This window comes from Pseudarthrobacter sp. TE3704 (genome assembly GCF_056279405.1).
Window position 1 is genome coordinate 227498 of the sequence record NZ_JBWCCJ010000002.1, and the last position, 112538, is coordinate 340035.

Below are 112538 nucleotides of genomic sequence, written 5' to 3' on the forward strand. Positions count from 1 at the left end.
CGTGGTTGTGGTCTGTGGGCTTCGTCCCACAACGCCGTAGCTGCCCCCGGCCAGCAACAGGAAAGCACCGCCACCGAGCACCAGGCCGAACTGGCGGCGGTTGAGGCCTCGATTGGAAAATTGGCTTGGATGAAAATTCATTTCGCCTCCCATGTTGTTGCGGATTAGGCTCATCGTGCTGGCAGCCACCTGCGGAAACCTTGGAGGTCCTGCCGCCGCTTAGCCCTTCCTGGTCCTGCCGGCGCGGAGGAGGGCAGCAACTCCCGCGGCCAGCCCGAACAGTCCTGCCGCGAAGGCCACCCAGGTCAGTGCCGGGACAGAGTCGCCGGTGGTTACCGAGGCAGCAGGCACGACGGCGGTTTCCGCCGCCGTTGGGGAGGCATGGCCATGCTGGGTGGTCGAGGCAGCGGTGGTGGTGAAGACCGGGGCGGGGTCCTGGGGCTCGCCTTGGCCTTCGACCACCGGTTCGTCCCAGTTCCGGACGCTGCCGTCAGAGTAGGTCTGCGCCGCGGGCAGCAACACAGCAGTACCGGCCTTCGGAAGCCGCCCCACAGACAACGAGAAGGTCTGGTACTGGTCCTCGGTCAGCTGGCTCTGCACGTCGTTGGCCGTCCAGGTTACGGACAGGGGCGCTTCGGTGACGGTGGCCCCGTCCACGGTTACCGGCTGCGGCAACTTGCCTTTGGCGATGTGGGCGGTCCAACCCGGGACGGGCTTCACGCGGACCGACGTGAACGGTGTTGCCGTGGGCAGATCCACCTTGACGGTGGTGGTTGTGGCGGTCTTGGATTCGCTGGGAACCTTGAAGGTCAACTGGGTGTACCCGCCTTCGTCGGTACCTTCCGGGGTCACCGACACGTGGGCGGACGCGGCATCGAGGCCAACCGTCAGAAAGGCTGCCGTGGCTGCCCCGATGGTGGCTGCTCGCAACGAACGAGGGGGTCTGGTTGTCATGAAGAGTCCTTTTACAGGTGGGCGACAAAACACAGCATGGGGGGATGACCCCGGAAATACCTTGTGAATAGCAAGTGCGGACGCCCGGGTTGAACCGCTGTCCGCTCCGCCATCGGGAGCGCTACGCCGCCACATCCTCACGCAGGCTACGGGCATGACTGTTCGCAGCTCCGGCGCGCGGATCCCCGGGGCCCGGTTCACGGCGGAAGATGATCATCACGGTGAGAATGCCCAGCATCAGGGCTGCGATGGACCACATTGCGGGGCCCGCCAATTCTGCGGCAGCCGCGGGCGACTGCCCCCACGGCCGGCCTGCAGAGGTGGACCAAGGCAATTCCATGGACGGAGCCTGCTCCATCAACCTCCATCCGCAGAATGCGTAGAGTCCGGCTATTCCCGCTACAACAGGCAGCCGCCTGCCCGGGGCGCCGCCGGTGCCCGGATCCTGGTTCCCTGTGAGTGCGGCGGTGGCCAGGCAACCGGTCACCAGGGCAAGCAGGCTCATGGCGCTGTAGCCGATTTGTCCGGTGGCTGCCCAGTCGAGCAAGGGGGTGTAGTAGATGGCGAAGAGGGACGCCGCGAGAAGGGGAACTGCCGGAAATGGATCCCTCCTCAGTGCTGCGAGGACCGGCTGCACGGTCCGTTCCAGGAACTCCTTAGCCCCGGCGCTGCCGTCCGTTCTGGCGATGACGGTCAGGGTGGCCAGGGTCAGCGGGGCGGCCGGGACGAGCAGCAGCGGCACGATGGCGGTAAGCATCATCTGTGTCAGCACGTGGGCGTTGAACAAGTAGCCCTGATAGGCATGCACGCCGCCGTTGGTGACGATGAACAGGACCGCCACTCCCGCCAACCACAGCAGGGTGCGGTGTAGGGGCCAGGACCGGCCGGTTGTGTGGAGCCGACGTATGCCCGCCAGATAGATCACGACGGCGAACCCGCAGACCAGGCTCCACAACGGATCGGGGGCCCAGCCGGACAGGTATTCCCACAGCCCGGGCTCGGGAAGCACGGGGCCCGGCTCCCCGGATGTGGCGGCTGGCGGCGGTTCCGTCCGGGCAAGCGCCGCGGCCATCCCGGATGCGATCCCCATCACGGCGAGCTCGGCAACGGCGAGGGCGGCGAAGAGGCGGCCGCCCCGTTCCGGTGCAATCTCCAGCCGGTTGATCGACCAACGCCGGTGGAACGCCCCGAACACCCCGAGGATGATGAGCACGGCGGCCTTGGCAAGGACGATGGCGCCATAGGGGCTGAACACGGCTTCGATCGTGCTGATTGTTGCCAGGGCGCCCATATATCCCGAGACCGCAAGGGCTATGAAGCACACCAACGCCAACGTCGAGTACCGGCGTACCGTCGCGCCCAGCTGGCCGGGCGGCAGCACAGGCCGCAGCACCATCAGGGCCAGCAGGCCGCCTAGCCAGACGGCCGCTGTGGCCGAATGCACGAACAGCGCGGTGGTACTGTCCGCATGGTCGGTGCTGCCGGCGGCGTGGGATGTCATGACCAGGGGCAACAGGCCAGCGAAGGCTGTAACGGTGGTGAGTGCAAGCATGCGGGGGCCCCGCAGCCGGGAGCAAGAGATAGCCACAGCTGTTGCTATGAGGATGGTCAGGGTGCCGGACCGGCCGGCATCGATCCCGGTCAGGAACGTGAGGAATGCCTCATCAAACCCGGCTGCAGGGCTCCTGTTGGCCATGAACAGGAAACTCGCCGAGGTATGGATGCAGGCTCCCGCGGCCCAGACAGCCGCCGACCATCCTGCCCATCGAAGAGCCTTGAAGTAGGCGGCTCCGCCGCGGGGGAGCGCAAACGCCGCGAGCACGAGGGCACCGATAGTGCCGGCACTGGCGAGGTTGCACAGAAGCTTCGCGGCGGGCAGTCCCCAGGTCACGGCCAATCCTGCCCTGTCCAAGGGCCCCGGGTCCGCGCCGCCGCCGTAATTGTAGGCCCACGCCAGCGACAGCATCCCTGCCACCAGCAGCGCTGTCCCGGCCACTGCCTGCATCTTCAGCGACATCGCGCCCCTTCCGCGGCCCTCCGGCCCTGATCCTGGTGGCGCAGCAACGCCGCCTGATGTTGTGCCAGCTTGGCGTGCGCCGCTTGGGAAATCCTTGGCATTCCACCCGCGGTTCTCCATGGTTGGCCTGGACGGTAGACTTGGATGGGCCGTTCTCCGGCCATTGCCGCCCACGCCCACCGCAGACGATCCGGGCCGCGGCTTATCCCTGCTGTGAAAGGCTTTACCTGCTGTGATTACTGTTCAGGATCTTGAACTGCGTGCCGGCGCCCGGCTCCTGATGGACCAGGTGAGCTTCCGCATCGACAAGGGAGACAAGATCGGGCTCGTCGGCCGTAACGGCGCGGGCAAGACCACCCTTACCCGCGTCCTTGCCGGGGAAGGCCTGCCGGCCGCCGGCAAAGTGACCCGCACCGGCGAAATCGGCTACCTGCCGCAGGATCCCCGCACCCCTGACATGGAGCAGCTCGCACGGGACCGCATCCTGTCCGTCCGGGGCCTGGACATCGCCGTCGGCAAACTCCGGACCGCACATGACGAAATGGCGAGCGACGATCCCGCCGTCCAGCGCAAGGCGATGAACCGCTATGACCGGCTCGAGTCCGAGTTCCTGGCAGCGGGCGGATACGCTGCCGAGGCCGAAGCTGCAGCCATCTGCTCCAATCTTGCACTGCCGGACCGGTTGCTGAACCAGCCGCTCAAGACCCTCTCCGGTGGCCAGCGCCGCCGTGTGGAGCTGGCGCGCATCCTGTACTCGGATGCAGAAACCATGCTCCTCGACGAGCCAACCAACCACCTCGACGCCGATTCCATCGCCTGGCTGCGGGACTTCCTGAAGAACCACCAGGGCGGCCTGATCGTGATCAGCCACGATACTGAGCTCCTCGAAGCCACCGTGAACAAGGTGTTCCTGCTGGACGCCAACCGTGCGCAGATCGACTTCTACAACATGGACTGGAAGCGCTACCTCACCCAGCGCGAAACCGACGAACGTGCGCGCAAGCGGGAGCGCGCGAACGCCGAAAAGAAGGCCCAGGTCCTGTTTGACCAGGCCAACAAGATGCGTGCCAAAGCCACGAAGGCCGTCGCAGCGCAGAACATGGCCAAGCGTGCTGAACGCCTGCTCAGCGGACTTGAAGCGGTGCGCGAGCAGGACCGCGTGGCCGCCCTGAGGTTCCCGGACCCGTCACCCTGCGGCAAGACCCCGCTCACCGCGGAAGGCCTCAGCAAGTCCTACGGTTCGCTCGAGATCTTCACCGACGTGGACCTGGCCATCGACCGTGGCTCCAAGGTGGTCATCCTCGGCCTCAACGGTGCCGGCAAAACTACCCTCCTGCGGATGCTCGCGGGCGTGGACCAGCCGGACACCGGTGACGTTATTGCCGGTCACGGCCTTAAGGTGGGCTACTACGCCCAGGAACACGAAACGCTGGACGTGGACCGCACCGTCCTGGAAAACATGCGCTCCGCTGCCCCCGACATGAAGGACGCCGAAGTCCGCGGCATCCTGGGTTCGTTCCTGTTTTCCGGCGACGACGTGGACAAGCCCGCCGGCGTCCTCTCCGGCGGCGAAAAGACCCGCCTGGCCCTGGCCACCATCGTCGCGTCCAGCGCGAATGTGCTCCTCCTCGACGAGCCCACCAACAACCTCGACCCCGCCAGCCGCGCCGAAATCCTTGGCGCCCTCAAGAACTACAGCGGCGCCGTCGTCCTGGTCAGCCACGACGAAGGGGCGGTCGAAGCACTCAACCCCGAGCGCGTTGTCCTGCTGCCCGACGGCGTCGAAGACCACTGGAACGAAGACTACCTGGACCTGATAACCCTGGCTTAAGCCTTCCCTCCCGGTTGGCTCCGCTACGTGGCGTAGGCGATTTGCCGCGTGCTGGCTCGTTCGCCCCACCGTCCCCTAACCTCGCAAGCTCGGCCAGGGCACCCTGACGGCGTGGGCCCACGCCTTGGGCACGCTACATAAATCACCTACGCCGCTTCGCTCGTGCCTCTGGAGCCTTTACGCTTCAACGCACCTTCAGTTCCAGCGCTTCGGTTATTCCCTGGAGTTGCTGGTAGGTGATGCTGAACATTGAGTTGTGGTCGCCTGCTCCGGCCCATAGACGCTCGTGCTTTTGGAGCGACTCGTCCAGGAGGGTCCTGATCTTTTCGGGGTGGCCAACCGGGGCCACTCCGCCTACATGCTGGCCGGTGTGCTTCAGCACGAAGTCGGGGGAGGCCCGGCGGATTCGGCCTTCCCCCAACTGCTCAGCCACCAGCTTTGTGTCCACGCGGGCTGCACCGCTGGCCAGGATGAGCAGGGGCTCCCCGTTGAGATCGAAGATCAGGCTGTTGGTGATGGCGGCGAGGTCGCATTCCAAAGCCTCGGCCGCCGCGGCTGCTGTCGGGACGCCGGCCGGAAAGGTCCGCACAGTGTCGCCAACACCTGAGCGCACCAACGCTGAGCGCACCCGGCCCACCGGGCCGCCGTCGTACTCCGTCATGCCTCAGTAGCCCTGGGCGTCGAGGAGGGCGTCTTCTTCTTCTTCGGCGGTCGGGTGCTTCCGCTTGCGGGGAGGCGACGGACGACGGCGGGCTGCCGCGGCAGCGGAGTGGACCGGGCTGCCCGAGTCCAGCGACCCGTCCATGCCTTCGGCCTCGTCCTCGGCGTCGATCGCCGCGTTGCGGGCCTGCTGCCGGGCCGCGTAGCCGAAGCCGACGAACATCAGGACACCGAAGGCGAACCACTGCAGGGAGTAGGACAGGTGCGTGCCCTCCTCCGTGGACGGCTTCGGGAAGGCCGCCGGCATCTGTGCTGCCGGCGGTGTCTCCGACGCGAGCTGGCCGTAGGCGCCGGTGAGCAGGGGATACCCCAGCTGTGCCGAGTACGCAGTGAGGTCGATGGACGCCAGCTGGCCTTCGGGTGCGCCGCGCTGCAGTTCAGGTTCCGGGTGCTTCAGGCGCACGACGGCGGTCACCTCACCGGCCGGCGGTTCCGGCACCGAATCCGGGCTTCCCGGGTTCTTGTTGCCGATGGGCAGCCACCCGCGGTCAATCACCACCGTTTCACCGGAGGCCAGGCGGAAGGGGACAACCACCTCGTAGCCGGGCTGGCCGTTCAGCGGACGGTTGCGGACTATCCGCTGGCCCGCCACGTCGTAGGTGCCCTTCAGTTCCACCTGGGTCCACTCCTTCGCAGGGTCCAGCTTCGTGAACTGGTCCCTGACTTCAGCAAAGGGAACGGGGGTTGCGGAGTAGTTGGTCACCACACGGTTGATCTCCGCGAGCGTCTCAGCGCGGCGGTCCATCTGCCAGCGGCCCAGGAAGACGCAGGCGGTGGCAAAGATGGCAGCCAGCAGGAGATAACCCAGCCACTTGCTGGAGAAGAGGAAACGGTACATTCAGCTGTCCTGCTCCACGAGGCCGGAAGGGGAGCCAGCATCAAGCGGGAGGGTTTCCTTCCAGAGCCCGCGGGTCTGCAGGTAATCCTCCAGCCAGTCCCTGTGCTCTGCGCAGGCAAGCCAAATCTTGCGGCGCTCGGGGGTGTGGATCTTGGGATTGTTCCAGAGGAGCTGCCAGGAGGCGCCGGACCGGCAGGCCTTGCGTGAACAGACGGCGGCGGCCTCCGCAAAGGACGGCTCAGACCCTGCAGCGAAATCAAAGATGCTCATGATGCCTTGCGCTCCTCCCCGGGGCCGGTCTCGTCGTCGTCGTTAATCAACTCGCCCTGCAGGACCTCGTCGCCGGGGCTGTCGGCAGCCGAGGGTTGGGGCGGGCTCTCTATCTCGGCCAGCGGCGCGGAATCCAGCAACAGGTCGCTGTGTGCCTCCGCCTTGTCGTTCCCGTTGGCGATGACCACCGCAATCCATGGGAGGAAGACCGCTCCGGCAACCATGAGGATCTTGAACCAGCCGTCCACCACGAAGATCAGGATCAGGCAGACCATGCGGATGCCCATCGCCAGCGCGTACTTGATCATGCGCTTACGCATGTCCTCGGAATGGGCTCCCGCGGCATCCGTAATGCTGTGAACCTCCGAATCGCCGGAGAACCGCCCGGGTTCTTCAGGCGCGGATTGTCCCGCATGGTTTTCAAGGGTCACGGTGGTTTATCACGCTCCAAAGGCTTGCATCAATTCTCTCACCATCGGCAGTGGCACCCAAACCCGGGCCAAGGCGGGCGCTAAGATCGGAGGCAGCCAAATCACACCCTTGCTACCGCGGCGCAGCATGCCGCAGAATTCCGGAGCCTCTAAATGACTGAAGCAGTTTCCGCCCCCCGCAGCGTCCTGATCACGGGCGGCAACCGCGGCATCGGCCTGGCCATCGCTGAGGCTTTCCTGGCCAATGGGGACAAGGTGGCGGTGACTTACCGCAGCGAGTCGAAACTGCCCGAAGGAATCCTGGGCGTCAAGGCCGACGTCACCGACGAGGCCTCCGTGGACGCGGCCTTCAAAGAGGTTGAGGCTGCCCACGGCCCGGTCGAGGTCCTGGTGGCGAACGCCGGCATCACCAAGGACACACTGCTGCTGCGCATGAGCGAAGATGACTTCACCTCCGTCATCGACACGAACCTGACCGGTGCCTTCAGGGTCATCAAGCGGGCCTCCAAGGGCATGATCCGGCTCCGCAAGGGCCGTGTTGTCCTCATTTCCTCGGTCTCCGGCCTCTACGGTGCGCCCGGACAGATCAACTACTCCGCCTCCAAGGCGGGCCTGGTGGGCATCGCCCGATCCCTGACACGCGAACTAGGTTCCCGCGGCATCACCGCCAACGTGGTGGCACCGGGCTTCATTAACACGGACATGACCGCAGAACTCCCCGAAGCCACGCAGAAGGACTACCTCACCAGCATCCCGGCCGGCCGCTTTGCCGAGGCCTCGGAAGTTGCCAACGTGGTCCGCTGGATCTCCAGCGACGAAGCCGCCTACATTTCCGGTGCCGTCATCCCGGTGGACGGCGGCCTGGGCATGGGGCACTAAGGCACAACCTGCACCGGCGGACGCACGCGGACGGCACATGCTCACCCCGCCGCCGCGAACGCCTCTTCCAGCCAGCCTGCCACTTCGTCGTCAATGTCCTCGACGGTGCGCAGTTCCAGGTGATGCATCCAGACGCCTGGGGATGGATGGACTATTTCCTTGAACCGGGAAGACTCCAGGCGGCGGGGGAGTGCAATGGACAGCACGGCCGGAATATCGGTTTTAAGATGTCGGCGCGGATTCCAGACATAGGCGAATCCGCGCCGGTTCCGGAAAGCCACCTGGCTGATGGTGGTATGCACCGAGGCCGGGACAGCGCCGCTTAGAGCCCGCCCTACCGCCTCATAGATGCGCAGTCCCTCAGGTGAATTGCTGAAGACCTGTTCCGGCGTGGACTCCGCACCGGCCGGCCGCCGCTGTGCCATACGGGGAGCCTACGCCGGGTCAAGGTGTGCAGCACCGTCAAACTAGCTGGCATCGCCTTCTTTGTGGGGGTCAGACAACGGAATCAGCACCGGCCGCTGGCATGATGGACTGCAGACCGACTCCGACTTAGACGTTTCGAACAAAAGGAGCCCCTATGGGACTGCTGGACAACAAGACCGCCATCGTCACTGGATCATCGCGCGGCATCGGCGCTGACGTTGCCAAAATCCTCGCCGGCCAGGGTGCCGCCGTCGTGGTCAACTACCGCCAGAAGGCGCCGCGCGCCAACAAGGTAGTGCAGGGCATCGAGGCCGACGGCGGCCGCGCCGTCGCCGTGGGCGCAGACCTCACCACCCAGGAAGGCGTGCAGGCCCTGGCCTCCGCCGCGATGGAAAACTTCGGTTCCCTCGACATCCTGGTCCTGAACGCCTCCGGCGGCATGGAAACCGGCATGGGCGAGGACTACGCCCTCAAGCTGAACCGCGACGCCCAGGTCAACATGCTCAACGCCGCGGTGCCCCTGATGAAGGAGGGCTCACGGGTGGTCTTCGTCACCAGCCACCAGGCGCACTTCATCAACACCGTCCCCACCATGCCTGCCTACGAGCCGGTGGCCCGCAGCAAGCGCGCCGGTGAGGACGCACTCCGCGATCTCATTCCCGCACTGGCCGAGAAGGGCATCTCCCTGGTGGTTGTGTCCGGCGACATGATCGAGGGCACCGTCACCGCCACACTGCTGGACCGCTCCACCCCCGGAGCCATCGAGGCCCGCCGTGCCGAGGCCGGGAAACTGTACTCAGTGGAGGAATTCGCCCAGGTGGTGGCCGGGATGGTGACCGCCGACGTCGAATCCGGCCACACCGAGTACGCCGGTGGAGCCGACTACTTCGGCAAGGGCGGCCAGTCCGCCAGCTAGCTAGGCTTCCCACACCGAAATGACAGTTCGCGGCAATGTTCCTTTGGGACACTGCCGCGAACTGTCATTTCGCGGTTAAGTCGCTAGACGTTAGACGCCGGCGACGTAGCGGACGGCGTCGAGATAGGGCATGTTGACGGCGGCATCCGCCACGGCCCGCACGGCAGGCTTGGCGTTGAAGGCGATGCCGATGCCTGCGGCGCCGAGCATGTCCAGGTCGTTGGCGCCGTCGCCAACTGCAATGGTGTGCTCCAGGGCAATGCCTTCCGCGGCGGCCCATTCCCGCAGGAACTTCTCTTTGGCTGCACGGTCCACCACGGCGCCCAGCACCTTGCCGGTCAGCGCGCCGTCAACGATTTCCAGCTCATTGGCCTGCCAGTAGTCCAGGCCAAGGTCAGCGGCGATGGGCTCGAGGATCTGGTTGAATCCGCCGGACACGACGGCCACCACATGGCCGGCCTTCTTGAACGCCGCCACCAGTTCCGCGGCCCCCAGGCTCAGTTTCACTTCCGCGCGGACGTTATTGACGACGTCGGCGGGCAGCCCCGCGAGCACCGCCACCCGGGCGTGCAGGCTCTGGGTGAAGTCCAGTTCCCCGCGCATGGCGGCTTCCGTGACGGCTGCCACCTCCTCGCGCTTGCCGGCGTATGCCGCCAGGAGCTCGATGACCTCCTGCTGGATAAGGGTGGAGTCCACGTCCATGATGAGCAGTTTGCGTTCCGCCGCACGGAGCCCGGCCGGAACCAGCGCGGTGTCCAGGCCATCGATGGCCGTGTCCGCAATGGCCCGCCGCAGTACGGCGAGGCCGGCGGCGGTGGCATCCGGAAGGCCCAGTGTGGCGACGTGCACCCCGTAGCGGTCATCGCCCAGGGAGTCCTCTGACTGCACAACCGCGCCGTGGGCGGCGAGGACGGAACGCAGCTGCTCCAGCCCGTTTGGAGTCATATTTTGGCCATAGCTGACCGCAGTCACGTTCGAAGTCATGCCTTCAATCTTATCCAGAGGGGCGCGGGCCCCTTGAATTGCGTCCTGCCGGCAGGGAACCGATGTCCGCTACATCAGCTTAGGCAGAGGCAGAACGGGTGGCCGGCCGGATCAAGGAACACACGGAACGTGGTGCCCGGCTGGTATTCGTGCTTGGTGGCACCCAGTTTGAGCACTTCTGTTTCGGCGGCGTCGAGGTCGTCCACCACGACGTCGAGGTGCATCTGCTGCGGTACGTCCTGGCCGGGCCATTGCGGGGGCCTGTAGGAATCCACCTTCTGGAAACTCACTGCATCCCCGTGCTCTGCTTTGATGGACCACCAGTCCTCACCCCCCTCAATCTTCCAGTCGAGCAGGGTGCCGTAGAATTCGGCCAGGATTTTGGGGTCCGGGCAGTCAAGGACAACGACAGGAAAGCGTGCGATAGCCATAGCCAACACTCTAGGTGCGGCCTCCCAGACCACCTACAGTTTTGTGTGCTTGAATGTGCGTAGTCGGGCTGGTGACATCAGTTATCAGTCGCCATGTTTTTTGTCCTAGTGTCTACTCCTATGAGTGATGTTCTGGAATTGGATGCCGTCAGTGTTGTCCGCGGCAAAAAGACCCTGTTGGACAAGGTTGACTGGCAGGTCAATGAAGGCGAACGCTGGGTCATCCTCGGCCCCAACGGAGCCGGCAAAACCACTCTCCTCCAGATCGCAGCAGCACGCCTCCACCCGAGCAGCGGGACGGCCGGCATCCTTGACGAAACCCTGGGCCGCGTGGACGTCTTTGAACTCCGCCCGCGCATCGGCCTTTCATCGGCAGCCCTCGCCACCCAGATCCCTGAGCATGAGAATGTCCTCAACGTCGTTGTCACCGCCGCCTACGGCGTCACTGGGCGCTGGCGGGAAGGCTACGAGCGCGACGACGAGCGCCGCGCCTTCCGTCTCCTGAACGCCTGGGGGATGGGTCCTCTGCTGAACAGGACCTTTGCCACCTTGTCCGAGGGGGAGCGAAAGCGTGTCCAGATCGCCCGTGCCCTCATGACGGACCCCGAACTGCTGCTGCTGGATGAGCCCGCTGCCGGCCTTGACCTGGGCGGCCGCGAAGAACTGGTCCACAAGCTGGGCGAATTGGCCAGTGACGAGGCGGCGCCGGCCATGGTCCTGGTAACCCACCACCTTGAGGAAGTTCCGCCGGGCTTCACCCACGCCATGCTGTTGCGCGACGGCGGCGTGGTGGCCGCAGGACCCATCACCGAAGTCCTCACCGATGAGCACCTCAGCGCCACTTTCGGCCTCGCGCTGGATGTGACGGAAAACTCCGGCCGTTACTCCGCCACCGCCCGCCGCTAAGGCAGGGTTCACCGCCAGCAGTGGAGTTCTTTAGCAGCATCCTGGTCTTTTTCGCGGGCCTGTGGGCCGGCACCATCAACGCCGTGGTCGGCTCCGGCACGCTGGTGACCTTTCCCGTGCTCATCGCCCTGGGCGTCACGCCGGTTGTGGCCTCCATGAGCAACGCCATGGGGCTGGTGGCCGGCACGGCGGCCGGAGCCTGGGGTTACCGGCGCGAGTTGGCAGGCCGGGGCCGCCAACTGATGAAGCTGCTGCCGGCCTCGCTGCTGGGCGGAATCACCGGCGCCTACCTGCTGCTGCACCTGCCCGAGCAGGTCTTCCATTATGTGGCACCCGTCCTGCTGGTGCTTGCCCTGCTGATGGTGGTCTTCCAGCCCAAACTCCAGGCATGGGTGCGGAGCCGTGAGGAGAACCCGGAGCATGCCATCCGGGACCGCAGCCACGGCGTGCTCCTTGTGGTGCTGGTGTACCTCGCCGGGGTGTACGGGGGCTATTTCGTGGCAGCCCAAGGCATCCTGCTGGTGGGCATCCTGGGCGTGTTCCTGACCGGGACCATGCAGCATGCCAACGCCATGAAAAACATCCTGGTGCTCGGCGTCAACATGGTGGCGGCGGTGTCCTACCTGATCTTCGCCTTCGACCGGATCAACTGGCTCGTGGTCCTGCTGATCGCTATCAGTTCTACGATCGGTGGCCTGGTTGGCTCAAAGGTGGGGCGCAGGCTCTCCCCGCAGGTCCTGCGGGCCGTCATCTTCACCCTTGGCATCGTGGCCCTGGGCGTGATGGTCGCCAACCTGCTGAAATAATCACCCGGTGACGTTCCACTATCTAGAGTCCGCCGATGATCCCCGGGTGGGCGACTACACCACACTGACCGATGTGCACCTGCGGAAGCTCCGGGAACCACGTGAAGGCATGTACATCGCCGAATCATCCCGTGTGCTGCGCCGTGCCCTGGCGGCCGGGCACCAGCCGCGGTCGTTCTTCCTGGCCGAGAAGTGGCTCGCAGACCTCGACGACGTCTTCCAGGCATACCCCGACGTTCCGGTTTTCATCGGGAAGGCAGCCCTGCTCGAGGAAATCACCGGCTTCCACCTGCACCGCGGGGCCATGGCCGCCATGCACCGCCCCGCCCCCGTGCCGCTGCCCGAACTGCTGGCGGGCGCGCGCCGGGTGGCAGTCCTGGAAGACATCGTGGACCACACCAACGTGGGCGCCATCTTCCGGTCCGCCGCCGCCCTGGACATCGACGCCGTCCTGGTCTCGCCCCGCTGCGGGGACCCCTTGTACCGCCGCAGCGTCCGGGTCAGCATGGGCACCGTCTTCCAGGTCCCCTGGGCACGCCTCGAAAGCTGGCCGGCAGACCTCCAGGTGCTCAAGGACCACGGCTTCACCGTCGCCGCCCTGGAGCTGACGGCGGACGCCCAGGACGTGGATGTGGTGGCCGCCCGGAACCCGGACAAGCTGGCGCTGGTGCTCGGCACGGAAGGTGCCGGCATGAGCGCCGAAACACTTGCCGCCGTCGACCTCGCCGTCAAGATCCCCATGCGCAATGGCGTGGATTCGCTCAACGTTGCTGCCGCATCTGCTGTGGCCTTCTGGGAGCTGCGGGCGCGGCCCCAAGCCTCCGCCGCCGAATTGCATACTCTGCCACAGCCACGTTGATGACCCACCCGGCACCCATGAGCAGTGCCCGCCCTGCCTCGCCGGGCTGGCCTGCGAGCACCATCCACGGGATCGATACGAGAGCCTGGGTCCCGGCTGCGATCCCGATGGCGTAGGCGCGGGTCATCCACGCCCCGTGGTGCTGATACCTGCGCCTGGAAAGGGCCCTCACCCCCAGGATGATGTTGGCAAGCATGGCGGTTCCGAAGATCAGGCGCAGGATGAAAAGTGCGGGGCCGTCCCCCTGTGGAAGATCGTAGAAGGCGGCCATCCACAGGCCGGACAGGGCCACCAGGAGGCCGGCGGGTATCAGGACAACGCCGGCTGCCCGGTGCCAGGCGGTACGGCCGGAGCGTCCCCTGCGCAGGCCGGGGACAAACTGGAACGCCCCCAGCAAGCTGTAGAGAATGGCAGCGGGTATGTGCACCATCACGGGTATGGGCGAGGCGAAGAACCGCGCATTGGCCGGCGTAACGGGAGCGCCCCCGGTCAACTCGGCCATGCGCAGGGAACCGAAAATGACGGGGATGAGGCTGACAAAGATGAGCCCTGCCGGTACCAGCCAACCTGCCTGCCTGCGCCGGGCCGGCGCCTGAGTAACTATCGATTGAGTGGCCATGGCTCGTCTTCTTTCCGCAGCTGCCGCGTTAAGGTGTACGGTGTACACCCCTTCCGCGACTCAATCTAGGTGTACTCTGTACACCTGTCAATGGCTATCACGGGCGGGAAGATATGACAGACCTCAGCGAACGGCCTGCAGGGGTAACCAGGGGTCCGCTTAGCAGGCAGCGGGTGCTTCGCGCTGCGCTCCTGCTGGCCGACCAGGCCGGGGTGGATTCATTGAGCATGCGCAGGCTCGCCGGGGAGCTGGGTGTGGTGCCGATGGCCCTTTACAAGCATGTGGCGAACAAGGAAGAACTGCTGGACGGCATGGTGGACGCCATCATTGGAGAGATCGCACCTCCTCCGCCGGGCCTTCCGTGGAAGGAGGCCGTCCGGGTGCGCGTGCTCTCGTCGAGGACGACGCTCCGCCGGCACCCCTGGGCCCGCCGCGTCATCGAAACCAGGACATCGAAGACCCCCGCCGTCCTCGGTTACATGGACTCGTTCACCGGGATATTCCTGGCCGGCGGGTTGTCTGCGGACCTGACCCACCACGCATTGCACGCACTGGGCGGGCGCATGTGGGGCTTCACGCAGGAATTGTTTGACGAACCCGCGGCAGCGGAACGAGCCGCCGACGTCCCGCCCGACATGCAGCTGACCATGTTTCAGCAGATGGCCAGGCTGTACCCGAATATTGCTGCCGTCGCGGCGCCCGCAGCCCATGATGGAGGCACCGTGGTTGCCCACGGCTGCGACGACCAGTTTGAATTCGAATTCGCCCTTGACCTGCTGCTGGACGGCATTGAGCAGCTTCACGCCCAAGGCTGGACATCCCCGCGCTCCGCCCCGCCCGGGGAGTAGCGGCGCGGTTCGTCAGGCCCGCCGGCGTCCGCTATGATTGATAGCTGGTTGTCCTGCTTTTTCAGCTTCGGCTGCAGCAGCCCCAGCCATCCCATTCATACCTGGCAACTGGCAAAATCCAGTTGCGTTGAACAAAGGTCCCATTATGAAGTCTGATATCCACCCGAAGTACGAAGCTGTTGTTTTCAACGACCTGGCCTCCGGCACGAAGTTCCTGACCCGCTCCACCGTGTCTTCCTCGAAGACCATCGAGTGGGAAGACGGCAACACCTACCCGGTCATCGACGTCGAAATCTCCTCCGAGTCCCACCCGTTCTACACGGGCAAGCAGCGCATCATGGACTCCGCAGGCCGCGTCGAGCGCTTCAACGCTCGCTTCAAGGGCTTCGGCGGCAAGAAGTAATCCACTTCGCCCAAGCTTCATGACGAAAGCCCGCACCGGCAACGGTGCGGGCTTTTCGCGTTAACGGCCTCGCGCCTTCTGGGGCAGGATGGATGGCATGACGCACCCTCCGCTTCCTGAAACCCACCCTGCCGCAACCGAACGCCTGCACGGCGAATACAAGGTGCCGGGCGGGAAACTGGTGGTGGCAGACCTCGCCGTCGCGAATGGATCACTGACGGACGTCTCGATCAGCGGGGACTTCTTCCTGGAACCCGACGAGGCCCTCCTGGACATCAACCGGGCCCTCACCGGCCTGCCGGAAGCGACGCCCGCCGCAGAGCTTGCCGAGGCCGTGACTGCCGCGCTTCCGGCTGATGCCGCCTTATTCGGCTTTTCGGCAGACGCCGTGGCGATTACTGTCCGGCGTGCCTTGGCCAAGGCCACCTCGTGGGCCGACCACCACTGGAACATCATGGGACCCACCGTCCTGCCTACAGAAATCAACGTTGCCCTGGACGAGGTCCTCACCGAGGAGGTGGGTGCAGGCCGGCGCAATCCCACCCTGAGGTTCTGGGACTGGGAGGAGCCCTCCGTGGTGATCGGCAGCTTCCAGTCCTTCCGCAATGAGGTGGATCCCGACGGCGTGGCGAAGCACGGCATCAAGGTTTTCCGCCGCATCAGCGGCGGGGGAGCGATGTTCATGGAGGCCGGCAACTGCATCACCTACTCGCTGTACCTGCCCCAGACGCTGGTGGACGGCATCAGCTTCGCGGATTCCTACCCGTTCCTGGACGCCTGGGTCATGGCCGCCCTGGAGAAGCTCGGCATTACGGCGTTCTATGTGCCGCTGAATGACATCGCCACGGACCAGGGAAAGATCGGGGGGGCCGCGCAGAAGCGGCTCGCCAACGGCGGAATGCTGCACCACGTCACCATGAGCTATGACATCGACGCGGACAAGATGGTGGAGGTCCTGCGCATCGGCAAGGAGAAGCTGTCCGACAAGGGGACCCGCAGTGCCAAGAAGCGCGTGGATCCGCTGCGCCGGCAGACCGGGCTGGCGCGGACCGCCATCATCGCCGCAATGATGGACGTGTTTGCCGAACGGTACGGCGCCACCCCGTCAGAGCTGTCCGAGGCGGAGCTGGCCGCAGCCCGCGACAGGGTGGCCGCCAAGTTCGGCACGGAGGAGTGGCTCCACCGGGTTCCCTGAGTGCCCCAAGTCAGGGAGCAGGTGAACCAACGACGGCGGCCTGCGCCGTGAGTGCCCGCAGCAGGTGGCTCCGCTGCTCCACGATGATGCGGCGCAGTGCCCGCGGAGCATCGATATGGGCCGCCAGCCACTCGTCGGTCCTGCGGAGCACCTGATGCCCCGCAGGCTCCATCCCTTCCGCCAGGTCCTGGTGCAGAGGGAACAGGCCGCGGACAATCCGGCTGGCGATTTCGATGCTGCGGTCCTCCCAGACGTCCAGCAGGCACTCAAAATAAGGTTCCACGTACGGCTCAAGCAGCGCAGAGGGTGCCGTGGTGAAACCGCTGATCGTCGCGCTGAGCAACTGGTTGGAGAGCGTGTCACCGTGGACAGCCTCCTTCCACGCCGCGGCCTTGACACCGGGCTCCGGGCGGGCAGCGAGCGCCGTGGCGTGCCCCGCCCGTCCCGACGCCGTGGTGTCCCGTGCCAGCTCGGCGTCGAGTTCCGCTACCGTCGCCTGGCCGTTGGCCGCGAGTGCATGCCAGAAGTGCCAGCGCAGTTCGGCGTCCACCGCCAACCCCTTCACCGGGGCTGAGCCGTCCAGGAGGCCGTTGAGCCGGGGCATCAGGGTTCCGTCGTGCCTGCTGAGTGTGCCGAGGGTCCGGGCCCAGGCGAGCTGGTGGTCGGAACCCGCCACGGCCCGGTCCAGTTCCGCCGCCACGGTTGCCAGGAAGGAGGTCCGGACGGCTTCCCGTCCGGGTGCCGGTGTGTAGCGTTCGACGGCGGTGCTGGCGTTTTCGAGGATGTTCAGCAGGACGCCGATGCCGGTTTCCGCCGGTCCAAACGCAGCCACCGCGTCCACATACCGTGCCGCCGGGCTTTCGCCGTCCCTTGCGGAGTTCCAGAGCGCAGTCCAGCACAGGGCGCGGGCCATCGGATCGGAGATCCTGTCCAGCGATGCCAGGACGGTTGCCAGGGACACCGGGTCCAGCCGGACCTTGGCGTACGTCAGGTCGTCGTCATTGAGGAGCATCAGTGCGGGACGTGGAATTCCTGACAGCTCCGGCACAGCGGTGAAGGCGCCGCTGACGTCGGTTTCCACGCTCCCCGTGCGGACCAGCGCCCCGTCGTTGTCGACGTCGTACAGCCCCACCCGGAGCCGATGCGGCCGCGGCTCGTTACGTCCCGTGACCGGATCCGTGGCGTCCTGGACGATGCGCACGTCGCCCAGGACGCCGTCGTCGTTCCCCTGGCCTTCGGGGATGTCCAGCGAAAGGGTGGAAATCCCTGACGTCTGCAGCCATTGCTGCGCCCAGCCGGTGAGGTCCCGCCCGGAGGTGGCACTGAGGGATTCCAGGAGGTCCGCCAAAGTGGTGTTGGAGTAGGCGTGCTTGCGGAAGTACTCGCGGGAGCCGGCGATGAACGCGTCAAAGCCGACGTAGGCCACCAGTTGCTTCAGTACCGAGGCGCCCTTGGCGTAGGTGATGCCGTCGAAGTTCTGTTTGGCGGCCTCGAGGTCCGGGATGTCCGCGACGATGGGATGCGTGGTGGGCAGTTGATCCTGGAGGTAGGCCCAGGCCTTGCGCTTGTTGGCGAAGCTGACCCAGGCGGAATCCCAGTCAGTGGCCTTGTCCACGCCCAGCGTGCCCATAAAGTCGGCGAAGGACTCCTTGAGCCAGAGGTCATCCCACCACTGCATGGTTACCAGGTCCCCGAACCACATGTGTGCCATCTCGTGCATGAGCGTGTTGGCGCGGCCCTGGTACTGGGCGTCGGTGGCACGGGACGTGAAGACGTAGCTGTCCGTGAACGTCACCAGGCCGGGGTTCTCCATGGCGCCGAGGTTGTATTCGGGGACGAAGGCCTGGTCGTACTTGCCCCAGGGGTAGGGGTAGGCGAACAGCCGGTTAAAGAAGTCCAGGCCGTTTTTGGTCAGCGTGAACAGCTGTTCCGCGTCGAAGGATTCCGCCATGGACGCCCGGCAGTAGAGGGCCAGCGGGATGTCCAGGGAGGTCCCGTCGTCGAGCGTTGCCTGCCAGCGGTCCACGGCCTTGAAGTACGGGCCGGCCAGCACTGTTGTGATGTACGTGGACATCGGCTCAGTCGCGGCAAAGTCCCAGCGTGCGGTGGCCGGGTCGCTCGTGAGGAGCGTCCGGGCGGTTTCCACGCCGTTGGAGGCGACCTGCCACCCGGCCGGCGCCATGACGTGGAAGGTGAAGGCTGCCTTGAGGTCCGGCTGCTCAAAGTTGGCGAAAACGCGGCGGGCGTCGGCCGGCTCGTACTGCGTGTACAAGTAGCACTGCCCGTCTGCCGGGTCCACGAACCGGTGCATGCCCTCGCCGGACCGGCTGTACAGGGCGGTTCCGGTGACGGTGACCTGGTTCTGCGGCTGCAGGTTGTCCAGCCGGATGCGGGCGCAATCCACCACGTCCTCCACCTGCAGCGCCCTGCCGTTGAGGATCACGCTGTGGACGCCGCTGCCAATAAAGTCCAGGAAGGTTGAAGAACCGGGCTCCGCGGCGGTGAAGGTGATGACGCTGCGGCTGGTGTAGCCGGCAACGTCCGGGTCAGCCGCCTGCCGCACGTCCAGCGACACGTCGTAGCTGGCGGTGCTGATCAGGGCAGAACGTTCAGCGGCTTCATCGCGGCGCAGATTCTCATTTGACACCGGGCTATCTAATCACGGGCTGGGTGCCCGGGTGTCAGGCAGCAATCAGCAGGGCTGCCGCCAGGCCCAGCACGGCGATCAGCAGCCAGGACGCCAGCGCGGCCAGCAGTGCACGCCCGCCGGTCAGCAGGAGCGTCCGGATGCGCACCGCGGAACCCAACCCGAACAGCGCGGCGCCGAGCAGGACGTCCTGCAACGCGGCCCCCGCCTCGAGCCAGTCCTCCGCCAGCCAGCCCGTGGACCGAAGCCCAACCATCGCCACGAATCCCAGGACGAACAGGGGCACCACCGGCGGAAGTTTCGTATGCCCGCCGTCCGTGTCCGCGTCCGTCCGGACGGTGAGGCGCTGGTGGGTTCCGGCCAGGGCAGCCACAGGCGCCAGCAGGAGCACCCGGGTGAGCTTGACCACGACGGCGATGCCCAGTGCCGCCGTCCCCGCGGTTTGCGCGGTGGCCACCACCTGGCCGACGTCGTGCACGGACGCGCCGATCCAGGCGCCGAAGACCGGGGCTGTGAGCTGCAGCGGGTGGACGAACAGCGGCAGGACGCCGATGGCAAGGGTTCCGCAGAGCGTCACCAGCGCCACAGGCAGGACCGTGTCCACGTGGCGCATCCGCCGCACGGCCGCCATGGCGCCGATGGCGGAGGCTCCGCAGATCGAGAATCCGGTGGCCACCAGGAGGGACGTGACCGGGGGAAGCCGGAAGAGCCTGGAAATCAGGTAGGTCCCGCCAAAGCTGGCAGCCACAACCCCTACAATCAGTGCCAGGGCCAGCCAGCCCAGCCCGAGGACGTCCATGATGCTGACCTTCAGGCCGAGCAGGACAATCCCGCCGCGCATCAGGTGCTTACCGGCAAAATCCAGGCCGGGCCGTGCCCGGCCCGCGGTCCACACGCCGGCTGCCGGCAGGTTGGCCGCCAGGACTCCCAGCACCACGGCCAACGTCATGGCGGGCAGGACCGGCACCAGCCAATGCACAAGGAAGGCGGCCACCAATGCGGCGGCTGCTGTGGCCAGTCCGGGAAGCAGCCTGTCAGCGCGGCGGGGGTTGCCCGGACCCGGCACTGGGAGGCTTCTGCTGACTGGCACTCACCTACTGTGCCGGAAAAGGCCCGGAATGCACGAACCCGTGCCACTGCGCCAACACGCCAGAAGGGACGGCAGTAATGAATTCGAAACAAAAAGATGGTTGGCTATTGGGCATGTCAGACCTTTTTCAGGAATACTCCGAGGCCGCCGGCCGGACCGGAGCCTACGATGAGATGTTCGCCCCCGGGCAGCAAGCCAGGGACTCCTACGGGCAGGTGGCGGACGCCCTTCGCAAGCTTTCCCTGGCCGATGTCAGTGCCCGGGCCGATTCGATGGCGCGCACGTTCCTGGACCGCGGTGTGACCTTCGACTTTGCCGGCGAGGAGCGGCCCTTCCCGCTGGATATCGTCCCCCGTGTTATTCCTGCCGCGGAATGGGATGTCCTGGAACGGGGCGTCGCCCAGCGGGTGCGGGCGCTGGAAGCGTTCCTGAACGACGTGTACGACAAGATGACCGTGGTGTCCGACGGCGTGATTCCCCGGCAGCTGGTAACCACCAGCGCACACTTTCACAGGCAGGTCCACGGTTTTGAACCCGCCGGCGGCGTCCGCGTGCACATCTCCGGCATCGACGTGGTGCGGGATGCTGCGGGAACGTTCCGTGTCCTGGAGGACAACGTCCGCGTTCCCTCGGGCGTCAGCTACGTGCTGGAGAACCGGCGGGCCATGGCCAAGGGCCTTCCCGAAGCCTTCGGACAGCAGCTCATCCGGCCCGTGGAGGAATACCCACGCCGGCTGCTCTCGGCCCTGCGGAAGACCGCGCCTGCCGGTGTGGACGATCCCACCGTCGTCGTCCTGACCCCCGGCGTCTTCAACAGCGCCTACTTCGAGCACACGCTGCTGGCAGGCCTGATGGGCGTTGAACTGGTGGAGGGCAGGGACCTCATCTGCCGCGGAAACCGGGTGTACATGCGCACCACGGCCGGTGAGCAGCGCGTGGACGTCATCTACAAGCGGATCGACGACGACTTCCTCGATCCGCTGCAGTTCCGGGCCGACTCCATGCTGGGCTGCCCCGGGCTGGTCAACGCCGCACGCGCCGGCGGCGTCACCATCGCTAACGCCGTGGGCAACGGCGTCGCGGATGACAAACTGGTTTACAGTTACGTTCCTGACCTGATCCGCTACTACCTCAGCGAGGAGCCCATCATCGCGAACGTTGACACGTTCCGCCTCGAAGAGAAGGAAGCCCGGGAGTACACCCTGGACAACCTCGCCGAACTCGTGGTCAAGCCGGTGGACGGTTCCGGCGGCAAGGGACTGGTCATCGGCCCCGACGCCTCCAACGACGAACTGGACGCGCTCCGGCAGCGGATCATCGGTGACCCGCGCGGCTGGATCGCCCAGCCCGTCCTGCAGCTTTCCACGGTTCCCACCCTGAGTGGTGACAAGTTCGGCCCCCGCCACGTTGACCTGCGTCCCTTCGCAGTGAACGACGGCGACAACGTCTGGGTGCTGCCCGGCGGACTGACGCGGGTGGCGCTGAAGGAAGGCTCCCTGATTGTGAACTCCAGCCAGGGCGGCGGGTCCAAGGACACCTGGGTGCTCGCCGACTCGCCGCAGGTGCCGGTGGAAACCGTTCCCCGGCCCTCAATTTCCGTGCGTGAGCGCGTGTCTGTCTGGCCTGTGGAAAGCAACTGGCGGGACCGCCAGTCGGAGCAGCAGCAGTGACCCGGACCGTGATCCGGCAGATGTCTTTTCCCGTTTCGGGCCCGCAGGAGGTAGCCGAGAATGCTTAGCCGTATAGCCGAATCCCTTTTCTGGATCGGCCGTTATGTGGAGCGGGCCGATGGCACCGCCCGCATCCTTGATGTGCACCTGGAGCGGCTGAACCACCTGCCCATGGACGAACGCAAGAGCGTGGCCAAGGAGCTCCTTGCCGTCATGGGCGCCCGGCCGCAAAGCGAGGACTTCGGCCTGCCGGAACTGCTGCACGCCCTGGCTTATGACAAGACCAGTGCCACGTCGATCGCCGGTTCCCTGGGCGCGGCCCGCGAGAACGCCCGGCGTGCCCGCGAGACGGTTTCCTCCGGCCTGTGGGAGAGCCTCAACACCACGTACTACGGGCTGAGCCAGCACCGCAAGGATGTGGTGGGAACCTACCGCTTCTGCAACTGGACGCTCGAACGGACCGCCATGGTGAGCGGGCTTGCGGACACCACGGTCAGCCACGACGAGAGCTGGCTCTTCCTGGTGCTGGGCCGCTCCCTGGAACGGGCGGACATGACTGCACGCATGCTCTCCACCCGGGACGTCCTGTCCGCAGGCATGTCCTGGGTCAACATGCTCCGCTGCGCCGGCGCCTACGAGTCCTTCCTGCGCACCCGACGGGCCGCCTTCGGCGACCAGCACGCCGCGGAGTTCCTGCTGCTGGACCGCCTCTTTCCGCGGTCCATCGTCTACGCCCTGCGCGATGCCGACGAATGCCTCGCCAAGCTGGACCCCTCCGCCCAGCGGGTGGGCTTCATCAATGATGCGCGCCGGATCGTGGGCCAGGCCAGGACCTTCCTTGAGTTCCACCGCACTGACGACCTCATGTCCGAGCTGCCCGAACACATGGAACGGGTCCAGAAGGCCGTATCCCAGGCCTCGGACGCCATTTCCCGTAAGTACTTCAATCAGGCGGACGAACTGGCCTGGGTGGGAGAAGTTTCATGACCCGGCTGAGCATCGTGCACAAGACGGCGTACAAATACAACAAGCGTGTCACCCTGTCCTACAACGAGGCCCGGATGACCCCGCTGACCGATTCCCAGCAGGTAGTCCTCGAGTCCGTCGTGAAGGTCTCGCCATCGCAGGCGGCGGTGAGCACCTACCGTGACTACTGGGGCACAAGGGTCACGGCGTTCGACATGCAGATGCCGCACGAGCACCTCGAGGTGGTGTCCAACATCACGGTGGAGGTGCACCGGGCGGAGAAGATTCCGTCCGAATCCGACATTGTGGGCTGGGACGTCCTCGCCTCGCCGGAGACCCTGAACACGTTCAGCGACTGGTTGCCCCAGTCCCGGCTCAGCGGCCCCGGGGACGAAGTCCTGGGCATCATTCCCAAGGTGGTGGCCGGCAAGAACCCGCACGAGGCCGCGTTGGCCGTGTTCTCTTGGATGCGCGGCGAGATGACCTACATGTCCGGTTCAACTGCCGTCACCACCAATGCGGAAGAGGCGTGGGGCCAGCGCCAGGGCGTGTGCCAGGACCTGGCCCACCTGGCCATCGGAGCGCTGCGCAGCTGCGGCATTCCTGCCCGTTATGTCTCCGGTTACCTGCACCCGCGCTCCAGCGCCGGGATCGGCGAGACCGTGGCGGGGCAGTCCCATGCCTGGCTCGAGTGGTGGGACGGTGACTGGCGGAGCTGGGACCCCACCAACCACAAGCCCGCGGGCGACTTCCACGTCACCGTGGCCAGGGGCCGGGACTATCGCGACGTGCCGCCGCTGAAGGGCATCCTGTCCGGTGGCGGCGGGTCCGCCCTGAGCGTCAGCGTAGAGATCACCCAGCTCGCCTGAACCCCTGGTTCCGGCCCGCCTATTCCGGCGCGGTCTTCACCGAGCCACTGAGCTGGGTCCACCAGGTCAGCGGCTCGGTTACCTTGAAGCGGCGCCCGGTCACGGAGTCCGGGGTGATCCGCACGAAGGCGTCCTTCCGGCCGGCCTGCCAGGGAAACAAGTACAGCTGCGAGGTGTCCAGGACTTCGTCCGTCCCGGTGACCACCCTGCCCGTGCCCTTGACCACCACGCTCCAGGCCAGGCCGGTGGCGGAATCGACGCCGTCAGCTTCAAGTGCCACAGCCGCATCGCCGGATGCACCGGAGAGCTTGGTGCCTTCGCCGGTGCGGAACACCAGGGTGCCGCCGTCCAAGGCGTAGTTGATGGGGAAGATGTCCGGGCGCCCGTCCACCAGGACGGCGAGCCGTCCCACGGACACGGTCCGGAGCACCGCCCAGCATTCGTGGTGTTCGAGGTTCTGGACAGGGGATGAGGGTTCGTCAGTGGAGGCGCGCTCGGGGTTCATGGCGCCGAGCTTACGCCTACCAGGGGCTCGGCTTGTAGTCCTTGAGGAACACTCCGTACTGGTCCTCGCCGTTCTCACCCATCACGATGGGATCGTAGACGCGGGCGGCGCCGTCCACCAGGTCGAGGGGCGCGTGGAAGCCCTCCTCCATAAGCCGGACCTTGGTGAAGTGCGGGCGTTCGTCGGTGATCCAGCCCGTGTCCACCGCGGTCATCAGGATGCCGTCGGTCTCCCGCATCTCCTGGGCGCTGGTCCGCGTCATCATGTTCAGCGCCGCTTTGGCCATGTTGGTGTGCGGGTGGCCCGGCCCCTTGTAGGCACGGGAGAACTGGCCCTCCATGGCCGAGACGTTCACGATGTACTTCCGGCGTGCCGTGGAACGCTTCATGGCTTCCCGGAGGCGGCTTACCAGCAGGAACGGGGCCGTGACGTTGCAGAGCTGGACTTCAAGCATTTCCAGCGGATCCACCTCGTCCACCACCTGGGTCCAGCTGTTGATGGTGGCCAGGTCCGGGACCAGGCCACCGGCGTCGATTGCCGTCCCGGACGCGATCCGCTCAAGTGATGCGGAGCCGGTGGACAGGGCCAGCGACGTGATGGCGTCACCGGCGAGCACCGGATGTTCGGTGACGCTGCCCGCAAGTGCCAGGGGGTGCTTGTCGTGCGCGTGGCCGAACGTCAGGAGCTCCGGACCGCCATTGGCATGCTCAAGGGCGGCGGGAAGCGGTTCGTCCTCGGCATCAACCAGGGGCTTGTAGGCGTTGCCGGAGCGGCGGACCGTCTGAGCTGCGTTGTTGATGATGATGTCCAGCGGGCCGGCCTCGTTGAGCGAATCTGTCAGCGCCATGACCTGGGCGGGATCGCGCAGGTCGATGCCCACAATGCGGAGCCGGTGCAGCCATTCCCCGCTGTCCTCCATGGCCGCGAACCGACGGGCAGCGTCCTTCGGGAACCGGGTGGTGATGGTGGTGTGGGCGCCGTCCCGGAGCAGCCGGAGTGCAATGTACATGCCGATCTTGGCGCGGCCGCCCGTGAGCAGGGCGCGGCGGCCGGTGAGGTCGGTGCGTGCGTCGCGTTTGCTGTGGCTGAAGGCGGCGCACTCCGGGCAGAGCTGGTGGTAGAAGGCGTCCACCTGGGTGTAGTGCTGCTTGCAGATGTAGCAGGGGCGGGACCGGATGAGGTGGCCGGCCACCTTGCCGGTGGCGGAGGGGGCCAGCTTGTTGCCGCGCGTTTCGTCATCGATGCGGTCCGGGGCGGCCGTGGCGGTCTGGGCCAGGACGGAGCGGTCGGCTTCGGCGATGAGGTCGCGCTTGGTGACCCTCCGGTGCCGTTTGACGGCCTTGAACATTTTTCCGGTGGCGCGCCGGACCGAGACGTAGTCCGGGTGCTCCTCGTCGTAGGCGTGGATCGTATTCAGGACCTTGAGGCAGGCCTGGATTTCCTCAGGCGTCAGATCGGGGGAGCTCATTAGGCCAATTTTACAGCCTGGAGCTCCCGCTTTAAGCGACGGCCGGCCGCACCGAAAATGGTGCAGCCGGCCGTCGCGAAGAGTCCTGGAGGGTTTAGGAGATCCGCGCCCCGGGACGCGCCCCGGGAACGGCATCCGCGGCGGCCGCGGCATGCGTCTGTGCCACCTTGTCAACGGATTCGCGGACGTCAGGGTACTGGGCCGCGGCAGCCTTGACGGCGTTGGGAACCAAGTGGAGGTTCTTCGCGGCCAGCTGCCGCTCTTCCTCGCCCGGTTCCGGGACTTCCTGGCCCTTGGCGAGCACGGTGATGCCGGACTCGGTGACTTTGAAGCCGCGGGCCCGGTCCAGCCCCGGATCCAAGCCAATGGCTGCGCCCGCGGGGACCTTGACGTTCTTGTCGATGATGGCGCGGTTGACCACGGCCCCTTCGCCGATCTGAACCTTGTCCATCAGGACGGAGTCGATGACGCGGCTGCTGGTTGCAACGAACACATCGTTCGAGAGGACGGAGCCTTCCACCACACCGCCGGAGATGACCACGCCGCTGGAGACGATGGAATCCAGGGCGGTGCCCACGGTGTTGTTCTGTCCGCGGACGAACTTGGCCGGCGGGGAAATGCTCTGCCGGGTGTAGATGGGCCATTCGGAGTTGTACAGGTTGAAGACCGGCAGCGGGGAGATGAGGTCCATGTGCGCGTCGTAGAAGGAGTCGATGGTGCCCACATCGCGCCAGTACGTGCGGTCGCGCTCGGTTGAGCCGGGGATCTCGTTGAGCGTGAAGTCGTAGACGCCGGCCTCGCCCTGGTTGACGAAGTAGGGGATGATGTCCCCGCCCATGTCGTGCTTGGTGTCCAGCCGTTCAGCGTCCACATGCAGTGCTGCAACCAGCGCGTCGGCGTCGAACACGTAGTTGCCCATGGAGGCCAGGAACTGGGTGGGGTCCGCTGCCAGGCCCGGGGTGCTGGCCGGCTTTTCCACGAACGCCGCGATTTTCTGCGGATCGTTCTGGTCCACCTCGATGACGCCGAACTGGTTGGCCATGTTCAGGGGCTGGCGCACGGCGGCTACCGTTGCCTTGGCGCCGCTGTGCACGTGCTGGGCCACCATCTGGGCGAAGTCCATGCGGTAGACATGGTCGGCGCCGACCACCACCACAATGTCCGGGTTGGCGTCATGGATCAGGTTCAGGGACTGGTAGATGGCGTTGGCGCTGCCGAGGAACCAGCTCTTGCCCACGCGCTGCTGCGCGGGAACCGAGGCAACGTAGTTGCCGAGCTGGGTAGACATACGCCAGGTTTCGGAGATGTGCCGGTCCAGGCTGTGGGACTTGTACTGGGTCAGGACCACGATCTGCAGGTAGCGGGAATTCACCAGGTTGGACAGGGCGAAGTCGATAAGGCGGTAGCTTCCCGCGAAGGGCACCGCCGGTTTCGCGCGGTCTGCCGTCAGTGGCATCAGTCTGTTTCCCTCGCCGCCTGCGAGGACAATGGCCAGGACTCTTTTGTTCAACGGCATAATGGTCGCTCCTGTACGCCTTCGTAACTCCCCAAGACAGTCCGGCATGCCCGGACTCCTTCACACTAGAACAGTTATGCGTGAAGGACTACCTTGGGTCTTGTGCGAATAGACATTGTGACTAAAGAGTTTCCGCCGGAGATCTATGGTGGCGCCGGGGTCCACGTGGCCGAATTGAGCAGGGTGCTTAGTAAGCACGTTGACCTGCAGGTTCGTGCATTTGGGGCTCCCCGCGACGCCGACTATCATGGCGCGGCGGTGACGTCCTACTCCGTGCCGGAGGATCTTGGCTCAGCCAACGCTGCCGTGCAGACGCTTGGGGTGGACCTGCGGATCGTACCGGACGTCGAAGGCGCGGACCTGGTCCATTCGCACACTTGGTACGCCAATATGGCCGGGCACCTCGCCTCGCTCCTGCACGGCATCCCGCACGTGCTGAGCGCCCACAGCCTGGAACCGCTGCGCCCGTGGAAGGCAGAGCAGCTCGGCGGCGGATACGCCCTCTCATCCTGGGTTGAGAAAACTGCCTATGAGGCCGCCGCGGCCATCATCGCGGTCTCCGAGGGCATGCGGCAGGACATCCTGCGCAGCTACCCCAACGTTGACCCGGCCAAGGTCCGCGTGGTCCACAACGGCATTGACGTCGAACTATGGAACCGTGACGAGAATGACGACGCCATCCGCGCCCTGGGCATTGATCCAGCCAAGCCGAGCGTCGTCTTTGTGGGCAGGAACACGCGCCAGAAGGGCGTTCCCTACCTCCTTCGCGCCGCTGCCAAGCTGCCCGACGACGTCCAGCTGGTCCTGTGCCTCGGCGCGGCGGACACGCCGGAACTTGCCGCGGAGACCGCCCGCCTGATCGAGGAACTGCAAAGCCAGCGGACCGGCGTCGTGCTCATTGAACGCATGCTGCCCCGCAATGAGCTGATCCAGGTGCTGAGCCACGCCACCGCCTTCGCCTGCCCCTCCATCTACGAGCCGCTCGGCATCGTCAACCTTGAGGCCATGGCCTGCGGGGCTGCGGTCGTTGCCAGTGCCACGGGCGGTATTCCCGAGGTGGTGGACCACGGAAAGACGGGCCTGCTCGTGGACCTGGAGCAGGTGACGGACGGCACCGGCACCCCGCTGGACCCGGAAAAGTTCGTCAGCGAATTCGCCGCGGCACTCACCGAGGTGGTGTCGGACCCCGAGCGTGCCCGTGCCATGGGGCAGGCGGGCCGGCGGCGCGCCGAGGAGCACTTCTCCTGGGAATCCATCACGGAAACAACGCTCGAGGTGTACCGCTCGGTGCTGCCGGCACAGGGCTGACCGCCGCTTAGCCAAGAACGACGACGGCGCCGTTCCCCTGCGTGGGGAGCGGCGCCGTCGTTCGTTCAGCAGTCAGCAGACGAAGTCCTGCACCTGCCGGCCAGGCCCGTCACTTGATCCGGCCGGCCGCTGTCCTGGCGATCAGCACCTTTTCGTCAACCGGGGACTGTCCACTTGCCCGCTGGCTCCGGAAGTGGGCCCTTGCCTCGTCCTGGCGTGTCTTCTCGGCGCCGGTGGCGATGGCGGCGCGGACGTGGTCCTCGCCGTACCCGAAGGCATCCACCAGGTCCAGGGCGTGCGGGCGGATCTTCACCAGCAGCCTGTTGATGTACTCGCCCACGGTGCGGCCCCGCTGCATGGAAAGGCGGCCGTTCATCAGGTACCAGGAAAGGTTCTTCTCAATCAGGGAAAGGCCGAAGAGGTCACGCAGCCAGGTCAGGACAGTCCTGGTTCCGGGGTCGGCCACGTCGCGGAGCGCGTCCGTGAAGGCCTCCCACTGCAGCAGTTCGGCGTGCGCCTGCGCGGCGTCGATGAGTTCATTCTGGTGCCGGTTGAACAGGGCGGCTCCCTTTTCGTGGGAAAGCCGGTTGCTGCCCTTCAATGCGGCGCCGGCCTCGGCCACCATGGTCTGCACCCTGTCGGTCAGCAGGGCGCGCTGGCTTTCCTCGTCACGCAGGGCAATGGCGGCTTTCTGGACCGAGCCGTTGTCAGCAACAAACTGCGCCACCTGGCGCAGGCCGGTCCGGTGGATGGCAGCTCCGGTTGCCTGGCCCACCACATAGCGGGCCAGCACACCGAAGTCGACGCTCCGGAATTCCCTGGCGTAGTCGGCCAGGAGGCGTTTGGCCACGAGCTGCAGCAGGACGGTGTTGTCGCCTTCGAAGGTGGCGTAGACGTCCAGGTCTGCGCGGAGCGAGGCGAAGCGGTTCTCGATCAGGAAGCCGGCCCCGCCGCAGGCCTCCCGGCACTCCTGCAGGGTATCCAGGGCGTGCCAGGTGCTCAGTGGCTTCAGGGCCGCGGCCAGGGTTTCCAGATCCTGGCGGTCCTCATCGGTGTCGTGTGCTCCGGAGAAGACGTCGTCGAACTTCTGCAGCAGCTGCTCGTGGGCGAAGCCGGCCGCGTAGGTGGTGGCGAGGCGGGTGAAGAGCCGGCGCTGGTGGCGCTGGTAGTCGAGCAGGACTTCCTCGTCGGTGTGTGAGGAGGCATTGAATTGCCGTCGCTCGGTGGCGTACTGGATGGCCGCCTTCAGGGCAACCTTGGATGCGGCGACGGCGGCGCCATCCAGTGAGACACGTCCCTGGACCAGGGTCCCCAGCATGGTGAAAAAACGGCGGCCGGGGCTGGCGATGGGTGAGGAGTAGGTACCGTCCGCGGCCACGTCCCCGTAGCGGTTCAGGAGGTTGGTCCGGGGGATCCGGACGTGGGTGAAGTGGAGCCTGCCGTTGTCGATGCCGTTGAGGCCGCCCTTGATGCCGTCATCTTCACCGCCGACGCCGGGGAGGAATTCCCTGGTTTCGGGGTCGCGGAGGTCCACGTAGAAGGCGTGGACCCCGTGGTTGACGCCCCGCGTGATGAGCTGCGCGAACACCACGGCGCCCAGGCCGTCGATGGCGGCGTTTCCGATGTAGTCCTTCCAGGCGGCGCGGAAGGGGGTGTGGACCACGAATTCCGCGGTGGCGGGATCGTAGGTGGCCGTGGTGGCGATGCTGGCAACGTCGGAGCCGTGCCCGGTTTCGGTCATGGCAAAGCAGCCGGGAATTTCCAGGCTCATGATGCCCGGAAGCCACTTGGCATGGTGTTCCCCCGTTCCGAGGTGCATTACCGCCGAGCCGAAGAGGCCCCACTGGACGCCGGCCTTGATCTGCAGCGACGGATCGGCGACCACGAGCTCTTCGAAGCCGGCGATGTTGCCGCCGTGGTCGTCACTGCCGCCGAGGGCGGAGGGGAAAGCGCGGTGTACGGCGCCGTTGTCCACCAGGTACTGCAGCTGCCCGGATACCCTTGCCCGGTGGTCCGTGTGGGTCAGTCCCTCGGTCTTGTGAAGTTCAGGACGTGCGGCCAGGTCGCGTGCCTGGAGCCGGACGGCGGCCCATTTGCCCAGCAGCTGTTCGCCGAGGGCATGGACGTCGACGGCAGGCTGGGCGGAGCCGGGAACCAGGCTCGGTGCGGGCACGGGGGCATGCCCCTTTGCGGCGGAGCGGTCCACTACTTCAGTCATGTCAATGTCCTTCGTTGGTGCTGACAGGGGCTTGTGGTGCGGGAGTGTTCAGGTTCGGGGGGCAGGCGACAGTTCGGGGGCGATCCCGACGCACAGCCATGCGGTGATCTGCAGTGCCATGGCTTCCTGGCCGGGTTTGGCGGGCGAGTCCGGAGTGCTGAGCCATTGTTCGCCCGCGTTCCTGACCAGTCCGATGGCGGCCTTGGGCCAATAGCCGATGACGGCTTCCTTGCCGTCGCCCAGGTGCGAACGCATGGGGGTGGCAATCATGTCCGCAATCGCATCAAAGAAGTGGCCCAACGCGCCGGAGTTGGGGGAATCTCCGGATTCCCCGGAGGTGGAGCGGGTGACGAAGGTGTACACGTTGGGGCTGGTGTCAGCCATCTGCAGGTACGCCGACACCATGGCCAGCAGCCCTTCGCGTGGGGTCAGGGCGTTCTGTGCCGCTTCCTGGATGCGCCGCTGCATCTGGCTGAGGACCACTTCACCCACAGCCTGCTGGAGGCCGGCCTTGTCGCCGAAGTAGCGGTAGAAGACTGACTTGGACGTTCCCGCTGCTGCGGCGATTTCCTCCATGGACGCGTCGCTGCCCAGCACGTGCACGGCACGCCGCGCCTGCTTGATCAGTTCCCGGCGCCGCTCCTCCCGGTGGCTCTGCCAGCGGGAGGAGCGGCCGTCAGGCTCCGAACCGATGGAGGGCGCAGCAATTCCCGTTTCCGAAATGTTCACGATACCCAGCGTATCAGGTACGCTGGGTATCGGTAACCGCATGTGACCAGAGGAGACAGCCATGTCCATTGACGGACAGTCCATTACCGGCCCCGGAGAATCAGGCGTAACCAGCGCTTCCGGCCCTGCCCTTCGGAGGGCCGTGGTCGTCGGAGGCAACAGGATTCCCTTCGCCCGCGCCGGCGGTTCCTACGCCAAGTCCTCGAACCAGGACATGCTGACAGCTGCCCTGGACGGCCTTATTGCGCGCTTCGGCCTGCAGGACGAGCGGGTGGGGGAGGTAGCCGCGGGTGCAGTCCTCAAGCATTCAAGGGATTTCAACCTCACCCGTGAGGCGGTGCTTGGCTCGGCCCTGTCCGCCGAGACTCCTGCCTACGATCTCCAGCAGGCATGCGCCACGGGACTTGAGACCGTGGTGGGGCTGGCGAACAAGATCAAGCTGGGCCAGATCGACTCCGCAATTGCCGGCGGAGTGGATTCCGCTTCAGACGCCCCGGTGGTGGTGAGCGAAGGACTCAGGGAAGTCATTCTCGACCTGAACCGCGCCAAGACCATTCCCCAGCGGCTGCAGATCCTCAGCCGCCTGCGGCCCAAAGACCTGGCTCCACTGGCGCCCGGCACCGCCGAGCCCCGGACCGGTCTTTCCATGGGGGAGCACCAGGCGCTGACAACTGCGCAGTGGAAAGTTTCCCGTGAGGCCCAGGACGAAGTGGCACTCACCAGCCACCGCAATCTCGCCGCCGCCTACGAGTCCGGGTTCTTCGACGATCTCGTCACCCCCTACCGCGGCCTGGCACGCGACGGAAATCTTCGGGCCGATACGTCCATCGAAAAGCTGGCCGCCCTGAAGCCTGTCTTCGGCAGGAACCTCGGTTCGGACGCGACCATGACTGCCGGCAATTCCACCCCTTTGACGGACGGCGCCTCAACCGTTCTGCTGGCGTCCGACGAGTGGGCCGACGCCCGGGACCTTCCCAAACTGGCAGCGGTAGTGGACGCCGAGGCTGCAGCGGTGGACTTCGTACACGGCAAGGACGGGCTGCTGATGGCACCCGTCTTCGCAGTGCCCAGGCTGCTGGCACGGCACAACCTCACCTTGGCGGACATCGACTTCTTCGAGATCCACGAAGCATTCGCAGCGACCGTACTCAGCACACTGGCGGCGTGGGAGGACGAGGAGTTCGGCCGTACGCGTCTTGGCCTGGATGGTGCCTTCGGCAAAGTTGACCGCGCACGCCTTAATGTCCACGGATCGTCACTGGCGGCCGGCCACCCCTTCGCCGCCACCGGTGGCAGGATTGTGGCCACCCTGGCCAAGCTCCTCCATGCCAAGGGCACCACCGACGGCCGGCCGGCACGGGGACTGGTCTCGGTCTGCGCGGCCGGCGGCCAGGGCGTCGTCGCGATTCTCGAATCTCTGTAAGGGGTCACCCATGACGGACAAATATGCACAGCTGGTGAACCAGGGCCTGGGCAGGAACGTGGCCAGGAAACTGGGGTTGCCCCAGCCTGCGGTGCTGCGCAGGTACAAGCCCGGCCAGCCGCTGATCACCGGACCCATTGTGGTCCAGGGAGACTCGGCGGCCGCCGACAAACTCGCTGCAGAGCTGCTGGCGTGGGACCTGGATGTCCGGCGGCACGCGGTTCCCCGGGAAAAGCTTGGTGCCATCATCCTGGTCCTGGACGACGTTGCGCGGCCGGAGGACCTCGAAAAGCCGGTCCTTGCCGCAGGGGCCTCGCTGCGCGACCTTGCGCCCGGCGCCCGGGTCCTGACAGTCTCACGGCCGGCTTCCGAGGCGGATTCTCCCGCCGCCGCTGCCGCCCGGCAGGGTGTGGACGGGTTCCTGCGCTCGTTGGCCAAGGAACTCCGGGCCGGCGCCACCGGGAACGGCATCCTCATCTCCGGGGACGTGGAGCCGACCAGCCCGTCAGCCCTGGCGGCTGTCCGTTTCTTCCTGTCCGGCCGCTCGGCCTTCGTGGACGGCCAGTTCCTGACTGTGTCCAGCACGGACGGTCAACTTCCGGACGATTTCGACAAGCCGCTGGCGGGCAAGGTTGCCGTCGTGACCGGCGCCGCCCGGGGGATTGGCGCGGAGATCGCCCGCACCCTGCACCGTGACGGCGCCACCCTGGTCCTGGTGGACCTGCCTGCGGCGGGGGACCATCTGGCGGCAGTGGCCAATGAGGTAAAAGGCACCGCACTCCAGTTGGACATCAGCCGGGACGATGCCGGCCAAAGGATCATCGAGCACGCCGTTCAGCGGCACCGGCGGCTTGACATCATGATCCATAACGCGGGAATTACCCGGGACAAGCTGCTCGCCAACATGGACCACGCACGGTGGAGTTCCGTGATCAACATCAATATCGCCGCACAGCTGCGAATCAACGAGGCACTGCTGGCGTCCGAACACTTTGGGCCCGCACCCCGTATTGTTTCTGTTGCTTCCACCAGCGGCATCGCCGGCAACAGGGGGCAGACCAACTACGCGGCGTCAAAGGGGGGAGTGATGGGAATGGTCCGGGCAACAGCCCCGTTGCTGGCCGCATTCGGCGGCACCATCAACGCCGTGGCGCCGGGCTTCATCGAAACTGAGATGACCGAACGGATTCCGTTCGCCCTGCGGGAGATTGCCCGCCGCGCGAACTCCCTCCAGCAGGGCGGCAAGCCGTTAGACGTCGCAGAAACCATTTCCTTCCTGGCCAGCGGTGCCGCCGGCGGAATCAATGGCGAGGTGCTGCGGGTATGCGGGCAGAACATGGTGGGGGCATGACGCCCCTGCAGCCGGTCATCCTCGGGGATATGCCGTCGCTCTCCAAGCTGTACGTCAATGCCGCGGCACAGGCGGCCAGGCGCAGGCTGCTGGGAACGCATGATTCGTCGGTTCTGCCGCTCGAAAGCCACGAGGTCAGGGGTGTCACGGTGGACGTTGCCAACCTGACCGCGTACCAGCACCTGCTGGGCGAGACGGCCAGTGACGTGCTGCCTGCCGGTTTCATCCACGCCCTGGCATTCCCGCTTGCCATCAGTGTGATGAACAGGGACGACTTCCCGCTGCCCTTGCTCGGCATGCTGCACCTGCGTAACAGCGTTGAGCAACGCACCCCATTGCTCTTCACCGACGCGCTGGACATCACTGCGAGGGTGGCGAATCTCCGTGGGCACCGCGCGGGCACCCAGGTGGACGTGGTGGCCGAGGTGCGGGTGGCCGGCACGCAGGACATTTGTTGGCGGGGAATTTCCACCTACCTTGCCAAGGGCGTCTTCCTGCCCGGGGTGGATAAGCCCTCCCCGGCACCGGTCCGAAGAGACTTCAAGGCACCGGACCCCACGGGCGTGTGGCAGCTGGGCGTCGACGCGGGACGGGCTTACGCAGCTGTGTCCGGCGACTTCAATCCGATCCACCTCAGCGTGCTCTCAGCCAAGGCCTTGGGCATGCGCCGGTCCATCGCCCACGGCATGTATCTGGCGTCGCGGGCGCTGGCGGACGTTGGCTCGGTCCGTGGGGATTCCTTCACATGGGACGTTGACTTCGACGCCCCGGTGTTTCTTCCCTGCCGTGTGGCCCTGGAAATCAGCAGCGACCAGGGTGAGTCCGGGACATGGAAGCGTTCGGACTTTGTGGCCTGGAACCCCAGATCAGGCCGCCGTCATTTCAGTGGTTCCGTCGCCGCGCTTTAGGTGGCGGGCCGAAGGGCGCGCAGGATGCGGTGGAGGCTGAGCAGGATCGATTCGGACGCCGGAACAGTTCCCTGCTCGGCTTCCCTGCCGGCGGTGGCGGCCATGCAGGCTTCCACCGCTGCCCGCGCCGTTTCGAAGCGCTCCCGCTGTGCAGGCCCATCCGTGTCGCGGTAGGAATGCAGGAGTTCCCCGGTGGCCGTCATGGCGTCCGCCAGAGGCCCGCTGTCCTGCACGGGCACCTGGTAGGGAACGTCGCTTTCCCAGATCACGTCCGACAGGACGTCCGTCATGTCCTGGATGTGGAACGTCACCCGTTCGAGCTCGCGCAGGTTGCGGTAGTCGAGATCGACGTCGCGGGGGTGGAGCTTTCGGCGCGGGTTTGCCCGTCGGCTCGCGTCGGCCTCCTTGACCAGGTGCCGTACCGACCGGGCAGCTGAGGCCAGTTCATCTGAACGGCGCGACCATTCTTCGTGCTCAGGGGGCCACTCCTCCTTGAGGGCCGCCCCCATGTCCGTCAGCTGGGTCCCGAGCGCACGCCGAAGTTCATCCAGGCTTTCGGCAGCTGCGTTCAGGTGCAGCGGGGGAAAGACCAGGAAGTTCACGGCAATTCCCACCGCTACGCCCACGCCCATCTGCACCAGGTACCCGAACGAAAAGTCGTCCGGGTTGCTGCCGCCTACCAGCAGAACCAGCAGGGCCGCCGTCGGGATCCAATCACTTCCCGAGCCAATGCGCGGGAGCCCGCCCAGCAGGACGCCTACGCCCATAAAGACGGCAACCGTGAGCGGGGATGGATCGGTGAAGTTGACGAGCACAAAGGCGAGCCCGATACCCAGGGCCAGCCCGGTAAGTGCCTGAAGCCCCTGCCGCACGGAGCCAGCCACGTTGTGGTACATCACCACCAGTGCGCCCAGGGGCGCGTAGTAGGGATAGTTGGCGGCAGCCCCCGGCATCAGCGGGGCGATCATGAATGCCAGCCCGGCCGCCAGGGCCGCTTTCGCCGCCAGCTGCAGGCGCTGGGCGGCGAAAGCCGCCGACAGCCCGGCCACCGCCTGTTTCAGAATTTGGGTTCCCCTGGCCCACCTCATATTGGGGCGTGCTTGAGACTTGACCATCCGCCCAACCCTAGGGCGCCGCTTCCTGCATAACAACACGGCTGGTCAGGGCGTCAAGAAACCCTGGGGAACGGGGGACCTAGGGAAGTTTTGCTGCCGAGCGGCGGAGCTCAGCAGCCAGCCGGTGGGCCTTCCCGGGCGTTCGCCCGTCCTCCTGCCGCCGCGGAATGTAGCCAAAGGCCAGCGCGTAGGCGGGATCAGCGAAGCCCAAGGCGGCGTTGGCTCCCTCGTGGCCGAACGCGCGGTGGCTGCCGAAGTTCCGCGAGGGGTGCGGCTTCATGAAGACGACGGCGAAGGCATTGTCCAGCCCTGAGGACCGGTCCAGGCCCCAGACCTGTTCGCGGGACATGACGTCGACGGTTTCGGGGGAGAGGAACGGATGCCGGTTTCCGATGCCGGTGGTTGCGGCGGCATACAGCCTGGCCAACCCTTCGGCCGATCCCACACCTCCGGCCGCCGACATTCCCGCAGCACGGACGGACCGGATGTTGGGAAGCTCCATGATGCCACTGATGGGCGCATTGCTGTTCAGGCCTTCGAGGCTGAGCGGATCCAGCCATGGCAGCTCCGCGGTATCTTGGTCCACGGCGGGCTGGTAGAGGACGTCCCGGTAGCGCGGTTCCACGTCCGCGGGCAGGCCCAGGAAAAATTCAACCCCCTCCGGTGTGCGGATCCTCCGCTCGTAGACGCTCTGGAGCGATTCCCCTGCTGTGCGGCGGCAGAGCTCTTCCATGATGATGCCGATGGTGAGGGCGTGATAGCCAAACTGCCGGCCCGGCTGCCATGAGGGGCGGGCCGCCGCGAGCCGGGCGGCTGCGGCAGGGGTTGTGAATTCGTCAAGACCGAAGCCGCCCTCAAGTCCCATAAGGCCGGCCTGGTGGGAGAGTGCCTCGCGCACCAGGAGCCGGTCCTTGCCATGGACGGCAAACTCGGGCCAATAGTGGGCCACCGTGGCGTCGAGGTCCAGCAGGCCGTCCTGGACCAGCAGTGCGATCACCATCGCCGCGACACCTTTGGAACATGAATAGGCGCCGGTCACGGTCTCCGGCGTCATATCCGGACCGCCCGTGAGGTTAACCACGGGCGCTCCACGATGGTAGGCGGCAAGCTGTGCGCTGTAATTCGGATCGTCTAGAAGGAGGGACTCGAACAGTTCAAGCACGTTGTCGAATCCGGGCGCTACGAAGCCTTGAAAAGTCTGCACCCGGACAGTTTAGCTAGAAAGCGCTTTCCGCTACGTCTGCGGACCGTGTCCCGCTGCTACTTCTTCTCCTTGCCTGACCGGGCCCGGAGGCGTCCCGTCCCCAAACGGCCGGCCGCCCAGGGATTCCCTGCCGTGATCCTCCAGCCATCCGCGCAGTTCTGGTCCGGCTGGAACGATGCCCGTGGGGTTAATGTCCTCGTGGACGATGTAATAGTGCTGCTTGATCTGGACGAAATCCGTGGTGTCACCAAAGCCGGGTGTCTGGAAGAGGTCCCTCGCGTAAGCCCATAACGCGGGCATCTCGCTCAGTTTCTGCCGGTTGCATTTGAAGTGCCCGTGGTAGACCGCATCGAACCTGGCCAGCGTGGTGAAAAGCCGCACATCGGCTTCCGTAATGGTGTCACCCACCAGGTAGCGCTGGCGGGTGAGTCGTTCTTCCAGCCAGTCAAGGGCTGCCCAGAGGCGTTCGTACGCGGAGTCGTAAGCCTCCTGTGAACCTGCGAAACCGCAGCGGTACACCCCGTTATTTACCTCGGTGAAAACCCGCTTGTTCACCTGGTCGATCTCTTCCCGCAGGTGCACGGGGTACAGCTGCGGCGCGCCGGGCCGGTGGAATTCGGTCCACTCGGTGGAGAAGTCGAGGGTGATCTGAGGGAAGTTGTTGGTTACTACGGCGCCCGTTGGGGCGTCCACTATCGCCGGGACGGTAATCCCCCGGGGATAGCCGGGGAAGCGTTTAAAGTAGGCCTCCTGCAGGCGTTCGATGCCCAGGACCGGGTCCACGCCGCCGGGATCAAGGTCGAAGGTCCACGAACGTGAATCATGGGTGGGGCCTGGCTGGCCGAGGGAAATGGCGTCCTCCAGGCCCAGCAGCCGTCGGACGATCACGGCCCTGTTGGCCCACGGGCATGCCCGCGCTGCGATGAGGCGGTAACGCCCCGCCTCAACCGGCCAGCCCGGTTCGCCATTGTCGCCCGGCCTGCCGTCCCGGGTGATGCGGTCCTCTATGTAGTTTGTGTCCCGGGTGAATTCTGCGCCGCCGGTCACATACGCGCCGCGGGTGCTGTGTTCGGCCGTCTTACCATCGGCGGCCTGCTGGATGCTGTCCGTTTCCTGGCTCATGGCATATGCCTATGCGCCCCGGAGCAGGACTGTGGAGATCGGCTGCCACGCCACGAACCAGGAGCCGCCGACCAGGGCAGCAAAAAGGGTGATCCAGATGGCGGAAGGCACGGCAGTAGCCCGGTAGAGCAGGTATGCATCAGACGTGGAAAGCCGCTCCCTTCTGCGGACGTGGACGTTTGCCAGTTTGATCAGGTCCCGTACGGCGCCCACCAGCAGTGCCAGGCCCAGGATGACCGCCACATGCCCCACAAAGGCATCCGGCACCACGAGGATCATCGTCAGCCCGCCAACAATCGCGACGGCAGTGATGAGGAAGCCTGCCAGGTTGCGGATGAAAAGAAGCGAGGCAGCCAAGGCGACGGCGCTGCCCGCGATGGACGCTGGCCCCCACCCGCTGAAGCCGCACATCACAAACGCCGCACCGACGATCGCCGGAACGGGATACCCCCAGAAACATGACCAGGCGGCGGCAAGCCGGCTCCGGCTGTAGGAGGTGGTGGTTCCCGAGTGGTCCAGCCGCAGCCGTATTCCGGACAACCGCTGCCCGCTCGTGACGGCGGCAACGGCATGGCCCAGCTCATGGACAGCCGTGGCCAACAGGCCAAAGTACTTCCAGGAGCGGCTGGGAATGGACAAGGCGGTTGCCAGCACGACCGCCAGCAAAAGCTCACTGAAGGAAATGGCAGGAAGGTCCGTGCGGCGGAATGATTCAGCCAACGCCTGCCAAAGATCGCCGGGTATGTTCATCCGGGCCTCCGGAAAGACGCGTTGCCACTCTTAGCCATAAACGTCCACGTTACTGGAGCAGGCTGTGTGCAGGCTTAAAGCCGAAAGGCACGCCGGCGTGCAGCGTGCCTTTCGATCCGGCAGTGCTGCGGACGTGTCCGCAGCACATTGGCGGCTGTGTTTACTAGCCCTCGCACTCGGTGCAGTAGCTGTGGCCATCTTTCTGGCGGGCAATCTGGGACCGGTGACGGACCAGGAAGCAGGAGTAGCAGGTAAACTCGTCCTCGGCCTGCGGAATGACCTGCACCACGAGCTCCTCGGCGACAAATTCGCCTCCGGGAACGCCCGCGCCGTCGAGCCCGTCAGCCTCATCCAGCTCAAGGACAACGCTGCGCGCGTCGGGAGCATTTGCTGACTGGAGCTGCTCGAGTGAGTTGTCCTGCGATTCCTTGACGTCGGAGCGCAGTTCATCGTAATCGGTTGCCACTTTGGGTGCTTCTCTTTTCTTTGGTTCGCCTGTCGCGTATGAAACGTACAGCATCAAGCGGGTATTCCCCAATAGACGGAGTATATTTGCCGCCGTCTGGGTAAAGGTTCAAAGGAGGCGGCCTTCAGGGGAATAACCCTATTGTGGCCGCACGAGCAGCGGAGGGCGCGGCACAGCGACGCGGTCTCCGCCCGAATCGAAGGGGCGTTTGTGGAGCAGCTCACTGCGGAGTTCGGCGGTGCCGGGCAGGTTGGCACAGGTGTGGGGCCGGTGCTGGAAAAGTTCGATGACGTGTCCAGGATCGTTGTGCTGCGCGGCGGCGGGCTCGGTGACCTGATTTTCGCCATCCCGGCGATGGCCGCCCTCAAGGCTGCCTATCCCGGAGCGGACATAACACTCCTGGGTACTCCTATACATAGGGCACTGCTCGCGGCCGTTAGGAGCCCGGTGGACGAAGTGTGCGTCCTGCCGTTTTCCGAGGGTGTCCGACCCGGAAGCGAAGACCCTGCGGAACTGGACACGTTCTTCGAGGACATGCGCGCACGCAGGTTTGACCTCGCCGTCCAGGTTCATGGCGGCGGCCGGTATTCAAACCCGTTCCTGCTGCGGTTGGGCGCGCGCCACACCGTGGGCACCAGGACAGCGGACGCCGCCAGCCTGGAACGGACCGTTCCCTACCTCTACTACCAGCACGAGCCCCTGCGGGCGGTGGAGGTGGCGGGATTTGCGGGGGCTTTCCCCGTTGACCTTGAAGCGCGGCTTGAGCCTGTTGAGGGACTGGCGCCCAGTCCTGCAGGGAAGGACAACGACGCCAGCCAGCCCCTCGTGGTGATCCATCCGGGCGCAACTGATCCCCGCCGTCGTTGGCCGGCTGAGCGGTTCGCTGAACTTGCCGCCGCCTGCGCGGCGGACGGCTACCGGGTGATGGTTGTCGGAGACACGAGCGAGCAGGAGTTGGCGGAACGGATTGCCGGACTTGCGGCATCAGGGGCCGTCCAATCCGTGGCCGGGAAATTGGAGATGTCCGGGCTCGTGGCGCTTTTGGCTGATGCGGCCGTGGTGGTGGGCAATGACAGCGGCCCCCGCCATCTTGCGCAGGCACTCGGGGTGCCCACGGTCGGAATTTTCTGGGCAGGAAATGTTATCAACGCCGGGGCACTGGGCCGGAGCCTGCACCGCATCCATGCGTCCTGGGTGACTGCCTGCCCAACCTGTGGAATAGACGTCACCCAGGTTGGCTGGACGGCGCCCCGCTGCCCCCACGATGACTCCGTTGTGGCAGGGATCGAGGTGCGTGATGTTTACGAGGACGTCCGAAGCCTCGTGGCCACCGGAGCAGCAAAGCAGGATGCATGAGCGGCGGGGAAGCGTTGGAGCGTGCCGGCACCAACAGCGTGATCGACGGGAAGCCCGAGCTCCTGGTTCTGCGCGCCCTGAAGCTGGGTGATCTGCTGGTTGCGGTGCCCGCGCTGAAGGCACTGCGCCGGGCATTCCCGGAGCACCGGCTCCGGTATGCGGCCCAGGGTTGGCTATCGGAGGCCCTGGGACTGGTGGGCGGCTATGAACTGCTGCCCACCCACGGCCTCGACGAGCCGCTCGCCATGGAACCAGGCGTGGTGGACGTTGCCGTCAACCTCCACGGCAGCGGTCCCGAGAGCCAGGGGCGGATTGAAGCCCTCCAGGCGCGGCACACCATAGGGCATCGGAGCCAGTTCCGGGACGGACCGCCCTGGCGTGGTGAACTCCATGAACGGGAACGGTGGGTCCGGCTCCTGGAGTGGCACGGCATTGAAGCGGACCCGCTGGATGTGCAGCTGAACCTGCCGCACGTTCCCAGCCCTGTTCCGGGCGCCACGGTCCTCCATGTGGGGGCGGCGTACGGCAGCCGGCTTTGGCCGGCGGAGCGGTTTGCTGCCGTTGCCGCCGCGCTGGCTGACGCCGGCCACAACATTGTCTTCACGGGGGGCAATTCGGAAAAGGAGCGTGCGGTGGAAGTCTGCAGCCGTGCCGGGCTGCCGCCGGAAGCGGTACTGGCCGGTCACCTTTCACTGGGGGAGTTCGCGGCCACCATCGCCGCCGCCCGCCTGGTGATCTCGGCTGATACCGGCGCGGCGCACCTGGCTTCGGCGTACGGTACGCCGTCGGTGGTGCTGTTCGGACCCGCGCCGCCCGAGATTTGGGGACCACCGCCGGGACCCCATGTTGTCCTGACGAAGGCCGAACTGCGGCTGGGGGATACGTTCTCCGGACAACCGGATCCTGCGTTGCTGGCGGTGCAAGTGCCGGACGTCCTGGCAGCAGCCCGGGAGCTGGGATTGTTCTAGCAGCACGGTGCATCGCGGCGCCCAAAGCCTAAAATAGAGGCATGGGCACTGATATGGAGATTGCCTTGGTGTTGTTGGCTGCGGTGCTGTGGGTAGCGGTAACGCTGAGCATTCTGTCTGCCATTGATCGCTCCGAGAGGAAGGCCCGTCGGCAGCAGAAGCGGGAGGACCGCACCGGGATGCGAAGGGTCGAGTACCGGCCTGTCGCGGCCGGCTCACACCCCGAGGGACATGGCAGGCGTCCCCGACGGAGGCTGCGGCCGCACTGATGCCGATTCCGCCGCTAATGCGGCAGGCCGCCTGTCACCACGATGGGTGGACGGGTGCCGTGATCCGCTGCTGCGAATGCAGCGATGGCCCGCGCAATCTTCAGCCCTCCCCGGGACGACGGCTCTATCGCGTTGGCGTAGTCACCATCCTCGGTGCAGACGAGCCGGAGATCGATCAGGCCCGCTCCCCGCGAAAAGGCCGCCCTGGTGATGGAATCGTTGAAGAGGCACAGGGCCGCCTTGATGATGGCCTGGTCCGGCCCTGACGGGGGAGTGTCGTAGATCGTACAGACGGCAACCGGCAGCCCCGTATTCATCAGCGCGTCAGTTACGGCGTCGTATTCTGAGCCGAACCTCTTTTGGGCGTTGGCCAGGATGGCGAGGGCCACTGCCACCGATGGTGCCGGCTCCTGCAGCAATGGCGCGTACCCGAGTGCGTCGTTTCCGCCAACGCTGACTACCAGATGCGTTGCATCCCGGGGCACGGCAGCCAGCTGCCGCTCCACGCCCGCCATGACGTCGCCGTCGACCGCCACCAGGCTGCACCGCCACCCTGGGAGTTCCTGGCGTAGCTGCGTGACGACGTCGGGATCGCCGCCGACGTAGGCGGCGTTGTCAAAGATGGAATCGCCGAGCAGCACGACGTGGCCGGGACCGGGCTCGACTGCCAAAGGTGCCTCCATGTACCCATACTGCCCGGACACTCGATCCGGTGCCACTGGTGGCGCGTGGGGAAGAATTTCAGATGAAGTTTATCCATCGAAAGGACGTTCTAAGGCTGCTGGCTCTAGGATGGGCTGGTCTCATCACTTTGACATTCCGGGGGGAATCCTTGAGCTATCCGCAATACCCCAGTCCGCAGCAACAGTCCTACCAGCCTGCAGCCGGCGAGCCGCCGTTATGGGCGCCGCACTACGGCGCCAGCCTGCCCGTAGCGGTGCGCCGCTTCTTCAAGAAGTACGCCACGTTCTCGGGCCGCGCCAGCCGGAGCGAATACTGGTGGTGGGCGCTTGTCGCTTTCCTTGTCGGCGTGGTCCTCAACATCATCACCTCGGTGGCCGGAGCCCCCGGCGCTACGGTGGCCGCAAACGGCACGGCGCTGCCCGGGCCCGGTGCAATCGTGGGCAGCATCCTGATGATCGTGTGGGGCCTGGCGGTCATTGTTCCGTCCATCGCGCTGCTGGTCCGCCGGCTGCACGACGCCAACCTGAGCGGCTGGCTCGTTCTGGTGATCCTGGTGCCGATCCTTGGCGCCCTGGCTCTTCTGGTGATGGCCATCCTGCCGTCGAACCCGGCGGGACAACGGTTCGATCAGCCCACCGGCTACTGACGCCGGTCTTGCAAGAGGGAGCTCGCCTGAGGCGGGCTCCCTCTCGTTTGCCGGCGTTGCGGGAAGCTTGATTCCGCCCATGCCGGACACTAGGTTTATCGATTACCGGTAATAACGGTAGTCGATAATTCTGGGGGAAAAATGAAACTGGTCAGGCCTGCGGCGACAGATGCCAGGTGGAAGATGATTGTGTCCGGGACTGACGCGCTGCTGGTCATGATTTCTGTGGCCGTTGCCGCGGTCATCACCACAACATGGACGGTAGTGAGCATTCTGGGATCCTTTACCGGAGCGGCCACTGTCACTCTTCCCGTTACGACCGATAACCGGGTAGCGGATGGCTTGTCCCTGGGGGCAACCGGGCATGCTACTGCCCTCGAGGTAACCTTCCCCGTGCTTCCCTCCGGCCCGGCAGGGCTGCTGGCGTGGGCGGGGGCGTTAAACCAGGTGGTTGTCTTGGTAATTCTGGCCATCGTGTTCCTGCTGGCGTACCGGCTGCGCAGCCAGGTCCTGTTTACCCCGCGTTCGGGCTGGATCATTGGTTCCGGCGGTTTTGTCCTCGTCGTCGTCGGGGCCATTGCCCAGTTCCTCGATGGGTTGGGCAGGAGCTTGCTTGCGGACCTGGCCGGAGCCAATGGGCGGATTCCGGGGGAGTCTGCCCATTTCTCGATGGAGTTCAGCGCGGTCCCGTTTTTGCTGGGCACCGCCATGCTGCTTGTGGGCGGCGTGTTCCAGTTCGGCGGCCGGCTGCAGAAGGACACCGAGGGCCTGGTCTGATGCCGGCAGAGGAATTCTCGAACATCCACTGCCGGCTCGATGAACTGCTGGCGGACCGCGGAATGACCCTGACTGAGCTGAGTAAGCGGGTTGGCGTCAGCCTGGTGAATTTGTCCGTCCTGAAGAATGACCGGGCTAAAGCCATCCGGTTCTCAACCCTCACGGCCATCTGTAAGGTGCTCGACTGTAACGTAGGTGATCTGTTGACCACCGCGCATCCGCGCCCGTGATTGCCTGCTCAGCTGCCATCCATCAGGAGCTTGATGGGAGGGGTGGTGATCGGCCCCGGGCAAGGCGGAGTGCCGCCGACCCTTGTCCAGATCAACGCGTTGTCCTGCTGAGCGAACACCCCACCGTCAGTCGTGAGCGCACGGACCGTGACGTGCTGGGGCGCGCCAAATGGGAATGTGAAAACCCACCTGGCTGTCTCCGCCCCATACATTAAATTCGGAGGAGGGCTGTCCACTGCCGGTGCCGGGGACGCCCTTGGATCCAGCGACTCCGTTGTGATTGTCCTCCTGGGAACGGGTTGGCCTGCCGTCGGTTCCGGTTGCGAGCAACCTTGTTCGTTGCACAGCTGGACCTCATTGACTGCCCCGGCGTTCCCTTCCAGGTGAACTTCAACCGTGCTGATGTAGCCGATCGCCGGACATGCCGTGCTGCAGCCCGTTGTCGCGGAGCACAAGGCCAGCGCGATGATTCCCAGGATCCCCCACCCCTTCCTCATAACCTGAGTCTAGGGCTGCATGGGCAACTGGAGTGCCAGCACATGGTCTCCATCGACCGCAGCCCTCTGTTCGGTTGGCTGTCACATGGTGCTGCTATGGTCCGGGCCATGGATGAACTTCTGGCAGCCCAGTCTGCGACCGCCAACGACTACTCGGACCGACGGGGCTTTGATGCGGACTTCTTAGGCGTGACGGTGCCAATGCCGGGGTTGAAAAATGTGGAGTCGGTCCTGCTGCCATACACACACTTCTCCGTGCTGATGCGCCCAGACAAACGCCTTGCCGCCGTTACAGGACTCGGGATCGATGGAAGCAAGCTCAGGGACCTCGGCAGGTCCGGAATCACTTGGCGCATGGATCCCAGGCTGAGTGAGGACCAGCAAACGGGGGAGAGAATGTATGCCCGGAACGATATTGACCGCGGGCACCTGGTTCGTCGCGCGTCCGCGGTGTGGGGGGATACCCTGGCTGAGGCTGCCCGGGCGAACCAGGACACATTCCACTACACCAATGCGGCACCCCAGGCAGCCAAATTCAACCAGGGGCTGGAGCTGTGGCTGGGCATGGAATCCTATCTTTTGGACCACGCGGCTGACCACCGCCGGCGACTGGTGGTGTTTACGGGACCGATCTTCAGCGACATCGATCCGGTCTACCGGGGCGTTGAGATTCCCCTGCGCTTCTTCAAGGTCGCCGTATTCGTCCACCAGGGGAATCCCGCAGCCACCGGGTACGTTGTGGACCAGTCTCCCGAGCTTGCGGGCCTGCCGGACGTGCCGCGGCCTGGAGCCGTAGACGACGTTCCGCCATTGGGCCCTTTCCGGACCTTTCAAGTGCCGATCCGGGATATCGCAGAACTCACCGGCCTGGAGCTGGAGCAACTCGTGGAAGCGGACCGTATGCCGATCGCCGCCAGCCTCGGCGAGGTCCGCGTCGGTTCCACCTGGCGCCTGCTGACATCGCCGGAGGACCTTGACCTGGATTTCGACCTGCTGGGCGCAGGTGTGCCCTAAGCCTGGTTGTTCTTCCGGCGCCGCTCGTCGGCCTGCCCGATCCCGTCGCGATGCCGGTCCCGGTTGGTGAGGTCCGCGATAAACTCCGGGGATGGCGCGGTGGGATGGCGGGCGGTTGTCGGAGCAACAGGCCAGGCTCGCAGAAGGATGGCTCGGCGCCCCAGCGCTTATTGCCGACATGTCCTGGAGGCAACTCGAAACAACTGTGCTTCACGTCAAGGCGTCCGGCACCACCGTGATTATCAAAGCTGCCGGGCCGGGAAACCATCACATCGGCAGGGAGATCACGGCTCACGGCTCCTACACGCGTCCGCTCCTCACCCGGGGCCGGGTGGGTGAAATGCTGCACGCAAGCCGAAGCTCCAACCTCTTGGTGCTCCAGTACCTCGAAGGGAAACTTGTCGAGGGTACGGAGGATGAACTGTCCCCAGGCATCCATGCCCAAGCAGGTGAACTGCTGAGGCTGATTCACAGCCAGGAGACCCGGGTTGACGAGCACTATGAGGCGCGGGCAACAGCGAAGGCGGCGGGCTGGCTGGAGCACAAGCATCGGATCGCTCCAGCAGTGGAACAGCAGGCCCGTGAACATCTGCGGAAGTATCAGCCGATGCCCATTCGCGTTGTTCCCACCCACGGAGACTGGCAGCCGCGGAACTGGATCAGCAACAACGGCAATCTTCGGGCTATAGACTTCGGCCGCTTCGATTTTCGACCCGCAGCCGAGGACTTTTGCCGGTTGGCGGTGCAGCAGTGGCAGAAAAAGCCGGCGCTCGAGCAGGAGTTCCTGAACGGGTATGGTGACGATCCCCGTTCCGCCCACGTATGGCGAATCGACCTGCTGCGGGAAGCGATTGGTACATCCGTGTGGGCACACCTTGTAGGGGATGAGGCATTCGAGGCACAAGGTCACGAAATGCTCGGCCAGGCACTGCAGCGTTTTTAGTTCGGGTAGCCCGCAGCGGGGGACGCGCACTGTGAGCAACGCCTCAATGGAGGTTGCCGGCAAACAAGAAGAAGCCCCGGAAAATCACTGATTTTCCGGGGCTTCCGTTTGTGCGCGGAGGGGGACTTGAACCCCCACCCCCTTTCGAGGACTAGCACCTCAAGCTAGCGCGTCTGCCATTCCGCCACCCGCGCAGGTGGTAATTCGGGGAACCGTTCACACCTTTCAGTGTTTCGCGCCTCTCCGAAGCAGCGAGAAAAACTCTAACACGACTTTCCGGGAACAACGAATCGGGCCAAGTGGGTAGGCTGAGGGCAGCGAATTCGCGCATGCCAACCAGTCATTCCCTAACGAGGAGCTCCCAATGCCTGACGTCCTGCCCGAGGATGAAGTTGTCCGGATCTGCCAGGAACTCATCCGGATCGATACCTCGAACTACGGCGACGGCTCCGGGCCGGGGGAGCGGGCTGCTGCGGAATACGCTGCCGGACTGATTGAGGAAGTCGGCATGGAGGCGGAAATCTTCGAATCTGCCCCCGGCCGGGCGAATGTTGTGACCCGGATGGCCGGCGAGGATCACTCCGCCAGTGCCCTGGTGGTGCACGGCCACCTGGACGTCGTGCCCGCCCTCCGCGACCAGTGGTCCGTGGACCCCTTCGGCGCTGAACTCAAGGACGGCCTCATTTGGGGCCGCGGCGCCGTCGACATGAAGGACATGGACGCCATGATCCTCTCCGTCCTGCGGAGCTTCGCCCGCTCGGGCAGGAAACCCAAGCGGGACATCATCTTCGCTTTCTTCGCTGACGAGGAAGCCGGCGGCGCCTACGGAGCCCGCTACGCCGTCGACAAGCGCCGGGAACTGTTCGAAGGCGCCACCGAAGCCATCTCGGAGGTGGGAGGCTTTTCGGCCACCATCGGCGGCCAGCGCACCTATCTGCTGCAAACCGCCGAAAAGGGGATCTCCTGGCTCCGCCTCGTGGCCCACGGCAGGGCGGGCCACGGCTCCCAGATCAGCACGGACAACGCCGTCACCCGCCTCGCCGCCGCGGTGACCCGCATCGGCGAATACAAGTGGCCCATCGAACTGACGCCCACCACCCGGCAGTTCCTGGACGGAGTGACGGAACTCACGGGAGTTGAGTTCGACGCCGACAATCCGGACCGCCTGCTGGACCAGCTGGGCACGGTGTCGCGTTTCGTCGGCGCCACCCTGCAGAACACCACCAACCCCACCCTGCTTAAGGGCGGCTACAAGCACAACGTCATCCCCGAATCGGCCGAGGCCCTGATCGACTGCCGCACCCTTCCCGGGCAGCAGGAACACGTCCTCGAGATCGTGAGGGAACTCGCGGGAACCGGCGTCGACGTCAGCTACGTCCACCAGGACGTGTCCCTCGAGGTACCGTTCGCCGGCAACCTGGTGGACTCCATGATCGACGCACTCCATTCGGAAGACCCGGGCGCCAAAGTCCTGCCCTACACCCTCTCCGGCGGAACGGACAACAAGTCACTCAGCCGGCTCGGAATCACCGGCTACGGATTCGCGCCGCTGATGCTGCCGGACGAACTGGACTTCACCGGAATGTTCCACGGCGTCGATGAGCGCGTCCCTGCCGACTCGCTCAAATTCGGCGCCCGGGTGCTGAACACCCTGCTCACCAACTACTGACAGGGGCGGGCATGACCCCCGAAGAGCTGCTGCCGGATTCCCTCCTGGAGCGGATCCGCGGCCGAGCTGCCGGCTACGACAGGGACAACACCTTCTTCCACGAGGACCTCCGGGAGTTGGCTGCCGCCGGCTACCTGAAGTTATTTGTTTCCACGTCCGACGGCGGCATGGGCTTTGGACTCGAAGCGGCGGCGCAGTGCCAGCGGAGGCTGGCAACGGCCGCCCCGGCCACCGCCCTCGCCGTCAACATGCACCTGGTGTGGACCGGCGTCGCGCAGGTACTCCGCGCCCGCGGGGACGAGTCCCTGGACTTCGTCCTGAAGGAAGCAGCCAGCGGCGAGATCTTCGCCTTCGGCAACTCCGAAGCGGGCAACGACTCTGTCCTTTTCGACTCCCGCACCACAGCAGCGCCCTCACCCGACGGCGGGTACTCCTTCACCGGCACCAAAATTTTCACAAGCCTGTCTCCGGCCTGGACCCGTCTGGGGATCTTCGGGAAGGATCCCGGGGCCAGGGACGGTGACGGGGAACTGGTTCACGGGTTCATCACCCGGGACACGGCCGGCTACCGCATCCTCGATGACTGGGACACCCTGGGCATGCGCGCCAGCCAGTCCTCCACAACGGTCCTCGAAGGCGTTCGGGTCCCGGCGGAGCGGATCTTCCGCAAGCTCCCCGTCGGACCGAACCCTGATCCCCTGATTTTCGCCATCTTCGCCTGCTTCGAAACACTCCTCGCCGCCGTCTACACCGGCCTGGGGGAGCGCGCCCTCACCGTAGGTGTCGAAACCGTCAAGCGCCGCACCTCATTCAAGAACGGCGGACGCAGCTACGCGCAGGACCCGGACATCCGCTGGAAGGTTGCCGAGGCTGCCATGGCCATGGACAACCTGTACCCACAGCTCAAAACCGCAGCGTCCGACGTCGACGCACTGACGGACCACGGCGCGCAGTGGTTCCCCAAACTCGTAGGACTGAAAGTCAACGCCACCGAGACGGCGCGGCGGGTAGTGGACCTGGCCATCCGGGTCAGCGGCGGATCGAGCTACTTCCGGGGATCCGAACTGGAAAGGCTCTACCGGGACGTCCTGGCGGGGATGTTCCACCCGTCCGACGACGAATCGGCCCACAACACGGTGGCGAACGCGTGGCTGGGGCCGCTAGAGGGCTAGACGGTCCGCCAATCCCCTAGACGGTCCGCCAATCCCCTAGACGGTCCGCTGGACCTGCATCACCCGTCGACGGAGCCAGAAACGCCGTCCGCCGCCCACATACAGCTTGCTGCGCTCCAGCTCCCACTTGCCGTACTCGGAGTGTTCCACCAGCCGGCGCCGCGCCTCGTGCAGTGAATCGTCAGGGCTTACCGTCAGTACGAGGTACTCGTACTGCCTCAAATAATCCCGTTCCCGCTGGACCGAGCTGGTGAGAAAATGTTCCTTCATTGCTCTCCATTTTCGTCCTTTTCCGGCTAACGTGAAGTCATGAGCATCGATCCGCGTGTCGCGCTTCAGTCCCTGACCACCGCTTTGGAAGAACACCTTATAGCAGCATCCAACCGCCGCGGAGATGGTGACCCCTCCGTGGAGGCAGCGTTTTTTGCCGTCGCAGACGCGTTCGAAGTGTACGAGGACGCGCTCTATGAGGCCTACAACGAGGTGACGCCGCTTCAGGTCTTTGACGACGAGGATGAAGAGGACGAAGAAAGCGGCGTGGACGACGACGAGGACCTGGAAATCGTCCAGGAATAGGACCGCGAATCTAGTGCGGTGCTGACACATCCTCCAGCGCCCGGGCAATCTCGGGCGGCAGCGGCGTCAGCTGGGCTTCAAGTATCTCCTTCAGCTGCACCGGCGTCCGCGGACCCACAATCACGGTGGCTACCCCATGCTGGGACAGCAGCCAGCTGAGCGAGACGTCCTGCGGGGTCCGGCCGAGCCCTTTCGCTGCCATGCAGACTGCTTCCACCGTCCGCGAAGGCTTCTCGTCAAGGTAGGGCGACACGTACGCGGACCCGGACGCGGATGCCCCACGGGACCCCGCCGGGATGCTGCCGCGGTACTTTCCGGTGAGCACCCCGCGCCCCAACGGGCCCCACGCCATCAGGCCCAGGCCGGCATCCTCCACCGCCGGGATCAGCTCGGCTTCGGGCTTGCGCTGCAGAAACGAGTATTCGGCCTGCGCCGCCACCAGTGGGAACCCGGCGATTGCGGCTGCCTTGGCCGTTTGCCAGCCGTTGAAGTTGGATACGCCGGCGTACCGGGCCCGGCCCGTCCGGACGGCGAATTCCAGGGCGGACAAAGTTTCTTCCAGCGGAACATTGCCGTCCCAGGCCTGCGCGAACCAGATGTCCACGTAGTCCGTGCCGAGCCTGGCAAGGCTCGCATCCAGGCCGGTGAGCATCGCGTTACGCGAGGTGTCGACGGCGCGCCGGCCATCCGGCGTCGTCATTCCCGCCTTGGTGGAGATGGTCACCTCTGTCCGCGCCACCACGTCGCCCAACAGGGAACCCAACATCGCCTCGGCACGCCCGTCCGAGTAGGAGGCAGCGGTGTCCACGTGCCGGCCGCCCGCGGTGAGGAAGGTGCGCAACAGTTCCGAGGCGTCCTGTTCGTCGGTTTCGCCGGCCCAGTCCATGGTCCCAAGTGAGAGGGATGAAACTCGCAATCCACTGTTGCCGACGTAACGCTGCTGCATAGCAGCAAGCTTACGGGCAGAACCCCTGCTGCCCATGACGTAGGGTCTTAGCGTGAACTGGTTTGAGGCGGCCCTGCTGGGCCTAGTGCAGGGACTGACCGAATTTCTTCCGATTTCATCAAGTGCGCATCTGCGGATCGTGGGGCAATTCCTGCCCAACGCCGCCGACCCGGGGGCCGCTTTTACCGCCATTACCCAACTGGGCACCGAGACTGCCGTGCTGATCTATTTCTGGCGGGACATCGTCCGGATCGTCAAGGCCTGGGCCGGCTCACTCAGCGGAAAAGTGCCGCGCCAGGATCCTGACGCCCGGATGGGCTGGCTGGTCATCATGGGAAGCCTGCCGATCATCGTCCTGGGACTGCTGTTCCAGGACCAGATCGAGTCCGTCCTCCGCAGCATGTGGATCGTGGCCACCATGCTGATCGTCTTCGGCCTGTTCCTCGCCGTCGCCGATGCCGTCGGCAAGCAGAAACGCGACCTGAACATGCTGACGTACAAGCACGGCATCCTGTACGGCTTCGCCCAGGCCATGGCCCTGATTCCCGGCGTCTCCCGCTCCGGCGGCACCATCACAGCCGGCCTCCTCATGGGCTACACCCGCGAGGCTGCGGCACGCTACTCCTTCCTGCTCGCCATCCCCGCGGTGTTCGGCAGCGGGCTGTTCCAGCTGTACAAGGTGGTGTCCAAGGACGGCATCACCGGCCCCTACGGCCTGGCGGAAACCGCACTGGCCACCGCCATCGCGCTGGTGGTGGGCTACGTCATCATCGGCTGGTTCCTGAAGTTCGTGTCCACCCGCAGCTACCGGCTGTTCGTCTGGTACCGGATCTTCCTGGGCCTCGCCCTGTACCTGCTTCTCGGTTTCGGTGTCATCGGCGCCTAGCACTAGGCTTGGTCTGTGAAATCCTGGACTTCCCGCCCCGTTCCTGCCCTGCCCGGAAACATGCCTGCCATCCGGTTGTTCGACACCGCGGCAGGCCGTGTGGTGGAGCTGGAGGCCGAAACGGCGCCCTCCATGTACGTCTGCGGGATCACCCCGTACGACGCAACACACATGGGCCATGCGGCCAGCTATGTGGCATTTGACCTCCTGAACAGGGCGTGGCGGGACGCCGGCCAGGACGTCTCCTACGTCCAAAATGTGACAGACGTGGACGACCCGCTCCTGGAACGCGCTTCCGCCACCGGCGTCGACTGGCAGGACCTGGCCGCCAGCCAGATTGAGCTCTTCCACACGGACATGGAGGCGCTAAACGTCCTTTCCCCGGACCGTTACGTGGGTGCCGTTGAATCCATCGGGCTGATCGTTCCCGAGGTGGAACGCCTGGTCAACCTCGGGTTGGCTTACAAGGTGCAGGGCAGCAACGGTGATCCGGACGGGGACGTCTATTACGACGTCGAGGCCGCAGGCAAGCAGTCCGTCTCTCCGGAAGCGTGGACCCTGGGCAGCATTTCCGGGCTGGGCGAAAGTGACATGCTGGAGCTTTTCGCAGAACGCGGCGGCGACCCCGGGCGGGCAGGAAAGCGCCAGGCACTGGACCCGCTGCTGTGGCGGGTGGAGCGCGAAGGCGAGCCCAGCTGGCCCGGCGGAAGCCTGGGGCCCGGCAGGCCCGGCTGGCACATCGAATGTACCGTCATCGCGCAGAAGTACCTGCCCTCGCCGTTCACCGTCCAGGGCGGCGGCTCCGACCTGATCTTCCCGCACCACGAGATGGGCGCCGGGCACGCGTTTTCACTGGCCGGGGTGCCGCTTGCCAGGCACTACGCGCATGCTGGCATGGTGGGGCTGGACGGCGAAAAGATGAGCAAGTCCAAGGGCAACCTTGTGCTCGTTTCCAAGCTGCGGGCGGCAGGGGAGGATCCCGCCGCTATCCGGCTTGCCATCCTTACCCACCATTACCGCTCCGACTGGTCCTGGACGGATGAAGGTTTCGCGGCCGCCAAGGCTGACCTCACGGCATGGCGGCGGGCACTTGACCACACCCCTGCAGGTTCTGCCGGGCCGCTGATCGCAGAGATGCGGGCGGCGCTTGCCGCGGACCTCGACGCCCCCGGGGCGGTTGCGGCTGTCTCCCGCTGGGCACGGCAGGCGAACGACGGCGGCGCTGCCGCCAACGCCGCGGACCAGGCCTTGGTCAAGGACGCGGTGGACGCGCTCCTGGGCATCCGCCTCTGACCTTTCCGTTCCCGGCCTTACCGGCCGGGAACGGGTGTGGCCCAGCCCGGCTCAGGGCCTGTCCTGGCCCCGCCGCTTCAGATAGCGTTCAAACTCACGCGCAATGGACTCGCCCGTGGCTTCCGGCAGGTCGGCGGTGTCCTTGGCTTCCTCCAGTTGCCGGACATACGCCGCGATCTCCGGGTCCTCGGTGGCCAGCTCGTCCACGCCGCGCTCCCAGGCGTCCGCTTCCTCCGCCAGCTCGTGGGTGTCCAGCGGGACCTGCAGCAGCTCCTCTATCCGGTGCAGCAGGGCCAGCTGGGCCTTGGGCGACGGCGCCTGCGCCACATAATGCGGAACGGCGGCCCACAGCGAGACTGTGGGGAGCCCCGCCAGCAGGGCAACTTCGGACAGGACACCCACAATGCCCACCGGGCCTTCATACTGCGAAGCTTCCAGGTTCATGCGCTCCCGCAGCGGGGCGTCGTCGGACGACGTGCTCACCGGAATCGGCCTGCTGTGCGGAACATCAGCGAGCAGCGCCCCCACCAGCACCACGTAATCCACGTTCAGGGCTTCCGCGTGCACCAACAACTCCGCGGTGTAGGCGCGCCATTTATAGGACGGCTCAGTGCCCTGGACAAAGATCACGTCCACGTTGGAGTCCGGCGCGCTGGCCTTGTAAATCCTCGTGGAGGGCCACTTGATTTTCCGTTCGCCGGCGGCATTCCTGCGGACAGTGGGCCTGGTGAACTGAAAGTCGTAGTACTCGTCGGCGTCTATGGACGCTACTTTCTTGCCACCCCAGAGCTTGTTCAGGTACCGCAGCGAATCGCTCGCCGCTTCGCCGGCGTCGTTCCAGCCTTCAAAGGCGGCAAGCATCACAGTTACCCGCTGTCCGTCAGCCACTGGCTGGAGGAACCGTTCCCGCTCGGGTCCGGCACCCGGTTCGGTGGTGTCTCCCTCGAAGCTATTCATTTCTTCACCCTACGTCCAAGGACGTTCCCAGTGCATGGAATGAAGCGCCGCAAAATGCGCGGAAGCCGGGGCCGGCAGCAGGAATTGGGCCCGGATTCGCCAAGGGCGTAGCCCACAGGAGGCGTCCAGCATGTCCCCGTAGACTTGGGAGCATGCAATCGCCAGCTTCCGGTACCCCGCTCAAAGCCGTCCTCTGGGATATGGACGGCACCATCGTGGACACCGAGCCCTACTGGATCGCCGCCGAACGTGCGCTGGTGGAAGCCCACGGAGGAACGTGGTCCCATGAGCAGGCCATGCAGCTGGTAGGCCAGTCCCTGACCTTTTCCGCGGGGATCCTCCAGCAGGCAGGCGTCGGCCTGGAGATACGCCAGATCATCGATACCCTCACAGCAGCGGTCATCGACAGCGTCCAGCAGCAGGTGCCGTGGCGGCCGGGTGCCCGTGAACTGCTGGAAGATCTTCACCTCGCCGGGGTGCGCTGCGCCCTGGTCACCATGTCCGAGGGTCCGCTCGCGCGGCAGGTGGTTGCCAGCCTTCCCCGCCCGTACTTCGAAATCCTGGTAACCGGCGACACTGTCTCCCAAGGAAAACCGCACCCGGAGGCATACCTGGCAGCCGTGGAACGGCTGCGGGAGACCGATCCGGACCTGGCCATCGAACACTGCGTTGCACTGGAAGACTCCGCGCCAGGCGTGGCAGCCGCCGTCGCCTCCGGCGTGGCCACCGTCGCCATACCGCACATTGTTCCGCTGCCCCAGGATGGCCGCTACACCCTGTGGGACTCGCTGGCCGGCCGCACCGTGGCCGACCTTGAATCCTTGCTCGCGGGCAGCCCGGCGTCCGGTTCGCAGCAGACAGAAGCCGCTTCCGCCGTCGGGACTTCCCGTGACTGAAACCCGCGCGCCGGCCCGCCGCGAAGGCATTTCCCTCGGCAGGATCGCCGGGGTTCCGGTGGTGCTCGCCTATTCGTGGTTCATCATCGCCGCTTTCACCGTCATTGTTTACGGACCGGTGCTCGACCGGAGCAACCCGGCCCTGGGCGCGGCCGCGTATGTGGTGGCGTTCGCCTACGCGGTCCTGCTGTTGATTTCGGTCCTGGTCCACGAACTCGCCCATGCGCTGACCGCCAAGATCTACGGGTGGCCCACCCAAAAAATCGTGCTCAACCTCTGGGGCGGCCACACCCAGTTCGAAAGCTTCACCGCTTCACCGGGACGATCCGTCCTGGTGGCGCTGGCGGGTCCGGCAGCAAACTTTGTCCTGGCCGGAGGCGCCTGGCTTGCCCTCAGCACTGACAGCATGGGCAGCGTCGCCGAAATCCTCACGAACATCTTCATGTGGGCCAACTTCCTGATCGCGGTCTTCAACGTTCTTCCCGGCCTGCCGCTCGACGGCGGGCGGCTGGTCGAGTCTGCCGTGTGGAAGGCGACCGGGAGCCAGGCAAAGGGAACGGTTGCGGCCGGCTGGGGCGGCCGGATCATCGTTGTCGCAATATGCGCCTGGTTCATCGTCAGGCCACTACTCGCCGGGGACGAGCCTGACTTCAGCCTGGTCATCATCACCGTCCTCGTCAGCGGATTCCTCTGGATGGGGGCCTCCGCGTCCATCCAGCAGGGAACGCTGCGCGGCCGCCTGCCCCTGGTGACTGCGGCGGGGTTGGCGACGCCCGCCGTCGGACTTCCATCCACCGCCTCAGTGCAGGAAGCCCTCCGCCGCGGTGCAGCCGGAACCACGTCCCTCGTCGTCTACGGGCCTGATGGGCGGCCCCAGGGCGTGGTGGATCCCGCAGCACTGGCCTCCGTGCCGCCCGCCGCAGCGCAGTCCACCCCCGTCACGGCAGTCTCCTTCGCCCTGGCTCCGGGCGCCTACGTCCCCGAATGGTCGAAGGGACAGGAGCTGATCACCTTCCTGTCCCAGCTCGAGGGGCGCCACTACGCTGTGGTGGACCACAATGGCAGGGTGACCGGGCTGCTCTCCCAGGACGCGGTAGTTGCCGCCATCACCGGAAAGCGGCAGCGGACCGATAAGCGCCCCCAGGGCCAGAACCGGTAGAGTTACGTGCCGGTGTGCATTGCCGCCGCAGAAGCCACAATGTCTGTACCAGGACATGCATGCGTTGGCACCCCAGGTTTACAGGAGCGAGGAACATCATGAGCAGCGAAACTGCCGTCAATGAAGCAACGGCAGCAGCCCAGGCCGGTGCTGCCCCCGGCAGCTCGCAGCCGATGGGAGCTGCCCGTCGCCGGGGACCCTTCCGGGAGGGTGAGCGCGTCCAGCTGACCGACGAACGCGGGCGCATGAACACCATCACCCTCGAGCGGGGCGGAGCCTTCCATACCCACCGCGGCTTCCTGAACCACGATGAAATCATCGGCAAGGTAGACGGGTCCGTGGTGGTCAACAACGTAGGCCAGCAATACCAGACCCTGCGCCCCCTGCTCTCAGACTTCGTCCTCTCCATGCCGCGTGGCGCCGCCGTCGTCTATCCCAAGGACGCCGGCCAGATCGTCACGATGGCTGACATTTTCCCGGGCGCACGCGTGGTGGAAGCCGGCGTCGGTTCCGGCGCCCTCTCCATCTCCCTGCTCCGCGCCGTAGGTGACCAGGGCTACCTGCACTCCTTTGAACGGCGCGAAGAGTTCGCGGACATCGCGCGCGGAAACGTGGAAACGATTTTCGGCGGCCCGCACCCGGCCTGGCAGATCTCCCTGGGCGATTTCCAGGAAGAGGTTGTCCGCAGCGAGGCACCTGGATCGGTGGACCGCGTGGTACTGGACATGCTGGCGCCGTGGGAATGCCTCGACGCCGTAGCCACCGTCCTGGCCCCGGGGGGCGTCTGGATCAACTACGTCGCCACCGTCACCCAGCTCTCACGGACGGCGGAAGCCATCCGGGCCGACGGCCGGTTCACCGAACCCGACGCCTGGGAATCCATGGTCCGCGGCTGGCATCTTGAAGGACTCGCGGTCCGTCCGGACCACCGGATGGTGGCCCACACCGGCTTCCTCCTTGTGACACGCAGGCTGGCTGACGGCGTTACCGGCATCTCGGTAAAGCGCCGCCCGTCCAAGACCGAATTCAACGAAGAGGACGTCAATGCCTGGACCCCGGGAGCCGTGGGGGAGCGCCTGGTATCCGACAAGAAGCTGCGGAGGGCCGCCCGCGATGCCATTGCCGGGACCAACGTCAAGGACGCGCCGGAGATCACGAACTAGTCCACATTTCGGGAGTCTCCATCCCTACCTGCCATCTTGGGACTAATGTCTTAATAGAAGCGCAGGAAGGGGCTGATACATATGGAGACTCCAAACCAGGACTCCGGACGTACACCGGCAGAGCAGTCTGCCGCCAATGACCTCTCGGTTGCCGACCGCCAGGTCAACATCCTCCGGGACAAGCTCAGGCATATCGACCGCCAGTTGGCTGCGGCAACGCAGAACAACACCAAGCTGGTCAGCATGCTGGAGACCGCGAAAGCCGAGATTCTCAGGCTCAAGAACGCGTTGGACCAGGAAGGACAGCCGCCGTACAGCTTCGGCACCATCCTCCAGCTGAACCCCAAACGGCCACCCTCTCCGGGCAGCAGCGGGCAGGCGGCCACGGAGGAATCCGTGGACATCTTTAACGCGGGCCGGAAAATGCGGGTGGGCATCAGCCCGCTGGTCAACATCAACCAGTTGGCAGTGGGCCAGGAAGTCCTGCTCAACGAGGCGTTGCTCATCGTGGCCGGGCTCGGCTACGAGCGGGCCGGCGAGCTGGCCACGCTGAAGGAGATGCTCGGCGCGGACCGCGCACTGGTGGTTGGACGGGCCGACGAAGAGCGCGTAATCCGGCTCTCCGGAGCCCTCCTCACCGAAAAGCTCCGTGTAGGGGACGCCCTGTCCATCGATTCGCGGACGGGCTACGCCCTAGAAAAGGTTCCCCGCTCCGAGGTGGAGAACCTGGTCCTGGAAGAAGTCCCGGACATCACCTACGAGGACATCGGAGGCCTGGGGCCGCAGATCGAGCAGATCCGCGACGCCGTCGAATTGCCGTTCCTCCATCCTGACCTCTACCGGGAACACGGTCTCAAGGCGCCCAAGGGCATCCTGCTGTACGGCCCTCCCGGCTGCGGCAAGACCCTCATCGCCAAGGCCGTGGCCAACTCGCTCGCCGCCCGCGCCGCCGAACGCTCCGGCAACGTGGACCTCAAGAGCTACTTCCTGAACATCAAGGGTCCCGAACTCCTCGACAAGTATGTCGGTGAGACCGAGCGCCACATCCGGCTGATCTTCTCCCGTGCCAGGGAAAAGGCCTCCGACGGCAGCCCCGTCGTGGTGTTCTTCGACGAGATGGATTCGCTGTTCCGCACCCGCGGCACCGGTATTTCTTCCGACGTCGAGACAACCATCGTGCCCCAGCTGCTCAGCGAGATTGACGGCGTGGAGCGCCTCGACAACGTGATCGTGATCGGTGCCTCCAACCGCGAGGACATGATCGACCCCGCGATCCTCCGCCCCGGCCGGCTGGACGTCAAAGTCAAGATCCACCGCCCGGATGCCGAAGCGGCAGCGGACATCTTCAACAAATACATCACTCCGGACCTTCCGTTCCACGAGTCCGACCTCGCAGAGCACGACGGCGATGTCCAGGCCACCGTGGACGCCATGGTCCAGCGCACTGTGGAAGCCATGTACTCCACGGACAAGTCGAACGAGTTCCTGGAAGTCACCTACGCCAACGGTGACACCGAGATGCTGTACTTCAAGGACTTCAACTCCGGCGCCGTGGTCCAGAACGTGGTGGACCGGGCCAAGAAGTACGCCATCAAGGACCTCCTGACAACGCAGCAGAAGGGGCTCCGGATCGAGCACCTGCTGCGGGCCGTGGTGGATGAGTTCCGCGAACACGAAGACATGCCCAACACCACCAATCCTGATGACTGGGCCCGTATCTCCGGCAAGAAGGGCGAACGGATCACGTACATCCGTACCATCGTCCAGGGCAAGGCCGGCCAGGAGCCCGGCAAGTCCATCGAAACCATGCCCACCACGGGACAGTATCTATGACCGCTGCACCGGAGCCCGCCGCCGGGGGATCACTCCCGGCCGGCGGGGCCATGCGGGTGATGGGCGCCGAAACCGAGTACGGCATCCACGCCCCCTCCGCCCCCTCGGCCAACGCGACCATGATGAGTGCCCGGGTGGTCCAGGCCTATGCCCAGGTCACCCGGCAGCGCGCCGCCGGAGGAGCTGAAACCCGCTGGGACTACACGGATGAAGAGCCGTTACACGACGCCCGGGGATGGACGGTGGACCGGGGCTCGGCACATCCCAGCCAGCTGACAGACCAGCCGCCGGTACTGGACGCGGAAGCCGTTGCCCTGGCGTACGGCCGGGAGGAACTCGAGCTCGACGGGCAGGACGAGTCCGGCACACTCCTGATGAACATGGTCCTCGGCAACGGGGCGCGGCTGTATGTGGACCATGCCCATCCCGAGTACTCCAGCCCGGAAGTCACCAACCCGCGTGACGCCGTCATCTGGGACGCCGCCGGCGACCTTGTGGGCCTGGCAGCGGTACGGCGGCTGGCGTCGGACCCCGACCTTCCGCCCGTCAATCTCTACAAGAACAACACGGACAACAAGTCCGTGTCCTACGGCTCCCACGAAAACTACCTCATGCCGCGCTCGGTCCCGTTCGGCGACATTGTTCGCGGCCTGACGCCGTTCTTCGTGACCCGCCAGATCATCTGCGGCGCGGGACGGCTGGGGATCGGACAGGACAGTTCAGGGCCCGGGTACCAGATCAGCCAGCGGGCAGACTTTTTCGAAGCCGAAGTGGGGCTGGAAACGACCATCCGCCGGCCCATCATCAATACCAGGGACGAGCCGCACGCCACCGCGGACAAGTACCGGCGCCTCCACGTCATCATCGGTGACGCCAACCTCAGCCAAGTGTCCAACTACCTGAAGTTCGGGACCACAGCCATGGTTCTCAGCCTCATCGAGGCGGGACTGGCGCCGAAGGTCGAGGTGTACGAACCTGTCCAGGCGCTCCAGGCAGTCAGCCACGACACATCCCTGACGGCCACGCTGCGGCTGCTCGACGGCCGGCGGGTCACGGCCCTTGACCTGCAATGGATGTACCACGAGGCCGCAGCCAAGCTCGCACAGGACACCGGAGTGGGCGACGCCGTGGACGGTGATGGACACACCCACGACGTCCTGGACCGGTGGGCGACCGTCCTTACCCAGCTGGACAGCGACAGGGCCGCGGCGTCCAGCTCCGTTGAATGGCTCGCCAAGCTCTCCCTCCTGGACGGGTACCGCCAGCGGGACGGCCTGGAATGGAACGACGCCCGGCTGGGCCTCGTCGACCTGCAGTGGTCCGACATCCGGCCGGAAAAAGGCCTGTACTACCGCTTCCTGGCCCGGAACCGGATGCAAAGGATCGTCGACGACGCCACCATCGCTGCCGCCGTCGGGGAACCGCCGCCGGACACCCGCGCTTTCTTCCGCGGCAAGTGCATCAGCAGCTTCGGCAAGGATGTGGTGGGCGCGAGCTGGGACTCGGTCATCTTCGACGTACCCGGCTACGGGCGCCTGCAGCGCGTCCCCACACGGGAGCCGTTGCGCGGAACCAAAGCACTGACGGGAGCGTTGTTCCAGCGCTACCGGGAAGCGGGTCCGTTCCTGGCGGAACTCCTGGGACACAACAACGCTCCGCCTGCGGCGTAAACCGCGCCGGACGGCCGCTGCCGTGGCAGGATGGGCATATCGGAGGATCCGCCGGATCCGATGACTGATTAAAGGGAGGGATAACAATGGCAGGTCAGGAGCAGCAGCAGCCGCAATCACGCGACAGCCAGGTCGACGAGGACATTCCTGAGGCGCCGCCCGCACCACCGGAAGCCCAGGCTTCGGCATCAACCGAAGGCGTGGACGATCTCCTCGATGAGATCGACGGCGTCCTGGAATCCAACGCCGAAGAGTTCGTCCGGGCCTTCGTCCAAAAAGGCGGCCAGTAACCCGGACCGGAGGGTGGCGGAAGCCCCGGACGGCCGGAATCTGTACAGACGTTGAAGTACCACGTTCAAGGAGTGCATGAGTGCAGGAATCAACCGCCAACCAGGTAGCCGCCAACGCCACCTCGTCCTTTACCGAACACCTGCAGCGGGACCGGCCGGAGCTTCTGCCCTTCAGCCGGTCCCCCCAGGGCGGCGCGTCCGCGGCCGCTCCGCTGCAGGTTCCGCACGCCACCACCATCGTTGCCTTGAGCTACGACGGCGGCGTGCTGATGGCAGGGGACCGGCGGGCCACCATGGGCAACGTCATCGCCAGCCGGCATATCGAGAAGGTGTTCCCCGCAGACCGGTTTTCGGTGCTGGGCATCGCTGGAACCGCCGGCATAGCAATTGACCTGACGCGGCTGTTCCAGGTGGAACTCGAGCACTACGAAAAGATCGAAGGCACGCTCCTCAGCCTCGAAGGCAAGGCCAACAGGCTTGGGGCCATGATCCGCGGCAACCTCCCGCTGGCGCTCCAGGGCCTGGCCGTGGTGCCGCTCTTCGCCGGTTTCGACACCGGCGCCGGTGTGGGCCGGCTGTTCTCCTACGATGTCACCGGCGGCAGGTACGAGGAACACGAACACCATACGGTAGGGTCCGGGTCCGTCTTCGCCCGCGGCGCCCTGAAAAAACTGTGGCGGCCCAACCTCACCGCCGCCGAGGCACTCGCCGTTGCGGTGGAATCCCTGTATGACGCCGCGGACGACGATTCGGCAACCGGCGGGCCGGACACCGTCCGCCAGCTGTGGCCTGTGGTCTATACGGTGGACAGCTCGGGCGCCCGCCGGGTTCCCGAGCCGGAACTCGCAGCCGCGGCAAGGAACGTCATCGAAGCCCGCACCATCGCCGGACGGGAGGCCTGAGATGACACAGCAGTTCTATGTCTCGCCCGAACAGCTGATGAAGGACCGTGCCGACTTCGCACGGAAAGGCATCGCCCGAGGCAGGTCCGTGGTGGTCATCAGCTGCGCGGAGGGGATTGCACTCGTGGCGGAAAACCCCTCCCCGTCCTTGCACAAAATTGGTGAGATCTACGACAAAATCGCTTTCGCCGCCGTCGGGAAATACAACGAGTTCGAAAGCCTCCGGCAAGCCGGCGTCAGGTACGCGGACGTCCGCGGGTACTCGTACGACCGTGAGGACGTCACCGCCCGGGGCCTGGCCAGCGTCTACGCCCAAAGCCTGGGCGCCGTGTTCACCGCCGAACAGAAACCCTTTGAAGTGGAACTGGCGGTGGCCGAAGTCGGCCCCACCCAGGAAGAGGACCATCTCTACCGGCTGACCTTCGACGGTTCCATCGCCGATGAGCACAGTTTTGTGGTGATGGGCGGCCAGGCGGATAAGGTGTCGTCCGCCATCGAGGGCGGCTGGCGCGGCTCGCTCAGCTTTTCGGAAGCCGTGCGGCTGGCCATGTCCGGCCTCGCCCCCGCAGGTGAAGCAGACGACCAGGCCAAGGCATTGCCGGCACGGGCGCTGGAGGTTGCGGTTTTGGACAGGACTTCCGAGCGCTCACGTGGGTCCCGCCGCGCCTTCCGCCGGCTCAATGACGCGGATATCACTGCACTGCTGGCCTAGGAGGACACATGGACAAGAGAATCTTCGGTATCGAAACCGAATTCGGGATTTCCTATTCGAGCCCCGATTCGAGGCCTCTTGCCCCGGAGGAGGTTGCCCGGTATCTCTTCCGCAAGGTTGTCAGCTGGGGACGCTCTTCCAACGTGTTCCTGACCAACGGCTCGCGGCTGTACCTGGACGTGGGTTCCCACCCCGAATACGCCACCGCCGAATGTGACGACCTCGCACAGCTGATAGCCCATGACCGGGCCGGGGAACTGATCCTGGACGACCTCGTGGACGAAGCGCAGGCGCGGCTCGCTGCTGAGGGTTTCAACGGCACGGTCTACTTGTTCAAGAACAACACCGATTCCGCCGGAAATTCCTACGGCAGCCACGAAAACTACCTCATTCCCCGCCGCGGCGAGTTTTCCCGGCTGGCAGAGATCCTGATTCCGTTCCTGGTGACCCGCCAGCTCATTGCCGGGGCGGGAAAGATCCTCAAGACCCCGCATGGCGCAACGTACGCTTTTTCCCAGCGCGCCGACCACATCTGGGAGGGCGTTTCCTCCGCCACCACGCGGTCCCGCCCCATCATCAACACCCGCGACGAGCCGCACGCGGACGCCGAGTTCTACCGGCGGCTGCACGTCATTGTGGGCGACTCGAACATGTCGGAGGCCACCGCCCTCATGAAGGTGGGCACCGTCGACCTGGTCCTGCGCATGATCGAGGCGGGTGTGATCATGCGGGACATGCGGATGGAAAACCCCATCCGCAGCATCCGCGAGATATCGCACGACCTCAGCGGCCGGGCCCTCGTCCGGCTGGCCAACGGCCGCCAGCTCACCGCCCTGGAAATCCAGCAGGAGTACCTGACGAAGGTCACTGCCTTCGTGAAGGAGCACGGCGCTCATAACCCGCACGTTCCGCTGATCCTCGACCTGTGGGAGCGCACGCTCAGGGCCATCGAAAGCGGCGACTCCCGCAGCATCGACACCGAAATTGACTGGGCCATCAAGAAAAAGCTGATGGACAAATACCGCGAACGCCACGGGCTGGGCCTGGACGCCCCGCGGATCGCCCAGCTTGACCTGACGTACCACGATATTTCCCGCGGCCGCGGGCTCTACTACCTGCTCCAGTCCCGGGGTGCGGTACGGCGGATCGTGGATGACACTGTCATCAAGGATGCCGTTGACGCGCCGCCGCAGACCACGCGCGCCAAACTGCGCGGCGACTTTGTCCGCCGCGCGCAGGAGCTGGGGCGCGACTACACGGTGGACTGGGTCCACCTGAAGCTGAACGACCGGGCCCACCAGACCATCCTGTGCAAGGATCCGTTCCGCAGCGTGGACGATCGCGTGGATGCGCTTCTGGACTCTATGGGCTGACACCCAGCTTCAGGGGCTATTCTGGATGGGGCCCTTTATCAGGGCCTGCCGCGATTCTGTCCGCTGCCACGCGGGACCATCGCATCCACCCTGCCCCGACGAAAGTTCTCTTACGTGCGCCGACTACTAGCAATCCTTCTTCCCGGTCTGCTGCTGCTTACCGCCTGCGGTGGTTCAACCGCAGAGCCGGAACCCACCAGCCAGTCCGCTGGCGAGACTGCAAAGTTCGACTCCCTCAAACTGACTGACAACGGGGACAAAAAAGCTCCCGGCGTGGAATTCTCCAAGCCGCTCGAAGTGGCGGAACCCACCGTCAAGGTGATCACCGAGGGCAGCGGGGACAAGGTTAAAGCGAACCAGATCGCCAACATTTCCATCCTCGCCCTGAACGGCACCGACGGCGCCACCCTCGAGGACACATTCCCGAACGATCCGGAGCCCCTCGAACTTAATGAGGAGCTGAAGACCGGCAGCCCCGTGATCTACAACGCCTTCGTCGGTGCAAAGGTGGGCTCCAGCCTCGCGCTGGCCGTCCCCGGACAGGCAGCTGCCGCCGGAGCCGAAGCCCAGCCCACGCAGTTGCTCGTTATCAAGGTCCTGTCCACAACGGACGTAACCCCGGCCCTTGAAAAGCCCGAGGGCGAGACCGTCACCCCGCCCGCCGGACTGCCCACGGTTACGGAAAATGACGGCATCCCCGAAATCTCCGTCGACGGCGTGGCAGCTCCCACCGAGCTGGTCTCCCAGGACCTCATCAAGGGCAACGGTGCCACCGTCAAGGAAACCGATACCCTCACCGTCAACTACGTGGGCGTCAACCTCGTAGGCGGCACAAAGTTTGATTCGAGCTTCGACCGCGGCGAGCCGGCAACCTTCGCGCTGAACCAGGTCATCAAGGGCTGGACCCAGGGACTTACGGGCAAGACCGTGGGCTCCCGCGTCCTGCTGGTCATCCCCAAGGACCTGGCATACGGCGAGGCCGGCCAGGGTGAAGCCAAGGGCGACCTGGTGTTCGTAGTGGACATCCTCGGCGCCAAGTAGCAACACTTACAAGCAGTCCGCGGTTTCTTTTCCGCGGTACCCACCACGCGGTATTCAACACCAGCACTGACACAAAGGAGCAACCATGTCATTTGGACAGCGGGACTTTGACCGCCAGAAGCCCGAGATTGATTTCCCGGAAGGCGACGTTCCCACCGAACTGGTCATCACCGACCTCATCGAGGGCGACGGCCGCGAAGCCAAGGCAGGGGACACCGTCTCCACCCACTACGTCGGCGTGGCCTGGTCAACCGGCGAAGAATTCGATGCCTCCTGGGGCCGCGGAGCGCCCCTGGACTTCCGCGTGGGCGTAGGCCAGGTCATCCAGGGCTGGGACCAGGGACTGCTGGGCATGAAGGTTGGCGGCCGCCGCCGCCTGGAAATCCCCTCCGAACTGGCCTACGGTTCCCGTGGCGCCGGTGGAGCGATCAAGCCCAACGAAGCCCTGATCTTCGTGGTGGACCTCGTGGGCGTCCGCTGATCCGGCACCACTGACTGCACCGCCATGGAAAAGCGCGGCAACCCCCGGGAGAAACAGTCCCGGGCGTTGCCGCGCTTTCTGCGTTCCGCCCGGAGTTTAGTAACGTAACCAGAGTGTCCGTATCCCGCACTGAACGACTCCTCAACCTGCTGATCGCGCTCCTCAACACCCGGTATGGCCTGCGCCGCAGTGAATTGCGGGAGAAGGTCTACCATGACACTTCGGGCAACGACGTTGCGTTTGGCCGGATGTTTGAGCGTGACAAAAACGATCTGCGCCAGTTCGGCTTCGACGTGGAAACCCTCACCGACCTGGGGTGGAGCGAAGACGACCCCGCCACTACCCGCTACCGCATCGGCAAGGAATCCAACCGCCTCCCGGACGTCCAGCTTGAGCCCGAGGAGTGGACGGTACTCCTCCTGGCCTCACAGCTCTGGGAGCGCGCGGCCCTGGGCACGGCAGCACAGAGCGCCCTCCGGAAGCTCAAGGCGTCAGGCCAGCTGGCCGACGTCGAACTGCCTGCGGGCCTCCAGCCACGCATCAAACCCGCGGGGCAGGCCTTCGACGACGTTGTGGCCGCCATGCATTCCCGGCACCCCGTCACGTTCAGCTACCTCGCCGGCAGCACAGGCAAGGACGAGGTGCGCACAGTGGAGCCATGGGGCCTCGGCAGCAGGTTCGGGCAGTGGTACCTGGTGGGCCACGACAGGGCACGCCAGGCCGCCCGGCACTTCCGGCTGTCCCGATTCACCAGTGCAGTGGCCATCCTGGACAAGGAGCACTACTCGCCGCCGGCGGACTTCAACATCCGGCAGGAACTCGACCGGCTCCCCGAACTGCCGCTCCGCGCCGCCGTCGTGGATGTCCGGGAGGGCCGCCTGCTCGCCCTCCGGCGCCGGGCACTCGCCGCCGCGGAAACGCCGGCGGACGCTGCCGCGCCGGGCCGCCCCGACGCCGGCTTCGAGCGGATCGCCCTGCACTTCCGGGACCCGGAGATCCTCGCCGAAGAACTGGCATCCTACGGGCCTGATGCCCGGGCCGTAGCCCCGGAGGAGCTTGTTGTCGCCGTCCGGCGGCGGCTCCGGGCCGCTGCCGATTTCAGCGCATCTCCGACCCCCGACTACTCGTTTTCGCCGGCCCGTTCCCGGCCGTCCCGGTCCAGGACCTCGGAGGACCAGCTCAAGCGGATGCTCCAGCTGGTGCCGTTCCTGGTGCACAACCAAGGTTTGCACATCCAGGAGGTAGCGGACCATTTCGGAGTGAGCCGGGACGAGCTGGAGGACGACCTGCGGATCCTCATCTGCTCCGGACTGCCGGAGGGCTACCCGGATGACCTGCTGGACATCCAGTGGGAGAACGACCACGTCTTCATCACCCAGGACCTGGACCTCAACAGGCCAGTCCGGTTCACCGTGGACGAAGCCTGCGCCCTCCTGACCGGACTCGAAACCCTGAACGGGCTGCCGGGCATTGCTGAAGGCGGGGCCCTGGAGTCGGTAACGCTCAAGCTCCTTGCGGCCGCCGGCGAGGAAGGGCTGCGGGCAGCTTCCCTCGCCGGACCGGAAATGGGGCCGGCCGATGCCGCCATCCATGACACAGTGCGGCAGGCGATCGGCGCCCGCTCCCGGCTCCACCTGACATACCTGTCGCCGCAACGGGACAAAGTGTCCGAACGGGACGTGGACCCCCTGCGGCTCTACTCCCTCGACAACACGTGGTACTTCGAAGCGTATTGCCACCTGGTGGACGGGCTGCGGAACTTCCGCCTGGACCGCGTGCAGGACGTTTACCCGAACGGGCAGCACGCGGCTGACGGGCTCACGGCGTCCGGTGCGGTGCCCGCCAAGCTTTTTACACCCAACGACGACGACACCACCGTCACGGTCCAGCTCACCCGGCAGGGAAGGGGGCTTGCGGACGACTACTACGCGGAGCGCACGGCAGAGCTGCCCGACGGCGGACTGGTGGCCGACATACGGTTCGGCAACACTGCGTGGCTGCCCATGTTCGTCGCCCAGCATGGCGGTGCGGTCCGCATTATTGCCCCCGAGGAGCTGGCCACGTCCGCGCGGACGTGGTTGGAGGCGTCGCTGGCCAGGTACGGCGGCTAGACTTCTCAGCATGCCTTGGTGGTCCTGGATCCTTTTATGGGTAGCGCTTGTTGCGCTGTCGCTGCTGTTCTATGTCCTGCTGGGCATCCGTCTGTTCCGCCAGTTCATGGCGACCGTCAAGGACTTGGGAGCGGCAGGTGAAAAGCTTGGACACCTGGCCCCGCTGCAGGAGCAGGCGGAGCCGGAAAAGCCCGGACAGGCACCGCCGGGTTCTGCTGTTTTTGCCTCACCCACCGTCATGCGACATGATTACGAGGCATCCACGTCAGCACGGCGTGGGGAACGCCGCCGCCGGAGGGTTCAGCGCAAGACGGACCGGGGTCAGCCGCAGGCGCTCGGGGATCTCGACTTCACATAGAAGTAGGATGTATTGAGAGGAAAGGATTTCCCATGGGAAGACTCTTTGATGGCCCCTGGCCCATCGTCATTATTATCGTTGTTGCACTGCTGCTCTTTGCCGCACCCAAGCTTCCGGCCATGGCACGCAGCCTCGGCCAGTCCATGCGGATCATCAAGTCCGAAGTCAAGGAAATGAAGAACGACGGCAAAAACGACACCACCGACGCCTCCGGCCCGGTGGAAGGCACCGTCGTGAACCACCCCAAGGCGAAGCCCGGCGAGCCGACAGACGGCACTGACGTTCCGCCGTCGAACCGCGCCTGACCCCCAGTGGCACTGTCGCGGGCCCGTAAAGCCAACCCTGAGGGGCGCATGTCCCTGTGGGACCACCTCAAGGAGCTCAAGAACCGGCTGATCAAGTCGGCCATTGGCGTCGTCATCGGCGGCATCGGGGGCTGGATACTTTACGATCCGCTGCTGAAGGCGCTGGCCGATCCGGTCAACCGCATTTCACAGCAAACCGGGGGACTGTCCGCAATCAACTTCGGGACCATTGCTTCCCCTTTTGACTTCAAGCTGCAGATGTCGCTCCTCATCGGGGCGGTGATATCCAGCCCCATCTGGATCTACCAGCTCTGGGCGTTTATCACCCCCGGCCTTACATCAAAGGAACGCCGGTACACCCTGGGGTACATGGCGGCAGCGGTACCCCTGTTCCTCGCCGGGATCTGGGCTGGATGGCTCGTGGTGCCCCAGGTGGTGCGGGCGCTGACCCAGTTCACGCCGGACGGATCGTCCAGTGTCATCGATGCCCGGACCTATATCGAATTCGTGACCCGGATGGTCCTGGTTCTGGGTATCGCATTCCTGGTTCCCGTGGTGCTGGTGGGCGTCAACATGGCCGGTGTCATCTCCGGCCAGACCATCCTCAAGGCCTGGCGCATTACCGTCTTCCTGGTCTTTGTCCTCGCGGCCATCGCGGCCCCCGGCGCCGATGCCATCTCCATGTTCATGCTGGCCGGACCGCTGCTTGTCCTGTTCTTCGCTGCGATCGGCATCTGCCTTATGAATGACAAACGGCGCGCCCGCCGCCAGGCCAGGAGGGCAGCGGAAACCGAGGCAACGGCTGACATCGCCACCCCGGGCAGTGAGCTGAAGAACCTCTAAGCTCCCAGTAGGCTTGGTACATGTCCTCCAACACCGGGCCGTTTCCTAAGGGTCCAACTTCCAGCGGACCTTTTTCCACGGCGCCCAGCGATCCTGAGGAGCTCTCCCCGGCAGAAAGGTACCGGGCCAGCGCCGAGCGCAGGGCCGAGGCGGCTACGGATCTTGGTGCATTCATCCGCACGCTGGACTTTGAGCTGGACGACTTCCAGCGGAAGGCCTGCCTATCCCTGCAGGACGGCAGGGGAGTGCTGGTGGCAGCGCCCACCGGTGCGGGAAAAACGATCGTGGGCGAGTTCGCCATCTACCTGGCACTCCAGCGCGGCCTCAAAGCTTTCTACACCACCCCCATCAAAGCGCTGAGCAACCAGAAATTCACGGAACTCGGCGAAAAGTACGGTGCCGAAAACGTGGGACTGCTCACCGGCGACACCAGCATCAACGGCGACGCCCCCGTGGTGGTCATGACCACCGAAGTCCTGCGGAACATGCTCTATGCGGACTCAGCCACGCTGGACGACCTGGGCTATGTGGTCATGGATGAAGTGCACTACCTCGCCGACCGGTTCCGCGGAGCTGTCTGGGAGGAAGTAATCATCCACCTGCCCAGTGAGGTGCAGGTGGTCTCCCTCAGCGCCACGGTCTCCAACGCCGAGGAGTTCGGCGCCTGGCTGGACACCGTCCGCGGTGACACGGACATCATCGTCTCGGAGCACCGCCCGGTTCCCCTCTGGCAGCACGTCATGGTAGGGCGGCAGATCATGGACCTGTTCGCCGGGGAAACCACCTTCGACGAGATCGCCCCGCCCGTGGACGCCGACGGGCCCCAGCAGGCGCCCGCGAAGGAAACCACTGCCTCAGGCCGCGGTTTTGACGTCAATCCGGACCTCCTGACGGTTGCCCGCAGCGAAAGCCAGCACAGTTTCCGCAGCAGGCCCGGCCCCGGCGGACGCGGCCAGCGCGGCCGCCGCGGCAATGACCGTCCCGCCCGGGGCGCAGAACAAAACGGCGTTCGCAGGGCCAGCCGCCCCCAGGTGATTGCGAGCCTTGACCGGATGGACCTGCTGCCCGCGATCACCTTCATCTTTTCGCGTGCCGGCTGCGACGCGGCCGTGGCCCAGTGCGTCAGCTCCGGGTTGTGGCTCACCACCGAAAAAGAGCAGCGCATCATTGCCCAGCGTGTTGACGAAGCGGGGCACGACATCCCGCCGGACGACCTGGACGTCCTGGGCTTCTGGACGTGGCGTGACGGGTTGCTCCGCGGTTTTGCCGCACACCACGCCGGCATGCTGCCCACGTTTAAGGAAGTGGTGGAAAAGCTCTTCGCCGACGGCCTGGTCAAGGCCGTGTTCGCCACGGAAACCCTTGCCCTCGGCGTCAACATGCCCGCACGTTCCGTGGTGCTGGAGAAACTGGACAAGTTCAACGGCGAAGCCCATGTGGACATCACCGCGGGGGAGTACACCCAGCTGACCGGCCGTGCCGGCCGCCGCGGCATCGACGTCGAAGGCCACGCAGTGGTGCTGTGGCAGCCCGGGACGGACCCGACGGCGGTGGCGGGCCTCGCCTCCCGCCGCACCTACCCTCTGAACTCGAGCTTCCGGCCCACCTACAACATGAGCATCAACCTCCTGGCACAGTTTGGCCGGGCAAGGGCCCGCGAGATCCTGGAATCCTCCTTCGCGCAGTTCCAGGCCGACCGCTCGGTGGTGGGCCTGGCCCGGCAGGTGCGGAGCAGGGAGGAATCCCTCGCGGGGTACGCCAAGTCCATGACATGCCACCTCGGCGACTTCACCGAGTACGCAAGGCTCCGGCGCGAGCTCTCCGATGCCGAAAACGCCACGTCGCGGACAAAGTCCCGGGCCCGGAAGTCGCTCAGCGACGACTCACTGGCCAGGTTGCTCCCCGGTGACGTGGTGGATGTTCCCGGCGGGAGGGCACCGGGCCCGGCCATCGTGCTCAGTTCCGACCACAGCAGCCGTGAGCCACGGCCCGCCGTCCTGACCCTGGACAACCAGCTGCGCAGGATCGGAACGGATGACCTCGAGGGCCCCATCGCACCCCTGACACGCATCCGCATTCCGAAGTCATTCAACGCCAAAGTGCCGAAGTCACGGCGGGACCTGGCCTCCTCCGCCCGCAACGCGCTCCGGGAAAACCGGCCACCTGCCCCTGGCCATAACCGCAACAACGATTTCGGCCGGGCGGCTGCACTGCCCAACCAGGAGAAGCGTATTGCCGATCTCCGCCGTGCCCTTCGCGCCCACCCCTGCCACGGCTGCAGCGAACGCGAAGACCACGCGCGCTGGTCCGAGCGGTGGTGGAAGCTGAGGCGGGAGACCGACGGCCTGGTACGGCAGATCCAAGGCCGCACCAACACCATCGCCAAGACCTTCGACCGCGTCTGCGACGTCCTGTCCGCCTACGGCTACCTGGAAGCCAGCGGCGATGGCGGCCTGGTCATCAGTTCCGATGGACAGCGGCTGCGGCGGATTTACGGTGAGAAGGACCTGCTGATCTCCCAGTCCCTGCGGCTGGGCGCGTTCGATGACCTGGACGCTGCCGAAGTGGCAGCCCTGGCCAGCGTGCTGGTCTACCAGGCCAAGCGCGAGGACCGCGGTCTCCGGCCGCGCATGCCCAGTGTCTCCCTGGAAACAGCAGTGGACATCGTGGTGAGGGAATGGTCAGCCCTGGAGGACGTTGAAGAGGAGAACAAGCTTCCTCTGACCGGCGAACCCGAACTCGGGCTGGTGTGGCCCATCTACAAGTGGGCACGCGGCCGCCACCTGCAGGATGTGCTGAGCGGCACCGACCTCGCCGCCGGCGACTTTGTCCGCTGGGTAAAGCAGGTGGTTGACCTGCTGGACCAACTCGCCAAGATCCCGGGCCTTGATCCCCGCCTGGCCCGGCTGTGCGGCGAAGCCATCTCGCTGGTCCGCCGCGGCGTCGTGGCGTATTCCTCCGTCCTCTAGCCAGTACCCGGCTTCCAGCCGGCCCGTTTCAACCCTCAGGAGCCCTGCCCCGCATGACCCAGCCTGGTCCCGATTCCCCCCGCAACGTCGTCCTTTACCGCAACGGGTCCGTCTACACCGCTGCCGACCCCTTCGCCACCGCCATGCTCGTGGACGGTGACACGGTGGCCTGGGTGGGGTCCGAGCAGGCGGCGTCCTCCATTGCGGACAGTTCCATGGACGTCATCGATCTGCGGGGAGCACTGGTCGCACCCGGATTCGTCGATTCGCACATGCACCTGACCGAGACCGGCATCGCCCTGGACTCCCTGCGGCTGGGAGGAGTCGCCTCAGCCCGGGAGCTCCTGGACGCCGTGTCGTCCGCAACCGGCAACGGCCCGGTCCTGGGCCACGGCTGGGATGAAACCACGTGGGCGGACCCCACACTGCCGAGTCCCGAAGAACTGGAACGTGCATCAGCAGGCCGGCCCGTCTACCTTTCCCGGGTGGACGTGCACTCGGCACTGGTCTCTACGTCACTGGCACACGCCGCGGACCTTCGCAGCCAAGACGGGTTCGACGGCGGCGCACGCGTTACGCGCGCGGCCCACACGGCCGCACGGCAGTCCACCCGGCAGCTGCCGGAAGAGGCGCTCCGCCGGCATCAGGCGCGAGCCCTGTCCGAGGCGGCCGCCAACGGGTACGTCGCCCTGGCGGAGATGGGGGCGCCGCACATCGGGGGCCTGGAAGACCTGCGCCTGGCCGCAGCGTGGAATTCTCCCGGCAATGATGGGCCGGTCCTTCCCGAGGTCCTGCCGTACTGGGGGGAATTGGCGACCTCGGAAGAGCACGCGCGCAGCCTGATGGAGCAGTTCCGTTTCCCTCTGCGCGGCCTTGCGGGAGACCTGAACATCGATGGTTCGGTGGGGTCGCGCACTGCTGCGCTCCGGTCCGGCTACAGCGACGCCCCCGGGGAGCGCGGGAACCTCTACCTGACGGCAGAACAGGCGGCCGCGCATCTTGCCGCGTGTTCACTCGTGGGGATCCAGGCCGGCTTCCACGTGATCGGCGATGCCGGGCTGGACGCGGCGTTATCAGCCCTGGACCTCGCGGCGGAGCAGGTGGGGGAGCAGCGCGTGCGCGCAGCCGGCCATCGGTTTGAACATGTGGAGATGGTGGATGCGCCGGCCATTGAAAAGCTTGCCCGATACTCGGTCACCGTCAGTGCCCAGCCTGCCTTCGATGCAGTGTGGGGCGGGCCCGGTGGCCTGTACGGGAAGCGACTGGGGAAGAGGAGCGCCTCCATGAACCCCTTTGCCTCCCTGTACGCGGCCGGTGTTCCCGTGTGCTTCGGCAGCGACAGCCCGGTCACCCCCCTCAAACCGTGGTCCAGCGTGCGGGCGTGCCTGGAGCATCACAACGAAGGCGAACGTATTTCCGCCCGCGCCGCTTTCCTGGGCCATACCCGGGCCGGCTGGCGTGCGGCCAAATATCCCAACCCGATGGCGGGGCAACTCGTGCCCGGCGCCCCTGCAAGTTTCGCCGTGTGGGAGGTGGAGGAACTGATGGTCCAGGTGGCCGATGGGCGTGTCCAGTCTTGGAGCACAGATCCCCGTGCCCGCACACCGCTGTTGCCTGCGCTGGACACCGGCACGGACCCTGTGTGCCTGCAGACCGTGCGGAACGGTGCCGAATTGTTCTCCAGCCCCGCACTGCGTTCCTGACCCTGCCTCTCGCCGCCCTATAATTGATAGTTGCGCCTGCCGGCGGCCTGCTTGGCCGCCAGGTGCACCGACCGCTCCCTCCAGGAAAGGCCCTCTGTGCGCGTCCTTACGATCATTCCCACGTACAACGAACTGGAATCGCTGCCCAAGACGCTCCAGCGGCTCCGGTCTGCTGTCCCGGCGTCGGACGTGCTGGTAGTGGATGACAACAGCCCTGACGGCACCGGCAAGCTCGCGGACACCATCGCTGCCGGGGACGCCCAGGTCCATGTCCTGCACCGCAAGGGCAAGGAGGGGCTGGGCGCCGCCTACATCGCCGGGTTCAAGTGGGGCCTGGATGCCGGCTACGACGTGCTCGTGGAAATGGACGCGGACGGATCCCACCAGCCCGAGCAGCTGCCCCAGCTCCTGGAGGCCATCGACCAGGGCGCAGACCTTGCCATGGGTTCCCGCTGGGTGCCCGGCGGCCGTGTGGTGAACTGGCCCCTCTACCGCCAGGCCATTTCCCGGGTGGGCAGCACTTACGCCCGCCTGATGCTCGGCCTGAAGATCAAGGACGTCACCGGCGGATACCGCGCCTTCCGCCGGACAACCCTGGAAAAACTCAACCTGGACCAGGTGGACTCCGTCGGTTACGGCTTCCAGGTTGACCTGGCGTGGCGGGTGGCACGGATGGGCCTGCGCATCGAGGAACGCCCCATCACGTTCGTGGAGCGCGAACTCGGCGCCTCGAAGATGAGCGGCAACATCGTGGTCGAAGCGATGATCAACGTCACCAAATGGGGCCTGCAGGCACGCTGGAACACCCTCACAGGCAAAAAGCCCTCCGCCCAGCCCTAGGCTGGCCGCCGTTCCGGACCGGACAATCACCGGTCCGGAACGCAAAACGCGAAAAGAGAGGCCGTTCCTGCACTCACGTGCAGGAACGGCCCCTCTTTCGTTGAAAAGACTTAGGCCGAGCGGCGTTCCCCGCGGCGTTCGCGCAGGATGGTCAGCCGGTCCTCAAGGATCTGCTCCAGTTCGGGCAGGGAGCGGCGTTCCAGCAGCATGTCCCAGTGCGTGCGGACAGCTTTGTCGTTGCTGGTATCAGGGCGTTCGCCGTCGACCAGAAGCGCTTCCTTGCCGGTCTTGGAAACCCACACGGGGGGAATCTCCGCTTCGGAGGAGAAAGTGACAAAGACCTGCTCGCCGTCCTCGCAACGGTACTCGACACGCTGACGCGGTGCCGGCTCGACTCCGGACTCGGTCTCCATGCTCTGCGCACCAAGGCGCATACCCCGCAGGCTGCGATCGCTCATGATTTCTCCCTCTTATCGGTTCGCGGAGTAGAACCCCGCGCCAGCCGGTGGTGACGAAGCACCGCCGGGCTACTGTGTGCTCTGTGCTGCATCATAAGATTCAACGCATTGCGAAGCTTTGTTGTTCCAGCGGATTGCTCCTGCCGGACAAATACCCAATTATACGGGTGCCATGCTGCAGGGAGCAAAATAAAGGAAGGGATCCAGGCTGGTGAACTGGTCACCGGTGCAGATCCCTTCCAGTATTACGGCACCGCTTACGGCTCGGACGGCTTGGCTCCCACCTCGTCGAACAGGCCACCGGATGCGCCCGGATCGGGGTTGGTACCGCCCAGGGCGTTTCCGATCCCCTTCAGGGCTTCGCCCACTTCGCTGGGGATGATCCACAGCTTGTTCGATGATCCTTCGGCCAGCTTGGGCAGGGTCTGCAGGTACTGGTAGGCCAGCAGCTTCTGGTCAGGGTTGCCGCGGTGGATGGCATCAAAGACCTTTTGGATGGCCTGCGCCTCACCGTCAGCACGGAGGATGGCAGCCTTGGCGTCGCCTTCGGCCGCGAGGATGGAAGCCTGCCGCTGTCCTTCCGCGGTGAGGATGGCTGACTGCTTGGTTCCCTCGGCCGTGAGGATGGCGGCGCGGCGGTCCCGCTCGGCGCGCATCTGCTTCTCCATCGAGTCCTGGATGGAGTGGGGCGGATCAATGGCCTTCAGCTCAACACGCGAAACCCTGATGCCCCAGCGTCCCGTGGCCTCATCCAGGACACCGCGGAGCTGGCCGTTGATCTGGTCACGCGACGTCAGCGCTTCTTCAAGGTTCAACCCGCCCACGACGTTACGCAGCGTCGTGGTGGTGAGCTGTTCCACGGCCTGGATGTAGTTGGCAATTTCGTAGGTTGCCGCGCGCGGGTCAGTGACCTGGAAGTAGACCACGGTGTCGATGGACACCACCAGGTTGTCCTCGGTGATCACCGGCTGCGGCGGGAACGAAACCACCTGTTCGCGGAGATCCAGCAGGGGCAGGAGCCGGTCTACAAAGGGAATCAGGATTGTCAGTCCCGGGTTAAGCGTGCGCTGGTACTTTCCGAGCCGTTCGACGACGCCGGCCCGTGCCTGCGGAATGATCCGGACCGAGCGGACCAGGACGATAATCACGAACACGATCAGGACTACCAGCACGATGGCCAGTGCGGCTCCTCCTGCGTTTTCCATACGTTTCCTTCTTCCCCAATTAGTAAGGCTGTGTCAGGACTGGCCGGTGGTCGTGGCCGGCGGAGCCGAAACCACAGCTGTGGCGCCGTCGATGGCAGCCACGACCACTTTCTGGCCCGCGGGAAGGACCCCGGCTGCCGAGCGGGCGCTCCAGATGTCGCCGCCGATTTTCACGAGGCCGCCGTCAGAGGTGACGGCTTCCATCACCACGGCCTGCTCACCGATCAGCCGGTCCACATTGGTCCGCTGCTCGGCCGGGCCCTTCTTCAGGTGGGACAGTGCCACCGGGCGGACGAAGGCGATCATCAACAGGGAGACGACGCAGAACACAACGATCTGGAGCCACCCGTCAGCACCGGCGAAGTCAGCTACCAGGGCGGCGAGGGCTCCGCCGCCGAGCATGATGAAAAACAGGTCAAGCGTGATCATCTCGATCACTGCAAATGCCAGGAAAGCCGTGAGCCACAGGGCCCACCAGTTTTCCCCCAACCATTCGAACACCTGTTTCCCCCTTCGTTACGGGGAACCGCGTGCGCGGACCCTCCGGTAACTGTCCTTCCATCCTAGTCCGGGCGCATCAGGTGTGGTCTGGCTCATGCCGGGCGGCCAGGGATAGTGGCCAAGTCGTTACGCGGTTGCCGGCTCCTTGGGGCGGAAAACCAGGAGCCGGAACTTCGCTTCGGTCCGCACGGGTTCCGGGAGGTCTTCAAACCGTTCAGCAATGGCATCCCTGTCCGCGTGGTGCCCCGCGGGACCCATGAAGGCCAGGTCTGCTGCCTCCTGGCGCGTGAGGGCAAGGGGAACATCGATGTCGGACGTGGTGTCAATGTCAAAATAGCGGGCCATCGCCGCTGCCAGCCTCGCATCCTTGCTCTCCTCGATGGAGAGCATTCCTGCCGTTGCCACGAGGTCCCCCAAATGTCCGGTACGGGGGGTAACAACAACCAAACGGCCCGCCGGCCGCAGGATCCGTGCAAACTCAGCGGGATTGCGCGGCGCAAACACCACCGTGACGGCATCGACAGACCTGTCCGCCAGTGGGAGTGGCTGCCACACATCCCACACCAGGTTGACGGCTTCCGGGTTCAGCCGGGCGGCGCGGCGCAGTGCGAACTTGGAAATGTCCAGGCCTACGGCTGTGACCTGACGGCCCTGTGCTGCGGCAGTATCCAGCACTTGCCGCAGGTAATGCCCGGTACCAGTTCCCGAGTCGAGGATGGCTCCATTGTGGTCGGACAAACAAGGCACGACGGCGGCTGCCACCGCTTCTGCCAACGGACGGTAGTGCCCGTGGCCAAGGAAGTTGACGCGGGCCTCCACCATCGCCGCGGTGTCTGCTTCGAAGGCCGTGCCCTTGCCCACCAGCAGATTGAAGTAGCCCTGACGGGCTGCGTCGAAGCTGTGCCCGGACGCGCAGGCCAGCCGGCGTTGTCCCGGGGCGCGGGAGGGCGCCGCGCCGGCTGCGGCCGCAGTGGGACCGGCCGTAGTGGCACGGGCGGTATCGGCACCGGCAAAAGCCAGCGGACCCGAGCACACCGGGCACAGCAAGGGGAGATGGTCGGAAGAGGGCATTAAACCATCTTAGGGTGGCGGGAAATGAGCCCGGGCGGGGACGGCCAGGCACGTGGAAAGGCTTAGCCGGCGCTGATACCTGCAGGTCCGTCGTCGAAGCCGAGGCCCTGGCGTGCCCTGCTGATTCCGGGCTCGGCCCAGTGCGCGGCGTACTCGGTGTTGGTGCTCAGGGACCTCAGCTGGGCACGGTCCAGGTAGAGGATGCCGTTGAGGTGGTCCGTCTCATGCTCCACGATCCGTGCCTGCCAGCCGGAGAACTCCTGCTGGACCGCCGCGCCGTCTGGCGTTTCAAACTCAAGCAGCACGCTCTCCGGTCGTGCCACCACAGCCTGGAGTCCGTTCAATGAGAGGCAGCCTTCGTAGAAGGAGGCGGTCCCGGACCCCTGGGCGGTGTACCTGGGGTTGAGGACAGCGAGGAACTCCAGCGGGTTCCGTTGACGCAGCGCGGCCGCCTCCGGGTCGACGTCGAACTGGTCTTCGACCACCGCGAGCTGCAGCGGTATGCCAAGCTGGGGCGCCGCCAGACCTACTCCCGGTGCCTCGTGCATGACCTGGCGCATGAGGTCGATAAGCCGGACAAGCTGGTCAGCAGGCAGTTGACCGTCAAAGGCGGCGGCCCGCTGACGCAGTGCGGGGTGGCCCGCCTGGACAATGGGCGGCAACGTCCCGGCAGAGAGGATGTGGTCCACAAGTTCGCGAATCTGTCCTGCAGTGAGGGTGGTCCCGGGCGCGGCATGGGTCATGACGAAAGCCTACTGAACACCGGGACGCTTCCGTGGCTGGGCTAATGTCTATTCCATGGCTGACTTCCCCTCCCACCCTGACTCGCCGCTGGACCGTGTCCTCGGGTTCATCCGGGTACTCGAAGCCGGCGGGGGAGCGCCCGGGATCAGGCCCTTCCTGGCCGACTCATTCGTGCTGGAGGAGGCCCCGCACCTGCTGGCTCCGGAGGGGTCCAGGCGGTCCTTGCGTGATGTCCTGGCCGGCGCGGACCAGGCGGCGCAGGTGGTCGCGGACCAGAAGTTCGCCATCCGGCGCACTACGTGCGAGGGCGGCCGGGTGGCGCTGGAAGCGGATTGGTCGGCAACGGCACTGATGGACCTCCCGTACTGGGACCTGGGAGACACGATCCGGGCAAGGACCTCGTCTGTCTTTGAAGTCAGCAACGGCCTGATTGTCAGCCAGGACAGCTACGACTGCTACTTCCGGTAATTAGACCTGCTGTGTCCGGGAAACCAGCGGCCGTTGTTGCATGGTGAAGCGCCTGGCCACCCACCGGTTTAGTGCCGGGGTGGCGGCAGCGGCGCCAACGCCTGCAATGCGCAGGCGGAGCAGGGCGGGCGGCAGGGGGCGGCCCAGCAGCATATTGATTTCTGACTGGCGCCTGGCCAGGATTGCCGCGCGCCGCCGGGTTTCGTCGAATTTCCGGAATCCGTGGTCCATGTGATGGCCGGCCACGGCTTCGCGGATGAGTGGCACCAGGGCCTGGGCGTCGAGCCAGCCGAGGTTCATGCCCTGGCCGCCAATGGGACTGATTTCATGGGCTGCATCGCCGATCAGGATGGTCCGCCCCACGACCATCCGGCGGACCAGGGTGGAGCGGACGCTGAACGCTGAGAGCATGCTGTTGGTGCCGGGATCGGGCAGAATTCCGGTGCGCTGCTGTACGAGTTCTGCCAGGTCGGCTGCCCCTGCGGTTTCCGCCGGCCGGGTGAGGCGGACCACCCACCGCCGGACGCGGCCCGGAAGGGGGAAGGACTCGACAATCCCCCCGGACTCGAGGAACAGGACGGCCATGTCCCCATGGATGCCGGGGTCAGCGAAGTCGCCCATCAAGTAATGGTCCGGGTAGGTCTTTCTTTGCACGGGCACGCCCAGGACATCGCGGAAGTGTGACCGGGCGCCGTCGGCGGCTACCACCAGGGACGCCGTGAAGTTCCTGCTTCCCCGCGTGGCACCCGGCTGAGCCTGGACCGAAACGCCGGGCCGGCCGCCGTCGTCCGTTATGGCCGTGGCCTGCACACCCCTTAGCAGCGCTCCGCTGTCCAGGGCGCGGACGCGGTCCTCCAGTAGCTGCTCCGTCCGGAACTGGGGGAGGGCCAGAACGAAGGGAAAATCCTCCGACACCGTGTCGAAGCGCATGGTGCCTACAGTTTTTCCGCCGCTGACAGCCATTCCGGTGCGGATGGGCACACCCTCCCGGACCATCGCGTGCGCCACGTTGACCCCGTCCAGGGCTGCAAGGGCGGGCGGGTGGATGCCGATGGCGCGGGAGTGGGCATCCCGCGCCGGTCTCCGTTCGAGCACCCGCACGGAAATGCCTTCCTGCAGGAGCGCCGCGGCAAGGTACAGGCCAACCGGTCCGGCGCCCACGATCACAACGTCGGTGGACACAGTCAGTTCCTGCGCCAGGCGAGGACCTGGTGGAAGGTGGTGCTGCGCTCAACCGTCCAGCCCGGAGGAGCGATTGCCGCCAACTCCGGGGGCGTGTAGCTCCGCCGTATCGAGGTCAGGCCGTCCGCCCGGATATAGGAGCGGGGGAAGGGCAGGGCGGCCACCCCGAACAGTGCATAGGCGATGGGACTCCGGCGGAGGTCATTGTGCAGGGCCTTCTGCCCCGCCAGGATCTGCGAATGCGCCAGCAGCTGCTGCAGCTCGTCTGCACTCAAGTGATGCAGGACATGGTTGGAGATCACGGCGTCGTACGTCCTGCCCTCCTGCACCAGGTCCGTACTGTGCGCCTGCCGGAATTCGACGCCCCGGACCGGCTGCCGTTTCGACGCGAAGGCGGCGGCCCGCGGATCGGGGTCAATGCCCGTGATCCGGAGCGTCAGTCCGTCACGTTCCGCCCGGCGGGCAAGCATGACGGCAAGGTCGCCGCCGCCGGAGCCGATGTCCAGCAGCGTGGCGGTACCTGAGCCGGCGGTCATCATGGGGAGGAGTTCACGCCGGTACAGCCGGCGCCAGCCGCCCAGGACCCTGTTGACCACGGCAAACTGGCGGTAGGTGTTGTCCAGGCGCCACGGATCGCAGTCCGGCAGGTCCATCAGCTCCACGGCTCCGGCGGCCCGCTCCCGCATCAGGAATCCCACCCGGTCAGGACACCGGCGCTTCTGCCGGCTCAAAACGGGCGTCCCGCTGGACTACCGCGTTGCTGACCCGCGGCGCCTGGGTCAGCTTGGTGAACATGGCAGTCTCCACCGTGAGTCCCGGGCCGAAGGCCATGGAGCAGATCCGGTCGTCGCCAGGTGCGTTGCCGGCGGGTTGGTGATCGCCGGCATGGGGGTCGCTGATTCCGTTGTCCTGGTCCAGGATGTGCTTCAGGACGAACAGCACGGTGGCACTGCTCATGTTGCCGTAGTTCCGCAGGACTTCGCGGGCAGGAACCAGCTGCTGGTCCGTGAGGCCGAGCCGGGACTGGACCTTGTCCAGGATGCTCCGTCCGCCCGGGTGGATGGCCCAGTGCCGGATGGACGTGTAGGGGAGTGCATGCAGTTCAGGTTCCCGGGCCAGGAGTGGCTGCAGCGCGCCCACAATGTGGTCGTCGATGATGTGCGGAACGTAGTTTCCCAGAACCATCTCGAAGCCGTGGTCACCAATGTTCCAGGCCATGGAGTCCTCGCCCACGGGGGTCAGCACCGTTTCGAAGTGGTCCAGCTGCAGCAGCGAGGCTTCTTCCGCGCCCGGCCTGGCGGTGACGACGGCGGCGGCGGCCCCGTCGGCGAAGAGCGCCGAGCCCATGATGGTGTCGGGGTCGTTGGATGTCCGCACGTGCAGGGAGCACAGTTCGGCGCAGACCACCAGGACAACGGCGTTCGGGTCGGCCTCACAGAAGAGCTTGGCGGCGCGCAGTGCGGGGAAAGCTGCATAGCAACCCATAAAGCCCAGATGGTAGCGCTGGACTGCCGGATCCAAGCCCAGCTCCCGCACGATTTTGTAGTCCGGGCCGGGGTTGAAGAAACCGGTACAGGAGACGGTCACGAGATGAGTTATGTCAAGTAAATCCAGTTCCGGGCAGGCGTCCACGGCGGCACGGGCGGCCTCGACAAACAGTTTGGTAGCCTCGCGGGCGAAGATGTCGTTGCGTACCTTGGTGCTGGGATTCAGCAGGAGGCCGGTGGCAGGGTCGTAGAACTGGGGGTCATCGGAGCGGAAGTCGTTGGTGAGTTCGTCGACGGCGGTGAACCGTGTGTCGATGGCCGCGGAGTCAAAGCACGTATTCACCAGCCTGGAGCCCAGCCGCGTTAATCCCGGCTGGGCCGCAAATACGTCACGGGCTTCTGACTGGATCAGCATTGTCTTTGGGACTGCAGTTTCAAGTGATCGCACGTAGACCGTCATTGACACATTCTTAGCGAGGCCCCGGATTAAGACAATGGTTCAGGCTGTTGACCTGCGCATTTGTCCCGGTAACTGTTGCCGGCGTGCAGGTCTTCCCGAGCTCCTTCCGGGCTCGGCTCGAAAACGCCGATAATCTACATTATGTAAAGTAACGACAATCCCGACCCTCCCCGGGCTAACGCCTGGACCCTATCCCCGCGCCCACCAGGGCGCCGACACCCAGGCCAAGCGCGAAACCCACCACGGGGCTGTCGAAGACTGCCAGGCCGAGGGTGATTCCAACAGCGGCGCCCAAAAGGCAGCAGATCCACAGTGGCTTGTTCACAGGACCTCCAGGGTGGGCAAAAGTACTCGGAACGCCTAAACCAGTAGTTACTTCATCATGCGGTAGCAGCTGGCCACAATGGACCGTTCATAGGTAGCCCGCCGGGAAGATTCGGGTACCTCACCACGGGTGCCAAACGGCGGCCGGTCTTCTATCGTCGTTCGCACACGCCATCTTCGGCTTCTGCCGGCAGTCATCGCCACATTCCTTCGCCGGCTTATGCAGACGGCTTCGGTGCACAATAGCCAGGAATCATCATGCCGCTTTCCCCTGAACCCGCAGAAAAAAGCGCGGTGTTGTCCCCACTCCCCCAGGCATCCGGAACGCGTGACACCGCCCGCGAGGACGCGCTCCGGCAGGCCCCGGGCAGGCCGGTGCTGATGCTCCGCCCGGCGCCCGTCAAGGTTCGTGCCATCACCTGCCACGCCATCGCCTACACCGTCACGCATGTCCTGGTGGAACGGGACGACGACGCCGGGTACCAGGCAAGCTGGGAGGCCAGTTGGCTGGTGCGCCGCCTGTAGGTAACCAAGTATGGGGGTACTCGAATTCGAGTACCACTTACGCATGTTGACGTCAACCGGCCCCCGTAGTCTCGATTTGAGGGCAGCAGCTTTCAGGGCTTCTGCCAACGCTCCAGGTGGGCAGATCACGGTGATCTCTTCTCCTGAGGATTGATTGCCGGCCGGATCCTTGCTGAAGCTCGAGGAACAGGACTTACTACCCACGACCGGGGTGTATCCCCGCTCCTTTGTCCAGCTCCTATGCGAGGGTTCCATGACACTTCCATCGCCATCTCCTTTATCCCCTGCGGCACCTGTCTTCTTCGACGCAAGCGGCAAGCGCTGGCGCCGGATTCTTAGCTGCCTGCTTGCGCTCATGCTGTTGATGGTCCTGTCAGTTGTGATGGTCCTCCCCGCCGCCACGGCCCCGGTCCACTCCGGGCAGCAAAATCAGGTCGCGACCTACCCCAGGCAGTTGCTGGACCTGCAGGACCTGGAAAACATCCCCAGGATCGGAGTGGACCTGGGCGAGGCTACGTTCCACAGGATCGCAACGGTAGAAAATAAGAACGGCAAAGTTCTGCTGAAGGATCCCTTCAGTGACACCGTGTGGCGGGAAGCCACACCGGAAGAGTCAAAGCTGATCGGCGCCAGTCCCTATGTTGTGGAGGCCTACGGCAAGACCAAAGAGCGCACGCTCATGCTGACATTCGATGACGGCCCGGATCCCAGGTTCACGCCGGAAATCCTGGACCTGCTGTCCCGCGAGGGCGTACCGGCCACGTTCTTCACTGTCGGGGACAACATCGTCAAATATCCTGACATCTTCCGGCGCATGGTCCGGGAAGGCCACATGGTGGGCAACCACACCATGTCGCACATCGACTTCTGGGCCCACGATGATGCCTTCAACCGCCAGCAAATCATCGGAACCGACCGGGTCATGCGTGCCGCCGACAACTACGAGTCACGGTTGTTCCGCATCCCCACCGGCGACCCGGAGAACAACACGCTGGCACTGCTGCAGTCACAGCAGCTCGGTTACCTGCACGTCAGCATGGACCTGGACACCAGGGACTGGGAATACGTCCCGGAAGCCGAAATCCCCATCCCGGAGCTGAACGGCGAGGGACACATCGTCCTCCTCCACGACGGAGGCGGAGACCGCCGGGGAACCATCGAGATGCTGAAGAAATTCATTCCCCAGGCGAAGGCGCAGGGCTACACTTTCGCCACCCTGCAACCCTTGCTGCCGGCCGAATACGTGCCCCAGCACAGCGTGCCGGCAAGCGTCGAAGACAACGTAACCCTCGCGGCGCTGACAACCTACCTGGTGACACCCAACCTGCTGCTGAACTGGCTGTTCTGGTTCGGCATCGGATCCCTTACCATCCTCACGTTCCTCTTCGTGGTCCTGGCCATTGTCAACAACAGGCGCCAGAAGAAGCGCCGGTGGGAGGAGATCGCCGAATCAGAGTGGCCATTGGTCAGCGTGATCCTGCCAGTCTTCAATGAAGAACTCGTGGTGGCGAAAACCCTCGATGCCCTCCAGGCCAGTGACTACCCCCGGCTGGAGGTCATCGCCATCAACGACGGCTCTACGGACAGTACCCTTGCTGTTTTGAGGGAGTACGCCGAATCGTGGCCCGGCCTCCGGGTCCTCGACCAGGCCAACGGCGGCAAATCCGCAGCCAGCAACTATGGGATCGAAGAGGCGCGCGGAGAGATTGTGGTGACCCTGGACGGCGACACGCTTTTCGAGCCCCAGACGATAAAAATGTTCGCCCGTCACTTCCTGGCCCCCCGGAACGGCAAGGAGGTTGGAGCCGTTGCCGGTCATGTGAAGGTCGGAAACCGGCGGAACATCGTCACCGCCTGGCAAAGCCTGGAGTATCTCTCCGGTATCTGTGTCACCCGCATGGCAGAGGGCCTCATGGGCGCGATCTCCATCGTTCCCGGAGCGTGCGCTGCATGGCGCCGTGAGGCATTGGTCAAAGCAGGCGGCTACTCCCACGACACACTGGCTGAAGACGCCGACCTGACGCTGTCCCTGCAGCGCCTGGGGTACAGCATCGTCCAGGAAAATGAGGCCGTGGCGTGGACTGAAGCGCCCCTGACGTTCCGCGGGTTGTTCAAGCAACGGCTGCGCTGGACATACGGCAACTTCCAGACCTTGTACAAGCACCGCCGCATGCTGTTCAACCCGAAGTTCGGGGCGCTGGGAATGCTCACCATGCCCTATGCCCTCATTTCCGTCCTTGTCCCGCTGCTGTTTATGCCGCTGACAGTCGCGGTGGCCTTCATCAGCCTGAGCCGCGGGGAATGGCAGGCCATCGCCATCTTCTCGGCGTTCGTGGCAGCAACCCACCTGCTGATTTCGATCGTGGCCGTGATCATGGTGCGGGAAAACCCCCTCCACCTGCTCATGGTGCCCATCTACCGGCTGATCTACGAACCGCTCCGCGCCTATGTCGTCTTTGGTTCGGCGCTCCGCGCCCTGCGCGGTTCAGCGGTGGGGTGGTACAGGCCCGAACGCACCAACAGTGTCATCCTGGCGGACCTTCCGGGCCAAACCAACACTCCTGTTTCCCCCGGTCCCCTCTCCCCCAGCACCACGTGAGGCGCGATGCCAGGCGCAGCATCCGCGTTCTGGCGGCCATCGCGGCAGTTGCCGCGATGGCCGCCTGTGGCTCCGCGCCACGGGACGACAACAGCGGGGAGGCCGGAGTGAACCCTGGCGAACAGGTTTCGCCGTGGTTCGGGGGCTATCTCGATGTCACGCTCCTTCCGGCGCTCCGCCTCGAGGATGCCCCCTCGGGGGGACCGTCCACCACTGTCCTTTCCTTCATCAGTTCCGACCCCGCCCGGCCCTGCGAACCCTCGTGGGGCGGGTCCTACGATCTGGAACTGGCAGGCGACAAGCTTGACCTTGACGCGCAGCTGGAGGCCTACCGAAGCGCGGGGAACAACGTTGCGGTATCTTTCGGCGGCCAGAAAGGCGCGGAACTGGCCGTTGCCTGTTCCGACGAGGAATCCCTTGCCAAGGCATACGCCACGGTCATCGCCAGGTATGGCCTCGACGTCGTGGACCTGGACGTTGAAGGACAAGGAGCCTCGGACCCCGCCGCCGCCGCCAGGCGGGCCTCAGCCATGGCACGCCTGCAGGCCGATCGGCCATCCGGGAAGCCATTGCGGGTCTGGCTCACGCTGCCCGTTTCGCGGGACGGGCTGACGCCCGCCGCCGCAATTTCGGTTGAGACCATGCTCGATGCGGGCGTCGAGGTGGCGGGAATCAACATCATGACCATGAACTTCGGTCCGCTCCCTGCCGGCCTCAGCATGTTCGATGCGTCGGCAGCGGCCGCAGAAGCAACCCATCGCACACTCGTGGAGCTCCTCGGGAAGGCAGGCAAGCTGAACGGGGACGAACAGGCCTGGAGCAGGATCGGGCTGACGCCCATGATTGGCGTGAACGATCTGGAGGAAAACGTGTTCACGCTGGATGATGCTGAGCGCCTCAACGCCTTTGCGAGGGACCGCGGCATCGGCAGGATGTCAATGTGGTCCCTTAACAGGGATACCGCCTGCGACCCGGAGCACCAGGGCGTGTCCCACAGCTGCAGCGGGCTGGAGCAGGAAGCCCGCCAATTCGGCAGGCTTCTGGGAAATGGGTTCGCAGAAGCCCCTTGATGACGGGCAGTTGCGCTTTAATGAGGGATGCGGAGCGGCCGGCAGTTCTGGAGGGGGCGGATGGGACGGGGTGTCTATTCGTTGTCAGGTTTCTGCCTTGTGCTCCTGGCCGCCGCCGGCTGCGGAGGCGCACCGCGGGCCTCCGGTGAGACCGTGGTCTCCGACGTCTTCATCACTGCCTATTCCTGGTACGACAACACTCCCGCGGGCTCCGCCATCATCAGCCACCCTGTCCTGCACAAGGTGGCGGGCGGAACCGGAACGTACGAAGATCCGGTGACCATCGCCGTCGGTCATTCCAAGGAGACGGGCACCAGCGTGCTGGATGTCCCCGCGGGCACCCGCATCTACCTGCCGGACGTACGCCGGTACTTCATCGTGGAGGACGCGTGCGGCGACGGTCCGGCTCCGGAACTGGGGCCCTGCCATACCGGAGCTGAAGAACACGGTGACGCTTCACTGTGGATCGACATGTGGATCGGCGGCGAAGGGGAGAGTATGTCCTTCGCCCAGGGTTGTGCGGTGCAGGTTACCGGTGTGCGGACAGCTGTGTTCAACCCGGGCAGCAACTACGCCGTGGCGCCCGGCAACGGAGTGATCCACGATGGCAAGTGCGATTCCGGCTACGGGAACGGGCTGGTATCCCGTTAGCCTCAACCGTCGTAGGCCTTCTGCAGTTCGGCGATGTCCAGTTTCCGCATGCCCAGCATTGCCTGCATCGCCCGCTGCGAACCCTGGGGATCCGGACCGGCAATCAGCGAGGGGAGGATGGCGGGAACAATCTGCCACGACACCCCGTACCGGTCCCGAAGCCATCCGCACTGGCTTTCCGTGCCGCCGTCGGTCAAAGCAGCCCAGTACCGGTCCACGGCGGCCTGGTCCTCGCAGTCCACCACGAAGGATACCGCTTCGGTGAAACTGGACGTCCGTGCTCCGTTCAGCGCGGTGAAACTGCGTCCTTCCAGTTCGAAGTCGACGGCTATGGCCTCACCTGCCGGCCCCGGCGTTTCCTCCCCGAACCGGGAGATGTCGAGGATTCTTGAATCGTCAAAGACGCTGGTGTAGAACATTGCGGCCTCTTCCGCCTGGTTCTCGAACCAGAGGCAGGTCCCGATCTTCCGTGGCATGGTTGCTCCTTTCGGCTTGAGCCTAGTGCGGATCGCGTCGGCCGGGAACGGGCGGCTAGGCTCGAATGCATGAGTTCCCGGAACCTGTTGCCAGTGAAGCCGCCCTCCGCCCGCCTGGTGACCGCTGCGGCCGTCTCAGACATCGTGCTGATCCTGCTGTTTGCCGCCATTGGACGCGATGCCCACCAGCGCGGGGATGTTGTGGCGGGCGTCCTGCTCACTGCCTGGCCGTTCCTTGCCGGGGCGGCGGCCGGGTGGCTTGCCACCAGGGCGTGGCGGGACCCGTTCTCGGTGCGCAGGACAGGGCTGGGAGTGTGGATTGGCAGCCTGGTGGGCGGGATGCTCCTGCGGGCCGCCACCGGCCAAACAGTTGTGCTCCCCTTCATCATCGTGGCGCTGCTCAGCCTGGGTGTGCTGCTGCTTGGCTACCGTCTGTTGCTGGCCGCCATCCGGCGCAGACGAACCGTGTGACTCCCCGGCCGGGCACCGGGATGGCGCGGCCCTGGCCGCCATGGCTGGTGTAATAGGCTGACAGTACCGAAACGCTTGCCGGGCAATGCCCGCGGCGCAACAGATCCGGAAGGGTTCATCGTGATCACCGCATTCGTTCTGATCAAAACTGACGCTGCCCGTATTCCCGAGACAGCAGAGGAGATCTCCGCGATCGAGGGCATCAGCGAGGTGTATTCAGTGACTGGCGAATGGGACCTGATCGCCGTTGCCCGCGTACCCCGGCACGAAGACCTGGCCGACGTCATTGCCGACAGGCTGTCCAAGGTCCCCGCCGTAGTTCACACCACTACCCACATCGCGTTCCGGGCCTACTCGCAGCACGACCTGGACGCAGCATTTTCACTGGGGTTCGAGCAGTAGGCACCCTTAGGAACTGGTGAGGGAGACCCACTTCTCCAGCACGGCTGCGGCAGCTCCGGAGTCGACCGACGCCGCGGCGCGGCCGTAGGCGTCCTTCATCCGGTCAAGGAACGGCCCTTCGGCCGCAGGGTCAAAAGCCACCAGGCCGGCCGCGGCATTGAGCAGCACCGCATCCCTCGCGGGTCCTTCCTTGCCCGCAAGCACTTCGCGGACCACAGCAGCGTTGGCCTGGGCGTCGCCGCCCCGGAGCTGTTCCACTGTGGCCAGGCTGATCCCCAGGTCCCGGGGATCGAACGTCAGTTCGCCCACAGAACCGTTGCGGATTTCCCACACGGTGGAAGGACCGGTGGTGGTCAGCTCATCGAGGCCGTCATTCCCCCGGAACACCAGGCCGCGGCTTCCGCGCCGGGCCAGGACGCCCGCCACCAGCGGCGCCATCCTCGCATTGGCGACTCCCACTGCCGAAGCCTGCACGTTGGCGGGGTTTGTGAGGGGCCCAAGAAAATTGAAGGCGGTGGGAATGGCAAGTTCGCGCCGCGGAACGGCCGTGTGACGGAACGACGGGTGGAAAACCTGCGCGAAGCAGAAGGTGATTCCCGCCTCTTCGGCATTGCGTGCAACCTGCGGAATGGACAGGTCTAGCCGGACGCCCAGCGCCTCCAGCACATCCGCAGATCCTGACGACGACGATGCCGCCCGGTTGCCGTGCTTGACCACCTTGGCGCCGGCGCCGGCTGCCACAAGGGCGGCCATGGTGGATATGTTCACCGTGTTGAGCTGGTCGCCGCCCGTACCGACGATGTCGAGCTTCTCGCCGGAAATGGCCACCGGGTTGGCGTGGGAAAGCATGGCGTCCACCAGGCCGGACAGCTCCTCCACCGTTTCGCCCTTGGCGCTAAGGGCAACCAGGAAGCCGGCAATCTGTGCAGCCGTGGCCTCCCCCGACATGATGGTGTCCATCGCCCAGGAGGTGTTGTCCGCAGTAAGGTCCCTGCCGCTGATCAATGCCGAGATCAACCGGGGCCAGGTGTTGCCGGACGCTGCAGATGCCTGTGAAGTCACCTCCTGATGCTATCGAGGGATGGCGGGGACTGACCAATATGAACGGCCGCGGGAACTTTTCCCGGCGATTTCGCGTCTTTGTAGAAAAAGTCCCCCGAAAAGGCGGTTTGCGTTGGGCAGCACGGACTTTTACCGACATAATGTCTATGTGACATCTGCGACCCATGCCCCCAGTACCCCGGCGCACCCCACGCTGAACCGCCCCAATATGGTTTCCGTTGGAACCGTTGTGTGGCTGTCCAGCGAGTTGATGTTCTTCGCCGGTCTCTTCGCCATGTACTTCACCCTGCGCTCCACAAGCGCGCAGATGTGGGCGGACGAGACAGCCAAGCTCAACTTCCCCTTTGCGCTCGTTAACACGATCGTCCTCGTGGCCAGTTCCTTCACTTGCCAGATGGGCGTCTTCGCCGCTGAGCGGCTCCAGCCGCGCCGGACCGGGGGTGCGTTCCAGTTCTCCCGCTGGGGAATGAACGAATGGTTCACCCTGACGTTCCTCATGGGCGCGTTCTTCGTCGCCGGCCAGGCCACCGAATACGCAATGCTCGTCTCCGAGCACGTATCGCTGTCCTCCAACGCCTACGGCTCGGCCTTCTACATGACAACGGGCTTCCACGGCCTCCACGTCATCGGCGGCCTGATCGCCTTCCTGCTCATCATGGGCCGGTCATTTGCTGCGAAGAAGTTCGGTCACTTCGAGGCAACGTCCGCGATCGTCACCTCGTACTACTGGCACTTCGTGGACGTTGTGTGGATCGGCCTCTTCCTGGTCATCTACGTACTCAAGTAGCCAGCTTTGATTCTTTTTCTACAAGAGGCAGAATTTCAGGTAGCGGCTCCCGGAGCCGGCGCAGGAACGAATAAAGGAACCACCACGTGAAGGCACTCTCACAAAAGCGGCGTCACCCACTTGCAGCCATAGCGCTGCTCCTGATGGGTCTCCTCCTCACGGGTGGGCTCTATGCCGTCGCCACCACCGTCAACGAGGCCAAGGCTTCCACCACCACCTACAGCGCAAACGACGTTGAGGAAGGCGGCAAGCTCTTCGCCGCCAACTGCGCCACGTGCCACGGTATGGGCGCCAGCGGCAGCCAGGACGGTCCTTCACTGGTGGGCGTGGGTGCCGCTGCGGTTGACTTCCAGGTGGGCACCGGGCGCATGCCGATGCAGATGAACGGCCCTCAGGCCCTGGAGAAGCCGGTCCAGTTCAACGATGAACAGACCCACCAGCTTTCAGCCTATGTCGCTTCCCTGGGAGCCGGCCCGGCAATCCCTGAGGAAGAACTGCTGGATGAGGGTGGCAACGCCGCTGAGGGTGGCGAACTGTTCCGCACCAACTGCGCCATGTGCCACAACGCTGCTGCCGCCGGCGGTGCACTGACCCGCGGCAAGTTTGCTCCGGCACTGTCTGACACGTCCGGAAAGCACATCTACGAGGCCATGGTCACCGGCCCGCAGAACATGCCCGTCTTCAGTGATTCCAACATCACTCCCGAAGGCAAGCGCGACATCATCACCTTCCTGAAGCAGATCGAGACCAGCGGCTCCCCCGGCGGCGCTGACCTTGGCTCCCTTGGTCCCGTCGCAGAAGGCCTGTTTGTCTGGGTTGCCGGCCTGGGTGTCATCATCGCCTTCACCATCTGGCTGACCTCCCGTACGTCCTGACGTCCGGCAACGCACCACAAACTTCTGCTGCCCTGTCAGCAGGTTGATATTAGAAACTAACCCGGCAACCGCCGGGACGAGAGAAGGATGAGGCGAATTATGGGCAACCATAGTGACGGCAGTCCGAACCACTCGGGCACCGTAGCTACGGCTGGTCAGAATGAGGTGGAGAAGTTCCAGGACCCTGGAATTCCCCCGCACCGTTTGCGCCTGGCTGACACGGACCCGAAGGCCGCAAAGCGGGCAGAACGGCAGGTCGCCTTACTATTTGGCATCTCTGTTGTTGGAACCCTGATCTTCCTGGTGGCGTACTTTGCCATCGATCTGGGGCCTGGAGACTCAACCATTGACACCATCCGGATCCAGAACATGCTCCTGGGTCTTGGAACGGCCTTTGCGATGCTTGGCATCGGCACCGGCATCGTGCACTGGGCCAAGGCCCTGATGCCGGACCATGAAGTCTCCGAGGAACGCCACGCCATCCGCTACGAAGAGGACCGGCAGGCTGCCGTCCGCATCGTTGACGACATCGTGGAAGAGACGGGCATCAAGCGCCGTCCGCTGATCCGGAACACCCTGCTCGGTGCCGTGGCACTCGCACCGCTTCCGGCAGTTGCCATCTTCGGCGACCTCGGACCGCGTCCGGACAACAAGCTTGCCCACACCATGTGGGCTCCCCAGGACGGGCAGCTCAAGCGTCTCGCCCGTGACCCCGACGGTACGCCCATCAAGGCATCGGACGTCACCATCGGCTCGGCATTCCACGTCATCCCCGAGGGCCTGAACGAACTCCACGAGGGCAAGCTGAACGAGAAGGCCAAGGCAGTTGTACTGCTGATGCGCCTTGATCCCGCGTCGCTGAACCCTTCTGCGGGACGCGAGGACTGGGGATACAACGGAATCGTTGCCTACTCCAAGATCTGCACCCACGTCGGGTGCCCTGTTGCTCTTTACGAGCAGCAGACGCACCACCTGCTGTGCCCGTGCCACCAGTCCACCTTTGACCTCACGCAGGAGTGCAAGGTGATCTTCGGCCCCGCCAGCCGTCCTCTCCCCCAGCTGCCCATCGCAGTTGATGACGAGGGCTACCTGGTCGCCACCAGCGACTTCAAAGAACCCGTAGGACCAAGTTACTGGGAGCGTGATATGCATGAGCGCAGCATCAACAGCTGAGCCCGCTTTCGTCGCCAAAACCAAGACAGGCCGGTTCACCGACTTCGTCGATGCACGTGTTGGCGGTTCCGGAATCCTCCGGGAATTCGGCCGCAAGGTCTTCCCGGACCACTGGTCCTTCATGTTCGGCGAAGTGGCACTGTACTCCTTCGTCATCCTGCTCCTCTCGGGCACGTTCCTGACGTTCTTCTTCGATCCGTCCATGGCGGAGACGCATTACGACGGCTCCTACGTTCCCCTCAAGGGCGTCGAAATGTCGGTGGCGTACAACTCGTCGCTGGACATCTCCTTTGACGTCCGCGGCGGCCTCTTCATGCGCCAGGTCCACCACTGGGCGGCACTGCTGTTCGTGGCTTCCATCGCCGTGCACATGCTGAGGGTCTTCTTCACCGGAGCGTTCCGCAAGCCCCGTGAAATGAACTGGGTTGTGGGTGGCGTGCTCCTCATCCTCGCGATGGCTGCCGGCTTCACCGGCTACTCCCTCCCCGATGACCTGCTTTCCGGCAACGGCCTGCGCATCATCGACGGCGTGATCAAGTCCATCCCGGTGATCGGAACGTACATCTCGTTCTTCCTGTTTGGCGGGGAGTTCCCGGGAACGGCCATCATCGGCCGCCTGTACATGCTGCACATCCTGCTTGTACCGGCACTGATCCTGCTGATGATCGTGCTGCACCTCTTCATGGTGGTCGTTCACAAGCACACCCAGTACCCCGGCCCGGGCCGCAACGACAACAACGTTGTCGGCTACCCTCTGGGACCTGTCTACGCCGCCAAGGCCGGTGGCTTCTTCTTCATCGTGTTCGGTGTCCTGGCCCTGATGGCCGGTTTCTTCACCATCAACCCGATCTGGAACTACGGCCCGTACGATCCCTCGCCCGTGTCAGCCGGTACCCAGCCCGACTGGTACATCGGTTTCGTTGACGGCGCCCTGCGCCTGATGCCCGGCACCTTGGGCAACTGGCAGGTGGAGCAGGACTGGTTCGGCTTCGTCTTCAGCTTCAACGTCCTACTTCCGGCCCTCGTGCCTGCCGGCATCCTCTTCACCGTGATGTTCATGTACCCGTGGATCGAGCGGTGGATCACCAAGGACGACCGCGAGCACCACGTCCTGGACCGCCCCCGCAACGCCCCGACCCGTACGGCGATCGGCATGGCAGGGTTCGTCTGGTACTGCGTGATGTGGGCAGCTGCAGGTTCCGACCTCATCGCCACGCACTTCGGTGTCTCCCTGAACGATGTCACGTACTGGCTGCGAGCCCTGTTCTTCATCGGCCCGATCATTGCGTTCATCGTCACCAAGCGTGTTGCCCTGGCCCTCCAGCGCAAGGACCGCGAGATCGCACTCCACGGCCGCGAGACCGGCCGCATCGTCCGTCTCCCCCATGGCGAATTCATCGAGGTCCACGCACCTCTGGATGAGTACAAGCGCTACAAACTGGTGGGATTCGAGTCGCCTGAGGTGCTCCCGGCCGTGCCGAACGAGCACGGTGTGGTGACCAGCAAGGAGAAGCGCCGCGCGTTCCTCTCCAAGTGGTTCTTCGAGGACCGCGTTGCTCCCGCCACTCCTGCAGAGCTGGAAGCTGCCCACGGCCATGGTCACGCAGCGGTTGAAGCCCCCGAAGAAGCAAAGAGCCTGTCCCACTAAGCTCCGCGTACAGACAGCAAGAGGCCCGGTCCAGATGGACCGGGCCTCTTCTGTTTTCCTGTTCGGCAGGCTTCAGGCAGGCGGGCGCAAGCAGCACGCCAGGATTCCCGCCAGGTCTAGTGGTTCCGCGCCCGGCGTGCTCCGGGACGCTGCAGGGGAACCCACAGCTTGTACCTGTCAGCCCGGTAGTAGGACACCGAATAGTCCACCATTGCCCGGGCAACGAAGGCGTGCCGCTGGATTTTCAGCAACGGAGACCCGACCTCCACATTTAGCAGCCGGGCCGTGGACGGCGAAGCAGCGGTGGCCTCGATCATGTCCTCGCCCCACTCCATCACCAGCCCGAATTGCTCGCTGAGGACGTTATACAGTGACGTCGGCGGTTCACCATCCAGGAGTCCGGGCACCCGGTGGGCAGGAATGAAGTTTTCATCAACGCTCATGGGCTCACCATCAGCGAGCAGCAGCCGGCGGAAGCGCACCAGCGGCGTCCCTTCGTCCAGCTGCAGTTCACGCGCGAGGAAGGCGCTGGCGCCGATCTGTTCGAAGCTGAGGACTTTGGCTGCCGGGACCATGCCACGGCGCTGCATCTCCTCGCTGTAGGAGGTCAGCTTTACCTGAAGGTCCAGTTTTGGGCGGCGGACAAAGGTGCCAAGTCCCACCACCCGTTCAATGACCTCTTCACCCACCAGCGCGTCAATCGCCTGGCGGACGGTCATCCGGGCAAGTCCGAACCGCTCCGCAAGATCCCGTTCAGAGGGCAGCGCAGAACCCGGCGGGCAGGACTCAGCGATGTAGCCCCGCAGGATCTCCCGCAGCTGGACATAGATCGCCGTGCCGCTGGCACGGTCAATCTCGCCCCTGATCCCCTTAGCGCCAACCGCCATGGTCTGTCTCCCTGCCGTCGATTTTCCCCTTCAATCGTAGGGCAGGTCTAGACCAGCTCCGTGCAGCCGATACCTTCTTTGGCAGTGGACGATGCAGGCCAGCTATATTTGGTCAGGAAATTCTGTTACCGACGGATGGGGGCCGTCACGACGAAGGAGTCCCCTTTGCCAACACACAAGGCCGTGGTCACGGCGTCCGTCGGCCTGCACGCACGGCCGGCAGCCATCTTTGTCCGGGCCGTCACCGACACCGGGCTTCCTGTGACGATCGCCAAAGCCGGTATCAACGGCGTGGATGCCCGGTCGTTGCTTCACGTGATGACTGCTGACTTCCACCACGGGTGCGAGGTGGAATTGGGCATCAGCGAGAACGCCTTGAACGGGGCTGTAAGCCGCGAAAAGGCGGAAGATGCCCTCCGGGGCCTTGCCGTCCTTCTGGAGTCGCAGGGCGCGCTGTAGACGGAACTGGGCTCGAAGAAAAACAGAGCGGGCATGAACAGCAACGACGTCGGGCCCCACCTAAGGTGGGGCCCGACGTCGTTGTTTGCTATCTGATGCCTAATGGGCGTGGTCTCCGCGGCTGTACTCGTACACCCAGCCGACGAGGGCTACAACAGCCAGACCGGCCGCGATGTAGACGATCCAGAAGCCGACGGCCAGGCCAAGGAATCCGCCTGCGCAGGCGAGGCCAAGCACCAGCGGCCACCAGCTCCAGGGGCTGAAGTGGCCCTGTTCGCCGGCGCCTTCGTGGATTTCAGCGTCGCTGCGGTCCTCGGGACGCAAGCCGACGCGCTTGCCGGTGAAGCCGAGGTATCCGCCGATCATGCCGGCGAGGCCGCCGACCAGCAGGATGCCCAGGATGCCTACCCATTCGCCCCAGTTGGTCAGGAAACCGTAAACCAGTGCTACCGGGACAAAGAAGAAGACTCCGGCTCCAAAGATCCAAGATTCGATTTTCACTGTGCGGTGTCCTTCTGGTCGGCGTTACCCAGCGCCTGGGCTGCAGGAGCCGGGGATTCAACGGTGTGGACCTGGCGGAGTTCAGGATGGTGCAGGTCCAGGGCGGGACGCTCGGAACGGATCCGGGGCAGGGAGGTGAAGTTGTGGCGCGGCGGCGGGCAGGACGTAGCCCACTCGAGTGAGGCACCGAAGCCCCAGGGATCGTCCACCTGCACCTTTTCGGCGCTGCGCCAGGTGATGTACACGTTCCAGAAGAACGGGATCAGTGAAGCACCCAGGACGAAGGACGCCACGGTGGAGAACTGGTTCATCCAGGTGAAGTTGTCCTCCACGAGGTAGTCGGCGTACCGGCGGGGCATGCCTTCGACACCCAGCCAGTGCTGGATGAGGAACGTGCCGTGGAAGCCGAGGAAGAGGAGCCAGAAGTGGATCTTGCCGAGACGCTCGTTGAGCATCTTGCCGGTCCACTTGGGCCACCAGAAGTAGAACCCGGCGAACATCGCGAACACCACGGTGCCGAACACCACGTAGTGGAAGTGCGCCACCACGAAGTAGGAGTCGGACACGTGGAAGTCCAGCGGCGGGGAGGCCAGGATGATGCCGGTCAGGCCGCCGAAGAGGAACGTGATGAGGAAGCCGATGCTCCACAGCATGGGAGTCTCGAAGGTCAGAGATCCGCGCCACATGGTGCCGATCCAGTTGAAGAACTTCACGCCGGTGGGTACCGCGATGAGCATGGTCATGAACGCGAAGAACGGGAGCAGCACGGAGCCTGTGACGTACATGTGGTGGGCCCACACCGTCACGGACAGGGCTGCAATGGCGATGGTCGCGTAGACCAGGCCCTTGTAGCCGAAGATCGGCTTGCGGCTGAAGACCGGGAAGATCTCGGACACGATGCCGAAGAACGGCAGCGCGATGATGTACACCTCGGGGTGGCCGAAGAACCAGAACAGGTGCTGCCACAGGACAGCGCCGCCGTTCTCGGGGTCGAAGATGTGTGCACCGAAGCGCCGGTCCGCGCCAAGGGCGAACAGGGCTGCGGCCAGCGGCGGGAACGCCATGAGGACCAGGATGGCCGTGACCAGGGTGTTCCAGGTGAAGATCGGCATCCGCCACATGGTCATGCCGGGGGCGCGCATGCAGATGATGGTGGTGATGAAGTTGACCGCACCGAGGATGGTGCCGAAGCCGGACAGTGCCAGGCCGAAGACCCACAGGTCGCCACCGATGCCGGGGCTGAACGTGGTGTTGGACAACGGCGCGTAGGCGAACCAGCCGAACGAGGCAGCACCCTGCGGGGTGATGAAGCCGGAGACGGCGATGCTGGAGCCGAACAGGAAGAACCAGAACGCCAGGGCGTTCAGGCGCGGGAAGGCAACGTCCGGGGCGCCGATCTGCAGCGGCATGATGACGTTCGCAAACCCTGCGAACAGCGGGGTTGCGAACATGAGCAGCATAACGGTGCCGTGCATGGTGAACAGCTGGTTGTACTGCTCTTTGGTCTGCAGGATCTGCATGCCGGGCTCAAAGAGTTCGGCACGGATCAGCAGCGCCATGACGCCGCCGAGGCAGAAGAACACAAAGGATGCGATCAGGTACATGTACCCGATGGTTTTGTGGTCAGTGGAGGTGATCCAGTTGACGACGATGCGTCCCTTGGATTTGGGAACCACGGGAGCCGTCAGGACTCCGGTGGGTGCGGATTGAGTGTACGTAGCCACGTCGCTCCCCTTACTTAATTTCGTTCAGGTTCGGGTTGCGGTCGTACTCCACACCGAGGAGGCCCGTGTTGCCGGCTGCCTTCAGCCCGTCCATGTGGGCCTGGAATTCAGATTCCGACACCACCTTGACGCGGAACAGCATTTCGGAGTGGTACTCGCCGCAGAGTTCGGCGCACTTGCCGTCGTAGGTGCCCTCTTTAGTGGGGGTAAACCGGATGTAGTTGGTCTTGCCCGGGATCATGTCGCGCTTCTGAAGGAAGGCGGGAACCCAGAAGGAGTGGATGACGTCGCGTGCGTTCAGTTCCAGGTCAACGGACTTGTTCACCGGCAGGTACAGGGTGGGGAGCTGTTCCTTGTCAATGGTGTTTCCGGTGAGGTGCGCCTGGACGCCGGCCTCGTGGACGTCTTCTTCGATGACGTCGCCGGCCTTGTAGTTAAAGTCCCAGGCCCACTGCTTGCCGCGGACGTCAACAACGACGTCGGCGGGCTGGGAGCGGTCATCAATGGCCTGCTGGTCGCGGTCGGTGAAGTAGAAGAACACCAGGACCATGAACAGCGGGATGGTCAGGTAAAAGACTTCCAGGGGCAGGTTGAAGCTGGTCTGCCGCGGGAACCCGACGGTGCCCTTGCGGCGACGGTAGGCCACCAGGCACCAGACGATCAGGCCCCAGGTAATGATGCCCACAACAAGGGCGGCAATCCATGAGTTGACCCAGAGGTCCATGATGCGGTCGGTGTTGCTGGTGGTGCCACGTTCAGTGGGCAGCCACCCTTTCTCTACCTCTGGCGAACATCCGGTCAAAACCAACGCGCCGGCAATAGCCAAGCCTGTGATCGTTGTGATCGTTTTGCGTCGGCTGCCGGTTCGGTTCTGCGAACTCACAGACGGCCCTTCCTACTTGTTGCTGTTGTCCGGGCAGCCATCGGCGCCCCGGGCACACTAAAAGTTTTACTACTCGGTGTAGAGCTTACCGCTCCGCCGGGCGTTTCGCCCACATGTCGGCGCCGTGCCCCCATGCCAATGTTGATGGCAGGAGACACGGCGCCGGCATCGGGCGAAATAACCGGCCTAGTGGAAGGAATCTCCACAGGCGCAGGAGCCGCCGGCGTTCGGGTTGTCGATGGTGAAGCCCTGCTTCGAGATGGTGTCTTCGAAGTCGATGCTGGCGCCGCTGAGGTACGGGACGCTCATCTTGTCAACCACGACTTCGACGCCGTCGTAGTCGCGGACGGCGTCCCCGTCGAGGAGCCGCTCGTCAAAGTAGAGCTGGTAGATCAGTCCGGAGCAGCCGCCGGGCTGCACGGCAACCCGAAGGCGCAGATCCGTACGGCCCTCCTGCTCGAGAAGACTGCGGACCTTGCCTGCGGCGACGTCGGTCAGCTTGACCTCGTGGACCGGCAGTTCGCCGGCAGCGCTGGTGGTTTCGGTGCTGTTCTCATTGGTTGCGGTGCTCATTGGCCTACCTTCTTAGGACGGGTCCTGGCGGCGCCGCCGTGGCGGTGCCAGCCCCTACGGATTGGGTATGGGCTATAGCTACATGCTACGTCGGACAGCCGTGTAGCTCTAACTCCTCACGTAACCATGGAAGGCCCCCGGTTGTTCCCGCCGACGGTGATTTTCAGGCCCCGGACCCCTGGAGCCCGTCCCTGTTGAGGCGGGCCAGCATCAGGGCTTCGGCCAGGATTGCCTTCCGGAAGTCGCCAAGGTGCAGGGACTCATTGGCACTGTGCGCGCGCGAATCCGGATCCTCCACGCCCGTGACCAGGATCTGTGCGTGCGGATAGAGCTCCAGCAGGTCGGCGATGAAGGGAATGGAACCGCCGATCCCCGTCTCCACGGCGGGCACGCCCCACGCTTCACCCAGCGCCCACATGGCCACGGTGGCAGCCGCCGAGGACGTGTCAGTCTGGAACGGGTTGCCGCTCTCCCCCGGGGTGAATATGACCTTCGCGCCAAAGGGCGCATTGGCCTCCACGTGCCGGCGCACTGCCTCCATGGCTTCCGACGGGACCTGCCCCGGAGCCAGCCGCAGGCTGAACTTGGCGCGCGCACGGGGCAGGAGGGTATTGGATGCCACGTCGACGCCGGGGGCGTCGAATCCGATGATGGACAGCGCGGGCTTGGTCCAAAGGCGCGAGGCGATGCTGCCTGACCCTGCCAGGCGTACGCCGTCGAGCACTGACGCATCGGCGCGGTAGTCCGCCTCCGGCAGGTCCACTGCGGCGTTGTCCGTTGCCACGAGTCCTTCGATGGCGACGTTGCCTTCGTGGTCGTGCAGGGTGGCAATCAGGCGGGAAAGCAGCGTGGGGGCATCCAGCACGGGGCCGCCGTACATACCGGAGTGGACGGCATGCTTCAGCACCTGGACCTCAATGACCCCGTCAACAAGCCCGCGCAGGCTGGTGGTGAGCGCGGGTATGCCCACTTTCCAGTTGCTGGAATCGGCAACGACAATAACATCGGCGCGGAGCAGCTCGCGGTTGGCTTCGAGGAACGGGCGGAAAGTGGGAGAACCGGCTTCCTCCTCCCCTTCAAAGAAGAAGGTGACGCCCAGGCCGAGCGCATCCGCCAGTACTTCGGAAACAGCCGCGTAGGCTGCCACGTGTGCCATGATGCCGGCTTTGTCGTCCGCTGCGCCGCGGCCGTACAGCCTGCCGTCCTTTTCCACTGCAGTGAAGGGCTTCGATTCCCAGAGGGTTTCGTCCCCTGCCGGCTGGACGTCATGGTGGGCGTACAAGAGGATGGTGGGTTTGCCCGCCGCGGGGGCGCGGCGGGCGACGACGGCGGGGCCTCCCGGGGTGCCGTCCGGTTTGTTGCACGCAAGGATCTGCACCCCGTCCAGCCCTGCGCCGCGGAGCAGTTCCGCAACGGCTTCTGCACTCCTTTCCAGCGGTGCCCGGTCAAAGCTGGGCCAGGCGATCCCTGGGATGGCAACAAGCTCCTTGAGGCGGCTCAGCGTGCGGTCGAAGGAGCGGTCAATGGAGTTCCTGAGGTCTTCGGTCCAGGAGCTTTCGTCAAGGCCCGGGATTGTGGGGCCGCTGGAGTTGTGCGGGGTGGCCGTCGGCGATGAAGTCATGGCGGAAACATTACTCCCGTCACATCCGCCTCCAGCGGAAGCGCCGCCCAACAGGCATTCCTTGCCCGCCCGCAAGGTATTCTGTTGTGGTGTTCGGACGTAAAAAGGAAGCGCCTTCGGCGCAGGAACCAGTAGACCAGCAGGCTGCGGAAGCGGCGGCGCGGCAAGGCGGCGTGGCGGGCAAGGGCGCCCCGACTCCCACCCGCCGGGCGCAGGAGGCGGCCCGCAGGCGTCCGCTGGTGCCGGAGGACCGCAAGGCGTCCAAGGCGGCTGAGCGCCAGGCTGTCCAGGACCAGCGGCAAAAGATGCGCCAGGCACTGGATACGGGTGACGAGAAATTCCTCCCCCTGCGTGATAAGGGCCCCCAGAAGCGCTTCGCGCGTGATTTCGTGGATGCCCGGTTCAGCCTGGGCGAGTACCTCATGTTCGGCGCGCTCGTTTTTGTCCTGGTGTCGCTGGTGGTGCCGGCGTCCAGCGACCTGATGATTTATGTCCTGGGCGGATTCTGGGTGATGTTCCTGGCCGTCTTCATCGACGTCTTCATCCTGTCCCGCAAGCTCCGCAAGCGGCTGACGGAAAAGTTCGGCGAGGTGGAGCGCGGCACTGTGTGGTACGGCTCCATGCGCTCGCTGCAGTTCCGCAAGCTCCGGCTGCCCAAGCCCCAGGTCAAGCGCGGACAGTACCCGGCCTGATCCGTCGGGTCCACCCACACCAACAACAATGAGCAAACCCCGGCGGTATGAACCGCCGGGGTTAGTCGTTTAAGGAGCCGCGGACCCCGCTGCTCCTGGCAGGGTGGTCAGGACCGGCGGTTCTTCGCAAGCTGGCGGTTGATCCGGGCTGCCCAGAACGGTCCCTCATAAAGGAATGCCGTGTAGCCCTGGACGAGCGTTGCCCCGGCGTCGAGCCGTTCCTGGACATCCTGTGCTGTTTCCACGCCGCCCACGGCCACGAGGGTCAGTTCGCCGCGTGTTGCTTCCTTCAGGCGCCGCAGGACGTCCAGGGACCGCTGCTTGAGGGGCGCGCCGGAGAGCCCGCCGGCGCCGCATTCTTCCACCTGGTCCGCCGGGGAGGTGAGGCCATCCCTGGCAATGGTTGTGTTCGTGGCGATGATGCCGTCCAGCTTCAGGTCCAGGGCGAGGCGGGCGACGTCGTCGATATCCTCATCGCTGAGGTCGGGCGCGATCTTCACCAGCAGCGGCACGTGGCGCCCCGCTGCCCGGTCAGCCTCTTCCCCTACTGCGGTGAGCAGGGGCCGCAGGGTCTCCACATCCTGCAGCAACCGCAGGCCGGGAGTGTTCGGGGAACTGACGTTGACCACCAGGTAGTCGGCGGCAGGGGCGAGGCTGCGGGCACTGACCAGGTAGTCGTCCACCGCGTCGGCGAGCTCCACCACTTTGGTCTTGCCGATATTGACCCCGATCACGGGCCGAACCCCGCGGTGCCTGCGCTGCAGCGCAGCCCGGGAAGCCTTTAGACGGGGTGCCACCGCGTGGGCGCCGTCGTTGTTGAATCCCATCCGGTTGATAACGGCACGGTCCTGGACCAGGCGGAAGAGCCGCGGCTTTTCGTTTCCGGGCTGGGCCTGGCCGGTGATGGTGCCTACCTCCACATGGCCGAAGCCCAGCTCGGTGAGGGCCTCGATGCCGTGCCCTTCCTTGTCAAAGCCGGCAGCCAGGCCAAACGGCGACGGGAAGGTGACCCCGAAGGCGGTGGTTTGCAGGGACGGCGCAGGTGCCGTCAGCTTCTGCAGGACCTTGCCGGCGCCGGAGGCATGCGCAAACCGGATGCCTTTGAACCCGATTTTGTGGGCGCGCTCGGCGTCCATCCATGAAAAGGCCAGCCTGAAGAAAGTGGGATAAACGCGCATGCCACCAGTCTTCCGTCTCCGGCGTCCCAGACCAAAATGGTACAGACCAAATGCTTTGCCCGATTAGCATGAAGCCATGGAGTGGCAGCCGGACATCCTGGGTGAGGAGTTCGAGTCCTGCGCCTTTGTGGCCGCCGGGGACGACGGCGTGGAGCGGACTGCGACGCTGGTCCGGTTCCGCCCGGCGAACCACTCAGGTTCGGCCCGGCAGGCCCGCAGGGCAGTCCTTTTCCTGCACGGCTGGAGCGACTACTTCTTCAATGTGGACCTGGCGCGCTTCTGGTCCGGCGCAGGCTATGACTTCTATGCACTGGACATGCACAACCACGGCCGGAGCCTGCGCCCCGAAGACCCGGGCGGGTACGTTGCAAACCTCGCGGACTACGACGCGGAAATTGACGTGGCGTGCCGGCTCATCAGCGGGGAGGGCGGACCGGGGCCACTGACACTGATGGGGCATTCCACCGGCGGACTGGTGGCGGTCCTGTGGGCCAGCAAACACCCGGACGCGGTGTCACAGCTGATCCTCAACAGCCCATGGCTGGAGATGCACGGGAGCACCCTGGTGCGGCTGGCGGCTTCCGGCATGGTGGGACCCGTAGCCCGGTTCCGTCCCGAGGCTGTGCTCCGGCTGCCGGAGCGGGGCTTCTACTGGCGCACCATCAGCAGCGCCGCTGACGGGGAATGGGCCCTGGATGAACGGTACCGTCCGCCCATGGCCTTTCCCGTGCGGGCCGGGTGGCTGAACGCGGTGCTGGCGGGCCACGCCCGCGTGGCCCGCGGCCTTGATATCGAGGTGCCCATCCTGGTCCTGCTGTCCCGCGGAAGTGCGAACGGACTTTTCTGGTCTGAGGAGATGCGGCGGACCGACGCCGTGCTTGATGTGCATGTCATTGGCGCACGCGCGCTTACCCTTGGCCGCACAGTTACCGTGGAGCGGATCGACGGCGCCCTGCACGACGTGTTCCTCTCCCCCGCCGCTGTTCGTGCCGACGCGTATGCCCGCCTGGCCCGCTGGCTTAAGGCCTACGGGGACCAGGACCGGACCGACGGGCGATAAGGAATACCGTCCGTATCCACGGGGGGCAGCTAGGACGTGGCCGGGCTTTCCACGGCGGCACCAACGGGCTTCGCAGCGTCCACGGCGCCGCCGTACCGGCGGTCCCGCCGCGCGTACTCTTCAACGGCAGCCCAAAGGGTCCGCCGGTCGACGTCAGGCCACAGGGTATCCATGAACACGAACTCTGCATACGCGGACTGCCACAGCAGGAAGTTGGACAGCCGCTGTTCCCCCGAGCTGCGCAGGAAGAGGTCCACATCGGGAAGGTCCGGCTCGTCAAGATATTTCTGTATGGTCCGCTCGGTGATGGCGCCGGGCTTGATCCTTCCCGCTGCCACCTCGGCAGCGATTGCGGACACGGCGTCCGTGATCTCCGCTCGGCCGCCGTAATTAACACACATGGTCAACGTGCAGGTGCTGTTGCCCGCGGTGAATTCCTCCGCCTCCTCCAGCTCGCGGATGACCGAGCCCCAAAGCTTGGGCCGGCGGCCGGACCAGCGGACGCGCACTCCCCATTCGTCGAGCTGGTTCCGCTGGCGGCGCAGCACATCCTTGTTAAATCCCATGAGGAAGCGGACTTCCTCAGGCGACCGCCGCCAGTTCTCGGTGGAGAAGGCGTAGACGCTGACGTACTCGATCCCGAGCTCGATGGCCCCTGCCATGACGTCCAGCAGCGCGGGTTCGCCGGCTTTGTGTCCCTCGATCCGCGGCAGTCCGCGCTGGTTGGCCCACCGGCCGTTGCCGTCCATAACGATGGCCACGTGCCGCGGGATGAACTCTGCCGGAATGGTCGGCGCCACGGCGCCTGACGGATGCGGGTAGGGGGCCACCACCGGGTGGGTGCGCCGGCGGGATGTGTTGGTCTTTTTGCCCAGGGCCACTGTCAGCTACGCTCCACATGCTTGAGGGATTTGAGAACTCGTTCGAGGTGCCATTGCAGGTAGGCCGCCACCAGGCCTGCCGCCTCCTTGCGGTGGACCGGCAGCGATCCGTCCGCTGTGGGCCAGTCGCCCGTGAGCAGGGCTGCCAGCAGTACCACTGTTTCAGGGGCGGGCGCGGGCGATCCCGGAGGCCGGCATCCGCTGCAGACCATGCCGCCGAGCGGGGCAGCGAACGCGGTATGGGGACCCGGCTGCCCGCAGCGGGCACAGTCGGTGAAACTTGGGGCCCAGCCGCCGGTGGCCAGCGCCCGCAGCAGGTAGGAATCGAGGATGAGGCCGGCGGCGTGCTCATTCCTGCTCAGGGCGGCCAGGGCCCCTACCAGCAGGTTGTACTGCGCAGTGCCGGATTCGCCGTCCGCGTCTGTGAGCTTCTCGGCGGTCTCGGTCATGGCCGCGGCCACGGTGTACCGGCCGTAGTCAGCGGCGATGCTTCCCCCGTAGGCCCCTTTGGCGACGGCCTGGGTGACAATGTCCAGGGTGCGGCCGGACACCAGCTGAAGGTCAGCGACCATGAAGGGTTCCAGCCGCGCACCGAACCGGCTGCTCGTGCGGCGGACGCCTTTGGCGACGGCCCGGACCTGGCCGTGGTGCTTGGTCAGCAGCGTGATGATGCGGTCGGCCTCGCCCAGCTTGTGGGTGCGGAGCACGACGGCGTCGTCCCGGTACGCGCGGGAGGCGAAAGACTGTTGGGCCACGCTTTTATCTTCCCATCACCTGCGGGCGTGCGGCTGCCGGACGCTGCCGTGCCACCGGGATGACCCGGCGGCACGGCAGGAAGGGCATCAGGACTGTGCGTCGCGGATGGCGCGGTTCACGGCGGAGATGACGGCCTTCAGGGACGACATGCTGGTGTTGGCATCGATGCCCACACCCCACAGGACCCGCTCCCCCACGGCACATTCCACGTAGGCGGCGGCCATCGCGTTGCCGCCTTCGGAGAGTGCGTGCTCGCTGTAGTCGAGCACCCGGACGTCCACGCCGTCCTCCCGCAGGATGCTCAGCAGCGCGGCGATGGGTCCGTTGCCGGTGCCCGTCCGGCTGACCTGCGCACCGTCAACGGTGAGGGACGCGTGAAGCGTCATGCCGCCGTCGTCGTCCGTTTCGGTTTTGACGGCACCCAGGGAGTAGCGGCCCCACTGCCCGTCAGCTTTGCCGGACGGCAGGTATTCGTCCTGGAAGACCTGCCACAGCTGGGCCCCGCTGACTTCGCCGCCCACGGTGTCGGTGCGCTTCTGGATGACGCCGGAGAACTCGATCTGGGCGCGGCGCGGCAGGTCCAGGCTGTGTTCGTTCTTGAGCAGGTAGGCCACACCGCCCTTGCCGGACTGGGAGTTGACCCGGATAACTGCCTCGTAGCTGCGGCCCAGGTCCTTGGGGTCCACAGGCAGGTACGGGACCTGCCAGGTGAAGTCCGCCACGTCCTTGCCGGCCGCGGCGGCGTCGCGCTCCAGGGCCTCGAAACCCTTCTTGATGGCGTCCTGGTGGGAACCGGAGAAGGCGGTGAAGACCAGGTCGCCGCCGTACGGGGAACGCTCGGGGACGGGCAGCTGGTTGCAGTATTCGACGGTGCGGCGGACATCGTCGATGTTCGAGAAGTCGATCATGGGGTCGATGCCCTGCACGAAGAGGTTCAGGCCCAGGGTGACCAGGTCCACGTTCCCGGTCCTCTCACCGTTGCCGAAGAGGCAGCCTTCGATCCTGTCGGCGCCGGCCATATAGCCGAGTTCGGCGGCCGCCACGCCCGTGCCGCGGTCATTGTGCGGGTGCAGGGAGAGGATGATTCCTTCGCGCGGGTGCAGGTGCCGGCTCATCCACTCGATGGAATCGGCGTAAACATTGGGGGTGGCCATCTCCACAGTGGCGGGCAGGTTGATGATGACCTGCCGGTCGGCGGAAGCCTCAAACACGTCGGCGACGGCGTTGCACACGCGGACGGCATACTCCAGTTCCGTTCCGGTAAAGGACTCCGGGGAGTATTCGTAGGTGACGTGCGTGTCCGCGAGGGTTTCCTCGTACTTCTTGCACAGCCGCGCGCCCTGCAGCGCGATGTCCAGGATTCCGTCCTCGTCCTGGTTGAAGACGACCCTGCGCTGCAGGACGGAGGTGGAGTTGTAGAGGTGGACGATGGCCTGCTTGGCCCCGACCAGGGATTCGTAGGTCCGCTCGATCAGGTGTTCGCGGGCCTGCGTGAGGACCTGGATGGTGACGTCATCCGGAATGTGGTTGCCCTCGATGAGCTGGCGGACGAAGTCGAAGTCGGTCTGGGACGCGGACGGGAAACCGACCTCGATCTCCTTGTAGCCCATGCGGACCAGCAGATCGAACATCTTCATCTTGCGGGCCGGGCTCATGGGGTCGATCAGTGCCTGGTTGCCGTCCCGCAGGTCCACAGCACACCAGCGGGGAGCTTTGGTAATGATCTTGTCCGGCCAGGTGCGGTCCGGCAGTTCCACTTTGATCTGGTCCTGGAACGGCGTGTACCGGTGGGCAGGCATTCCTGAGGGCTTTTGTGCGTTTCGCATTACTGGGGGCCTTTTCTGGAGATCTTCATTGAAAGGGTGGCCGGGCAACACAAACTCCGCAGCGAGGGTGGGCCTTGCGCTAGATCGCTGAGGCCTCGCCGCGGCAGCTAAGGAGAAGGAGCTCTGCACGCACCATTTGAGGGTAACACGCGTGCGTAAGATGAAAGGGCACTACCGTCCGTAAAGTCCACCATGCAGACCCTTCCGGTGTTCCATCCGGCCGCGGCTTTCAGCAAAAGGAGTTTCAGTGCCCATTTCCGGGATCGACCTGTCCACCATTGATCACACGGTCCGGCCGCAGGATGACCTGTACCAGCACATAAACGGTGCATGGCTTAAGGCCACGGAAATTCCCGACGACCGACCCCTGGAAGGCACGTTCACCGCATTGCGGGACGGTTCCGAAATCGCCGTCCGGGACATTATTGAGGAAGCAGCCGCCAAGGCCGATGCTGCCAGCGGAATCGAGCGGAAGATCGGCGGCCTGTACAACAGCTTCATGGATGAGGCTGCTGTGGAAGCCAAAGGCATGGAGCCTATCCGCCCGCGGCTCGCCGAGGTTTTCGCCACGACGTCCACCGCTGACCTCATAGCTTTGGCCGGCCGGCTGTTCCGCTCCGACGTGGGCGGTCTTTTTTATATCTACCCTGCCCCGGATGCCGGGAATCCGGACCGCGTCCTGCTGTACACGGGACAGGGCGGCCTGGGACTTCCCGACGAGTCGTACTACCGGGAAGAGAAGTTCGCCCCCATGGTCTCCGCGTACACGGCGCATGTGCAGACCATGCTCGAGTTGGCGGACGTGGCGGATGCGGAAGGCGCGGCCGGACGGGTGGTTGGGCTCGAAACAAAGCTGGCGTCGCACCATTGGGACAACGTCACCCTCCGGGATCCGCAGAAGACCTACAACCTGAAAACGGCTGAGGAAGCATTTGCTCTGTTCCCGCACCTGGCCACATGGTTCGACGCCGCCGGCATTGAACCGGACAAGCGGCAGGAAATTGTGGTGAGCACGCCGGACTTCTTTGCCGGCGCGGCGGGGCTCGTCGAGTCCGAGCCGTTGTCCACGTGGCAGGAGTGGCTCGCCATGCGGGTCATCAGCGCAGCGGCACCTTACCTGTCCTCTGCTTTCGTGGACGCGAATTTCGCCTTCTACGGCACCACCATCAGCGGGACGCCCCGGAACAAGGACCGCTGGAAGCGCGGGGTAGGCGTTGTGGAGGCAGCCCTGGGCGAAGCCGTTGGCCAGATCTACGTCGCCCGGCATTTCCCGGAGACGCACAAGGCCCGGATGCAGACGCTGGTGGCCAACCTCATCGAGGCCTACCGCCGCAGCATCACGGACGTGGGCTGGATGGGTGAGGACACCAAGGCGGAGGCCCTCCGGAAGCTTGAGGGGTTCCGGGCAAAGATCGGCTTCCCCGATGAATGGATTGACTACTCCGCCGTGGAGATTGATCCCGCCGACCTGCTGGGCAATGTGGAGCGGGCCCATAATGCCGACGTCGACCGGCACCTTGACGAGGTGGGCAAGCCGGTGGACCTCAACAAGTGGCTCATGACCCCGCAGACGGTCAACGCCTATTACCACCCGATGATGAACGAGATTGTGTTCCCGGCGGCCATCCTGCAGCCCCCGTTCTTCACGGCGGACGCCGATGACGCCGTCAATTACGGCGGCATCGGCGCCGTGATTGGCCACGAGATCGGCCACGGCTTCGACGACCAGGGCTCCCAGTTCGACGGCGGAGGCACGCTGCGGAACTGGTGGACGGAGGAGGACCGCCAGGCGTTCGAGCAGCTCACCGCGAAACTGGTGGCCCAGTTCGATGCGCTGGCACCCACCGCGGCACCGGACCACCGCGTCAACGGCCGGCTCACGCTCGGCGAGAACATCGGCGACCTGGCCGGGCTGGCAATCGCGTACAAGGCCTACCAGATCAGCCTGGACGGCAAGGAACCCGAGGTCCTGGACGGGCTCACCGGGCAGCAGCGCTTCTTTGCTTCATGGGCCGCCGGCTGGCGCCAGGTGATCCGGCAGGAAGAGGCAATCCGCAGGCTTGCCACGGACCCCCACTCCCCCAACGAGTTCCGGACGAACGCCATCGTGAAGAACCTGGACGCCTTCCACGAGGCGTTTGAGGTCACCGAAGAGGACGGCATGTGGATGCCGCCGGCGGAGCGCGTCAGCATCTGGTGACGGCCAAGCAGGACAACTGAATCGGGGCCCGCCTTCCAGCGGGCCCCGATCCAGTTAAGCAGCCTGGCTTTATTCAGAAACGATGAGGTACGGGTTCGCCTGCTGGCAGGTCTCGTCGCCCGCCGTCTGGTTGACAATGTTTTCCGGCAGCGGCGCCGCCGCGCCGTACGCGGTTCCCGTCGTGAAATCAGTACCCAGGTAGACCTGGACTCCTGAAACTGCGGGAAGGGCAACGGTCTGCCCGGCCGGGATCCCGAGTACCGCGGCAACGTCGGCCGCGACATCAGCGAAGCCGGGACCGTAGTAGACCACCGACTGCGCCACCGCTGTTGCCTCAAACTGGGCAGCCTGTGTGAAGCCCCCGGAGATCAGCGCCTGGACAATTTCCTGGGAACGCCCGGGGACGCCGGTGCCGTTCGCCACCGTGACAGGCTGAAGTGCCTTGTCATAGGGCGGCTGGGCCGGGGCAGTTTCGGTCGGGGCGGCCGACGGCGGGGCGGTTTCGCTCGGCGATGGCGTTGCGGGAGCGGTGGGGTCGGTCAGGTCGACGTCCTTGCGGAGTGCAGCAAAGAGCTGGGAGCCGGCCGGCTCGGCGATCTGGAGCCTGTTGGGGTCAAGGTCTGCAGGGGCGGTGGGGACGGCGACGAACGCCACCTTGCTGATGTCGATGTCCTTGAGCCGGTTGCCGATGGTCAGCAGGGTGGGAACCGAGGCCAGCCCTTCATCCACGGTCAAGTTCTGGGTAACGACGTCGGCGATCTTCAGCATCTTGCCGGGATCGGACAAGGTGCCGTCGTCCTTGATTTTCCGCGTCAGCGAGGAGAGGAAGCCCTGCTGGGCCTTGATGCGGCCCAGGTCGCCGCCGTCGGCAAAGGCGTGGCGGGTGCGCAGGAACGCAAGGGCCTGCTCTCCCTGGACCATGGAGGTGCCCGCAGGCAGCCGAAGCCGGGAGTCGGGGTCATACACGGCGTCGCTGATGCAGACTTCCACGCCGCCAACGGCGTTGGAGAGTTCCTTCACGGCGTTGAAGTCGGCCATCATGAAGTGGTCCACCTCCAGCCCGGTGATCCTGTTGACGGTATCCACGGCGCAGCCGATGCCGGCTTCCGTCATCGCCTCGTTGATCATGACGCCGCTGCGGGCAGGGTATTCCGTACCGGTTTCCCCGTCTTTGCACTCGGGAATGTCCACCAGGAGGTCACGCGGGAAGCTGATCACGCTGACGCGCTTGTTGTCCTCGGAGATGTCCATGAGCATCATGACGTCCGACTTGCCGTAGCCTGCGGAAAGGTCGGCTTCCCCGTACTCGGCGTTCTTCCCGTCGCGGGTGTCCGAGCCCAGGATGAGGATCTGCATCCTGCCGGTCGCGTCGCTGACCGTCTCACTGTTGCCCCCGCCCGCGTTCAGCGGGGCCTTGGAAATATTGCCCTGCAGGCGCAGGTACCAAAAGCCGGCGAAAGCGATGCCTCCCACGATGACCAGGGACAGGACGGCGGTGACAACCTTCAGCCACACCGGCATCCCACGGAGGGAGCCAAGGTGGCGCGCGGCCCCGGAAGTGCCATCGTCCGCATGGCGGGACACAGGTCCTGTTCCGGATGACACGTCAGCCCTGTCGTCGCGCAAGTCGCGGCCTCGCCCCACGTGGTGAACCTTCCTCTAAAAATCGAAATCCGGTCCATATTAGTGGCCCAGTCTGGGAATTGCCCGGCAGCCCTCTGCAGGGGCACCCGGTGAAGCAGGTCAGAAACCCAGCTTGACCAGCTGCTTCGGGTCCCGCTGCCAGTCCTTGGCCACCTTGACGTGGAGGTCCAGGTAGATGCGTGTACCCAGCAGGGCTTCGATTCCCTTGCGCGCGTTGGTTCCCACCTCGCGAAGCCGGCTGCCGCCCTTGCCGATGATGATGGCCTTCTGCGACGGGCGTTCCACGTACAGGTTCACGCGCACGTCCAGGAGAGGGCTGTCCTCCGGCCGGTCCGGACGGGGAACGATCTCTTCGACCACCACTGCAAGGGAGTGGGGCAGTTCGTCGCGGACGCCTTCGAGTGCCGCTTCACGGATCAGCTCGGCAACCATGACGGCCTCGGGCTCGTCCGTCAGTTCGCCGTCGGGATACAGCGGGGGCGACGGCGGCATGTGGCTGATCAGGACATCCGCCACGGTTTCCACCTGGAAGCCATCCGTCGCGGACACGGGCACGATGTCCTTCCAGCCGTCCTCCCCCAGCACTTCACGGCCAAGCGCCGCGACTGCCAGGAGCTGTTCGGTCAGGGCCTGGCGGTCCACCAGGTCCGCCTTGGTGACGATGGCGATGACAGGCTTGCGTCCCACCGCGGCCAGCTGGGCGGCGATGAACTTATCCCCGGGACCGATCTTTTCGTTGGCCGGCAGGCAAAAGCCGATGGCGTCCACCTCGGCGAGGGTGTCCGCCACGAGGTCGTTCAGGCGCTTACCCAAAAGGGTGCGCG

111 protein-coding genes and 1 tRNA gene (2 of these 112 running past the window's edge) are annotated in these 112538 nt (G+C 65.2%); 61 read left to right on the forward strand and 51 right to left on the reverse strand.

Features of this window, described 5'->3' with window-relative positions:
* The 3 genes from ACZ9BC_RS04985 to ACZ9BC_RS04995 form a co-directional block, all read right to left on the reverse strand.
* Positions 1-141: the beginning of a hypothetical protein gene (locus ACZ9BC_RS04985; RefSeq protein ID WP_476245012.1), read on the reverse strand. It extends 543 nt beyond the left edge of the window; the window shows 141 of its 684 coding nt (coding positions 1-141); it begins with the start codon at positions 139-141; its stop codon lies off the left edge, out of view.
* A 78-nt stretch (positions 142-219) separates the two neighbouring features.
* Positions 220-954 carry a YcnI family copper-binding membrane protein gene (locus ACZ9BC_RS04990; protein WP_476245013.1) on the reverse strand — a complete coding sequence of 245 codons (735 nt, stop codon included), beginning with the start codon at positions 952-954 and terminating at the stop codon, positions 220-222.
* A gap of 121 nt (positions 955-1075) precedes the next feature.
* Entirely contained in the window at positions 1076-2971 is a 1896-nt protein-coding gene (locus ACZ9BC_RS04995; RefSeq protein WP_476245014.1) for a bifunctional copper resistance protein CopD/cytochrome c oxidase assembly protein, read from the reverse strand.
* A 232-nt stretch (positions 2972-3203) separates the two neighbouring features.
* Between ACZ9BC_RS04995 and ACZ9BC_RS05000 the strand changes: the two genes are divergently transcribed.
* Positions 3204-4802, forward strand: coding sequence for an ABC-F family ATP-binding cassette domain-containing protein (locus ACZ9BC_RS05000; RefSeq protein ID WP_079596083.1), 1599 nt, complete (start codon positions 3204-3206; stop codon positions 4800-4802).
* Between the two features lie 184 nt (positions 4803-4986).
* Here the strand turns inward: ACZ9BC_RS05000 and ACZ9BC_RS05005 are convergent, their stop codons facing one another.
* From ACZ9BC_RS05005 to ACZ9BC_RS05020, 4 genes are read right to left on the reverse strand one after another with little or no spacing between them, the layout of a single operon-like run.
* On the reverse strand, positions 4987-5463 hold the full coding sequence (locus tag ACZ9BC_RS05005; protein WP_476245015.1) for a YbaK/EbsC family protein: 477 nt from the start codon (positions 5461-5463) through the stop codon (positions 4987-4989).
* 3 nt (positions 5464-5466) lie between these two features.
* Positions 5467-6360: an SURF1 family cytochrome oxidase biogenesis protein gene (locus tag ACZ9BC_RS05010; protein ID WP_476245016.1), complete on the reverse strand. Its 894-nt coding sequence runs from the start codon at positions 6358-6360 to the stop codon at positions 5467-5469.
* Entirely contained in the window at positions 6361-6630 is a 270-nt protein-coding gene (locus ACZ9BC_RS05015) for a hypothetical protein (RefSeq protein WP_476245017.1), read from the reverse strand.
* Entirely contained in the window at positions 6627-7061 is a 435-nt protein-coding gene (locus tag ACZ9BC_RS05020) for a DUF3099 domain-containing protein (protein WP_476245018.1), read from the reverse strand. Before ACZ9BC_RS05020 ends, ACZ9BC_RS05015 begins: the two co-directional genes overlap by 4 nt.
* Before the next feature lie 153 nt (positions 7062-7214).
* On the opposite strand from ACZ9BC_RS05020, the gene ACZ9BC_RS05025 reads away from it, so the two are divergent.
* Positions 7215-7940 (forward strand): beta-ketoacyl-ACP reductase, encoded by a 726-nt coding sequence (locus ACZ9BC_RS05025; protein ID WP_079596088.1) that lies wholly within the window; start codon positions 7215-7217, stop codon positions 7938-7940.
* 41 nt (positions 7941-7981) lie between these two features.
* Here the strand turns inward: ACZ9BC_RS05025 and ACZ9BC_RS05030 are convergent, their stop codons facing one another.
* The gene (locus ACZ9BC_RS05030) at positions 7982-8365 is read right to left on the reverse strand and encodes a DUF5655 domain-containing protein (RefSeq protein WP_476245019.1); all 384 of its coding nucleotides are present in this window, start codon (positions 8363-8365) and stop codon (positions 7982-7984) included.
* Between the two features lie 155 nt (positions 8366-8520).
* On the opposite strand from ACZ9BC_RS05030, the gene ACZ9BC_RS05035 reads away from it, so the two are divergent.
* Complete coding sequence (locus tag ACZ9BC_RS05035; protein WP_115523447.1) at positions 8521-9282, forward strand: SDR family oxidoreductase; 762 nt, start codon at positions 8521-8523, stop codon at positions 9280-9282.
* A 90-nt stretch (positions 9283-9372) separates the two neighbouring features.
* On the opposite strand, the gene serB is transcribed toward ACZ9BC_RS05035, so the two are convergent.
* Both serB and ACZ9BC_RS05045 read right to left on the reverse strand, forming a co-directional pair.
* The gene (gene serB, locus ACZ9BC_RS05040; protein ID WP_476245020.1) at positions 9373-10266 is read right to left on the reverse strand and encodes a phosphoserine phosphatase SerB; all 894 of its coding nucleotides are present in this window, start codon (positions 10264-10266) and stop codon (positions 9373-9375) included.
* 74 nt (positions 10267-10340) lie between these two features.
* Positions 10341-10697 carry a VOC family protein gene (locus ACZ9BC_RS05045; RefSeq protein WP_476245021.1) on the reverse strand — a complete coding sequence of 119 codons (357 nt, stop codon included), beginning with the start codon at positions 10695-10697 and terminating at the stop codon, positions 10341-10343.
* A 120-nt stretch (positions 10698-10817) separates the two neighbouring features.
* Here ACZ9BC_RS05045 and ACZ9BC_RS05050 point away from each other — a divergent pair, with 120 nt between their 5' ends.
* From ACZ9BC_RS05050 to ACZ9BC_RS05060, 3 genes are read left to right on the forward strand one after another with little or no spacing between them, the layout of a single operon-like run.
* The gene (locus ACZ9BC_RS05050) at positions 10818-11603 is read left to right on the forward strand and encodes an ABC transporter ATP-binding protein (RefSeq protein ID WP_476245022.1); all 786 of its coding nucleotides are present in this window, start codon (positions 10818-10820) and stop codon (positions 11601-11603) included.
* 20 nt (positions 11604-11623) lie between these two features.
* Positions 11624-12409 (forward strand): sulfite exporter TauE/SafE family protein, encoded by a 786-nt coding sequence (locus tag ACZ9BC_RS05055; RefSeq protein ID WP_476245023.1) that lies wholly within the window; start codon positions 11624-11626, stop codon positions 12407-12409.
* Between the two features lie 7 nt (positions 12410-12416).
* Positions 12417-13268 (forward strand): TrmH family RNA methyltransferase, encoded by an 852-nt coding sequence (locus ACZ9BC_RS05060; RefSeq protein ID WP_079596094.1) that lies wholly within the window; start codon positions 12417-12419, stop codon positions 13266-13268.
* Here the strand turns inward: ACZ9BC_RS05060 and ACZ9BC_RS05065 are convergent.
* On the reverse strand, positions 13171-13887 hold the full coding sequence (locus tag ACZ9BC_RS05065) for a DUF2306 domain-containing protein (RefSeq protein ID WP_476245024.1): 717 nt from the start codon (positions 13885-13887) through the stop codon (positions 13171-13173). The two genes, ACZ9BC_RS05060 and ACZ9BC_RS05065, sit on opposite strands and share 98 nt — an antisense overlap.
* Positions 13888-14000: 113 nt before the next feature.
* Between ACZ9BC_RS05065 and ACZ9BC_RS05070 the strand changes: the two genes are divergently transcribed.
* The 3 genes from ACZ9BC_RS05070 to ACZ9BC_RS05080 all read left to right on the forward strand — a co-directional run bounded on the left by ACZ9BC_RS05070 (position 14001) and on the right by ACZ9BC_RS05080 (position 16333).
* Positions 14001-14735, forward strand: a complete 735-nt coding sequence (locus ACZ9BC_RS05070) for a TetR/AcrR family transcriptional regulator (RefSeq protein WP_476245025.1) — start codon at positions 14001-14003, stop codon at positions 14733-14735.
* 145 nt (positions 14736-14880) lie between these two features.
* A complete protein-coding gene (locus tag ACZ9BC_RS05075) occupies positions 14881-15138 on the forward strand; it encodes a type B 50S ribosomal protein L31 (protein ID WP_003802336.1) in 258 nt (85 codons plus the stop codon).
* Between the two features lie 97 nt (positions 15139-15235).
* Positions 15236-16333 carry a lipoate--protein ligase family protein gene (locus tag ACZ9BC_RS05080; protein ID WP_476245026.1) on the forward strand — a complete coding sequence of 366 codons (1098 nt, stop codon included), beginning with the start codon at positions 15236-15238 and terminating at the stop codon, positions 16331-16333.
* Between the two features lie 10 nt (positions 16334-16343).
* On the opposite strand, the gene pepN is transcribed toward ACZ9BC_RS05080, so the two are convergent.
* Both pepN and ACZ9BC_RS05090 read right to left on the reverse strand, forming a co-directional pair.
* A complete protein-coding gene (gene pepN, locus ACZ9BC_RS05085; protein ID WP_476245027.1) occupies positions 16344-18980 on the reverse strand; it encodes an aminopeptidase N in 2637 nt (878 codons plus the stop codon).
* 34 nt (positions 18981-19014) lie between these two features.
* Positions 19015-20070, reverse strand: coding sequence for a YeiH family protein (locus tag ACZ9BC_RS05090; RefSeq protein ID WP_476245028.1), 1056 nt, complete (start codon positions 20068-20070; stop codon positions 19015-19017).
* 113 nt (positions 20071-20183) lie between these two features.
* Here ACZ9BC_RS05090 and ACZ9BC_RS05095 point away from each other — a divergent pair, with 113 nt between their 5' ends.
* Genes ACZ9BC_RS05095 through ACZ9BC_RS05105 form a run of 3 tightly spaced genes read left to right on the forward strand, consistent with a single transcriptional unit; the run spans position 20184 to position 23575 of the window.
* Complete coding sequence (locus ACZ9BC_RS05095; protein WP_079596100.1) at positions 20184-21740, forward strand: circularly permuted type 2 ATP-grasp protein; 1557 nt, start codon at positions 20184-20186, stop codon at positions 21738-21740.
* A gap of 60 nt (positions 21741-21800) precedes the next feature.
* A complete protein-coding gene (locus tag ACZ9BC_RS05100) occupies positions 21801-22727 on the forward strand; it encodes an alpha-E domain-containing protein (protein ID WP_079596101.1) in 927 nt (308 codons plus the stop codon).
* Positions 22724-23575 carry a transglutaminase family protein gene (locus ACZ9BC_RS05105; RefSeq protein WP_079596102.1) on the forward strand — a complete coding sequence of 284 codons (852 nt, stop codon included), beginning with the start codon at positions 22724-22726 and terminating at the stop codon, positions 23573-23575. Before ACZ9BC_RS05100 ends, ACZ9BC_RS05105 begins: the two co-directional genes overlap by 4 nt.
* Positions 23576-23594: 19 nt before the next feature.
* On the opposite strand, the gene ACZ9BC_RS05110 is transcribed toward ACZ9BC_RS05105, so the two are convergent.
* The 3 genes from ACZ9BC_RS05110 to glgC all read right to left on the reverse strand — a co-directional run bounded on the left by ACZ9BC_RS05110 (position 23595) and on the right by glgC (position 27064).
* On the reverse strand, positions 23595-24080 hold the full coding sequence (locus ACZ9BC_RS05110; protein WP_476245029.1) for a pyridoxamine 5'-phosphate oxidase family protein: 486 nt from the start codon (positions 24078-24080) through the stop codon (positions 23595-23597).
* 16 nt (positions 24081-24096) lie between these two features.
* Positions 24097-25548: an SDR family NAD(P)-dependent oxidoreductase gene (locus tag ACZ9BC_RS05115; protein WP_476245030.1), complete on the reverse strand. Its 1452-nt coding sequence runs from the start codon at positions 25546-25548 to the stop codon at positions 24097-24099.
* Between the two features lie 94 nt (positions 25549-25642).
* Positions 25643-27064 carry a glucose-1-phosphate adenylyltransferase gene (gene glgC, locus ACZ9BC_RS05120; RefSeq protein ID WP_476245031.1) on the reverse strand — a complete coding sequence of 474 codons (1422 nt, stop codon included), beginning with the start codon at positions 27062-27064 and terminating at the stop codon, positions 25643-25645.
* A gap of 102 nt (positions 27065-27166) precedes the next feature.
* Here glgC and glgA point away from each other — a divergent pair, with 102 nt between their 5' ends.
* Positions 27167-28372, forward strand: coding sequence for a glycogen synthase (gene glgA / locus ACZ9BC_RS05125; RefSeq protein ID WP_079596106.1), 1206 nt, complete (start codon positions 27167-27169; stop codon positions 28370-28372).
* A gap of 109 nt (positions 28373-28481) precedes the next feature.
* Here glgA and ACZ9BC_RS05130 read toward each other — a convergent pair whose 3' ends face one another.
* Positions 28482-30590 (reverse strand): acyl-CoA dehydrogenase family protein, encoded by a 2109-nt coding sequence (locus ACZ9BC_RS05130; protein WP_476245032.1) that lies wholly within the window; start codon positions 30588-30590, stop codon positions 28482-28484.
* 48 nt (positions 30591-30638) lie between these two features.
* On the reverse strand, positions 30639-31319 hold the full coding sequence (locus ACZ9BC_RS05135) for a TetR/AcrR family transcriptional regulator (RefSeq protein WP_395927802.1): 681 nt from the start codon (positions 31317-31319) through the stop codon (positions 30639-30641).
* Positions 31320-31380: 61 nt separating this feature from the next.
* On the opposite strand from ACZ9BC_RS05135, the gene ACZ9BC_RS05140 reads away from it, so the two are divergent.
* The 3 genes from ACZ9BC_RS05140 to ACZ9BC_RS05150 are packed head-to-tail and all read left to right on the forward strand — an operon-like array spanning position 31381 to position 35001.
* Positions 31381-32742: an acetyl-CoA C-acetyltransferase gene (locus ACZ9BC_RS05140; RefSeq protein WP_476245033.1), complete on the forward strand. Its 1362-nt coding sequence runs from the start codon at positions 31381-31383 to the stop codon at positions 32740-32742.
* Between the two features lie 10 nt (positions 32743-32752).
* Complete coding sequence (locus tag ACZ9BC_RS05145; protein ID WP_476245034.1) at positions 32753-34093, forward strand: 3-oxoacyl-ACP reductase; 1341 nt, start codon at positions 32753-32755, stop codon at positions 34091-34093.
* On the forward strand, positions 34090-35001 hold the full coding sequence (locus ACZ9BC_RS05150; RefSeq protein WP_476245035.1) for a MaoC family dehydratase: 912 nt from the start codon (positions 34090-34092) through the stop codon (positions 34999-35001). Before ACZ9BC_RS05145 ends, ACZ9BC_RS05150 begins: the two co-directional genes overlap by 4 nt.
* On the opposite strand, the gene ACZ9BC_RS05155 is transcribed toward ACZ9BC_RS05150, so the two are convergent.
* The 5 genes from ACZ9BC_RS05155 to ACZ9BC_RS05175 all read right to left on the reverse strand — a co-directional run bounded on the left by ACZ9BC_RS05155 (position 34998) and on the right by ACZ9BC_RS05175 (position 39658).
* Entirely contained in the window at positions 34998-36050 is a 1053-nt protein-coding gene (locus ACZ9BC_RS05155; protein ID WP_476245396.1) for an FUSC family protein, read from the reverse strand. The two genes, ACZ9BC_RS05150 and ACZ9BC_RS05155, sit on opposite strands and share 4 nt — an antisense overlap.
* A 145-nt stretch (positions 36051-36195) precedes the next feature.
* Positions 36196-37320 (reverse strand): serine hydrolase domain-containing protein, encoded by a 1125-nt coding sequence (locus ACZ9BC_RS05160; protein WP_476245036.1) that lies wholly within the window; start codon positions 37318-37320, stop codon positions 36196-36198.
* A 30-nt stretch (positions 37321-37350) separates the two neighbouring features.
* On the reverse strand, positions 37351-38442 hold the full coding sequence (locus tag ACZ9BC_RS05165) for a glutathione S-transferase family protein (protein WP_476245037.1): 1092 nt from the start codon (positions 38440-38442) through the stop codon (positions 37351-37353).
* A 9-nt stretch (positions 38443-38451) separates the two neighbouring features.
* A complete protein-coding gene (locus ACZ9BC_RS05170; protein WP_476245038.1) occupies positions 38452-39192 on the reverse strand; it encodes a M50 family metallopeptidase in 741 nt (246 codons plus the stop codon).
* A 163-nt stretch (positions 39193-39355) separates the two neighbouring features.
* Entirely contained in the window at positions 39356-39658 is a 303-nt protein-coding gene (locus ACZ9BC_RS05175) for a DUF4193 domain-containing protein (RefSeq protein WP_066275770.1), read from the reverse strand.
* Positions 39659-39868: 210 nt separating this feature from the next.
* Here ACZ9BC_RS05175 and ACZ9BC_RS05180 point away from each other — a divergent pair, with 210 nt between their 5' ends.
* Positions 39869-41014: a glycosyltransferase family 9 protein gene (locus tag ACZ9BC_RS05180; RefSeq protein WP_079596402.1), complete on the forward strand. Its 1146-nt coding sequence runs from the start codon at positions 39869-39871 to the stop codon at positions 41012-41014.
* Positions 41011-41982: a glycosyltransferase family 9 protein gene (locus ACZ9BC_RS05185; RefSeq protein ID WP_476245039.1), complete on the forward strand. Its 972-nt coding sequence runs from the start codon at positions 41011-41013 to the stop codon at positions 41980-41982. Before ACZ9BC_RS05180 ends, ACZ9BC_RS05185 begins: the two co-directional genes overlap by 4 nt.
* A gap of 283 nt (positions 41983-42265) precedes the next feature.
* Here ACZ9BC_RS05185 and ACZ9BC_RS05190 read toward each other — a convergent pair whose 3' ends face one another.
* Positions 42266-42934 carry a GDSL-type esterase/lipase family protein gene (locus tag ACZ9BC_RS05190; protein WP_476245040.1) on the reverse strand — a complete coding sequence of 223 codons (669 nt, stop codon included), beginning with the start codon at positions 42932-42934 and terminating at the stop codon, positions 42266-42268.
* Positions 42935-43083: 149 nt separating this feature from the next.
* Between ACZ9BC_RS05190 and ACZ9BC_RS05195 the strand changes: the two genes are divergently transcribed.
* From ACZ9BC_RS05195 to ACZ9BC_RS05215, 5 genes are all read left to right on the forward strand, one after another.
* The gene (locus ACZ9BC_RS05195; RefSeq protein ID WP_181884706.1) at positions 43084-43581 is read left to right on the forward strand and encodes a DUF805 domain-containing protein; all 498 of its coding nucleotides are present in this window, start codon (positions 43084-43086) and stop codon (positions 43579-43581) included.
* A 141-nt stretch (positions 43582-43722) separates the two neighbouring features.
* Entirely contained in the window at positions 43723-44358 is a 636-nt protein-coding gene (locus ACZ9BC_RS05200) for a hypothetical protein (protein ID WP_476245041.1), read from the forward strand.
* Positions 44358-44588, forward strand: a complete 231-nt coding sequence (locus tag ACZ9BC_RS05205) for a helix-turn-helix domain-containing protein (RefSeq protein WP_476245042.1) — start codon at positions 44358-44360, stop codon at positions 44586-44588. Before ACZ9BC_RS05200 ends, ACZ9BC_RS05205 begins: the two co-directional genes overlap by 1 nt.
* 605 nt (positions 44589-45193) lie before the next feature.
* Positions 45194-46099 carry a DNA/RNA non-specific endonuclease gene (locus tag ACZ9BC_RS05210; protein ID WP_476245043.1) on the forward strand — a complete coding sequence of 302 codons (906 nt, stop codon included), beginning with the start codon at positions 45194-45196 and terminating at the stop codon, positions 46097-46099.
* 91 nt (positions 46100-46190) lie between these two features.
* Entirely contained in the window at positions 46191-47042 is an 852-nt protein-coding gene (locus ACZ9BC_RS05215; protein WP_476245044.1) for a phosphotransferase family protein, read from the forward strand.
* Positions 47043-47153: 111 nt separating this feature from the next.
* On the opposite strand, the gene ACZ9BC_RS05220 is transcribed toward ACZ9BC_RS05215, so the two are convergent.
* Positions 47154-47236, reverse strand: a tRNA-Leu gene (locus tag ACZ9BC_RS05220).
* A gap of 170 nt (positions 47237-47406) precedes the next feature.
* Between ACZ9BC_RS05220 and ACZ9BC_RS05225 the strand changes: the two genes are divergently transcribed.
* Positions 47407-48711, forward strand: coding sequence for a M20/M25/M40 family metallo-hydrolase (locus ACZ9BC_RS05225; protein ID WP_476245045.1), 1305 nt, complete (start codon positions 47407-47409; stop codon positions 48709-48711).
* A gap of 11 nt (positions 48712-48722) precedes the next feature.
* A complete protein-coding gene (locus ACZ9BC_RS05230; protein WP_476245046.1) occupies positions 48723-49883 on the forward strand; it encodes an acyl-CoA dehydrogenase family protein in 1161 nt (386 codons plus the stop codon).
* Positions 49884-49919: 36 nt separating this feature from the next.
* Here ACZ9BC_RS05230 and ACZ9BC_RS05235 read toward each other — a convergent pair whose 3' ends face one another.
* On the reverse strand, positions 49920-50153 hold the full coding sequence (locus ACZ9BC_RS05235; protein ID WP_476245047.1) for a DUF5703 family protein: 234 nt from the start codon (positions 50151-50153) through the stop codon (positions 49920-49922).
* A gap of 39 nt (positions 50154-50192) precedes the next feature.
* Here ACZ9BC_RS05235 and ACZ9BC_RS05240 point away from each other — a divergent pair, with 39 nt between their 5' ends.
* Positions 50193-50459 carry a hypothetical protein gene (locus ACZ9BC_RS05240; protein WP_079596122.1) on the forward strand — a complete coding sequence of 89 codons (267 nt, stop codon included), beginning with the start codon at positions 50193-50195 and terminating at the stop codon, positions 50457-50459.
* Between the two features lie 10 nt (positions 50460-50469).
* On the opposite strand, the gene ACZ9BC_RS05245 is transcribed toward ACZ9BC_RS05240, so the two are convergent.
* Positions 50470-51405 (reverse strand): aldo/keto reductase, encoded by a 936-nt coding sequence (locus ACZ9BC_RS05245; RefSeq protein WP_476245048.1) that lies wholly within the window; start codon positions 51403-51405, stop codon positions 50470-50472.
* 52 nt (positions 51406-51457) lie between these two features.
* Here ACZ9BC_RS05245 and ACZ9BC_RS05250 point away from each other — a divergent pair, with 52 nt between their 5' ends.
* Positions 51458-52291 (forward strand): undecaprenyl-diphosphate phosphatase, encoded by an 834-nt coding sequence (locus ACZ9BC_RS05250; protein WP_476245049.1) that lies wholly within the window; start codon positions 51458-51460, stop codon positions 52289-52291.
* Between the two features lie 15 nt (positions 52292-52306).
* Positions 52307-53584 carry a cysteine--1-D-myo-inosityl 2-amino-2-deoxy-alpha-D-glucopyranoside ligase gene (gene mshC / locus ACZ9BC_RS05255; RefSeq protein WP_476245050.1) on the forward strand — a complete coding sequence of 426 codons (1278 nt, stop codon included), beginning with the start codon at positions 52307-52309 and terminating at the stop codon, positions 53582-53584.
* A gap of 51 nt (positions 53585-53635) precedes the next feature.
* Here the strand turns inward: mshC and ACZ9BC_RS05260 are convergent, their stop codons facing one another.
* Positions 53636-54541, reverse strand: coding sequence for a PAC2 family protein (locus ACZ9BC_RS05260; protein WP_079596126.1), 906 nt, complete (start codon positions 54539-54541; stop codon positions 53636-53638).
* Between the two features lie 152 nt (positions 54542-54693).
* Here ACZ9BC_RS05260 and ACZ9BC_RS05265 point away from each other — a divergent pair, with 152 nt between their 5' ends.
* From ACZ9BC_RS05265 to ACZ9BC_RS05350, 18 genes are all read left to right on the forward strand, one after another.
* Positions 54694-55437 carry an HAD family hydrolase gene (locus ACZ9BC_RS05265; protein ID WP_476245051.1) on the forward strand — a complete coding sequence of 248 codons (744 nt, stop codon included), beginning with the start codon at positions 54694-54696 and terminating at the stop codon, positions 55435-55437.
* Complete coding sequence (locus ACZ9BC_RS05270; RefSeq protein ID WP_476245052.1) at positions 55430-56596, forward strand: site-2 protease family protein; 1167 nt, start codon at positions 55430-55432, stop codon at positions 56594-56596. Before ACZ9BC_RS05265 ends, ACZ9BC_RS05270 begins: the two co-directional genes overlap by 8 nt.
* A 98-nt stretch (positions 56597-56694) precedes the next feature.
* Positions 56695-57759: a tRNA (adenine-N1)-methyltransferase gene (locus ACZ9BC_RS05275; protein WP_476245053.1), complete on the forward strand. Its 1065-nt coding sequence runs from the start codon at positions 56695-56697 to the stop codon at positions 57757-57759.
* Positions 57760-57840: 81 nt separating this feature from the next.
* Positions 57841-59592 carry a proteasome ATPase gene (gene arc / locus ACZ9BC_RS05280; RefSeq protein WP_476245054.1) on the forward strand — a complete coding sequence of 584 codons (1752 nt, stop codon included), beginning with the start codon at positions 57841-57843 and terminating at the stop codon, positions 59590-59592.
* Positions 59589-61262 (forward strand): depupylase/deamidase Dop, encoded by a 1674-nt coding sequence (gene dop, locus ACZ9BC_RS05285; protein ID WP_476245055.1) that lies wholly within the window; start codon positions 59589-59591, stop codon positions 61260-61262. Before arc ends, dop begins: the two co-directional genes overlap by 4 nt.
* Before the next feature lie 86 nt (positions 61263-61348).
* A complete protein-coding gene (locus ACZ9BC_RS05290) occupies positions 61349-61552 on the forward strand; it encodes a ubiquitin-like protein Pup (protein ID WP_015937113.1) in 204 nt (67 codons plus the stop codon).
* 80 nt (positions 61553-61632) lie between these two features.
* Positions 61633-62454 (forward strand): proteasome subunit beta, encoded by an 822-nt coding sequence (prcB, locus tag ACZ9BC_RS05295; protein ID WP_476245056.1) that lies wholly within the window; start codon positions 61633-61635, stop codon positions 62452-62454.
* Position 62455: 1 nt separating this feature from the next.
* A complete protein-coding gene (gene prcA / locus ACZ9BC_RS05300; RefSeq protein WP_476245057.1) occupies positions 62456-63166 on the forward strand; it encodes a proteasome subunit alpha in 711 nt (236 codons plus the stop codon).
* 8 nt (positions 63167-63174) lie between these two features.
* The gene (gene pafA / locus ACZ9BC_RS05305; protein ID WP_115523483.1) at positions 63175-64539 is read left to right on the forward strand and encodes a Pup--protein ligase; all 1365 of its coding nucleotides are present in this window, start codon (positions 63175-63177) and stop codon (positions 64537-64539) included.
* Between the two features lie 114 nt (positions 64540-64653).
* Positions 64654-65580, forward strand: coding sequence for an FKBP-type peptidyl-prolyl cis-trans isomerase (locus ACZ9BC_RS05310; RefSeq protein ID WP_476245058.1), 927 nt, complete (start codon positions 64654-64656; stop codon positions 65578-65580).
* 85 nt (positions 65581-65665) lie between these two features.
* Positions 65666-66061, forward strand: coding sequence for an FKBP-type peptidyl-prolyl cis-trans isomerase (locus tag ACZ9BC_RS05315; RefSeq protein ID WP_079596136.1), 396 nt, complete (start codon positions 65666-65668; stop codon positions 66059-66061).
* 113 nt (positions 66062-66174) lie between these two features.
* A complete protein-coding gene (locus tag ACZ9BC_RS05320; protein ID WP_476245059.1) occupies positions 66175-68172 on the forward strand; it encodes a helix-turn-helix transcriptional regulator in 1998 nt (665 codons plus the stop codon).
* A 10-nt stretch (positions 68173-68182) separates the two neighbouring features.
* Positions 68183-68530, forward strand: a complete 348-nt coding sequence (locus ACZ9BC_RS05325; RefSeq protein WP_476245060.1) for a hypothetical protein — start codon at positions 68183-68185, stop codon at positions 68528-68530.
* Between the two features lie 32 nt (positions 68531-68562).
* A complete protein-coding gene (gene tatA, locus ACZ9BC_RS05330; protein WP_476245061.1) occupies positions 68563-68835 on the forward strand; it encodes a Sec-independent protein translocase subunit TatA in 273 nt (90 codons plus the stop codon).
* Positions 68836-68883: 48 nt separating this feature from the next.
* The gene (tatC, locus tag ACZ9BC_RS05335; RefSeq protein ID WP_079596140.1) at positions 68884-69678 is read left to right on the forward strand and encodes a twin-arginine translocase subunit TatC; all 795 of its coding nucleotides are present in this window, start codon (positions 68884-68886) and stop codon (positions 69676-69678) included.
* Between the two features lie 20 nt (positions 69679-69698).
* A complete protein-coding gene (locus ACZ9BC_RS05340; RefSeq protein ID WP_476245062.1) occupies positions 69699-72647 on the forward strand; it encodes a DEAD/DEAH box helicase in 2949 nt (982 codons plus the stop codon).
* Positions 72648-72700: 53 nt separating this feature from the next.
* On the forward strand, positions 72701-74350 hold the full coding sequence (locus ACZ9BC_RS05345) for an amidohydrolase (protein ID WP_476245063.1): 1650 nt from the start codon (positions 72701-72703) through the stop codon (positions 74348-74350).
* A 96-nt stretch (positions 74351-74446) separates the two neighbouring features.
* A complete protein-coding gene (locus ACZ9BC_RS05350) occupies positions 74447-75190 on the forward strand; it encodes a polyprenol monophosphomannose synthase (RefSeq protein ID WP_476245064.1) in 744 nt (247 codons plus the stop codon).
* 110 nt (positions 75191-75300) lie between these two features.
* On the opposite strand, the gene ACZ9BC_RS05355 is transcribed toward ACZ9BC_RS05350, so the two are convergent.
* From ACZ9BC_RS05355 to ACZ9BC_RS05375, 5 genes are all read right to left on the reverse strand, one after another.
* A complete protein-coding gene (locus ACZ9BC_RS05355) occupies positions 75301-75648 on the reverse strand; it encodes an RNA polymerase-binding protein RbpA (protein WP_013600997.1) in 348 nt (115 codons plus the stop codon).
* 257 nt (positions 75649-75905) lie between these two features.
* On the reverse strand, positions 75906-76853 hold the full coding sequence (locus ACZ9BC_RS05360; RefSeq protein WP_476245065.1) for an SPFH domain-containing protein: 948 nt from the start codon (positions 76851-76853) through the stop codon (positions 75906-75908).
* 33 nt (positions 76854-76886) lie between these two features.
* The gene (locus tag ACZ9BC_RS05365) at positions 76887-77354 is read right to left on the reverse strand and encodes an NfeD family protein (RefSeq protein ID WP_476245066.1); all 468 of its coding nucleotides are present in this window, start codon (positions 77352-77354) and stop codon (positions 76887-76889) included.
* 126 nt (positions 77355-77480) lie between these two features.
* Positions 77481-78425, reverse strand: coding sequence for a putative RNA methyltransferase (locus tag ACZ9BC_RS05370; protein ID WP_476245067.1), 945 nt, complete (start codon positions 78423-78425; stop codon positions 77481-77483).
* A 62-nt stretch (positions 78426-78487) separates the two neighbouring features.
* The gene (locus ACZ9BC_RS05375; RefSeq protein WP_476245068.1) at positions 78488-79168 is read right to left on the reverse strand and encodes a peptide deformylase; all 681 of its coding nucleotides are present in this window, start codon (positions 79166-79168) and stop codon (positions 78488-78490) included.
* Positions 79169-79223: 55 nt separating this feature from the next.
* On the opposite strand from ACZ9BC_RS05375, the gene ACZ9BC_RS05380 reads away from it, so the two are divergent.
* Positions 79224-79637 carry a nuclear transport factor 2 family protein gene (locus ACZ9BC_RS05380; protein WP_476245069.1) on the forward strand — a complete coding sequence of 138 codons (414 nt, stop codon included), beginning with the start codon at positions 79224-79226 and terminating at the stop codon, positions 79635-79637.
* On the opposite strand, the gene ACZ9BC_RS05385 is transcribed toward ACZ9BC_RS05380, so the two are convergent.
* The 4 genes from ACZ9BC_RS05385 to ACZ9BC_RS05400 all read right to left on the reverse strand — a co-directional run bounded on the left by ACZ9BC_RS05385 (position 79638) and on the right by ACZ9BC_RS05400 (position 83091).
* On the reverse strand, positions 79638-80819 hold the full coding sequence (locus ACZ9BC_RS05385; RefSeq protein ID WP_476245070.1) for an FAD-dependent oxidoreductase: 1182 nt from the start codon (positions 80817-80819) through the stop codon (positions 79638-79640).
* 2 nt (positions 80820-80821) lie between these two features.
* The gene (locus ACZ9BC_RS05390; RefSeq protein WP_476245071.1) at positions 80822-81505 is read right to left on the reverse strand and encodes a class I SAM-dependent methyltransferase; all 684 of its coding nucleotides are present in this window, start codon (positions 81503-81505) and stop codon (positions 80822-80824) included.
* 16 nt (positions 81506-81521) lie between these two features.
* Positions 81522-82766, reverse strand: coding sequence for a type III polyketide synthase (locus ACZ9BC_RS05395; protein ID WP_476245072.1), 1245 nt, complete (start codon positions 82764-82766; stop codon positions 81522-81524).
* A gap of 175 nt (positions 82767-82941) precedes the next feature.
* Complete coding sequence (locus ACZ9BC_RS05400) at positions 82942-83091, reverse strand: hypothetical protein (RefSeq protein ID WP_476245073.1); 150 nt, start codon at positions 83089-83091, stop codon at positions 82942-82944.
* 293 nt (positions 83092-83384) lie between these two features.
* On the opposite strand from ACZ9BC_RS05400, the gene ACZ9BC_RS05405 reads away from it, so the two are divergent.
* From ACZ9BC_RS05405 to ACZ9BC_RS05420, 4 genes are all read left to right on the forward strand, one after another.
* The gene (locus tag ACZ9BC_RS05405) at positions 83385-83615 is read left to right on the forward strand and encodes a hypothetical protein (RefSeq protein WP_181039485.1); all 231 of its coding nucleotides are present in this window, start codon (positions 83385-83387) and stop codon (positions 83613-83615) included.
* Positions 83616-83868: 253 nt separating this feature from the next.
* Positions 83869-86214, forward strand: a complete 2346-nt coding sequence (locus ACZ9BC_RS05410; protein WP_476245074.1) for a bifunctional polysaccharide deacetylase/glycosyltransferase family 2 protein — start codon at positions 83869-83871, stop codon at positions 86212-86214.
* On the forward strand, positions 86211-87284 hold the full coding sequence (locus ACZ9BC_RS05415; RefSeq protein ID WP_476245075.1) for a chitinase: 1074 nt from the start codon (positions 86211-86213) through the stop codon (positions 87282-87284). The genes ACZ9BC_RS05410 and ACZ9BC_RS05415 overlap by 4 nt, the downstream gene beginning before the upstream one ends.
* 60 nt (positions 87285-87344) lie before the next feature.
* The gene (locus ACZ9BC_RS05420) at positions 87345-87935 is read left to right on the forward strand and encodes a hypothetical protein (RefSeq protein WP_476245076.1); all 591 of its coding nucleotides are present in this window, start codon (positions 87345-87347) and stop codon (positions 87933-87935) included.
* A 2-nt stretch (positions 87936-87937) separates the two neighbouring features.
* On the opposite strand, the gene ACZ9BC_RS05425 is transcribed toward ACZ9BC_RS05420, so the two are convergent.
* Positions 87938-88411, reverse strand: a complete 474-nt coding sequence (locus tag ACZ9BC_RS05425) for a VOC family protein (RefSeq protein WP_476245077.1) — start codon at positions 88409-88411, stop codon at positions 87938-87940.
* A gap of 69 nt (positions 88412-88480) precedes the next feature.
* On the opposite strand from ACZ9BC_RS05425, the gene ACZ9BC_RS05430 reads away from it, so the two are divergent.
* The gene (locus ACZ9BC_RS05430; RefSeq protein WP_476245078.1) at positions 88481-88882 is read left to right on the forward strand and encodes a DUF3054 domain-containing protein; all 402 of its coding nucleotides are present in this window, start codon (positions 88481-88483) and stop codon (positions 88880-88882) included.
* A 120-nt stretch (positions 88883-89002) separates the two neighbouring features.
* The gene (locus ACZ9BC_RS05435; RefSeq protein WP_050687163.1) at positions 89003-89284 is read left to right on the forward strand and encodes an Lrp/AsnC family transcriptional regulator; all 282 of its coding nucleotides are present in this window, start codon (positions 89003-89005) and stop codon (positions 89282-89284) included.
* A 6-nt stretch (positions 89285-89290) separates the two neighbouring features.
* Here ACZ9BC_RS05435 and trpD read toward each other — a convergent pair whose 3' ends face one another.
* A complete protein-coding gene (gene trpD / locus ACZ9BC_RS05440; RefSeq protein WP_476245079.1) occupies positions 89291-90346 on the reverse strand; it encodes an anthranilate phosphoribosyltransferase in 1056 nt (351 codons plus the stop codon).
* A 148-nt stretch (positions 90347-90494) separates the two neighbouring features.
* Here trpD and ctaE point away from each other — a divergent pair, with 148 nt between their 5' ends.
* The 4 genes from ctaE (at position 90495) to qcrB (ending at position 94829) form a co-directional block, all read left to right on the forward strand.
* A complete protein-coding gene (gene ctaE, locus ACZ9BC_RS05445) occupies positions 90495-91133 on the forward strand; it encodes an aa3-type cytochrome oxidase subunit III (RefSeq protein WP_476245080.1) in 639 nt (212 codons plus the stop codon).
* Positions 91134-91219: 86 nt separating this feature from the next.
* Complete coding sequence (gene qcrC / locus ACZ9BC_RS05450) at positions 91220-92008, forward strand: cytochrome bc1 complex diheme cytochrome c subunit (RefSeq protein ID WP_476245081.1); 789 nt, start codon at positions 91220-91222, stop codon at positions 92006-92008.
* A 99-nt stretch (positions 92009-92107) separates the two neighbouring features.
* The gene (gene qcrA / locus ACZ9BC_RS05455) at positions 92108-93181 is read left to right on the forward strand and encodes a cytochrome bc1 complex Rieske iron-sulfur subunit (RefSeq protein WP_079596157.1); all 1074 of its coding nucleotides are present in this window, start codon (positions 92108-92110) and stop codon (positions 93179-93181) included.
* A complete protein-coding gene (gene qcrB, locus ACZ9BC_RS05460) occupies positions 93159-94829 on the forward strand; it encodes a cytochrome bc1 complex cytochrome b subunit (RefSeq protein WP_079596158.1) in 1671 nt (556 codons plus the stop codon). The genes qcrA and qcrB overlap by 23 nt, the downstream gene beginning before the upstream one ends.
* Positions 94830-94945: 116 nt before the next feature.
* Here the strand turns inward: qcrB and ACZ9BC_RS05465 are convergent, their stop codons facing one another.
* Entirely contained in the window at positions 94946-95716 is a 771-nt protein-coding gene (locus ACZ9BC_RS05465) for a GntR family transcriptional regulator (protein ID WP_476245082.1), read from the reverse strand.
* A 165-nt stretch (positions 95717-95881) separates the two neighbouring features.
* Here ACZ9BC_RS05465 and ACZ9BC_RS05470 point away from each other — a divergent pair, with 165 nt between their 5' ends.
* Positions 95882-96175, forward strand: a complete 294-nt coding sequence (locus ACZ9BC_RS05470) for an HPr family phosphocarrier protein (protein ID WP_476245083.1) — start codon at positions 95882-95884, stop codon at positions 96173-96175.
* A gap of 99 nt (positions 96176-96274) precedes the next feature.
* On the opposite strand, the gene ACZ9BC_RS05475 is transcribed toward ACZ9BC_RS05470, so the two are convergent.
* From ACZ9BC_RS05475 to ACZ9BC_RS05495, 5 genes are all read right to left on the reverse strand, one after another.
* Positions 96275-96676 carry a cytochrome c oxidase subunit 4 gene (locus tag ACZ9BC_RS05475; protein ID WP_079596161.1) on the reverse strand — a complete coding sequence of 134 codons (402 nt, stop codon included), beginning with the start codon at positions 96674-96676 and terminating at the stop codon, positions 96275-96277.
* A complete protein-coding gene (gene ctaD, locus ACZ9BC_RS05480) occupies positions 96673-98400 on the reverse strand; it encodes an aa3-type cytochrome oxidase subunit I (RefSeq protein ID WP_115525777.1) in 1728 nt (575 codons plus the stop codon). Before ctaD ends, ACZ9BC_RS05475 begins: the two co-directional genes overlap by 4 nt.
* 10 nt (positions 98401-98410) lie before the next feature.
* On the reverse strand, positions 98411-99283 hold the full coding sequence (gene ctaC, locus ACZ9BC_RS05485; protein WP_079596163.1) for an aa3-type cytochrome oxidase subunit II: 873 nt from the start codon (positions 99281-99283) through the stop codon (positions 98411-98413).
* A gap of 186 nt (positions 99284-99469) precedes the next feature.
* On the reverse strand, positions 99470-99856 hold the full coding sequence (locus tag ACZ9BC_RS05490; RefSeq protein WP_079596164.1) for a HesB/IscA family protein: 387 nt from the start codon (positions 99854-99856) through the stop codon (positions 99470-99472).
* 163 nt (positions 99857-100019) lie between these two features.
* Positions 100020-101477: a M20/M25/M40 family metallo-hydrolase gene (locus ACZ9BC_RS05495; protein WP_476245084.1), complete on the reverse strand. Its 1458-nt coding sequence runs from the start codon at positions 101475-101477 to the stop codon at positions 100020-100022.
* 89 nt (positions 101478-101566) lie between these two features.
* Here ACZ9BC_RS05495 and ACZ9BC_RS05500 point away from each other — a divergent pair, with 89 nt between their 5' ends.
* Complete coding sequence (locus ACZ9BC_RS05500) at positions 101567-102169, forward strand: DUF3043 domain-containing protein (protein ID WP_476245085.1); 603 nt, start codon at positions 101567-101569, stop codon at positions 102167-102169.
* A gap of 107 nt (positions 102170-102276) precedes the next feature.
* On the opposite strand, the gene ACZ9BC_RS05505 is transcribed toward ACZ9BC_RS05500, so the two are convergent.
* A complete protein-coding gene (locus ACZ9BC_RS05505; protein ID WP_476245086.1) occupies positions 102277-103347 on the reverse strand; it encodes a quinone-dependent dihydroorotate dehydrogenase in 1071 nt (356 codons plus the stop codon).
* Positions 103348-103423: 76 nt separating this feature from the next.
* Between ACZ9BC_RS05505 and ACZ9BC_RS05510 the strand changes: the two genes are divergently transcribed.
* Entirely contained in the window at positions 103424-104407 is a 984-nt protein-coding gene (locus ACZ9BC_RS05510; protein ID WP_476245087.1) for an alpha/beta hydrolase, read from the forward strand.
* A 29-nt stretch (positions 104408-104436) separates the two neighbouring features.
* Here ACZ9BC_RS05510 and ACZ9BC_RS05515 read toward each other — a convergent pair whose 3' ends face one another.
* The 3 genes from ACZ9BC_RS05515 to leuA form a co-directional block, all read right to left on the reverse strand.
* Entirely contained in the window at positions 104437-105288 is an 852-nt protein-coding gene (locus tag ACZ9BC_RS05515; protein ID WP_476245088.1) for an isoprenyl transferase, read from the reverse strand.
* A 2-nt stretch (positions 105289-105290) separates the two neighbouring features.
* On the reverse strand, positions 105291-106043 hold the full coding sequence (gene recO / locus ACZ9BC_RS05520) for a DNA repair protein RecO (RefSeq protein ID WP_079596169.1): 753 nt from the start codon (positions 106041-106043) through the stop codon (positions 105291-105293).
* An 87-nt stretch (positions 106044-106130) separates the two neighbouring features.
* Positions 106131-107870: a 2-isopropylmalate synthase gene (leuA, locus tag ACZ9BC_RS05525; protein WP_079596170.1), complete on the reverse strand. Its 1740-nt coding sequence runs from the start codon at positions 107868-107870 to the stop codon at positions 106131-106133.
* Between the two features lie 247 nt (positions 107871-108117).
* Here leuA and ACZ9BC_RS05530 point away from each other — a divergent pair, with 247 nt between their 5' ends.
* Entirely contained in the window at positions 108118-110070 is a 1953-nt protein-coding gene (locus ACZ9BC_RS05530) for a M13 family metallopeptidase (RefSeq protein ID WP_476245089.1), read from the forward strand.
* 69 nt (positions 110071-110139) lie between these two features.
* Here the strand turns inward: ACZ9BC_RS05530 and ACZ9BC_RS05535 are convergent, their stop codons facing one another.
* Together ACZ9BC_RS05535 and era are read right to left on the reverse strand one after the other, a co-directional pair.
* Positions 110140-111714 carry an LCP family protein gene (locus tag ACZ9BC_RS05535; RefSeq protein ID WP_476245090.1) on the reverse strand — a complete coding sequence of 525 codons (1575 nt, stop codon included), beginning with the start codon at positions 111712-111714 and terminating at the stop codon, positions 110140-110142.
* Positions 111715-111813: 99 nt separating this feature from the next.
* Positions 111814-112538 carry the 3' portion of a GTPase Era gene (gene era, locus ACZ9BC_RS05540; RefSeq protein ID WP_476245091.1) on the reverse strand. 235 nt of this gene lie beyond the right edge of the window, so only the last 725 of its 960 coding nucleotides appear in the window; its start codon lies beyond the right edge, outside the window; the stop codon is at positions 111814-111816.

Bases quoted from the DNA above. Each gene is read 5' to 3' on its own strand.
- ACZ9BC_RS04990 (WP_476245013.1), bottom strand. From the start codon at position 954: ATGACAACCAGACCCCCTCGTTCGTTGCGAGCAGCCACCATCGGGGCA.
- ACZ9BC_RS04995 (WP_476245014.1), bottom strand. From the start codon at position 2,971: ATGTCGCTGAAGATGCAGGCAGTGGCCGGGACAGCGCTGCTGGTGGCA.
- ACZ9BC_RS05005 (WP_476245015.1), bottom strand. From the start codon at position 5,463: ATGACGGAGTACGACGGCGGCCCGGTGGGCCGGGTGCGCTCAGCGTTG.
- ACZ9BC_RS05010 (WP_476245016.1), bottom strand. From the start codon at position 6,360: ATGTACCGTTTCCTCTTCTCCAGCAAGTGGCTGGGTTATCTCCTGCTG.
- ACZ9BC_RS05015 (WP_476245017.1), bottom strand. From the start codon at position 6,630: ATGAGCATCTTTGATTTCGCTGCAGGGTCTGAGCCGTCCTTTGCGGAG.
- ACZ9BC_RS05025 (WP_079596088.1), top strand. From the start codon at position 7,215: ATGACTGAAGCAGTTTCCGCCCCCCGCAGCGTCCTGATCACGGGCGGC.
- ACZ9BC_RS05030 (WP_476245019.1), bottom strand. From the start codon at position 8,365: ATGGCACAGCGGCGGCCGGCCGGTGCGGAGTCCACGCCGGAACAGGTC.
- ACZ9BC_RS05035 (WP_115523447.1), top strand. From the start codon at position 8,521: ATGGGACTGCTGGACAACAAGACCGCCATCGTCACTGGATCATCGCGC.
- serB (WP_476245020.1), bottom strand. From the start codon at position 10,266: ATGACTTCGAACGTGACTGCGGTCAGCTATGGCCAAAATATGACTCCA.
- ACZ9BC_RS05045 (WP_476245021.1), bottom strand. From the start codon at position 10,697: ATGGCTATCGCACGCTTTCCTGTCGTTGTCCTTGACTGCCCGGACCCC.
- ACZ9BC_RS05050 (WP_476245022.1), top strand. From the start codon at position 10,818: ATGAGTGATGTTCTGGAATTGGATGCCGTCAGTGTTGTCCGCGGCAAA.
- ACZ9BC_RS05065 (WP_476245024.1), bottom strand. From the start codon at position 13,887: ATGGCCACTCAATCGATAGTTACTCAGGCGCCGGCCCGGCGCAGGCAG.
- ACZ9BC_RS05070 (WP_476245025.1), top strand. From the start codon at position 14,001: ATGACAGACCTCAGCGAACGGCCTGCAGGGGTAACCAGGGGTCCGCTT.
- ACZ9BC_RS05075 (WP_003802336.1), top strand. From the start codon at position 14,881: ATGAAGTCTGATATCCACCCGAAGTACGAAGCTGTTGTTTTCAACGAC.
- ACZ9BC_RS05080 (WP_476245026.1), top strand. From the start codon at position 15,236: ATGACGCACCCTCCGCTTCCTGAAACCCACCCTGCCGCAACCGAACGC.
- ACZ9BC_RS05095 (WP_079596100.1), top strand. From the start codon at position 20,184: ATGTCAGACCTTTTTCAGGAATACTCCGAGGCCGCCGGCCGGACCGGA.
- ACZ9BC_RS05100 (WP_079596101.1), top strand. From the start codon at position 21,801: ATGCTTAGCCGTATAGCCGAATCCCTTTTCTGGATCGGCCGTTATGTG.
- ACZ9BC_RS05105 (WP_079596102.1), top strand. From the start codon at position 22,724: ATGACCCGGCTGAGCATCGTGCACAAGACGGCGTACAAATACAACAAG.
- ACZ9BC_RS05110 (WP_476245029.1), bottom strand. From the start codon at position 24,080: ATGAACCCCGAGCGCGCCTCCACTGACGAACCCTCATCCCCTGTCCAG.
- ACZ9BC_RS05115 (WP_476245030.1), bottom strand. From the start codon at position 25,548: ATGAGCTCCCCCGATCTGACGCCTGAGGAAATCCAGGCCTGCCTCAAG.
- glgC (WP_476245031.1), bottom strand. From the start codon at position 27,064: ATGCCGTTGAACAAAAGAGTCCTGGCCATTGTCCTCGCAGGCGGCGAG.
- ACZ9BC_RS05130 (WP_476245032.1), bottom strand. From the start codon at position 30,590: ATGACTGAAGTAGTGGACCGCTCCGCCGCAAAGGGGCATGCCCCCGTG.
- ACZ9BC_RS05140 (WP_476245033.1), top strand. From the start codon at position 31,381: ATGTCCATTGACGGACAGTCCATTACCGGCCCCGGAGAATCAGGCGTA.
- ACZ9BC_RS05145 (WP_476245034.1), top strand. From the start codon at position 32,753: ATGACGGACAAATATGCACAGCTGGTGAACCAGGGCCTGGGCAGGAAC.
- ACZ9BC_RS05150 (WP_476245035.1), top strand. From the start codon at position 34,090: ATGACGCCCCTGCAGCCGGTCATCCTCGGGGATATGCCGTCGCTCTCC.
- ACZ9BC_RS05165 (WP_476245037.1), bottom strand. From the start codon at position 38,442: ATGAGCCAGGAAACGGACAGCATCCAGCAGGCCGCCGATGGTAAGACG.
- ACZ9BC_RS05170 (WP_476245038.1), bottom strand. From the start codon at position 39,192: ATGAACATACCCGGCGATCTTTGGCAGGCGTTGGCTGAATCATTCCGC.
- ACZ9BC_RS05185 (WP_476245039.1), top strand. From the start codon at position 41,011: ATGAGCGGCGGGGAAGCGTTGGAGCGTGCCGGCACCAACAGCGTGATC.
- ACZ9BC_RS05190 (WP_476245040.1), bottom strand. From the start codon at position 42,934: ATGGAGGCACCTTTGGCAGTCGAGCCCGGTCCCGGCCACGTCGTGCTG.
- ACZ9BC_RS05200 (WP_476245041.1), top strand. From the start codon at position 43,723: ATGAAACTGGTCAGGCCTGCGGCGACAGATGCCAGGTGGAAGATGATT.
- ACZ9BC_RS05205 (WP_476245042.1), top strand. From the start codon at position 44,358: ATGCCGGCAGAGGAATTCTCGAACATCCACTGCCGGCTCGATGAACTG.
- ACZ9BC_RS05210 (WP_476245043.1), top strand. From the start codon at position 45,194: ATGGATGAACTTCTGGCAGCCCAGTCTGCGACCGCCAACGACTACTCG.
- ACZ9BC_RS05215 (WP_476245044.1), top strand. From the start codon at position 46,191: ATGGCGCGGTGGGATGGCGGGCGGTTGTCGGAGCAACAGGCCAGGCTC.
- ACZ9BC_RS05225 (WP_476245045.1), top strand. From the start codon at position 47,407: ATGCCTGACGTCCTGCCCGAGGATGAAGTTGTCCGGATCTGCCAGGAA.
- ACZ9BC_RS05230 (WP_476245046.1), top strand. From the start codon at position 48,723: ATGACCCCCGAAGAGCTGCTGCCGGATTCCCTCCTGGAGCGGATCCGC.
- ACZ9BC_RS05235 (WP_476245047.1), bottom strand. From the start codon at position 50,153: ATGAAGGAACATTTTCTCACCAGCTCGGTCCAGCGGGAACGGGATTAT.
- ACZ9BC_RS05240 (WP_079596122.1), top strand. From the start codon at position 50,193: ATGAGCATCGATCCGCGTGTCGCGCTTCAGTCCCTGACCACCGCTTTG.
- ACZ9BC_RS05245 (WP_476245048.1), bottom strand. From the start codon at position 51,405: ATGCAGCAGCGTTACGTCGGCAACAGTGGATTGCGAGTTTCATCCCTC.
- ACZ9BC_RS05260 (WP_079596126.1), bottom strand. From the start codon at position 54,541: ATGAATAGCTTCGAGGGAGACACCACCGAACCGGGTGCCGGACCCGAG.
- ACZ9BC_RS05265 (WP_476245051.1), top strand. From the start codon at position 54,694: ATGCAATCGCCAGCTTCCGGTACCCCGCTCAAAGCCGTCCTCTGGGAT.
- ACZ9BC_RS05275 (WP_476245053.1), top strand. From the start codon at position 56,695: ATGAGCAGCGAAACTGCCGTCAATGAAGCAACGGCAGCAGCCCAGGCC.
- arc (WP_476245054.1), top strand. From the start codon at position 57,841: ATGGAGACTCCAAACCAGGACTCCGGACGTACACCGGCAGAGCAGTCT.
- dop (WP_476245055.1), top strand. From the start codon at position 59,589: ATGACCGCTGCACCGGAGCCCGCCGCCGGGGGATCACTCCCGGCCGGC.
- ACZ9BC_RS05290 (WP_015937113.1), top strand. From the start codon at position 61,349: ATGGCAGGTCAGGAGCAGCAGCAGCCGCAATCACGCGACAGCCAGGTC.
- prcA (WP_476245057.1), top strand. From the start codon at position 62,456: ATGACACAGCAGTTCTATGTCTCGCCCGAACAGCTGATGAAGGACCGT.
- pafA (WP_115523483.1), top strand. From the start codon at position 63,175: ATGGACAAGAGAATCTTCGGTATCGAAACCGAATTCGGGATTTCCTAT.
- ACZ9BC_RS05315 (WP_079596136.1), top strand. From the start codon at position 65,666: ATGTCATTTGGACAGCGGGACTTTGACCGCCAGAAGCCCGAGATTGAT.
- ACZ9BC_RS05325 (WP_476245060.1), top strand. From the start codon at position 68,183: ATGCCTTGGTGGTCCTGGATCCTTTTATGGGTAGCGCTTGTTGCGCTG.
- tatA (WP_476245061.1), top strand. From the start codon at position 68,563: ATGGGAAGACTCTTTGATGGCCCCTGGCCCATCGTCATTATTATCGTT.
- tatC (WP_079596140.1), top strand. From the start codon at position 68,884: ATGTCCCTGTGGGACCACCTCAAGGAGCTCAAGAACCGGCTGATCAAG.
- ACZ9BC_RS05340 (WP_476245062.1), top strand. From the start codon at position 69,699: ATGTCCTCCAACACCGGGCCGTTTCCTAAGGGTCCAACTTCCAGCGGA.
- ACZ9BC_RS05345 (WP_476245063.1), top strand. From the start codon at position 72,701: ATGACCCAGCCTGGTCCCGATTCCCCCCGCAACGTCGTCCTTTACCGC.
- ACZ9BC_RS05355 (WP_013600997.1), bottom strand. From the start codon at position 75,648: ATGAGCGATCGCAGCCTGCGGGGTATGCGCCTTGGTGCGCAGAGCATG.
- ACZ9BC_RS05360 (WP_476245065.1), bottom strand. From the start codon at position 76,853: ATGGAAAACGCAGGAGGAGCCGCACTGGCCATCGTGCTGGTAGTCCTG.
- ACZ9BC_RS05370 (WP_476245067.1), bottom strand. From the start codon at position 78,425: ATGCCCTCTTCCGACCATCTCCCCTTGCTGTGCCCGGTGTGCTCGGGT.
- ACZ9BC_RS05375 (WP_476245068.1), bottom strand. From the start codon at position 79,168: ATGACCCATGCCGCGCCCGGGACCACCCTCACTGCAGGACAGATTCGC.
- ACZ9BC_RS05380 (WP_476245069.1), top strand. From the start codon at position 79,224: ATGGCTGACTTCCCCTCCCACCCTGACTCGCCGCTGGACCGTGTCCTC.
- ACZ9BC_RS05390 (WP_476245071.1), bottom strand. From the start codon at position 81,505: ATGCGGGAGCGGGCCGCCGGAGCCGTGGAGCTGATGGACCTGCCGGAC.
- ACZ9BC_RS05395 (WP_476245072.1), bottom strand. From the start codon at position 82,766: ATGACGGTCTACGTGCGATCACTTGAAACTGCAGTCCCAAAGACAATG.
- ACZ9BC_RS05410 (WP_476245074.1), top strand. From the start codon at position 83,869: ATGACACTTCCATCGCCATCTCCTTTATCCCCTGCGGCACCTGTCTTC.
- ACZ9BC_RS05420 (WP_476245076.1), top strand. From the start codon at position 87,345: ATGGGACGGGGTGTCTATTCGTTGTCAGGTTTCTGCCTTGTGCTCCTG.
- ACZ9BC_RS05425 (WP_476245077.1), bottom strand. From the start codon at position 88,411: ATGCCACGGAAGATCGGGACCTGCCTCTGGTTCGAGAACCAGGCGGAA.
- ACZ9BC_RS05430 (WP_476245078.1), top strand. From the start codon at position 88,481: ATGAGTTCCCGGAACCTGTTGCCAGTGAAGCCGCCCTCCGCCCGCCTG.
- qcrA (WP_079596157.1), top strand. From the start codon at position 92,108: ATGGGCAACCATAGTGACGGCAGTCCGAACCACTCGGGCACCGTAGCT.
- qcrB (WP_079596158.1), top strand. From the start codon at position 93,159: ATGAGCGCAGCATCAACAGCTGAGCCCGCTTTCGTCGCCAAAACCAAG.
- ACZ9BC_RS05465 (WP_476245082.1), bottom strand. From the start codon at position 95,716: ATGGCGGTTGGCGCTAAGGGGATCAGGGGCGAGATTGACCGTGCCAGC.
- ACZ9BC_RS05490 (WP_079596164.1), bottom strand. From the start codon at position 99,856: ATGAGCACCGCAACCAATGAGAACAGCACCGAAACCACCAGCGCTGCC.
- ACZ9BC_RS05495 (WP_476245084.1), bottom strand. From the start codon at position 101,477: ATGACTTCATCGCCGACGGCCACCCCGCACAACTCCAGCGGCCCCACA.
- ACZ9BC_RS05505 (WP_476245086.1), bottom strand. From the start codon at position 103,347: ATGCGCGTTTATCCCACTTTCTTCAGGCTGGCCTTTTCATGGATGGAC.
- ACZ9BC_RS05510 (WP_476245087.1), top strand. From the start codon at position 103,424: ATGGAGTGGCAGCCGGACATCCTGGGTGAGGAGTTCGAGTCCTGCGCC.
- leuA (WP_079596170.1), bottom strand. From the start codon at position 107,870: ATGCGAAACGCACAAAAGCCCTCAGGAATGCCTGCCCACCGGTACACG.